This window comes from Anaerobacillus sp. ABD4_527, assembly GCF_056160805.1.
In genome coordinates this window covers 919321-1034663 of record NZ_JBSWXZ010000001.1, presented here as the reverse complement: position 1 = coordinate 1034663, position 115343 = coordinate 919321, and the positions used below count along the sequence as shown (strand labels likewise).

At 40.6% G+C, this 115343-nt stretch carries 111 protein-coding genes, 2 pseudogenes, 1 riboswitch and 1 other annotated feature (2 of these 115 only partly in view); of the genes and pseudogenes, 89 read left to right on the top strand and 24 right to left on the bottom strand.

Translation table 11 applies throughout. The features are described from left to right. Positions 1–716, top strand: the 3' portion of a protein-coding gene (gcvPA, locus tag ACXAHI_RS05435; protein WP_474846521.1) for an aminomethyl-transferring glycine dehydrogenase subunit GcvPA. The gene continues 628 nt to the left of window position 1, outside the view; 716 of the gene's 1344 nt are visible here — the last part of the coding sequence; the start codon falls outside the window, past its left edge; it ends in the stop codon at positions 714–716. After that, a complete protein-coding gene (gene gcvPB, locus ACXAHI_RS05430) occupies positions 713–2176 on the top strand; it encodes an aminomethyl-transferring glycine dehydrogenase subunit GcvPB (protein ID WP_474846519.1) in 1464 nt (487 codons plus the stop codon). The genes gcvPA and gcvPB overlap by 4 nt, the downstream gene beginning before the upstream one ends. A gap of 32 nt (positions 2177–2208) precedes the next feature. On the opposite strand, the gene ACXAHI_RS05425 is transcribed toward gcvPB, so the two are convergent. Then, entirely contained in the window at positions 2209–2583 is a 375-nt protein-coding gene (locus ACXAHI_RS05425; RefSeq protein WP_270179247.1) for a rhodanese-like domain-containing protein, read from the bottom strand. Positions 2584–2754: 171 nt separating this feature from the next. Here ACXAHI_RS05425 and ACXAHI_RS05420 point away from each other — a divergent pair, with 171 nt between their 5' ends. The 4 genes from ACXAHI_RS05420 to ACXAHI_RS05405 all read left to right on the top strand — a co-directional run bounded on the left by ACXAHI_RS05420 (position 2755) and on the right by ACXAHI_RS05405 (position 8142). Then, complete coding sequence (locus ACXAHI_RS05420; protein ID WP_474846517.1) at positions 2755–3585, top strand: lipoate--protein ligase family protein; 831 nt, start codon at positions 2755–2757, stop codon at positions 3583–3585. 446 nt (positions 3586–4031) lie between these two features. Next, the gene (locus ACXAHI_RS05415) at positions 4032–6530 is read left to right on the top strand and encodes a vitamin B12-dependent ribonucleotide reductase (RefSeq protein WP_474848085.1); all 2499 of its coding nucleotides are present in this window, start codon (positions 4032–4034) and stop codon (positions 6528–6530) included. Positions 6531–6717: 187 nt separating this feature from the next. After that, a complete protein-coding gene (mntR, locus tag ACXAHI_RS05410; protein WP_270179244.1) occupies positions 6718–7158 on the top strand; it encodes a transcriptional regulator MntR in 441 nt (146 codons plus the stop codon). A 75-nt stretch (positions 7159–7233) separates the two neighbouring features. Beyond that, complete coding sequence (locus tag ACXAHI_RS05405; RefSeq protein WP_474846515.1) at positions 7234–8142, top strand: patatin-like phospholipase family protein; 909 nt, start codon at positions 7234–7236, stop codon at positions 8140–8142. Between the two features lie 44 nt (positions 8143–8186). Here the strand turns inward: ACXAHI_RS05405 and ACXAHI_RS05400 are convergent, their stop codons facing one another. Beyond that, positions 8187–8576 (bottom strand): SA1362 family protein, encoded by a 390-nt coding sequence (locus ACXAHI_RS05400; protein ID WP_474846513.1) that lies wholly within the window; start codon positions 8574–8576, stop codon positions 8187–8189. A gap of 22 nt (positions 8577–8598) precedes the next feature. Further along, positions 8599–9546, bottom strand: coding sequence for a DUF1385 domain-containing protein (locus ACXAHI_RS05395; RefSeq protein WP_474846511.1), 948 nt, complete (start codon positions 9544–9546; stop codon positions 8599–8601). A gap of 222 nt (positions 9547–9768) precedes the next feature. Between ACXAHI_RS05395 and ACXAHI_RS05390 the strand changes: the two genes are divergently transcribed. The 29 genes from ACXAHI_RS05390 to spo0A all read left to right on the top strand — a co-directional run bounded on the left by ACXAHI_RS05390 (position 9769) and on the right by spo0A (position 34752). Next, entirely contained in the window at positions 9769–10305 is a 537-nt protein-coding gene (locus ACXAHI_RS05390) for a YqhR family membrane protein (RefSeq protein ID WP_474846509.1), read from the top strand. A gap of 102 nt (positions 10306–10407) precedes the next feature. Next, positions 10408–10827 carry a type II 3-dehydroquinate dehydratase gene (aroQ, locus tag ACXAHI_RS05385; protein WP_474846507.1) on the top strand — a complete coding sequence of 140 codons (420 nt, stop codon included), beginning with the start codon at positions 10408–10410 and terminating at the stop codon, positions 10825–10827. Positions 10828–10849: 22 nt separating this feature from the next. After that, positions 10850–11917, top strand: a complete 1068-nt coding sequence (locus tag ACXAHI_RS05380; RefSeq protein WP_474846505.1) for a M24 family metallopeptidase — start codon at positions 10850–10852, stop codon at positions 11915–11917. 21 nt (positions 11918–11938) lie between these two features. Then, positions 11939–12496, top strand: coding sequence for an elongation factor P (gene efp / locus ACXAHI_RS05375; protein WP_270179237.1), 558 nt, complete (start codon positions 11939–11941; stop codon positions 12494–12496). Between the two features lie 115 nt (positions 12497–12611). Further along, positions 12612–13325 (top strand): ABC transporter ATP-binding protein, encoded by a 714-nt coding sequence (locus ACXAHI_RS05370; protein WP_474846503.1) that lies wholly within the window; start codon positions 12612–12614, stop codon positions 13323–13325. Between the two features lie 5 nt (positions 13326–13330). Continuing rightward, entirely contained in the window at positions 13331–14350 is a 1020-nt protein-coding gene (locus ACXAHI_RS05365) for an ABC transporter permease (protein ID WP_474846502.1), read from the top strand. 12 nt (positions 14351–14362) lie between these two features. Further along, positions 14363–15025, top strand: coding sequence for a TetR/AcrR family transcriptional regulator (locus ACXAHI_RS05360; RefSeq protein WP_474846500.1), 663 nt, complete (start codon positions 14363–14365; stop codon positions 15023–15025). 151 nt (positions 15026–15176) lie between these two features. Next, positions 15177–16112 (top strand): stage III sporulation protein AA, encoded by a 936-nt coding sequence (gene spoIIIAA, locus ACXAHI_RS05355; protein WP_474846499.1) that lies wholly within the window; start codon positions 15177–15179, stop codon positions 16110–16112. A 1-nt stretch (position 16113) separates the two neighbouring features. After that, on the top strand, positions 16114–16626 hold the full coding sequence (gene spoIIIAB / locus ACXAHI_RS05350; RefSeq protein ID WP_270179232.1) for a stage III sporulation protein SpoIIIAB: 513 nt from the start codon (positions 16114–16116) through the stop codon (positions 16624–16626). A 19-nt stretch (positions 16627–16645) separates the two neighbouring features. Further along, positions 16646–16852, top strand: a complete 207-nt coding sequence (gene spoIIIAC / locus ACXAHI_RS05345; protein ID WP_224878330.1) for a stage III sporulation protein AC — start codon at positions 16646–16648, stop codon at positions 16850–16852. Positions 16853–16864: 12 nt separating this feature from the next. Beyond that, entirely contained in the window at positions 16865–17254 is a 390-nt protein-coding gene (spoIIIAD, locus tag ACXAHI_RS05340; RefSeq protein WP_474848083.1) for a stage III sporulation protein AD, read from the top strand. A gap of 19 nt (positions 17255–17273) precedes the next feature. Next, entirely contained in the window at positions 17274–18458 is a 1185-nt protein-coding gene (gene spoIIIAE / locus ACXAHI_RS05335; protein ID WP_474846497.1) for a stage III sporulation protein AE, read from the top strand. Positions 18459–18469: 11 nt separating this feature from the next. After that, positions 18470–19069 carry a stage III sporulation protein AF gene (spoIIIAF, locus tag ACXAHI_RS05330; RefSeq protein WP_474846495.1) on the top strand — a complete coding sequence of 200 codons (600 nt, stop codon included), beginning with the start codon at positions 18470–18472 and terminating at the stop codon, positions 19067–19069. 5 nt (positions 19070–19074) lie between these two features. After that, positions 19075–19710 carry a stage III sporulation protein AG gene (spoIIIAG, locus tag ACXAHI_RS05325; RefSeq protein ID WP_270179229.1) on the top strand — a complete coding sequence of 212 codons (636 nt, stop codon included), beginning with the start codon at positions 19075–19077 and terminating at the stop codon, positions 19708–19710. Position 19711: 1 nt separating this feature from the next. Beyond that, positions 19712–20263 (top strand): SpoIIIAH-like family protein, encoded by a 552-nt coding sequence (locus ACXAHI_RS05320; RefSeq protein ID WP_474846493.1) that lies wholly within the window; start codon positions 19712–19714, stop codon positions 20261–20263. A gap of 328 nt (positions 20264–20591) precedes the next feature. Further along, a complete protein-coding gene (gene accB, locus ACXAHI_RS05315; protein WP_474846492.1) occupies positions 20592–21080 on the top strand; it encodes an acetyl-CoA carboxylase biotin carboxyl carrier protein in 489 nt (162 codons plus the stop codon). A gap of 12 nt (positions 21081–21092) precedes the next feature. Then, a complete protein-coding gene (gene accC / locus ACXAHI_RS05310) occupies positions 21093–22460 on the top strand; it encodes an acetyl-CoA carboxylase biotin carboxylase subunit (protein WP_474846490.1) in 1368 nt (455 codons plus the stop codon). A gap of 11 nt (positions 22461–22471) precedes the next feature. Then, positions 22472–22867: an Asp23/Gls24 family envelope stress response protein gene (locus tag ACXAHI_RS05305; RefSeq protein WP_474846488.1), complete on the top strand. Its 396-nt coding sequence runs from the start codon at positions 22472–22474 to the stop codon at positions 22865–22867. Positions 22868–22996: 129 nt separating this feature from the next. Next, complete coding sequence (gene nusB, locus ACXAHI_RS05300; protein WP_270179224.1) at positions 22997–23383, top strand: transcription antitermination factor NusB; 387 nt, start codon at positions 22997–22999, stop codon at positions 23381–23383. An 82-nt stretch (positions 23384–23465) separates the two neighbouring features. Continuing rightward, positions 23466–24770, top strand: coding sequence for an exodeoxyribonuclease VII large subunit (xseA, locus tag ACXAHI_RS05295; protein ID WP_474848081.1), 1305 nt, complete (start codon positions 23466–23468; stop codon positions 24768–24770). Continuing rightward, positions 24757–25005 carry an exodeoxyribonuclease VII small subunit gene (locus tag ACXAHI_RS05290; protein WP_442865072.1) on the top strand — a complete coding sequence of 83 codons (249 nt, stop codon included), beginning with the start codon at positions 24757–24759 and terminating at the stop codon, positions 25003–25005. Before xseA ends, ACXAHI_RS05290 begins: the two co-directional genes overlap by 14 nt. Further along, positions 25002–25883, top strand: coding sequence for a polyprenyl synthetase family protein (locus tag ACXAHI_RS05285; protein WP_474846487.1), 882 nt, complete (start codon positions 25002–25004; stop codon positions 25881–25883). Before ACXAHI_RS05290 ends, ACXAHI_RS05285 begins: the two co-directional genes overlap by 4 nt. 756 nt (positions 25884–26639) lie before the next feature. Next, positions 26640–27239, top strand: a complete 600-nt coding sequence (locus tag ACXAHI_RS05280) for a CNNM metal transporter family protein (RefSeq protein ID WP_270179220.1) — start codon at positions 26640–26642, stop codon at positions 27237–27239. A 29-nt stretch (positions 27240–27268) separates the two neighbouring features. Then, positions 27269–29161, top strand: a complete 1893-nt coding sequence (dxs, locus tag ACXAHI_RS05275) for a 1-deoxy-D-xylulose-5-phosphate synthase (RefSeq protein WP_474846485.1) — start codon at positions 27269–27271, stop codon at positions 29159–29161. Between the two features lie 6 nt (positions 29162–29167). After that, the gene (locus tag ACXAHI_RS05270) at positions 29168–29974 is read left to right on the top strand and encodes a TlyA family RNA methyltransferase (RefSeq protein WP_474846483.1); all 807 of its coding nucleotides are present in this window, start codon (positions 29168–29170) and stop codon (positions 29972–29974) included. Positions 29975–30124: 150 nt separating this feature from the next. Next, entirely contained in the window at positions 30125–30574 is a 450-nt protein-coding gene (gene ahrC, locus ACXAHI_RS05265; RefSeq protein ID WP_270179217.1) for a transcriptional regulator AhrC/ArgR, read from the top strand. A 27-nt stretch (positions 30575–30601) separates the two neighbouring features. Continuing rightward, positions 30602–32290 carry a DNA repair protein RecN gene (recN, locus tag ACXAHI_RS05260; protein WP_474846481.1) on the top strand — a complete coding sequence of 563 codons (1689 nt, stop codon included), beginning with the start codon at positions 30602–30604 and terminating at the stop codon, positions 32288–32290. Between the two features lie 124 nt (positions 32291–32414). Further along, positions 32415–33710: a SpoIVB peptidase gene (gene spoIVB / locus ACXAHI_RS05255; RefSeq protein WP_474846479.1), complete on the top strand. Its 1296-nt coding sequence runs from the start codon at positions 32415–32417 to the stop codon at positions 33708–33710. 241 nt (positions 33711–33951) lie between these two features. After that, a complete protein-coding gene (gene spo0A, locus ACXAHI_RS05250) occupies positions 33952–34752 on the top strand; it encodes a sporulation transcription factor Spo0A (RefSeq protein WP_474846477.1) in 801 nt (266 codons plus the stop codon). 23 nt (positions 34753–34775) lie between these two features. Here the strand turns inward: spo0A and ACXAHI_RS05245 are convergent, their stop codons facing one another. Further along, positions 34776–35030 carry a DUF2627 domain-containing protein gene (locus ACXAHI_RS05245; protein ID WP_270179213.1) on the bottom strand — a complete coding sequence of 85 codons (255 nt, stop codon included), beginning with the start codon at positions 35028–35030 and terminating at the stop codon, positions 34776–34778. A gap of 186 nt (positions 35031–35216) precedes the next feature. Between ACXAHI_RS05245 and ACXAHI_RS05240 the strand changes: the two genes are divergently transcribed. From ACXAHI_RS05240 to ACXAHI_RS05185, 12 genes and pseudogenes are all read left to right on the top strand, one after another. After that, positions 35217–37268 carry a sigma-54 interaction domain-containing protein gene (locus ACXAHI_RS05240; protein ID WP_474846474.1) on the top strand — a complete coding sequence of 684 codons (2052 nt, stop codon included), beginning with the start codon at positions 35217–35219 and terminating at the stop codon, positions 37266–37268. 135 nt (positions 37269–37403) lie between these two features. Then, the gene (yqiS, locus tag ACXAHI_RS05235; protein WP_474846472.1) at positions 37404–38303 is read left to right on the top strand and encodes a phosphate butyryltransferase; all 900 of its coding nucleotides are present in this window, start codon (positions 37404–37406) and stop codon (positions 38301–38303) included. Positions 38304–38327: 24 nt separating this feature from the next. Continuing rightward, positions 38328–39425 carry a branched-chain amino acid dehydrogenase gene (gene bcd / locus ACXAHI_RS05230; RefSeq protein ID WP_474846470.1) on the top strand — a complete coding sequence of 366 codons (1098 nt, stop codon included), beginning with the start codon at positions 38328–38330 and terminating at the stop codon, positions 39423–39425. Positions 39426–39438: 13 nt separating this feature from the next. After that, on the top strand, positions 39439–40548 hold the full coding sequence (buk, locus tag ACXAHI_RS05225) for a butyrate kinase (protein WP_474846468.1): 1110 nt from the start codon (positions 39439–39441) through the stop codon (positions 40546–40548). A 24-nt stretch (positions 40549–40572) separates the two neighbouring features. Beyond that, on the top strand, positions 40573–41994 hold the full coding sequence (lpdA, locus tag ACXAHI_RS05220; RefSeq protein ID WP_474846466.1) for a dihydrolipoyl dehydrogenase: 1422 nt from the start codon (positions 40573–40575) through the stop codon (positions 41992–41994). A 27-nt stretch (positions 41995–42021) separates the two neighbouring features. After that, positions 42022–43023 (top strand): thiamine pyrophosphate-dependent dehydrogenase E1 component subunit alpha, encoded by a 1002-nt coding sequence (locus ACXAHI_RS05215; protein WP_270179207.1) that lies wholly within the window; start codon positions 42022–42024, stop codon positions 43021–43023. Between the two features lie 12 nt (positions 43024–43035). Next, positions 43036–44019 (top strand): alpha-ketoacid dehydrogenase subunit beta, encoded by a 984-nt coding sequence (locus ACXAHI_RS05210; RefSeq protein WP_474846464.1) that lies wholly within the window; start codon positions 43036–43038, stop codon positions 44017–44019. Between the two features lie 26 nt (positions 44020–44045). Continuing rightward, positions 44046–44216 (top strand): annotated as a pseudogene (locus ACXAHI_RS05205) (biotin/lipoyl-containing protein); the annotation flags it as partial. Between the two features lie 174 nt (positions 44217–44390). Beyond that, positions 44391–45356 (top strand): annotated as a pseudogene (locus ACXAHI_RS05200) (dihydrolipoamide acetyltransferase family protein); the annotation flags it as partial. 127 nt (positions 45357–45483) lie between these two features. Then, positions 45484–45912: a BrxA/BrxB family bacilliredoxin gene (locus tag ACXAHI_RS05195; RefSeq protein WP_270179204.1), complete on the top strand. Its 429-nt coding sequence runs from the start codon at positions 45484–45486 to the stop codon at positions 45910–45912. A gap of 121 nt (positions 45913–46033) precedes the next feature. Then, the gene (locus tag ACXAHI_RS05190) at positions 46034–47002 is read left to right on the top strand and encodes an aromatic acid exporter family protein (protein WP_474846462.1); all 969 of its coding nucleotides are present in this window, start codon (positions 46034–46036) and stop codon (positions 47000–47002) included. A gap of 66 nt (positions 47003–47068) precedes the next feature. Next, positions 47069–47581 carry a L,D-transpeptidase gene (locus ACXAHI_RS05185; protein ID WP_474848079.1) on the top strand — a complete coding sequence of 171 codons (513 nt, stop codon included), beginning with the start codon at positions 47069–47071 and terminating at the stop codon, positions 47579–47581. 26 nt (positions 47582–47607) lie between these two features. Here the strand turns inward: ACXAHI_RS05185 and prli42 are convergent, their stop codons facing one another. After that, the gene (gene prli42, locus ACXAHI_RS05180; RefSeq protein WP_270179202.1) at positions 47608–47700 is read right to left on the bottom strand and encodes a stressosome-associated protein Prli42; all 93 of its coding nucleotides are present in this window, start codon (positions 47698–47700) and stop codon (positions 47608–47610) included. Positions 47701–47901: 201 nt separating this feature from the next. On the opposite strand from prli42, the gene ACXAHI_RS05175 reads away from it, so the two are divergent. The 9 genes from ACXAHI_RS05175 to ACXAHI_RS05135 all read left to right on the top strand — a co-directional run bounded on the left by ACXAHI_RS05175 (position 47902) and on the right by ACXAHI_RS05135 (position 58523). Beyond that, the gene (locus ACXAHI_RS05175; protein WP_474846460.1) at positions 47902–49560 is read left to right on the top strand and encodes an acyl-CoA mutase large subunit family protein; all 1659 of its coding nucleotides are present in this window, start codon (positions 47902–47904) and stop codon (positions 49558–49560) included. A 17-nt stretch (positions 49561–49577) separates the two neighbouring features. Beyond that, positions 49578–50414, top strand: coding sequence for a methylmalonyl-CoA epimerase (mce, locus tag ACXAHI_RS05170; protein ID WP_474846458.1), 837 nt, complete (start codon positions 49578–49580; stop codon positions 50412–50414). Further along, entirely contained in the window at positions 50414–51961 is a 1548-nt protein-coding gene (locus ACXAHI_RS05165; RefSeq protein ID WP_474846456.1) for an acyl-CoA carboxylase subunit beta, read from the top strand. Before mce ends, ACXAHI_RS05165 begins: the two co-directional genes overlap by 1 nt. A 25-nt stretch (positions 51962–51986) precedes the next feature. After that, on the top strand, positions 51987–53105 hold the full coding sequence (locus tag ACXAHI_RS05160) for a M20/M25/M40 family metallo-hydrolase (RefSeq protein WP_474846454.1): 1119 nt from the start codon (positions 51987–51989) through the stop codon (positions 53103–53105). Positions 53106–53246: 141 nt separating this feature from the next. Continuing rightward, positions 53247–53735, top strand: a complete 489-nt coding sequence (locus ACXAHI_RS05155) for a MarR family winged helix-turn-helix transcriptional regulator (RefSeq protein WP_474846452.1) — start codon at positions 53247–53249, stop codon at positions 53733–53735. Between the two features lie 91 nt (positions 53736–53826). Beyond that, positions 53827–55104 (top strand): DNA polymerase IV, encoded by a 1278-nt coding sequence (locus ACXAHI_RS05150; RefSeq protein ID WP_474846450.1) that lies wholly within the window; start codon positions 53827–53829, stop codon positions 55102–55104. Between the two features lie 19 nt (positions 55105–55123). Next, on the top strand, positions 55124–56080 hold the full coding sequence (locus ACXAHI_RS05145) for an AAA family ATPase (RefSeq protein ID WP_474846448.1): 957 nt from the start codon (positions 55124–55126) through the stop codon (positions 56078–56080). Beyond that, entirely contained in the window at positions 56080–57288 is a 1209-nt protein-coding gene (locus ACXAHI_RS05140; RefSeq protein WP_474846446.1) for a DUF58 domain-containing protein, read from the top strand. Before ACXAHI_RS05145 ends, ACXAHI_RS05140 begins: the two co-directional genes overlap by 1 nt. Further along, complete coding sequence (locus ACXAHI_RS05135) at positions 57285–58523, top strand: DUF4129 domain-containing protein (RefSeq protein ID WP_474846445.1); 1239 nt, start codon at positions 57285–57287, stop codon at positions 58521–58523. Before ACXAHI_RS05140 ends, ACXAHI_RS05135 begins: the two co-directional genes overlap by 4 nt. Here the strand turns inward: ACXAHI_RS05135 and ACXAHI_RS05130 are convergent. Continuing rightward, positions 58473–59069 (bottom strand): lysostaphin resistance A-like protein, encoded by a 597-nt coding sequence (locus tag ACXAHI_RS05130; RefSeq protein WP_474846443.1) that lies wholly within the window; start codon positions 59067–59069, stop codon positions 58473–58475. The genes ACXAHI_RS05135 and ACXAHI_RS05130 overlap by 51 nt on opposite strands. An 89-nt stretch (positions 59070–59158) precedes the next feature. Here ACXAHI_RS05130 and rnz point away from each other — a divergent pair, with 89 nt between their 5' ends. Then, the gene (rnz, locus tag ACXAHI_RS05125; protein WP_474846441.1) at positions 59159–60079 is read left to right on the top strand and encodes a ribonuclease Z; all 921 of its coding nucleotides are present in this window, start codon (positions 59159–59161) and stop codon (positions 60077–60079) included. 89 nt (positions 60080–60168) lie between these two features. Here the strand turns inward: rnz and namA are convergent, their stop codons facing one another. Both namA and ACXAHI_RS05115 read right to left on the bottom strand, forming a co-directional pair. After that, positions 60169–61188 carry an NADPH dehydrogenase NamA gene (namA, locus tag ACXAHI_RS05120; RefSeq protein ID WP_474846439.1) on the bottom strand — a complete coding sequence of 340 codons (1020 nt, stop codon included), beginning with the start codon at positions 61186–61188 and terminating at the stop codon, positions 60169–60171. A gap of 67 nt (positions 61189–61255) precedes the next feature. Then, entirely contained in the window at positions 61256–62041 is a 786-nt protein-coding gene (locus ACXAHI_RS05115; protein WP_474846437.1) for a glycerophosphodiester phosphodiesterase, read from the bottom strand. Positions 62042–62194: 153 nt separating this feature from the next. On the opposite strand from ACXAHI_RS05115, the gene ACXAHI_RS05110 reads away from it, so the two are divergent. The 7 genes from ACXAHI_RS05110 (at position 62195) to ACXAHI_RS05080 (ending at position 75122) form a co-directional block, all read left to right on the top strand. Further along, positions 62195–63811: a M20/M25/M40 family metallo-hydrolase gene (locus ACXAHI_RS05110; RefSeq protein WP_474846435.1), complete on the top strand. Its 1617-nt coding sequence runs from the start codon at positions 62195–62197 to the stop codon at positions 63809–63811. 85 nt (positions 63812–63896) lie between these two features. Next, positions 63897–64103 carry a heavy-metal-associated domain-containing protein gene (locus ACXAHI_RS05105; protein ID WP_474846433.1) on the top strand — a complete coding sequence of 69 codons (207 nt, stop codon included), beginning with the start codon at positions 63897–63899 and terminating at the stop codon, positions 64101–64103. 197 nt (positions 64104–64300) lie between these two features. Then, a complete protein-coding gene (gene cls / locus ACXAHI_RS05100) occupies positions 64301–65746 on the top strand; it encodes a cardiolipin synthase (RefSeq protein ID WP_474846431.1) in 1446 nt (481 codons plus the stop codon). 158 nt (positions 65747–65904) lie between these two features. Continuing rightward, positions 65905–67938: a peptidoglycan D,D-transpeptidase FtsI family protein gene (locus ACXAHI_RS05095; RefSeq protein ID WP_474846429.1), complete on the top strand. Its 2034-nt coding sequence runs from the start codon at positions 65905–65907 to the stop codon at positions 67936–67938. A 225-nt stretch (positions 67939–68163) separates the two neighbouring features. After that, positions 68164–69303: a restriction endonuclease-related protein gene (locus tag ACXAHI_RS05090; protein WP_474846427.1), complete on the top strand. Its 1140-nt coding sequence runs from the start codon at positions 68164–68166 to the stop codon at positions 69301–69303. Then, complete coding sequence (locus ACXAHI_RS05085; RefSeq protein WP_474846425.1) at positions 69300–72686, top strand: hypothetical protein; 3387 nt, start codon at positions 69300–69302, stop codon at positions 72684–72686. Before ACXAHI_RS05090 ends, ACXAHI_RS05085 begins: the two co-directional genes overlap by 4 nt. Positions 72687–72707: 21 nt before the next feature. Then, positions 72708–75122, top strand: a complete 2415-nt coding sequence (locus tag ACXAHI_RS05080; RefSeq protein ID WP_474846423.1) for a hypothetical protein — start codon at positions 72708–72710, stop codon at positions 75120–75122. A 320-nt stretch (positions 75123–75442) separates the two neighbouring features. Here ACXAHI_RS05080 and ACXAHI_RS05075 read toward each other — a convergent pair whose 3' ends face one another. Continuing rightward, positions 75443–76786 carry a sodium-dependent transporter gene (locus tag ACXAHI_RS05075; protein WP_474846421.1) on the bottom strand — a complete coding sequence of 448 codons (1344 nt, stop codon included), beginning with the start codon at positions 76784–76786 and terminating at the stop codon, positions 75443–75445. A 62-nt stretch (positions 76787–76848) separates the two neighbouring features. Beyond that, positions 76849–77056, bottom strand: a binding site (T-box leader). An 81-nt stretch (positions 77057–77137) separates the two neighbouring features. Then, entirely contained in the window at positions 77138–78799 is a 1662-nt protein-coding gene (locus ACXAHI_RS05070; protein ID WP_474846419.1) for a BCCT family transporter, read from the bottom strand. A gap of 146 nt (positions 78800–78945) precedes the next feature. Between ACXAHI_RS05070 and ACXAHI_RS05065 the strand changes: the two genes are divergently transcribed. Then, positions 78946–79272, top strand: a complete 327-nt coding sequence (locus tag ACXAHI_RS05065; RefSeq protein WP_474846417.1) for an MGMT family protein — start codon at positions 78946–78948, stop codon at positions 79270–79272. Positions 79273–79303: 31 nt separating this feature from the next. Here the strand turns inward: ACXAHI_RS05065 and ACXAHI_RS05060 are convergent, their stop codons facing one another. Both ACXAHI_RS05060 and ACXAHI_RS05055 read right to left on the bottom strand, forming a co-directional pair. Next, on the bottom strand, positions 79304–79690 hold the full coding sequence (locus ACXAHI_RS05060; protein WP_474846415.1) for a DUF302 domain-containing protein: 387 nt from the start codon (positions 79688–79690) through the stop codon (positions 79304–79306). Positions 79691–79797: 107 nt separating this feature from the next. After that, on the bottom strand, positions 79798–80106 hold the full coding sequence (locus tag ACXAHI_RS05055; RefSeq protein WP_270179183.1) for a MerR family transcriptional regulator: 309 nt from the start codon (positions 80104–80106) through the stop codon (positions 79798–79800). Between the two features lie 264 nt (positions 80107–80370). Here ACXAHI_RS05055 and ACXAHI_RS05050 point away from each other — a divergent pair, with 264 nt between their 5' ends. Then, positions 80371–80634 (top strand): HPr family phosphocarrier protein, encoded by a 264-nt coding sequence (locus ACXAHI_RS05050; protein ID WP_474846413.1) that lies wholly within the window; start codon positions 80371–80373, stop codon positions 80632–80634. A gap of 14 nt (positions 80635–80648) precedes the next feature. Here ACXAHI_RS05050 and proC read toward each other — a convergent pair whose 3' ends face one another. Then, positions 80649–81485 carry a pyrroline-5-carboxylate reductase gene (gene proC, locus ACXAHI_RS05045; RefSeq protein ID WP_474846411.1) on the bottom strand — a complete coding sequence of 279 codons (837 nt, stop codon included), beginning with the start codon at positions 81483–81485 and terminating at the stop codon, positions 80649–80651. A 404-nt stretch (positions 81486–81889) separates the two neighbouring features. On the opposite strand from proC, the gene ACXAHI_RS05040 reads away from it, so the two are divergent. Together ACXAHI_RS05040 and ACXAHI_RS05035 are read left to right on the top strand one after the other, a co-directional pair. Next, positions 81890–82858, top strand: coding sequence for an MBL fold metallo-hydrolase (locus tag ACXAHI_RS05040; RefSeq protein WP_474846409.1), 969 nt, complete (start codon positions 81890–81892; stop codon positions 82856–82858). A gap of 16 nt (positions 82859–82874) precedes the next feature. After that, complete coding sequence (locus tag ACXAHI_RS05035) at positions 82875–83666, top strand: SDR family NAD(P)-dependent oxidoreductase (protein WP_474811247.1); 792 nt, start codon at positions 82875–82877, stop codon at positions 83664–83666. Positions 83667–83962: 296 nt separating this feature from the next. Here ACXAHI_RS05035 and ACXAHI_RS05030 read toward each other — a convergent pair whose 3' ends face one another. Then, positions 83963–84766, bottom strand: a complete 804-nt coding sequence (locus tag ACXAHI_RS05030; RefSeq protein ID WP_474846407.1) for an SDR family NAD(P)-dependent oxidoreductase — start codon at positions 84764–84766, stop codon at positions 83963–83965. A gap of 274 nt (positions 84767–85040) precedes the next feature. Here ACXAHI_RS05030 and ACXAHI_RS05025 point away from each other — a divergent pair, with 274 nt between their 5' ends. From ACXAHI_RS05025 to ACXAHI_RS05010, 4 genes are all read left to right on the top strand, one after another. Further along, positions 85041–86252: a Y-family DNA polymerase gene (locus ACXAHI_RS05025; protein ID WP_474848077.1), complete on the top strand. Its 1212-nt coding sequence runs from the start codon at positions 85041–85043 to the stop codon at positions 86250–86252. A gap of 15 nt (positions 86253–86267) precedes the next feature. Beyond that, complete coding sequence (locus ACXAHI_RS05020) at positions 86268–86600, top strand: YolD-like family protein (RefSeq protein WP_474846405.1); 333 nt, start codon at positions 86268–86270, stop codon at positions 86598–86600. Positions 86601–86689: 89 nt separating this feature from the next. Further along, positions 86690–87529: an alpha/beta fold hydrolase gene (locus tag ACXAHI_RS05015; protein WP_474846403.1), complete on the top strand. Its 840-nt coding sequence runs from the start codon at positions 86690–86692 to the stop codon at positions 87527–87529. 81 nt (positions 87530–87610) lie between these two features. Beyond that, positions 87611–87715: riboswitch (SAM riboswitch) on the top strand. Between the two features lie 68 nt (positions 87716–87783). After that, complete coding sequence (locus ACXAHI_RS05010) at positions 87784–89088, top strand: Na+/H+ antiporter NhaC family protein (protein ID WP_474846401.1); 1305 nt, start codon at positions 87784–87786, stop codon at positions 89086–89088. A gap of 40 nt (positions 89089–89128) precedes the next feature. Here ACXAHI_RS05010 and ACXAHI_RS05005 read toward each other — a convergent pair whose 3' ends face one another. Next, a complete protein-coding gene (locus ACXAHI_RS05005; RefSeq protein ID WP_474846400.1) occupies positions 89129–89806 on the bottom strand; it encodes a hypothetical protein in 678 nt (225 codons plus the stop codon). Positions 89807–90258: 452 nt separating this feature from the next. After that, the gene (locus ACXAHI_RS05000; protein ID WP_474846398.1) at positions 90259–90720 is read right to left on the bottom strand and encodes a hypothetical protein; all 462 of its coding nucleotides are present in this window, start codon (positions 90718–90720) and stop codon (positions 90259–90261) included. Positions 90721–90891: 171 nt separating this feature from the next. On the opposite strand from ACXAHI_RS05000, the gene ACXAHI_RS04995 reads away from it, so the two are divergent. Continuing rightward, positions 90892–91605, top strand: a complete 714-nt coding sequence (locus tag ACXAHI_RS04995; RefSeq protein WP_474846396.1) for a nucleotidyltransferase domain-containing protein — start codon at positions 90892–90894, stop codon at positions 91603–91605. A 247-nt stretch (positions 91606–91852) separates the two neighbouring features. Then, on the top strand, positions 91853–92137 hold the full coding sequence (locus ACXAHI_RS04990) for an AbrB/MazE/SpoVT family DNA-binding domain-containing protein (protein WP_270179170.1): 285 nt from the start codon (positions 91853–91855) through the stop codon (positions 92135–92137). A gap of 53 nt (positions 92138–92190) precedes the next feature. On the opposite strand, the gene ACXAHI_RS04985 is transcribed toward ACXAHI_RS04990, so the two are convergent. Next, complete coding sequence (locus tag ACXAHI_RS04985) at positions 92191–92949, bottom strand: TrmB family transcriptional regulator (protein WP_474846394.1); 759 nt, start codon at positions 92947–92949, stop codon at positions 92191–92193. A 135-nt stretch (positions 92950–93084) separates the two neighbouring features. Between ACXAHI_RS04985 and ACXAHI_RS04980 the strand changes: the two genes are divergently transcribed. The 3 genes from ACXAHI_RS04980 (at position 93085) to ACXAHI_RS04970 (ending at position 96113) form a co-directional block, all read left to right on the top strand. After that, positions 93085–94260 carry an MFS transporter gene (locus tag ACXAHI_RS04980; protein ID WP_474846392.1) on the top strand — a complete coding sequence of 392 codons (1176 nt, stop codon included), beginning with the start codon at positions 93085–93087 and terminating at the stop codon, positions 94258–94260. Between the two features lie 59 nt (positions 94261–94319). Then, complete coding sequence (locus ACXAHI_RS04975; protein WP_474846390.1) at positions 94320–94964, top strand: SDR family oxidoreductase; 645 nt, start codon at positions 94320–94322, stop codon at positions 94962–94964. 219 nt (positions 94965–95183) lie between these two features. Next, positions 95184–96113, top strand: coding sequence for a manganese-dependent inorganic pyrophosphatase (locus ACXAHI_RS04970; RefSeq protein WP_474846388.1), 930 nt, complete (start codon positions 95184–95186; stop codon positions 96111–96113). 69 nt (positions 96114–96182) lie between these two features. Here ACXAHI_RS04970 and ACXAHI_RS04965 read toward each other — a convergent pair whose 3' ends face one another. Then, positions 96183–96737 (bottom strand): hypothetical protein, encoded by a 555-nt coding sequence (locus ACXAHI_RS04965; protein ID WP_474846386.1) that lies wholly within the window; start codon positions 96735–96737, stop codon positions 96183–96185. 52 nt (positions 96738–96789) lie between these two features. Between ACXAHI_RS04965 and ACXAHI_RS04960 the strand changes: the two genes are divergently transcribed. Continuing rightward, the gene (locus tag ACXAHI_RS04960; RefSeq protein WP_474848075.1) at positions 96790–97704 is read left to right on the top strand and encodes a phosphatidate cytidylyltransferase; all 915 of its coding nucleotides are present in this window, start codon (positions 96790–96792) and stop codon (positions 97702–97704) included. A 366-nt stretch (positions 97705–98070) separates the two neighbouring features. Here ACXAHI_RS04960 and fabL read toward each other — a convergent pair whose 3' ends face one another. Beyond that, positions 98071–98826 (bottom strand): enoyl-[acyl-carrier-protein] reductase FabL, encoded by a 756-nt coding sequence (gene fabL / locus ACXAHI_RS04955; protein WP_474846384.1) that lies wholly within the window; start codon positions 98824–98826, stop codon positions 98071–98073. Between the two features lie 335 nt (positions 98827–99161). Here fabL and ACXAHI_RS04950 point away from each other — a divergent pair, with 335 nt between their 5' ends. From ACXAHI_RS04950 to ACXAHI_RS04935, 4 genes are all read left to right on the top strand, one after another. Beyond that, a complete protein-coding gene (locus tag ACXAHI_RS04950) occupies positions 99162–99734 on the top strand; it encodes an RNA polymerase sigma factor (protein ID WP_270179163.1) in 573 nt (190 codons plus the stop codon). After that, positions 99718–100455 carry an anti-sigma factor gene (locus ACXAHI_RS04945; RefSeq protein WP_474846382.1) on the top strand — a complete coding sequence of 246 codons (738 nt, stop codon included), beginning with the start codon at positions 99718–99720 and terminating at the stop codon, positions 100453–100455. Before ACXAHI_RS04950 ends, ACXAHI_RS04945 begins: the two co-directional genes overlap by 17 nt. 223 nt (positions 100456–100678) lie before the next feature. Further along, positions 100679–102211, top strand: a complete 1533-nt coding sequence (locus ACXAHI_RS04940) for a glycine betaine uptake BCCT transporter (protein WP_474846380.1) — start codon at positions 100679–100681, stop codon at positions 102209–102211. 133 nt (positions 102212–102344) lie between these two features. Further along, on the top strand, positions 102345–104510 hold the full coding sequence (locus ACXAHI_RS04935; RefSeq protein ID WP_474846378.1) for an FUSC family protein: 2166 nt from the start codon (positions 102345–102347) through the stop codon (positions 104508–104510). A 31-nt stretch (positions 104511–104541) separates the two neighbouring features. Here the strand turns inward: ACXAHI_RS04935 and ACXAHI_RS04930 are convergent, their stop codons facing one another. From ACXAHI_RS04930 to ACXAHI_RS04910, 5 genes are all read right to left on the bottom strand, one after another. Next, positions 104542–104814: a cytochrome C oxidase subunit IV family protein gene (locus ACXAHI_RS04930; protein WP_474846376.1), complete on the bottom strand. Its 273-nt coding sequence runs from the start codon at positions 104812–104814 to the stop codon at positions 104542–104544. 5 nt (positions 104815–104819) lie between these two features. Further along, entirely contained in the window at positions 104820–105413 is a 594-nt protein-coding gene (locus ACXAHI_RS04925; protein ID WP_474846374.1) for a cytochrome c oxidase subunit 3, read from the bottom strand. After that, on the bottom strand, positions 105413–107362 hold the full coding sequence (gene ctaD / locus ACXAHI_RS04920) for a cytochrome c oxidase subunit I (protein ID WP_474846372.1): 1950 nt from the start codon (positions 107360–107362) through the stop codon (positions 105413–105415). The genes ACXAHI_RS04925 and ctaD overlap by 1 nt, the downstream gene beginning before the upstream one ends. After that, on the bottom strand, positions 107362–108060 hold the full coding sequence (coxB, locus tag ACXAHI_RS04915) for a cytochrome c oxidase subunit II (RefSeq protein ID WP_474846370.1): 699 nt from the start codon (positions 108058–108060) through the stop codon (positions 107362–107364). The genes ctaD and coxB overlap by 1 nt, the downstream gene beginning before the upstream one ends. A gap of 156 nt (positions 108061–108216) precedes the next feature. Beyond that, a complete protein-coding gene (locus tag ACXAHI_RS04910; protein ID WP_474846368.1) occupies positions 108217–108840 on the bottom strand; it encodes a LysE family translocator in 624 nt (207 codons plus the stop codon). Positions 108841–108924: 84 nt separating this feature from the next. Between ACXAHI_RS04910 and ACXAHI_RS04905 the strand changes: the two genes are divergently transcribed. The 7 genes from ACXAHI_RS04905 to ACXAHI_RS04875 all read left to right on the top strand — a co-directional run. Beyond that, entirely contained in the window at positions 108925–109710 is a 786-nt protein-coding gene (locus ACXAHI_RS04905; protein WP_474848073.1) for a class I SAM-dependent methyltransferase, read from the top strand. Positions 109711–109774: 64 nt separating this feature from the next. Beyond that, the gene (locus ACXAHI_RS04900; protein ID WP_474846366.1) at positions 109775–110338 is read left to right on the top strand and encodes a GNAT family N-acetyltransferase; all 564 of its coding nucleotides are present in this window, start codon (positions 109775–109777) and stop codon (positions 110336–110338) included. 87 nt (positions 110339–110425) lie between these two features. Further along, on the top strand, positions 110426–110857 hold the full coding sequence (locus tag ACXAHI_RS04895) for a GNAT family N-acetyltransferase (RefSeq protein ID WP_474846364.1): 432 nt from the start codon (positions 110426–110428) through the stop codon (positions 110855–110857). A 247-nt stretch (positions 110858–111104) separates the two neighbouring features. After that, positions 111105–112451, top strand: a complete 1347-nt coding sequence (locus tag ACXAHI_RS04890; RefSeq protein ID WP_474848071.1) for a copper amine oxidase — start codon at positions 111105–111107, stop codon at positions 112449–112451. A gap of 196 nt (positions 112452–112647) precedes the next feature. Then, positions 112648–113886: an ABC transporter substrate-binding protein gene (locus tag ACXAHI_RS04885; protein WP_474846362.1), complete on the top strand. Its 1239-nt coding sequence runs from the start codon at positions 112648–112650 to the stop codon at positions 113884–113886. Continuing rightward, positions 113876–114739, top strand: coding sequence for an ABC transporter permease (locus ACXAHI_RS04880; RefSeq protein ID WP_474846360.1), 864 nt, complete (start codon positions 113876–113878; stop codon positions 114737–114739). The genes ACXAHI_RS04885 and ACXAHI_RS04880 overlap by 11 nt, the downstream gene beginning before the upstream one ends. Next, on the top strand, positions 114736–115343 hold the 5' portion of the coding sequence (locus ACXAHI_RS04875; RefSeq protein WP_474846358.1) for an ABC transporter permease. 214 nt of this gene lie beyond the right edge of the window; the window shows 608 of its 822 coding nt (coding positions 1–608); it begins with the start codon at positions 114736–114738; its stop codon lies off the right edge, out of view. Before ACXAHI_RS04880 ends, ACXAHI_RS04875 begins: the two co-directional genes overlap by 4 nt.

Here is a 115343-nt window from a genome sequence, read left to right as displayed (position 1 = left end):
TGGTTCAATATCCTAATTTCTTTGGCCAGTTGGAGCCTTTACCAGAACTTGAGAAGATCGTTCATGAGTACAAATCGATGTTTGTGGTATCAAGTAATCCATTGGCGCTCGGACGTTTGACCCCTCCAGGAGAATTAGGTGCCGATATCGTTGTGGGTGACTGTCAGCCATTTGGAATTCCTGCACAATTTGGGGGCCCGCACTGTGGCTATTTCGCAGTAACGAAAAAATTGATGAGAAAAGTGCCAGGACGTTTGGTAGGTGAAACAAAAGATGAAGAAGGGCAGCGAGGATTTGTACTTACGTTACAAGCGCGTGAACAGCATATCCGTAGAGATAAAGCTACTTCTAACATTTGTTCCAATCAAGCTTTGAACGCGCTGGCTTCATCAGTAGCAATGAGCGCTCTCGGTAAAGAGGGTGTTCGAAAAATGGCAGAACAGAATATCAAGAAAGCTCATTATGCAAAAACACAGTTAGAAAAAGCAGGAGTTGCTACTGTTTTTGATGGTGTTTACTTCAATGAGTTTGTTGTAAAGCTGAACGGCAGTGTAAAGGAAATGAACAAAAAACTGCTTACTAAAGGCATCATTGGCGGATACGACTTAGGACGTGATTATCCTGAATACGAGAACCATATGCTTATAGCGGTTACGGAAAACCGTACGAAAGAAGAAATTGATATGTTTGTAAAAGAAGTGGGGGGAGCGCAATGAACACGAACCAAGACCAATCATTAATATTTGAACTTAGTGAACCTGGGCGGATCTCTTATAGTCTTCCGGAGCTTGATGTTCCCGAATTAGATTTAAACGAGTGGTTACCTGAAGAATTTAATCGTCAAAATGAACCGGAGCTCCCTGAAGTATCTGAGCTCCAATTGATGCGTCATTACACTGCGCTATCAAAACGTAATCACGGTGTGGATTCTGGTTTTTATCCGCTTGGTTCATGTACGATGAAGTACAATCCAAAAATTAATGAAGACGTAGCAAGATACGCAGGGTTTGCGTTTATTCATCCACTTCAAGAGGAGGAGACAGTCCAAGGTGCTCTTGAGATGATGTACAATCTCCAGCAAAACTTGGTAGCTGTTACTGGAATGGATGAGGTAACACTACAACCAGCTGCAGGTGCTCATGGTGAATGGACTGGACTGATGATGATCCGTGCGTATCATGAAGCAAACGGAGATTTCAATCGTACGAAGGTTATCGTTCCTGACTCCGCTCATGGAACCAACCCAGCTTCAGCAACAGTTGCTGGATTTGAAGCTGTTACAGTGAAATCGAATGAAAAAGGTATCGTTGACCTTGAAGATCTTAAGCGAGTAGTCGATGAGGATACTGCAGCGTTGATGCTTACAAACCCTAATACTCTCGGTTTGTTTGAAGAGGATATCATTGAAATGGCTAAGATTATCCATTCAGCCGGCGGGAAGTTATATTATGATGGTGCGAACATGAATGCCATCATGGGAGCTGCTCGTCCAGGAGATATGGGCTTCGATGTGGTTCATTTAAACCTTCATAAGACGTTCACTGGCCCTCACGGAGGTGGAGGTCCTGGTTCAGGCCCTGTTGGAGTTAAGGCAGACTTAGTACCTTATCTACCAAAGCCAGTTTTAGTAAAAGAAGGAGATGCGTACAGATATGATTATGATCGTCCTGATTCGATCGGACGAGTAAAACCATACTACGGTAATTTCGGAATCAATGTTCGCGCATATACGTATATTCGTACAATGGGTCCTGAAGGATTAAAACAAGTGTCAGAAAATGCTGTATTGAATGCTAATTATATGATGAGACGCTTACAGGATGCATTCGTGCTCCCTTATACTCAGCATTGTAAGCATGAGTTTGTCATTTCAGGAAAGAAGCAAAAGAAACTCGGGGTTAGAACGTTGGATATGGCGAAGAGGCTGCTAGACTTTGGCTACCATCCTCCAACAATCTATTTCCCAATCAATGTTGAGGAATGTATGATGATCGAACCAACAGAAACAGAATCGAAAGAAACGTTAGATGAATTCTGTGATCGCCTCCTTCAAATTGCGAAAGAAGCAGAAGAGAATCCAGAAATCGTACAAGAAGCTCCACATACAACAGTAATCAAAAGACTAGATGAAACAACTGCAGCAAGAAAACCTATCTTGCGCTATCAAAAAGCATAACAAAAAGCAGCTGCACACAAGCAGCTGCTTTTTTACTTTTTCTTCTTAACTTTGCCGCCCCATTTTTTGAAGCCGCCTTTTAATTGATAAAGATCACGAATACCGTTTTTCTTAAGCATGCTCGCAGCACGCGCGGTTATGATTCCATTATGATCATACATATAAACAGGTTGATCTTTACGGATTTCTTTCATTCTCATCTTAAGCTGACTAACTGGAATATTTCTTGCACCAAGGATATGGCCGTTTTCGAAATCTTTTGGTTCCCGAATATCGATCAACTGGGCTTTTCGATAACCTGCCCTAAACTCTTCCTCGGTTAGCGTTTTCAAGTTCTTTTTTTGTAGAAATCTCGAAATGACTACATATACGATGATGGCAACTAGTAACGCGATAATCCATTCCATTATTCCGTACACCCTTTCAACTAAAATCGACAATACTAAGTTTACACGTCTTTTCGTTTTTCCGCAAAAAGAAAATAGCAAATTAGGAGGAAAGTTTATTGGTTATCTAGTAATAGCTTTGCTAAACTAAACGAGTATGGTGGAAATATGGAAAGATAAAGGAGTATTTGTATGAGGCAATGGGCATTTATTAATTCAGGAGACCGTTCTCCTGCCTATAATATGGCACTTGATGAAGCATTATTAAAATGGCATAGTGAAGGGGTGATCCCTCCCGTTATCCGGTTTTATGGATGGGACCCAGCTACTCTATCTGTTGGCTATTTCCAGCAAGTAGATCGTGATATTAACCTTTCAGCAGTTGAAAGATACAATCTGGGTTTTGTAAGAAGACCTACCGGTGGACGGGCTGTTCTCCACGATAAAGAAGTTACATATAGCGTAATCGTAAATGAAGATTATCCAAACATGCCAAAAACTGTTACAGAAGCCTATAGGGTGATCTCTGAAGGACTGAGGTTGGGCTTTGTTGAGTTAGGACTAGATGCGTACTTTGCCATTCCACAATCTGAAGAGGAGAAAGCTGAACTTCGCTCGCCAAGGTCCGGCGTTTGCTTCGATTCCCCTTCTTATTATGAACTAGTCGTTGAAGGGAGGAAGGTCGCAGGGAGTGCGCAGACGAGGCAAAAGGGTGTTATTCTTCAGCACGGCTCTATCCTACTAGATATTGATGAGGACAAATTATTCGATTGTTTCAAATTTAAAAATGAGCGGATACGTGAAAGAATGCAACGCGGCTTTAGAAAAAAAGCAGTGGCGATCAATGCTTTAAGAAGTGAACCAGTATCAACAAATCATGCGATCCAGGCATTCTATAATGGATTTGAAGAAGGTCTTGGAATTGAACTCGTGTCGTATGAGCTCTCAGATGAGCAAGAAGCTTATGTGAATAACCTTGCTGAAGAGCGCTATATGAGCGATGAGTGGAACTATAAAAAATAAGCATCCGAAATGGATGCTTTTTCATATTGACTTTATAAGAACAAGTGTTCTACTCTTAAGAATGAAACATATAAGTAGTTAAAACACTTTGGTAGAAAAAAGCAATTAACAAAATTTCTCTTTTTGCAGCGTTATGAGCTATCCTGCTTTCATAATCGATTGTTTTCAATGAAATTCGCTCGATTTGAAAGTTGACAAATTAAGTTGAAACATGGCGAATTACTATATATAGTGTTCTGCAAATAAATTAAAGTACTATATGTAGTTTAAAATGATTGTCTCGTGAATGGACATGTGCTACTATTAATCCAGATGATACATTAAGAGTTTTTACATCGCTGTTGTAAGAGATAAAAAGATTTTGAAACGGAGGGGTTCAATTGACCATTAAGACTGGAGAAAGAAGACGGTCAATCAACATTGAGCAGTTAAACAAAGATATCGAAATGTTTTCCCAAGTTCATCCCGTTACGGATGAGATGCACTTAAGTCACGATGGTGTAAGTCGACTGGTGATGTTGGATCGATATGCTTTTAAAGATACAGAGAAAAGAACCCTGAAAAAAGGAGACTTCGTCGTATTAACGATTAAGGAAGACCCGAAGTTTCCTGCACGAGGACTTGGCTTCATTGAAGAAGTCGATCACGACACAAAGAAAGCGCATGTTGCGGTTCACGAAGATTATGTAGCTGTATTAGATTCTGAAGAAGAACGAGAATCAGGTATGATCGTAAGGTCTCTTGATGTTATAGAGAAGCCTCTAGAAGTTTATTATGAACAGATCGCACGAAGAAATGCACGTGGTCTTGCTGAGGTAGAAACAACGAGTGGTGAAAAAGAATATTGGGAAGAGCGGTTTTTTAAAGAGCTATCTTCGATGAACTTTGTACCAGCTGGACGAGTTCTTTATGGTGCTGGTGCCGAAACAGAGGTTACCTACTTTAACTGCTACGTAATGCCTTATCCTCAAGATTCACGTGAAGGGATTTCTGAACACCGAAAACAGGTGATGGAAATTATGAGTAGAGGCGGAGGAGTTGGCACGAACGGCTCAAGTCTACGTCCTCGAAATGCACTTGCAAGAGGTGTGAATGGAAAATCTTCCGGATCTGTTTCCTGGTTAGACGATATTGCAAAATTAACACATCTTGTTGAACAGGGTGGATCAAGACGCGGCGCGCAAATGATCATGTTAGCAGATTGGCATCCTGACATTATTGAGTTCATCATCTCTAAAATGCAAAACCCAAGAATTTTGCGATATCTAGTAGAAAATACAAAAGATGAGCAGATTAAGAAACTCGCAGAGGATAAGTTGAAGTTTACTCCTCTGACAGAAACCGAACGTTCTATGTATCAAAGCATCCTAAACTACCGAAGTATTCAAGGGTATGGAGGCTTCGAAGAAAAAGTAATTCAGAATGCACACGAAAAGATCCAAACCGGAGGAACATATTCTGTTCATAATCCAGATTTTCTTACAGGCGCGAACATTTCAGTATGTTTGACAAAAGACTTTATGGATGCGGTTGAAAATGATGACTACTACGCTCTTAAGTTCCCTGACGTAGAAAACTACACAAAAGAACAGATGGAAATCTATAACCAGAAGTGGCATGAAAGTGGAGATGTACGAGATTGGGAAGCGCAAGGGTTTCCTATACGTACGTATCGAAAAGTGAAGGCGAAAGAACTTTGGGACTTGATCAATATTTGTGCAACATATTCAGCAGAACCTGGTATTTTCTTTATCGATAATGCGAATGAAAAAACAAATGCAACTTCTTATGGACAAAAAGTTGTAGCTACAAACCCATGTGGTGAACAGCCCCTAGCTCCTTACAGCGTATGTAATTTAGCTGCAGTCAACCTTGCTGAAATGGCAGACAAAGATTCAAAATCAGTTGATTTTGATAAATTGAGAGAAACGGTTGAAGTTGGCGTTCGAATGCAGGATAACGTAATTAATGCAACACCATATTTCTTAGAAGAAAACGAAACACAGGCTTTAGGGGAAAGACGTGTTGGTCTCGGTGTAATGGGATTACATGATCTTCTCATTTATTGTGAGACTGTATATGGATCTGAAGAAGGAAATAAGCTGACAGACCAAATCTTTGAGACGATCGCAACCACTGCGTATCGCGCATCCGTGGAGCTTGCTAAAGAAAAAGGAAGTTTTCCGTTCCTAGAAGGCAAAACTGAAAGTGAAACGAATCGACTTCGTGAAGCGTTTGTGAACACAGGCTACATGCAGCAGATGCCGAATGATATCAGAGATAGCATTCTTGATTATGGAATCAGGAACTCTCATTTACTTACTGTTGCACCAACGGGAAGCACAGGAACGATGGTAGGTGTTTCTACTGGTCTTGAGCCATATTTCTCATTCTCATACTACAGAAGTGGACGTCTTGGTAAGTTTATCGAAGTTAAAGCAGATATCGTTGAAGAATACTACTCACGAAATCCTGAAGCTGATTCAGAAAAATTACCTGAATGGTTTGTATCAGCGATGGAACTTGCTCCTGAAGAACATGCTGATACGCAGTGCGTTATTCAGAGATGGGTCGATAGCTCAATCTCTAAAACGGTGAATGCACCGAAAGGCTATACAGTAAAACAGGTAGAAGAAGTGTACGAGCGCCTCTATCATGGTGGAGCGAAAGGCGGAACAGTATACGTAGATGGAAGCCGTGACTCACAAGTTTTAACGTTGAAGGCTGAAGAGAATTCATTTGAGCAGCTTCAATTTGAGGATGGTATGGAAGAGAAGAAACAGGTTGTTTTGGTAGATACCATTACAGATTTAAGATCAACTGACGTTACGATAGGCTCAGAAGTAGGGAACACGTGCCCCGTATGTAGACAAGGTCAAGTTAAAGAAATTGGCGGATGTAACACATGCGATAATTGTAATGCTCAGCTTAAATGTGGACTATAATAAAAATCCCGTTACACAAGGAATAGGCGATATGCTTATTCCTTGTTTTTATGAAAACAAGATCGATGAATAGTGTAGACCAAGTAAATTGCTCCTCATGGAGAGGAACCTTTCCTTGTCTCAGCCCATACTATGGTGTATGCTTTTATTGATTGGCTTAAATGGAATAAAAGATGGAGGGAATCCAATGGCCACTACTCCTAGTATGGAAGATTATATAGAACGTATTTATTCACTAATTGACGACAAAGGTTATGCACGTGTTTCTGATATTGCAGAAGCTTTAGAGGTACATCCCTCCTCGGTAACCAAAATGATTCAAAAATTAGATAAAGGTAAATATGTGGTTTATGAGAAGTATCGTGGCTTTATGCTAACTCCTAAAGGGAAAAAGCTAGGGAAGAGACTAGTGGACCGTCATGCGTTATTAGAACAATTCCTTAGTGTAATCGGCGTGAATGAAGAAAACATATACGAAGATGTAGAAGGTATTGAACATCATCTTAGCTGGGATGCAATCGACAGAATTGGAGATCTTGTTCAATACTTTGAAGAAACAGAAGACCGCGTTGGAGCTTTGCGTGAAGTGCAACGTAAGAATGAAGAAGATGAGCAATCCGAAGTATAATCGGATTGTTCTTTTTTTTGTACTAAATCGTCTCATATAAGATTACGATTTAATAAGGAGAAGGGGTGGTAGTGCGTGTATATCGATGGAGTATTTTCTGGTGGTGGAGTTAAGGGAATTGCTTTAGTTGGCGCTTTGCAAGCTGTTGAAGATAGAGGGCTCCAGTTTAAACGCACTGCAGGAACGAGCGCAGGTGCGCTGATTGCGGCTTTGATCATAGCAGGTTACACAGGAGATGAAATAGAAAAAATCCTTCTCGATACAAACTTAAATGCACTGCTCGACCGGAAACAGGGCTTTACTTTTCCGTTAATGAGATGGTTGATGTTGTATTGGAAACTTGGTCTGTATTCTGGAAAAGATCTAGAAAAGTGGGTGCAAGGACTACTTAAAGATAAAGGGATCGAAACGTTCGGGGATATTGAAGAAGGGTCGCTGAAAATTATTGCGTCTGATATCACGAGAGGCAGATTGATCGTTATTCCTGATGACTTAGAGCAGTATGGGTTCGTACCCGAGCAATTTTCAATTGCGAAAGCGGTACAAATGAGTGCTGGCCTTCCATTTTTTTTTAAACCTCATCCGCTTTATACTATCGATGGAAAAAAACATTTAGTTGTAGATGGAGGAATATTGAGTAACTTTCCGTTATGGGTCTTCAAACCAGATGAATCGAATAAGCAACTACGTCCTGTGTTAGGTTTCCAGTTAAGTGCTAGCTTTGACAAAATTCCTGGTCATAAAATAAAAAATGCGATTGAGCTGTATCAAGCTTTGTTTGAAACGATGAAAGAGGCACATGACGCACGTTATATCGAAAAGCAAAAAGCTCAAAACATTGTGTTTATACCTGTAAAACAAGGAATAGCGACTGATTTCTCACTTGAGAGACAAGAGCAAAAAAAGCTTATCTCATTCGGGAGGGAGCGTACTGAGCATTTTTTAAGAAAATGGAGAAAGCTACCGGAATCTTTTAGAACTTAATAACAAAAGCAGGCTGAGAAGTTCTCAGCCTGCTTTACTATGTTTTAAAAGAGTGCACGGTTTTTCTTTTTACCTTTTCTACCTTCTATCACAGTAAATGGATTAGGTTTTTTATCATCATTTAATGGACGTTTTCTCGGAACTAACCGTTTGGATGGAATGACACGAAGGTGAGATGCGCTTTTTCGAGTTGCGCCTCGTTTCTTCTGCAACTTAGAAGATTGCTTGGCAGCTTTCTGGTATGCAGAATTAACTTTGCCCATCCTTTTAGCCATAACCTTACGGACGATGAATATCACAAGAGCAGCAATAGCAGCTGTGATGAGAAGATACTTTAAGAGACCCATAGGATCAGTAAATAACCTCCAAATAAATCCGAGAGCGGCAAGACCGATTATTGTATAAATAAGAGGTTGAACAACACGGTGTGACAAATGATTCACCTCCTGTTCGTCATTAAACAACTTGTGTGCTTGTTAAGTCTTCTTCGTGCTTTTTATCACGGGCAAGTAATTCTTTAAATGAACAAATCGCTACTTCAACTTGCTTATCGTCTGGGTTCTTTGTGGTTAAGAGTTGAACCCATAATCCTGGATAACCTAGCACGCGTAAAACAGGGATATTTCGAAATTTATTCGTTAATTGTAGTACTTCAAAAGAAACGCCAAGTACTACTGGAATCAATAATACACGATAGATGAGTCTTACTAGGAGCGGATCAGAGGGAACCATTAAGTAGATGAAAACCCCGATTACAACTGTGAAGAGTATGAAGCTACTACCACAACGAAAATGTAGTCTTGACTGCTTCTGAACATTCTCGATCGTGATTGGAAGTCCAGCTTCATAGGCGTTGATCACTTTATGTTCAGCCCCGTGGTATTGAAAGACTCGTTTGACGATAGGAGTTAGAGATATAAAATAAATATATCCAAGTAATAATACGAGTTTGATCATACCTTCAATGATATTTTGTATTACATGGCCTGGAAATATAAATTCTAGCGATGCAGCCGCAAGTGCAGGTAAGATGGTGAAAATCGTTTTCACGAAAGCAAATGAAATGACACCAAGTGCTGCAGCTCCAAGCAAGAACGTCATTTTAGAAGGTTCTTCTTTTTTTAATGCTTCTTCATCGTCAGCCGGATCAACATCATACCGCTCAGATGAAAAGTTCAGATGCTTCGTACCGTTTCCACTTGCATCAATGATGGCTACGACTCCTCGTATAAAAGGAATCTTTTTCAATTTAGTTAAAAGTGGCTTTGGTTTCTTAGGTATCTCAAGATAATCGATCGAATTATCTTTCCGTCGAATTGCAGTTACAGATGTGTGTTTACCTTGAAACATCACACCTTCTACAACCGCTTGCCCACCGTATGCGGGTTTTTTTGTGTCTGACAATGTCTCTCACCAACCTAATTTTGTTTAAGTGGAATGAATTCAATCATCTCACTACCTTGTAAATGTCTTTCTTACATTCTACAAGAAACATGGAAAAACCTCTAGGTAAGCGATGTTAATATTCATTTTCCCCAACAAACTTTTTTTTAATCGCCTCAATAGGTGAATTATAGATAAATAATCCATTCTATTCTGGGATAGACTACTATCGGAGGTGTAGACATGGAAAAAGTGAGCCAAAACGATGAAAAAGAAAACGATGAAAAAGAATTAGAACAAGATAAGAAAGAACAACCTCTCAGTTTTACGGCAAAGGTCCTTAATATTGGACTAGCTGGAGGATTAATATGGGGATTGATCGGATACGTGACGTATTTATTCAAGTTCACAAAGGTTCCTCCATCTCTTATCCTCTCCCCGTGGGCGCTAGGAGAATGGAAGAACGATCAGCTCGGACAATGGATTGGAATCATCGCGATTGCAATCGTATCAATAGGAGTGGCATTTATTTACCGAGCAACAATGGTGAAAATAAATAACATGCTTGCTGGACTAGCTTATGGCATCCTGCTTTGGATTATCGTGTTCTACTTACTTAACCCAATGTTTCCTGACCTTCCATCAGTTATGAAGTTAGATAAGAATACTATTGTTACTACGATATGCCTCTACGTCCTTTATGGTGTATTTATCGGGTATTCCATATCGTTTGAGTATCACGAAAACCAGCAAAACGGCGCGTCCTATTCAAACAAATGAAGCTATGGTAGAATGTTCATGGAACATTCTTCTTTTTTTGCATTCAAATCCGTCAAAGGATACCGAGACTTTTAAATCTCATAGATCGTAAAGGGGCTTAAAATGAATCATTTTTACGTACTAAACGGGCCGAACTTAAATCGATTAGGCAAAAGAGAACCAGGGATTTATGGTAATGAGACATTGGAGACGCTAGAAGTGCGCTTAAATGACTTAGCCAAGCAGCATGGATTTTCTTTAACTTTTAAGCAATCGAATCATGAAGGTGATTTAATCGATTGGATTCATGAAGCAGAGAATGCTGCAGGAATTATCCTAAACCCAGGAGCTTTTACACACTATAGCTACGCTATTCGTGATGCGATCGCTAGTGTAGATGTACCGGTGGTCGAAGTGCATCTGTCAAATGTACATAAACGTGAACCATTTCGTCACCAGTCTGTTGTTTCACCAGTTTCAGAAGGTCAAATTGTAGGTTTTGGAATGAAGGGCTATGAGCTAGCTCTATTGTCATTTCTGTAAACAAATAAGGAGGACTAAGTAGATGGAACGTATAGCGAAACTAAGAGAGTCATTTAAAGAATATGAAATTGATGCAATGTTGATTACTTCAGCAAGCAACCGAAGATATTTTTCTCATTTCACTGGAAGTTCTGGCGTCGTATTAATCACAGAAAAAGATGCGAAGTTTGTTACAGATTTTCGTTACGTAGATCAAGCTAACGAACAAGCAAAAGGATATGACATTGTTCAACACAAAGGTCCGATTATTGATGAAGTAGCAAAAGTGGCAAATGAGCTAGGCGTTAAAAAGCTAGGCTTTGAAGAAACACAACTTACATACAACGTATTTAAAGCTTATGAACAAAAGGTAGAGGGAACTCTTGTACCGATCAGTGGCCTTCTTGAAAAGCACCGCATGATTAAGGATGCGAATGAATTACAAGTCTTAAAAGAAGCTACAGAAATTGCAGACGCAGCATTTCAACACATCACAGGATACATCCGTACAGGTATAACAGAACTTGATGTATCCAATGAGTTAGAATTCTTCATGAGAAAAAATGGCGCTGCGTCTTCTTCTTTTGATATTATCGTTGCGTCAGGAAAGCGTTCAGCGCTCCCTCATGGGGTTGCATCTGATAAGGTGATCCAGAAGAACGAACTTATTACCCTAGATTTCGGGGCATATTACAAAGGGTATTGTTCAGATATAACTCGTACAGTTGCGATTGGGGACCCTGGTGAAGAATTGAAAAATGTTTACCACACCGTGCTCGAAGCACAGATGAAAGCCATGGATCAAATTAAACCAGGGCTTACTGGTAAAGAAGCTGATGCGATCTCTCGTGACTATATCACTTCTAAGGGATACGGTGAATTCTTCGGACATTCTCTAGGGCACGGTATTGGCCTTGAAGTCCATGAAGGACCTGGCCTTTCCTTTAAATCTGATACCGTCTTAGAGCCGGGAATGGTTGTAACGGTTGAACCAGGTATTTATCTCTCAGGCAAAGGTGGCGTACGCATCGAGGATGATACAGTCATCACTGAAAACGGCAATGAAAAGCTATCTCATTCTACTAAAGAACTATTGATTCTTGGTGAATAATACATTTGAGGAGGACAAGACATGATTTCGGTAAACGATTTTAAAACAGGTCTTACGATTGAAGTAGATAATGGAATCTGGCAAGTTGTAGATTTCCAACATGTTAAACCAGGTAAAGGAGCTGCCTTCGTACGCTCTAAGCTAAGAAACTTACGTAGTGGCGCAATTCAAGAAAAAACGTTTCGCGCTGGTGAGAAAGTAGCGAAAGCACATATCGAAAACCGTAAGATGCAGTACTTATATGCAAGTGGCGAAATGCATACGTTCATGGATACAAACTCGTTTGAACAAGTTGAGCTTCCTGCTGATCAAATCAAGTACGAACTAAAGTTCTTGAAAGAAAATATGGAGATCTCAATTCGTATGTATGGTGATGAAACGATTGGAATCGAGCTTCCAAATACCGTTGAATTAGAAGTAACAGAAACTGAGCCTGGTATCAAAGGTGACACAGCATCAGGTGGCACGAAGCCTGCAACCGTTGAAACAGGTCTTACAGTACAAGTACCTTTCTTCGTAAACCAGGGAGATGTGCTTGTTATCGATACAGGAAAAGCAGAATACGTATCTCGTGCGTAACAAATGAACCGCTCTTGAAAGGAGCGGTTTTTTTGTTGATGAAAATGAGTGATTACTCACTTTAGTTATCGTATAATAAAAGTGAGTAATCACTCATTTTGAGGGAGGGAGTTTCGTGAGCACTACGATTATCGATGCTAATGTGACAAAGCGTTTTGGGAAGAAAAAAGTACTCGAAGATGTGACGTTAACTCTCACTAACAATGAAATTTTCGGACTCCTTGGTCCATCCGGATCAGGAAAAACGACACTAGTTAAAATTCTTTGCGGAATTGATGTGCCTACTGAAGGACATGTATCCGTTTTTGGTAAAAAGATGCCTGATTTAGAATTGATTAAGCGAATTGGATATATGGCCCAGGCTGATGCGTTATATCATGAATTGACAGCAAAGGAGAACTTGGTTTTTTTTGCAAGTATTAGCGGCGTAAAACGTAATAAAAGGGCAGAGCGAATTCAACAGGTCATGAAGCTCGTTGATTTAGAAAGTGACCTCAATACTAAAGTAGAGACATTTTCGGGTGGAATGAAAAGGCGACTGTCACTTGCTATTGCCTTGTTGCACGAGCCGGACATTCTCGTTTTAGATGAACCAACTGTCGGAATTGATCCTGCATTACGAAATAAAATTTGGGATACCTTTGAAACATTAAAAGAGAGCGGTGTGTTAATCGTCGTAACGACTCACGTAATGGACGAAGCTGAACGTTGTTCTAGACTTGGAATGGTTCGGGATGGACAGCTTATCGCGATTGGAACTCCTGATGAAATAAAGATCAAAACCGAAGCATCAACAATCGAACAAGCTTTTCTATCATATGGAGGATGAGTATCATGAGAGTGTTAGCAGTCGTAAATCGCATCCTAAAGCAATTTTTGCATGATAAGCGGACGATGGCATTGATGATACTAGCTCCCATCCTTGTCCTAACTATGTTATCTCTCGTCTTCAATGGAGAAGAGTTGGAACTCAAGATCGGATTAATCGATGTCCCAAGCACTGTTTATACTAACTTGGAAAAAGAAAATGTGGCAATTGAAAAATTAGATTCTGACACTGATGTTAATGAAATGCTTGAGCAAGAGGAATATGATGCGATCTTAGTTTTTGAACAAGGGGAAAGTAAACTAATACTAGAGGGTAGCGATCCATCTATAAATAATATGATCATAGATAACATTAAAAATGAGATAAGCCCAAATACAACACCCGTCTCACTATCGGTAGAGCATTTATATGGCTCTCAGGATCTAACAACCTTTGATAACATTGGACCGGTATTGGTAGGCTTCTTCATATTCTTTTTTGTGTTTTTAATTGCTGGAGTTTCATTTTTAAGAGAAAGAACGCAAGGAACGTTGGAAAGACTACTTGCTAGTCCTATAAAAAGATGGGAACTGGTGATGGGATATGTCATCGGCTTTGGAATCTTCACGACGATTCAATCGTCCATTATCGCCCTTTATAGCATTTATGTCATCGACTTAATGATGGAAGGTAGCTTTTTCTATGTGTTGATCGTTACTGTCATGATTGCATTAAGTGCGCTCACGCTTGGAATACTGTTATCAGCATTCGCAAAGAATGAACTACAGATGATTCAATTCATTCCACTAGTAGTCGTGCCTCAATTCTTTTTTGCAGGGTTGTTTAAATTAGAAACGATTTCGGATTACCTGAGTTGGCTAGGGCCGTTAACACCTCTCTACTATGGTGCGGATGCACTTCGAGACGTGATGATTAGAGGACAAGGATTGGATAAAATCTGGACAAACTTAATAGTCCTAGGAGGCTTTTCAATCATTTTTATCATAATGAACATTTTTGCTCTGAAGAAACACCGTAGCATATAAGGAGAGGGTGTAATGGGTAAGCGAGAAGATATAAATGAATTATTTAATTCAAGTGAAAGTGATGTCTTTGGTGAAGGTCTAACTCCGAAGCAGAAACGTATTCTTGAAGCGGCAATCCAAATGTTTTCTGAGATAGGGTACTCGTCTTCTTCGACGAGCGAGATTGCGAAGCGAGCAGAAGTAGCAGAGGGAACGATTTTTAGGCATTATAAGACTAAAAAAGAGTTACTGTTAGCAATTGTGACGCCTGTTATGAGTAATCTGCTAGCACCCTTCATTATTAGAGACTTAGATAAGGTTCTTAAGAGAAACTATAAAAGCTATGAAGACTTTCTCATTGCAATGGTGAAAAATCGGCAGGAATTTATTGAAAAGCATCTATCTATAGTAAAAATTTTAATTCAAGAGATCCCTTTTCATGATGAACTTCGCAGCCAGTTTATCGACCGAATTGGAAAAGAAGTCTATACGCGATTAGAAGCAATCGTGTCGCATTTTCAAGCTAAAGGTGAGCTGATTGAAATGCCTACTCAAACAGCGATAAGATTAACCGCCTCATCAATAGGTGGTTTCCTCTTTGCAAGGTACATCCTCCTTCCAGAGCACGATTGGAACGATGAGGAAGAGCTAAAACATACGATCCATTTTATCATGAATGGAATGAAAGCAAGATAACACCTAGCATTTATGCTAGGTGTTTTTCTATTCCATTTACCTTGAGTAAAACAAAGGTTGTTAGTGAAATTAGTACCTTCCTGGTAAGACATAATTCATATAGCACCGGAATACTAGTGTAAGGAGTACATGCTAGGAAAGGGGGACATTTATGGAAGAAGTTCTACGTGTCCTGCCCGAAGGAGTAAAGGAAATTATCAATCAGTATTCAAAACAGGAAAGAGGTGGGATTGAAGAGATTAGATTGCGTATTAACCGGCCTCTAGAAGTAATTATTAACGGCAGCCCACAGTTTCCTCGTCTTGACGGTAGAGAGTACTACGTTTCAAGAGAAGATGCTTCTCAAATGACGAATAAATTAAGTCAATATTCTTTATATGCGTTAGAGGAAGAGTTAAAGAAAGGCTTTGTCACCATTCAGGGTGGCCATAGGGTGGGGCTCGCTGGAAAGGTGATTACAACCAACGGGAGTGTTAAAGCGATTCGGGATATCGCCTCATTCAATGTAAGAATTGCAAAGCAAAAGATCGGAATCGCTACCCCGCTATTATCATACCTATTTTCAAATGGTTGGATGAATACAGTGATTCTCGGTCCTCCAAATTCAGGGAAGACAACATTGTTGCGTGATCTTACAAGATTGATGGCTGAAGGAGATAAAGGAAGACGGATCCCGTCTTCAAAAGTGGGCATTATTGACGAACGATCTGAGATTGCAGGGTGTGTCAAAGGTATACCACAGCATCAATTAGGAAAAAGGGTCGATATTCTTGACGCGTGTCCAAAAGCTGAAGGAATGATGATGATGATTCGCTCGATGAGTCCTGACATTCTGATCGTAGATGAAATAGGTGGAGTTAAAGAGAGTGAAGCCATTATCGAAGCCGTTAACGCAGGCATTAAACTTGTTGTGACAGTGCATGGAAATACAATAGAAGATTTATATAGGCGACCGAGCATTCAAGAATTGATAAGGTCCGGAATGTTTAAGCGCTTCGTTGAACTTTCGAGAACCAGAGGGCCAGGTACTGTGAAATCGGTGAAAGACCATAAAGGAAATGAAATACGTCGTTCGAAGGTGATCTAGCATGAAGCTACTCGGTGCAATCTTAATTGTATTAGCAAGTACCTGGGCAGGTGTCGAATGGTCTAGGACGGTAAGTGAGCGATCTAGACAACTCCGAATGCTAAAGTCAGCCCTTCAGTCTCTGGAAGCTGAAATCGTTTATGGCATGACGCCTTTAAGCGTAGCTTGTAGCCATATTTGTAGACAAGTAGGTCATCCTGTCTCATGGTTTTTCGATTCTTTCAGAAAGAAGCTAGAAGAAGGCCATACGACAGCATATGATGCCTGGATGAAAAGCATGGATGAAGTTTGGAAGTATACTGCTTTCAGACAGGAAGAGAAAGAAATTATGAAACAGCTTGGTGCAACGATCGGTCAACAGGATCGTGAGCATGAGCAAAAGCAGTTGCAGCTTGCTTTGATCCATTTAGAAAGAGAAGAGCAAGAAGCGAGAAATAATCAAATGAAATATGAAAAAATGTTCAAAAGTCTCGGGTTCCTAGGAGGTATTCTTCTCGTCATTCTATTGATTTAGTCACTGGGAGGATAAGCGGATGAATCATGATGTGAACAAAATATTTCAGATTGCTGGGATTGGAATCATCGTAGCGATGCTACACACGATTTTAAAACAGATGGGGAAGGAAGAATACGCTCAGTGGGTCACGTTAATCGGTTTTATCGTCGTTTTATATATGGTGATCACGATAATCGATGACCTATTTCAGAAAATCCGGGGAGTCTTTCTTTTCCAGGGTTAGGGGGTGTCGGCGATTGATATTGTACAAATAGTTGGAATAGGATTGATCGCAACATTCCTAGCCATTGTTGTAAAAGAACAAAAGCCGGTCTTCGCATTTACAATTACCGTGTTTACAGGAGCAATAATCTTTCTATATCTCATAGGGGAGATCCAGCATATTATTCAGATGTTGGAAGGCCTAGCTTCAAAGGCAGATATAGAGATCATCTACGTAGAAACTGTGCTGAAAATAATAGGGATTGCTTATATTGCAGAGTTTGGTGCACAGATAACACGAGATGCCGGTCAGGGCGCGATCGCTTCAAAGATTGAACTTGCCGGTAAGTTACTGATTATGGCCATGGCAATTCCTATCCTTAAATTAATCATTGAAACAGTTTTGAGATTGTTACCGACATGAGTGAGAGGAGGGATGGGACATGCCTCTTAAGAAACTGATGCTTTTGCTGTTTTTTCTCTTTATCTTTTATCCCTCTGAGGCTTTAGCCGATGATGGTGAAAGCAAGGAAACGATGACTGATCAATTTGTAGACAAGCAGTTAAATTCACTTGGCTTACAAGAAATTCAAGCATACTGGAATCAAGTGCTTGATGAGTATGGGGGCTTCTTACCAGAAAGTCAAAAAGGTACGTTTTTGGAGTTTGTAAAAGGAGAAAAGCAGCTATCTTTGAAAGCTTATTTCATAGGATTTGTGAAATTCCTTTTCCATGAACTATTAGTACATGGAAAGTTACTAGGAAGTTTAATTTTGCTTACTATCTTTAGCATATTACTCCAGAACATGCAGAACGCATTTGAACATAAGGCAGTAAGTACCGTTGCCTACTCCATTACCTATATGGTGTTGATCATTCTAGCTTTGAATAGTTTTCATGTAGCGATTCAATATACAGAGACAGCGATTACGAATATGATGAGTTTTCTCCTTGCGCTGATTCCACTTTTGCTAGCTCTCATGGCATCCGTGGGTGGAATAGCATCCGTAGCTTTCTTCCATCCGATCGTTTTGTTTTTAGTGAACACTGGAGGCTTGTTAATTCAGAAGTTTGTTCTACCTTTATTATTTCTATCGGCGGTGTTGGCCATCGTTAGTACGATTAGCGAACATTATAAAGTTACACAGCTATCTAATTTACTTCGAAATATAGCGATCGGAACACTAGGGGTATTTTTTGCTATATTTCTAGGTGTGATATCTGTTCAAGGAGCAACGACAGCTGTTGCTGACGGAATCACGATTAGGACTGCAAAATTCGTTACAGGAAACTTCATCCCAGTTGTCGGTAGGATGTTTACAGATGCGACAGATACAGTCCTAAGTGCATCGGTTCTATTAAAAAATACTGTTGGACTAGCAGGGGTTGTTATTCTGCTTATGCTCTGTGCTTTCCCGGCATTAAAAGTACTTGCTCTAGCGCTGATCTATAACATCGCTGCAGCAGTCATCCAGCCTTTAGGTGGCGGTCCTATGATTCAATCTCTAAACGTTATTTCAAAAAGTGTACTGTTTATTTTCGCAGCACTATCAATTGTATCTCTTATGTTTTTCTTAGCCATAACGATCATTATTGCTTCAGGAAATATCACTTTAATGGTTCGTTGAGGGGGGATTGGATGGATATTATTACAGGGTGGGTAACAAACATTATTTTGCTTATCCTGATTGCAACTGTTCTTGAATTGTTGTTACCAAATTCTAATATGCAGCGGTACGTGAAGATGGTGATTGGACTCATGTTGATGGCAGTTATCCTTTCACCTTTGCTTAAGATTTTTACGGAAGACTTTGACGCAATGCTTAGATCGGTTACGATCAGGGATTCAAATACGAGCATCCAGATGGAAAATAGCATTGAAACAAAGAAAAGTGAAATACAAGCTTCAAACTCTGCATATATTGAAGAACAAATGGCTGTCCAATTGAAAAGTCAAGTTGAAAAGGAGTTGAGGGAACAATTTAATTTAGAGATTAGCGATCTTGCGTTAGCTTTAGGGGAAGTTGAAGGCGAGAAAAATATCGATCAAATAGCAGTCAAAGTAAAAGAATACAGTGAAGAGACAGCGGTGAATGATATTGAAGCGGTATCGATATCGTTTTCTGAGAGCGAAGAGGAAGAGTTAGATGCAAATGCCAAGAAAGTAGCTTATTTTTTAGCAGATGAGTGGCAGCTTTATCCGAATCAAGTTGGAGTTGAGGTGGAGGGGGGTGAGTAGGTTCCATGGAAAGTAAGTCAAGTTGGCTCGATCAGTTAAAAAAGCCGAAGAAGAAAAAAGGAATGCCGCTTTTATATCTTGTTATAGCAGTGGGAGTAGGAATACTCTTCATGTTTACCGAAAACTTCTTCGCATCGCCAGGTCCAGCACAGGTGGTTACATCAGATAAAACTGCTTCAAATGAAAGTGAGCCTGCATTTGGTCAGAAAGCTTCAAATCCATCAACGATTGCAGAATACGAAAACCACTATGAAACACAGTTGAAAGAAGCGCTGGATGAGGTGAAAGGAGTATCGAACGCTACAGTAATCGTAAACTTGGATTCCACAGAAGAAAAAATAGTAGAGAAGAATCGGACTTCTACAGATAAATATACTTATGAAACACCGAACGAAGGTGGATCCAGGAAAATCGAGGAACAATCCAGCGAGGAGCAAGTGGTCGTGATACAAAATGATCAAGGTCAAGGTCCTATCGTTGTTTCAACTAGAAAGCCAGTCGTACGTGGTGTGGTTGTCGTGGCTGAAGGTGCAGAAAGCGCTCAAACGAAAAAGATGATTGTGGATGCAGTAACAAGGTTGTTAGATGTGAAGAGTCATAGGGTTATGGTACTTCCGAAAACCGAAAAGGGGGATTCATAATATGGTCTTGAAAAAGCAAACGGTTTGGCTTCTTACAATGCTTAGTTTGATTATTGTACTATCCGCTTATTATATCATGACGCCTAATTCTGAAAATGTGGCTTTTGTGGATGATCAAGAACAGAGTCAGGAGGATTCTAAGAAAGAAGATGCGAAAGAAACAAATGCAGATGAAGATATGGTAACATCGAGCGTCTCAAGCGATGAAACGTTTGCAGCACTTAGGTTAGATATCCAGGAAGAACGCGACGCCGCAATTGAGGAATACACTGCAGTGATTGCAAGCGAAGCTTCAACGGATTTAAGGAATGAAGCTCATGAACAACGTCAAGAATTACTAGCTTTATCTCAAAAAGAATCTGTCCTCGAAAACCTAATCAAATCAGAAGGATACAACGATGCGATCGTATATACACTAGCTGATAACAAAGTGAGGGTAATCGTTAAAGCCGAACAGCTATCGAATGAAGAAGCCAACAACATCATGGTTTTGGCTCAAGAACAGCTAGGAAATCAGCAGCGAATCGCAGTTGAATTCCAGCCAGTAAAGTAACGTGAAAGGTGGAGGAGACTCCACCTTTTTTATTTTGGTTACAATTATCTAGTTTTTTAGTTTCCTTAATGAAAACGGTTACGTAATTTGTTACGCTAAATAGAAGACTCATTTAGCTAAACTACCATCGACCAAAATGATATGTTATGATAAATGGGCTTAGGACCTGCTCATATATAATGGTCTTAAAACATGGGGTGTATTCTTTCTACTATTAGTAGGAAATACTATTGAGCAGAATATCTATGGTATAATCAGTAGTAAAAGAGGCATGGTTCAAAAACGCCTCATTATAAAAAACAAAAGTAGATGATAGGGAGTGTAGATTTTGTTAAAAGTTCAAGAAATCCGCGAATTAATTAAATTAATTGATGAGTCGAGTATTGATGAATTTGAATATGAAAATGAAGGTTCTAAGGTAGTTTTAAAGAAGAACGACGTTCAATACGCTCAAGCGCAGCAAGCAGTTCAGCAGCCTGTTATGCAGGAAGCACCTGTAGCAGCACCTCAACCTGAAGCGAAAGCTCCTGTTAAAGAGCAAGCAAAAGAAGAATCGGCAGATCAGCAAGTTGACGACTCATTACATAAGATTGAATCCCCGATGGTTGGTACGTTCTATGCACGTCCTAATCCCGATTCAGATGCATACGTAAATGTTGGGGAAAAAGTGTCTGAAGAAAGCATCGTATGCATTATCGAAGCTATGAAGCTCTTTAACGAAATCGAAGCAGAAGTTAAAGGGGAAATCGTTGAAGTACTAGTAGAGGACGGACAGCTGGTTGAATACGGACAGCCTCTGTTCCTAGTGAAAGAATAAGGCGGTACGCATATGACTATTAAAAAGATACTCGTTGCTAACCGAGGAGAAATTGCTGTACGAATTATCCGTGCTTGTGAAGAGATGGACATTGAAACAGTAGCAGTATATTCTCAGGCCGATAAGGAAGCATTGCACGTAAGACTTGCTGATGAAGCTTATTGTATTGGACCGACTGCAGCCAAAGATAGCTATTTGAACTTCACGAACATCATGAGCATCGCAACTGTAACAGGAGTAGATGCCATCCATCCAGGATATGGTTTCCTTGCTGAAAATGCAGACTTTGCTGAACTGTGCCGTGAATGCAATATTACGTTCATAGGGCCAAGCCCAGAAGCAATCAGTCGTATGGGTACAAAAGATGTTGCTCGTACAACGATGAAAGAAGCAGGAGTACCGATCGTTCCTGGTTCTGAAGGTGTCATCAAGGACGCAGATGAAGGTGTCGCTTTGGCTAATGAAATGGGATACCCAGTCATCATCAAAGCTACTGCTGGTGGTGGAGGAAAGGGAATCCGTATCGCGAAAGATGAAAAGGACCTAGTAAAAGGAATCAATATTACACAGCAGGAAGCTTCCACTGCATTTGGAAACCCTGGGGTTTATATTGAAAAGTTCATCGAGGACTTCCGCCATGTTGAGATCCAAGTATTAGCAGATAATCATGGAAATGCGATTCATTTAGGTGAGAGAGACTGTTCGATCCAAAGACGTCTCCAAAAGCTAGTAGAAGAAACTCCATCTCCGGGTCTCGATAGTAAGATCAGAGAAAAGATGGGGGATGCAGCGGTTAAAGCTGCACAAGCTGTTAATTATTCTGGAGCTGGAACCGTTGAGTTTATTTTCGAACCTACAGGGAACTTTTACTTTATGGAAATGAATACTAGAATTCAAGTTGAACACCCTGTAACAGAAATGGTTACCGGTGTTGACTTGATTAAAGAACAGATTAAAGTAGCTTCAAACGAAGAGTTGAGTTTAAAACAAGAGGATGTTACTTTTAAAGGCTTCTCGATCGAATGTAGAATCAATGCAGAAGATCCTGACAAGAACTTCATGCCTTCTCCTGGTAACGTGCATATGTATTTACCGCCAGGCGGCTTCGGTGTACGTGTTGATTCAGCGGTATATCCAGGCTATGATATCCTGCCATTTTATGACTCCATGGTTGCTAAACTGATTACGTATGGAGAAACTAGAGAAGAAGCCATCTCGAGAATGAAGCGTGCGCTTGGTGAATTTGTGGTAGATGGTGTTAAGACCACGATTCCTTTCCATATGCGACTCATGAACCACGAAAAATTCGTAAGCGGCGATTTTAACACAAAGTTTCTCGAGAAATATGATTTAACTGAAAAAACTACTAATTCTAAGTGAGGTGTTCATAAATGAATGAAGTTCAATCTTTTGAAATGGAAGAGCACGATACAGGGCTTGGAAAAGTCGAAATATCTCCCGAAGTAATCGAAGTCATCGGTAGTATCGCCGCATCTGAAGTAGACGGTGTGGCTGAGATGAGAGGGAACTTTGCCTCTGGTGTCGTTGAGCGCTTTGGTAGGAAAGACCATCGCAAAGGAGTAAGAGTTGAACTTGGCGAAGATGGCATCATTCTTGATGCTTTCGTAGTAGTGAGCTATGGACTCTCAATCCCTGAAGTATGTCAACAAATTCAAGAAAACATTCGACAAGCCCTTCTTACGATGACAGCTCTAGAAATAGGTGCAGTCAACGTAAGTGTAGTCGGTATCACATTTGATAAAAAAGAAACAGAAGATGAAGAATAAACAGAGGGGATTTGATCCCCTCTGCTTTTTTGTTTTTAGAGAGATTCACAATTGGAAAACCTGTATTTGTCTATTACAATATGCTATCATCTATTGGTATAGCAATATTAGCGTAAAAGGGGTATAGCAATGAAAAGAAGACATGCAAGAGAAAAGGCCATACAGGCGTTGTTTCAAATAGATGTGACAGACACCGATCCGAAAGAGGCGCTGGAACACGTATTAAGCGATGGAGAAGGTGACGAGTTTTTATCTGAGCTTGTCTTTGGAACGCTTGAAAACCTAGAGGAAATAGATGAAAAAATAAAAGCCAATCTCGTTAACTGGAACTTTAACAGAATTGGAAACGTGGATCGATCCGTATTAAGGATGGCCTGCTATGAAATGACTGCAAGAGAAGATATTCCAGTCAATGTAAGTCTGAATGAAGCTGTAGAACTTGCTAAGATGTTTGGTGGAGATGAGTCTGGACGATTCGTTAATGGTGTTTTGTCTAAGATGATTCAAAAAGCTTAACAAGTTTGCGGTGGAAGGAGGGGGAAGATTGGTAACAGATCGATATATTACAGTAACCGCTCTAACAAGGCATGTGAAAAGAATGATCGACAATGAGCCTGCACTGCAGGATGTATGGCTCAGAGGAGAACTTTCTAATGTGAAGCTGCATAGTAGAGGGCACCTATATTTTACTGTTAAAGATGACAAATCCAGGGTGCAGTCCGTTATGTTCGCTGGCAATAACCGTCATATGAAATTCAAACCTGAAAATGGTATGAAGGTATTGATCAGAGGTGAGATTTCAGTCTTCGAACCGTACGGACAGTATCAATTGTATGCTAGGGAGATGCAACCTGATGGCATAGGAAACCTTTATCTAGCTTATGAAGAACTGAAGAAGAAGTTAGAGTTTGAAGGTTTATTCTCAGTTGAAAGAAAAAAACCGATACCTCGATATCCTTCTGAAATAGGCGTCATCACTTCTCCTACTGGAGCTGCGATCAGAGATATCTTCACAACAATTAAGCGTCGTTATCCCTCTGCACGAATCACTGTTTTTCCTGTTCTCGTTCAAGGTGTGAATGCCAAAGACTCTATCGTTAGAGCAATAGAGATGGCAAACTCGATGGAAATGATCGACGTATTAATTGTGGGTCGAGGTGGCGGATCGATCGAAGAGCTATGGGCTTTTAATGAAGAAGACGTTGCTAGAAGCATTTCTCGTTCGAAAATCCCAGTTATTTCTGCTGTTGGACATGAAACGGATTACACCATTTCAGATTTTGTTTCAGACTTAAGAGCACCTACTCCTACTGGCGCAGCTGAGCTAGCAGTTCCTAGCATGGTAGAGCTAGAAGAACGTCTGGAACAGAGGGTACATAGACTCATTAGAGTCATGAAAGAAAAGAAGCAAAGTGAACAAGAACGACTTTTACGACTTCAACGATCGTATGCCTTTCGATATCCTAACCAGTTGTTAACTCAAAAAGAGCAGGAGCTTGATTTACAAGTTGAGCGGCTTCGTAAGACGATGAAACGCCAGGTCGACTACACGAAAGAGCGTGTTGAACGAAATCATACACAGCTTCTTAAAAAGCACCCAGAACAATTGGTAAGAGAATCTGCGAAGGATCTTCTGGACCTACGTTCATCGCTATATAAAGAGATGTCTAGGGTTGTACAAGGCAAGCAAAGGGATTTCGCGCATGCAACGGGTAAGCTGGATGCACTCAGCCCGTTGAAAATCATGAAACGTGGCTATAGCCTTGCATACAAAGAAGACACGTTAGTGAAGTCAGTTAAGCAAGTTGAGCCTGGTGATGTCATAAAGGTTCAGATGAGTGATGGAAAGATAGATGCTCACGTATGGGGATTGGAGGAGAATGATTCATATGGAGAAGAATGAAGAAAAATACGAAAACGTTACGTTTGAAGAAGCGATGCAGAAACTCGAAGAAATTGTTGGTTCTCTTGAAGAAGGGAATGTCCCACTCGAAAAGGCAATTTCACTCTTTCAAGAAGGGATGAACTTATCGAACCTTTGTCATGATAAGTTGCAGTCGATCGAAGGGAAAATGGATCAGATCGTTGGTGAGAATGGAGAAATTAAACGCTTCTCGGTTCAGGAGGATGAGGCGTGACGTCAGATTTGACTGCTTACATGAAAGAATGTAAGAAATTTATCGATGGAGAGTTGAATGGGTTCATCTCACAACTAGAGATGCCGAGTGAGTTGAAAGAGGCGATGCTGTACTCTGTAGATGCAGGAGGAAAACGAATTCGACCTATTCTTATGTTGGCAACAGCAGAAGCGTTTGGCGCTTCGAAAGAAAAAGCATGTCATGCTGCGAGCGCTGTGGAAATGATTCATACGTATTCGTTGATCCATGATGACCTCCCTGCTATGGATGATGATGATTTGAGGCGCGGAAAACCAACGAATCACAAAGTGTTTGGTGAGGCTGTTGCAATCCTTGCAGGAGATGCATTACTTACTCAGAGCTTTGAGGTCATTAACAGTTCATTGTTACGAGACGACCAGAAAGTTGAGTTAACAACGTTGATGGCACGTGCAGCTGGTCCTAACGGGATGGTTGGCGGACAGATAGCCGACCTTTCTGGTGAAGAACAAGAGCTTACTCTTGAAGAGCTTGAATACATTCATCATCATAAAACAGGAAAACTGCTTGTATACTCGATTCTTGCGGGTGCGGTAATCGGAGATGCAACTGATGAACAAATGTCTCATTTAAAACAATTTGGAGAACATTTAGGACTTGCTTTTCAAATTAGCGATGACATTTTAGACGTTGAGGGTGACCAGGAAAAGATTGGGAAGTTACCTGGAAGCGATGAAACGAATAAAAAGAGTACGTATCCAAAGCTTCTTACTTTAGAAGGTGCAAAAAATAAGTTAGCCTCACACTACGATGAGGCGTTACTTCATTTAGCACAAGTTGGGGTAGATACCGATCGGTTGCGTTCACTTGCTAAATTTATCATTGAAAGAGATCATTAGAACAAAATTGAGAATATATAAGTATTGTGGTATAATACAATTAGACTGAGTGGTGCAGTATTCTAGTCAGTCCGGCTATTCTGAAGGCGGGCCTAAAAATCCGCCATAGGGCACATCGATGAAGTTCCTGGTGTTGGCTTGAGTCGCCCAGACTTGGGTCGATGCTGGGAGTTAAGGTCGCAGGGCGATCCACAAAGGCATGTGGGCGTTGACCCTGCTTCCGCGGAGGCCTATTCTTGTAGCTTGTGCGGTTAACGCCGCCAGCTATGAAATGGGGTATGAACCTGTTTCAGTCGCCAGGGATGCGGCTGAACAGCGTAGCCTGCCTTGAGTGGAGCTAGAGGGGATTATGGTTTATTGGAAAGGCGTTGCTAGGCCAGCATGCTTTTTCTACCACCCATATGAAATCTGCTCTGCAAAAGAGGCTAGGAATTGACCAGGACTGTTGAGGAAAACTCCTAGACTGTTCCGAGTGACACTTAAAGGGGATTATAGTGCGGACTAAGTGGTAATCCAGTCTAGCGAATGGTGACACGCTAAGACGGATGTAAAGGGAAACCGCCTGGACGGCGACGTCCGGGTATCCGTTTGGGAAAACCTACTGGACCTAAGCCGCAGTCTTTACTCTTTAAGTGACCACTCTGCGATACATAACGACGAGGTTGTTCACTTGACAGGATGAGGAAGTTGGACTTCCTTGTGTTCCGCCTGTTCTGTTGAACACCTCTTTTTATTTCATATTCACAAGGAGTAAAGATGAAAGCTTCGATATCAAAGTCCATAAACTGGAGTTTAGCGATTGCCGTTATCACACTTGTGTTAGCGGCTATTTTTTCAATCATATCAACAGCTGTTTTGAGTGGCGTAACCTGGGCACTTGGAATGGTCGTCGTTTTACTGATCGTTCTTATAGGTATCTTTTTTGATACAATAGGAGTAGCTTCCACTGCTGCCAACGAAGTGCCGTTCCATGCTATGGCAGCGGAACGACTGACTGGAGCAAAGCACGCTATCTTCATTACACGAAACGCAGACCGCGTGGCAAGTTTTTGTAATGACGTGATAGGGGACATTTCGGGTATCATAAGTGGTACTGCAGCAGCTGCCGTTGTCGTTCAGTTGACACTTCAACTTGGACATGACGAGGGATCTCTGTTTCAATATATAGTATCAGTAGTATTTACCAGTGTCGTCGCTGCATTGACTGTGGGTGGTAAAGCCCTCGGTAAAACGTTTGCAATTCATTTTTCTACACAAATCATCTTTCAAGTTGGGCGATTCTTATACCTTATTGAAAAAACGTTCAAAATTAAGATGGTTGCAAAACAGTCTAAAAAGAAAAAGAAGCAAGCGTAAATCGAAATATAGAAGGGGAGGACATTCCCATGGATTTGGAAAAAATCGAGAATCCGAAATTTTTAAAAAAATATAATGTTGAACAAATGACAGAGTTAGCAGAAGATATTAGGGAGTTCTTGATTAACAAACTTTCCGTAACAGGGGGACACTTAGGACCGAACCTTGGTGTCGTAGAGCTCACGATCGTGTTACACAAAATCTTTGATAGTCCGAAGGATAAATTTCTTTGGGATGTAGGACATCAAGCGTACGTCCATAAGATTTTGACAGGTAGAAGTACGCAATTCGATACTCTAAGAAAATATAAAGGACTCTGTGGGTTTCCAAAACGGAATGAAAGTGAACATGATGTATGGGAAACTGGTCATAGTTCGACTTCTCTCTCTGCAGCTATGGGCATGGCGGCTGCCCGCGATATTAAAGGAACAGACGAAAATGTCGTGGCGATCATCGGTGATGGAGCATTAACGGGTGGAATGGCTCTAGAAGCACTCAACCATATTGGTCACGAACAAAAAGATATGCTCGTCATATTGAATGATAATGAAATGTCCATTGCCCCTAACGTTGGTGCACTCCACAATGTTCTTGGGAAAATGAGGACAGCTGGTAAATATCATAAAGCAAAAGAGGAACTTGAATACTTACTAAAGAGAATTCCCGCGTTCGGTGGCGCATTAGCTTCCACAGCTGAACGTGTGAAGGATGCAATGAAATATCTTTTAGTTTCTGGAATCTTTTTTGAAGAGCTAGGTTTTACGTATCTCGGTCCGGTGGATGGTCATGACGTAGATGCCCTTATGGAAAATATTAACTACGCTAAGAAAACAAAAGGGCCAGTGATCGTTCACGTTCTGACTAAAAAAGGAAAAGGCTATCACCCTGCTGAAAACGATCAAATTGGGACGTGGCACGGGGTAAGTCCATACAAAATCGAAGCTGGAGAACAAATCAAGCCTAAAGCTGCTGCCCCTGGTTACAGCAAGGTAGTTAGTGAAACGGTTCGGAAACTAGCTGAAAAAGACGATCGAATCTCAGTTATTACCCCTGCTATGACAGTTGGGTCTAAGTGGGAATCATTCGAGAATCAATTTCCAGAAAGATTGTTTGATGTAGGTATCGCAGAGCAGCATGCAACAACGATGGCTGCGGGACTTGCTACTCAAGAATTAAAACCTGTACTTTCTATTTACTCTACGTTTTTACAACGTGCGTATGATCAATTAGTTCATGATGTTTGTCGTCAAAACCTGAATGTATTGATTGCTGTAGATAGATCTGGCCTAGTCGGTGCTGACGGTGAAACTCATCAGGGTGTATTCGACATCTCATTCCTTCGTCACCTGCCAAACATGGTCTTAATGATGGCGAAAGACGAGAATGAGCTACAGAACATGGTCTACACAGGATACAAATATAATAGTGGTCCGATTGCAATTCGCTACCCTCGTGGAAATGGTATCGGGGTTACAATGGATAAAGAACTAAAGGAAATACCAATCGGTTCTTGGGAAGTGTTAAGAGATGGATCGGATATTGCACTTCTTTCTTTCGGTCCTACCCTACAAGATTTATTAAAAGCAGCCGAGCAATTGGAGAAGGAAGGCATTTCAGCGAGAGTCATCAATGCGCGCTTCATCAAACCGCTTGATGAGAAAATGATGTCAGAGCTTATCCATGAAGGTATTCCGATGCTTACTGTTGAGGAATCGATTCTGCAAGGCGGTTTCGGAAGTGCTGTTCTAGAGTATGTAAATGACAGTGGTTACCAGCATGGAACGATCGAGAGAATGGGGATTCCTGATACGTATATTGAGCACGGAAGTGTAGGAGAACTGTTGAAAGAAATTGGTTTGACTGCGGAAGATATTGCTGAAAAGGCAAAGAAAATTTTACCAGCAAAGCAAAAGAGGGCATAGAGTAACATGGCAAAAAAAGAAAGACTAGATGTGCTCCTTGTTAACCGAGGACTGATCGATACAAGAGAAAAAGCAAAGAGAGCCATTATGGCGGGTTTGGTGTACTCTGAATCCGAGCGATTAGATAAGCCAGGAGTCAAAGTTAACGATGATATTGTTCTCCATGTCAAAGGCGACACGCTCCGTTATGTTGGTCGAGGCGGTTTAAAGTTAGAGAAAGCAATCAAGACATTTGAGCTTGACCTAACGAATAAGATCGTCCTTGATATCGGTTCTTCAACAGGTGGTTTTACAGATTGTGCCTTACAAAACGGTGCTTCAACAGTTTATGCACTCGACGTTGGATACAATCAGCTGGCATGGAAACTTCGAGTAGATGACAGAGTGGTAGTCATGGAAAGAACAAACTTTCGATATTGTACGAAAGATGACTTTACAAGTGGCTTACCTGAATTTGCTTCTATCGATGTCTCGTTTATTTCTCTTAAAATTATCCTTCCCGTTTTGAAGACGATCTTTGAAACGACTGGGGAAGTGGTCGCACTTGTAAAACCACAGTTTGAAGCTGGAAGAGATGACGTAGGAAAAAAAGGAATCGTCCGAGACAAAAAAGTTCACCAAAGAGTATTAGAAGACATGATCGAATTTCTTACTGAATCTGGATATCAAGTCAAAGGGCTTTCGTTCTCTCCTATTACAGGTGGGGAAGGGAATATTGAGTTTCTTTTGCACCTTGGGTGGCAACAGGTTCATGAAGGTTTAGAAGAAGTAAGTGTAGTTGAAGTGGTCGATCAGGCACACAATCAACTTTGAAGGATACATACGTGTATCCTTTTTTTAATCCATCTGCCCACGAAAATAACGTGCGATACCTGAATATTTATGTATGCCTATACAAAAAGAGGATAGGGCTATATAATAAGGCTGACGTTACATATGTGTAATTTTTTTGGAGGGTGTTAAATGAATAAAGGTCAACGCCATATAAAAATCCGAGAGCTAATAGCCAATCAGGACGTAGAAACTCAGGACGAGCTTGTTTATTGTTTAAAAAGTGCAGGGTTTAATGTTACACAGGCGACTGTTTCAAGAGATATAAAAGAACTCCATCTTGTAAAAGTACCTACGATCGATGGTAGGTATAAGTACAGTCTTCCAGCCGATCAGCGATTTAATCCTCTGCAAAAATTAAAAAGAACGTTAACTGATGCTTTTATTAGTATAGATGATGCTGATCATTTAATCGTAATGAAGACGTTACCAGGAAACGCGAACGCTATAGGAGCATTGATCGACAATTTAGATTGGGAAGAAATAATGGGAAACATCAGTGGGGATGATACAATCTTAATTATTTGTAAGAAGCCAGAACATGCACCTCTGATTTCTCAGCGCTTTATCGATATGTTGTAATATGATGATCTTTGAAGGTGGGAGAATATGTTAGCCGAATTATCTATTCGCAATTTCGCGATTATTGAAGCGGTAACTGTATCGTTTGACCGTGGCCTAACTGTGCTTACTGGAGAAACCGGAGCAGGAAAATCCATTATTATCGATGCGATCGGCTTACTCGTTGGTGGTCGAGGGTCTGCTGAATTCGTAAGATATGGTACAAAAAAAGCAGAAATTGAGGGTTTGTTTCATATTGACGGAAACCACCCATCGATACAAAAGCTTGAAGATGTCGGGATAGAAGTATTGGATGATATGGTCGTGTTGAGAAGAGATATATCAAGTGCAGGGAAGAGTATATGTCGAGTGAATGGCAAACTCGTTACACTTGGAATCTTGCGGGAAATTGGTCAATCATTGATTGATATCCATGGTCAGCATGAACACCAAGACCTTATGCAACCTGATAAGTATCTTTCTTTGCTTGATAATTTTGGAGAACGTTCGATTGGTCCAGCCTTGGAAGAATATCGAGGGATATACAACCGCTACAAAAAAGTTCGAGAACAGCTGAAGCATTTGACTGAAAACGAACAGCAAATGGCGCAGAGACTTGATTTGATTCAATATCAGCTTGAAGAGATAACAAAAGCAGAACTAATTCCTAATGAAGATGAAGATCTCATGGAGGAAAAGCTCCGTTTAGGAAATTTTGAAAAGTTATTTGGTGCGCTTCAGGATGTTTATCATTCACTCCAAGGAGATAACAAAGGTCTAGATTGGTTAGGATTAGCAATGTCCCAACTCGAAACGGTCTCAGATCTTGGTGAAGAGTTAAAAGAGTATCATGAAGAAGTGGCAAATCAATTTTATCTTTTAGAAGAAACGTTGGGGAAAATTAATTCATATAGAGATCAACTCGAGTTTGATCCGACGAGACTAAATTTTGTTGAAGAACGTCTAAACGAAATACAAGGATTAAAGAGAAAATACGGCGAGTCAGTCGAAGAAATCCTAGAGTACGCTGCTTCGATCGAAGATGAAGTCGATAAACTAACTCACAGTGAAGACAGAATCGAAGAACTAGAAAAAAGTTTGGATGATATAACGGCTGATTTAAAAGTTGAGGCTGATAACTTAACAAAGCTACGTAAACAAATTGCGAACAAGCTTGTCGGCGCAATCCATGAAGAGCTGCAAGACCTTTATATGGAGAAGACGGAGTTTGCAATCAACTTTAATGTGAATGGAAAACAGGAGTTCCATAAGTCTGGTAAAGATGACATCGACTTCATGATATCAACTAACCCAGGTGAGCCATTAAAACAACTTTCAAAGACCGCTTCAGGTGGAGAATTATCGAGGATCATGCTAGCTCTTAAATCGATTTTTTCAAAACATCAGGGAATCACATCTATTATATTTGATGAGGTCGATACTGGCGTAAGTGGACGAGTTGCTCAGGCGATGGCAGAAAAAATTCAACGTCTTTCTTCAGGTTCTCAAGTTTTAGTCATCACGCACCTTCCTCAAGTAGCTGCGATGGCTGATCATCACTTATATATTTCCAAAGAGGAAACAGGAGAAGGTAGAACGAAAACGAGCGTTGGAAAATTAAGCACTGATGAAAAGATAGAAGAACTTGGAAGAATGATTTCAGGTGCTGAGATGACTGAATTAACGAAGAAGCATGCAAAAGAATTATTATTGCAGGCTGATCAAATAAAAACATAAGATGAAATGCTATCCAACTAAGGATAGCATTTTCATTTTTATCGGTTATAATAACCGTCTGGTAAGGCAAAATTATAAGTACAGCCATGTTGGAGGTGTGGGCAAGAGCGAGGAGAGTGAAGGTTTGAAGACACAGATAATTAGAAAATTGATTGGTGCAGTTCTCCTTGGTTTAATAATTGCTTTTGGATTTTCAAATCCAGTTCAATTATTTCTTTCGATTCCAGATGAAATCGTTTTGTTTGAAGGAGATCAAACTGACATCTCATCTGTTATGACCACCGCTTCAACTGTAAAAAACCCTGACGTGATTAGTGTGAACAAAAATTCAGATCAGATTACAGTTAAAGGTGTAAGCAGTGGTTCAGATATACTTGATTTTACAGTAGGTACGTTTCCTATCAAGCAAGTAGGGGTTAAAGTTCTTCCTGATTTTAAAGTAATTCCTGGTGGACAATCGATAGGTGTGAAGCTGAATACCCGTGGTGTACTCGTTGTAGGGCATCACCTTATTCATACAACTAAAGGAGATCGTTCCCCCGGCGAAGTAGCTGATATTCAAGTGGGAGATATCATTACGAAAATCAATGGTCAATCCGTCCAAAAAATGAGTGACATCGGAACGATTGTAAAAAAAGTCGGACAAGATGGTAATGCATTAAAAGTAACGATTGTACGTGAAAACAAGGAACTAAACAAAAAATTGGTTCCTGTTAAGGACAAATCGGACTCAAAGTATCGAATCGGACTTTATATTAGAGATTCTGCTGCAGGAGTTGGTACCTTAACGTTTTATCATCCAGACAGTAAGAAATACGGTGCTCTAGGGCATGTCATCTCGGATATGGACACAAAGAAACCGATCGTTGTTCATCATGGTGAGATCTACAGCTCTTCAGTTACTTCGATTGAAAAGGGGAGCAATGGGCATCCCGGTGAAAAACTAGCCAGATTTTCAAATACCGATCACAAGTTAGGTACGATAACTCGTAACAGTCCATTCGGTATCTTTGGTGAAATGAACAATCAAGTTAAGAATGGCATGTACGATAGACCGATGCCGATCGCATTATCACATCAGGTAAAAGAAGGACCGGCTAAAATCTTGACTGTTGTGAAAGGTAGCGAAGTAAAAGCATACGATGTTGAAGTGGTTAGCTCTATTCCACAGAAATTTCCTGCTACTAAAGGAATGGTAATAAAAGTTACTGACCCTGAATTGTTAAAGGAAACCGGTGGCATTGTACAAGGAATGAGTGGAAGCCCAATTATTCAAGACGGGAAAGTTATCGGAGCAGTCACCCATGTGTTTGTAAATGACTCGACTTCTGGTTATGGGGTTCACATAGAATGGATGCTTGAAGAGGCAGGAATCAATATTTATAAAGAAGATCGTAATGGTCAGCGAACAGCGAGCTAAAAAAAGCTCAATGTTCGCTTTCTTTCGTTATTTAACCATGATATACTTTGTATGAAGAAAATTCGACAAAAGTAATAGATTATTCAGAAAATGTAGAAAAAAGAAGTTAGCTGAAGAATTAAAGAGATAAATGCAGGATTTGTATTAAATTTAAATGTTTTTAGAAATTTTAGAGGAAAATTATGTGGCCCGTTGAATTTCTATATAACGGTAACCAAACTTGGGAAGGAGAGACGGAGCCGTGCAAAAAATTAAAGTTTGCCTTGCAGATGATAATCGGGAATTAGTTAACTTAATTGAGGAATATATGTCTCGACAGGAGGATATTGAAGTTGTAGGGACAGCGTTCAATGGTCAGGAATGTCTTGAAGTACTCGAAGAAGAAGAGCCAGATGTGTTAGTTCTTGATATCATCATGCCTCACCTCGACGGACTTGCTGTTCTCGAACGTTTAAGAGAAATGAATTACACGTGCAGCGTCATCATGTTAACGGCATTTGGTCAAGAAGATGTAACGAAGAAAGCGGTCGATCTTGGAGCTTCGTATTTTATACTTAAACCGTTCGATATGGATAACCTTGCTAGTCATGTCAGGCAGGTAAGCGGTAAGAAAACGACATTTACGCACAGCACACAATCTTATAAACGTCCACCTAGAGAAAACAAGCCTAGAAATCTCGATGCAAGTATTACGAGTATCATTCATGAAATTGGCGTACCTGCCCATATCAAAGGTTATATGTACTTAAGGGAAGCAATTACGATGGTATACAATGACATCGAATTGCTGGGGTCGATCACCAAAGTTTTATACCCAGATATCGCGAAAAAATTTAATACGACCTCTTCTAGAGTTGAGCGTGCAATCCGTCACGCGATCGAAGTGGCTTGGAGTAGAGGAAACGTTGAATCGATTTCCAACCTGTTTGGTTATACGGTTAGCATGTCAAAGGCAAAACCAACGAACAGTGAATTTATCGCAATGGTTGCAGATAAACTGAGAATTGAACATAATTCGGAAAACTATTCACACACAAGATAATAACTATAAAAAAACAAAGTCGTTTAGGACTTTGTTTTTTTATGTCTATTTGAAGAAAATCGCTGTTGAACTTTATTTCGTTTACGATCTCGATAGAAAATAAAACCACCTACGAACGCTAGGCCAGCTAGAAAAAACACTAAACCTAAAATAAATTGTAAAATGAGTGAAGTAAAGGGAGGGATCGTTATCCCAAATACAACATCTCTCATTAATTTAATCCCATAAACCCCAATTAATCCGGGGATAAGCACAATAAGGAGAGCTAATAGTCGCATATAGTGCGCATCCTTTCTACAAATACTATTGACATTGTAGCGAAGTAAACAGTTTGTGTCTATGCCAGTTGTAAACGCTTTTTGACAAATTTTCGAAACAAACCATGCACGATTTGTCAAAACTGATATTTAGTTGTATGATAAGTATGAAATATATTGCATGTGAGAAATGCAGGTGATGAATAATTGCGCAAATGTATGATCGTAGGAGCTGGAAACGGTGGTAACGCGTTACTAAATATCCTTCGAGAAACAAAGATGATGAACGTCGTAGCGGTTGTGGATCTTAATGAAAACGCACCTGGTATGATTACAGCTAAAGAGGCAGGAATAAAGGTTTATAACGATTGGACGATTCCATTATCCGATTTTGAAATCGATGTCATTATTGAAGCAACAGGGAGAGACAGTGTCTTCAAAGAAATACGTGAAAAACGCAGTAAGAAAACTGTACTCATTCCAGGAGCAGTTGCGAACGTCGTATTGCATCTGATTGAAGAAAAAGAATTATTGATCGATACGCTCCGACATCAGTCTAAATTACAAGAAATAATACTCGATTCCACTCATGATGGAATGATCGCAATAGATAAAGAGGAATGTGTGACGCTGTTTAATAGGAGCGCAGAGAAAGTAACCGGTATTAGTAAAGAAGAAGCTATTGGTAAACCGGTAGGCTCGTTGATGGCGACGAGTCGACTCCCTAGGGTCCTGGCCAGTGGACACTCCGAAGTGAACCAGGAACAGCTTTTACCTAACGGAAAGAAAATCATAACCACAAGAATACCATTATTAGACAGCAATGGAGCTCGTGTAGGAGCGATGGCAGTCTTTCGAGATATGACTGCAATCGAAGAAATGGCTCAAGAAGTTACGAACTTAAAAAGTATCCAGTCTATGTTAAAAGCAATTATCCAATCATCTGATGAAGCGATATCTGTTGTTGATGAAAATGGTAGAGGGTTGATGATCAATCCTGCTTACTCAAGATTGACTGGATTAGATGAAGATGAAGTGATCGGTAAACCAGCAACAACTGACATATCTGAAGGTGAAAGCATGCACATGCGTGTTTTGAGCTCTAGAAAACCTGTTCGAGGGGTTCAGATGAAAGTTGGCCCTAAGAAGCGTGATGTAGTCGTTAATGTTTCCCCAGTAATCGTTGATGGACGGTTAAAAGGAAGTGTAGGAGTCATCCATGATGTATCTGAGCTGCACTCGTTGAACAATCAACTTCAAAGAGCAAGACAAATCATTCGAACCCTTGAAGCAAAATACTCGTTTGAAGACATTATTGGAAGCTCTGAAGAAATGTCGTTCTCTATTCAACAAGCAAAGCTCGCTGCCTCAACGCCAGCAACTGTGTTGCTGAGGGGGGAATCTGGGACAGGCAAAGAATTATTCGCACACGCAATACATAATGCTAGCGATCGAAAGTTCAACAAATTTATAAGAGTGAATTGTGCCGCAATCGCTGAATCTCTGCTTGAAAGTGAGCTTTTCGGTTATGAAGACGGTGCGTTTTCAGGAGCAAAACAAGGCGGAAGAAGAGGCCTTTTTGAAGAAGCGAACGGCGGGAGCATTTTTCTCGACGAAATCGGTGAACTATCTCTGAGTACACAAGTAAAACTGTTGCGTGTTCTACAAGAGAAAGAAATTGTTCGTGTAGGGGGTACTAATCCGATATCGATCAATGTCAGAATAATTGCTGCTACGAATGCAAAACTTGAAAAGAGAATAATGGATGGTTCATTTAGGGAAGATTTATATTATCGATTGAATCGTATGCCGATACAGATACCACCCCTTAGACAACGGAAAGAAGATATAGGGTTTCTATCAGACCATTTGATAGCTAAGATTAATCAGGACTACGGGAGGAACGTTGAAGGCATTACTCCTAAAGCGTTAGAGTATCTCAAGCAATATGAATGGCCAGGGAATGTAAGAGAACTTGAAAATGTATTAGGAAGAGTTGTCATTCATATGGATGCAGCTGAGTCTGTTATCCAACTGTCTCATATCCCATCATTATTAAGTGAGACGAAAAATGCCGACCTTCTCTCAGTTGAGAGAACTCCTGAGAAATCTCTGTCACAACTAGTGGATGAGTTTGAAAGAAAAACGATTGACCAAACTCTTCAATACTATAACGGAAACAAAACGGCTACTGCCAAAGCGCTAGGAGTATCTTTAAGAAACCTCTATTATAAGATGGAGAAACACGGAGTTGAATAAAGTAGCATGCAAGAATTTGCGCGGTTTGAAAAAGGTTGCATGGTGGTTGAGAAGAATATGCCCGATCTAATACCTTTTTAAACTTGGCATGAAAATTGCATTATATAATGTGGTGGACACGAAGGGAGAGACATCATGAACCTAAACAACTTATTGAAGGAAGCTACTGAGCAAACGAACAAAGTAGTGGCTTTAGCAGCAGCTGCTGATGAAGAAGTGATCGAAGCTGTAAGAATGGCTGTGAATCAAAAGCTCGCTTCGTTTATTCTGTATGGCGATGAAAAACAAATCATGTCCATATTAGAAAAGAAAGACCTCACTCATTCTGAAGATGTTCGCGTCGTGCATACCTCAGATGATAAGGAGTCATGCAAATCAGCTGTAACCGCTGTCAGGAATGGTGAAGCAGATGTCCTTATGAAAGGGATGGTTTCGACTTCAACCATTTTGAAAGAAGTGTTAAACAAAGAATACGGCCTTAGAAAAGGAAAAAGCCTATCGCATCTTGCGGCTTTTGATGTGCCTGGATATGACAGAATGATTTTTGTTACTGATTCTGGCATGAATATAGCACCTGACCTTCAGCAGAAGGTTGATATTGTAAACAATGCAGTGGAAGTAGCGACTTCAATCGGTATAAAAACACCGAAAGTTGCCCCTCTTGCAGCGGTAGAAGTCATTAACCCGTCGATGCAAGCAACCCTCGACGCTGCGGCTTTAAGTCAGATGAGCGCTAGAGGTCAAATAAAAAATTGTGTGGTCGATGGCCCACTTGCTTTGGATAATGCTATTTCAGTTAAATCCGCAAGTCACAAAGGGATAAAGAGTGAAGTAGCCGGATTTGCTGATATCTTGCTAGTGCCTTCAATCGAAGTAGGCAATGCACTATATAAATCTCTTGTCTATTTCGCTAATGCGAAGGTCGGGGGTATCATCGCAGGAGCTAAAGCTCCAATCGTGTTAACTTCACGATCTGATGATGCAGAAAGTAAAGTTTATAGTATCGCTTTAGCAGTAAGCTCAACCAATAAATAAGAACGATCAGGGAGGAAGATTTAAATGGAACTATTCAAATATATGGAAACTTATGATTATGAGCAGGTTGTTGTGTGTCAAGATAAAGCATCAGGTTTAAAAGCGATTATCGCTATCCATGATACGACTCTTGGACCTGCACTAGGTGGAACGAGAATGTGGACTTACGATTCAGAAGCAGATGCTTTTGAAGATGCTCTGCGATTAGCAAAAGGCATGACCTACAAAAACGCAGCAGCAGGGTTGAACTTAGGTGGAGGAAAGACAGTTATTATCGGTGATCCTAGGAAAGATAAGAACGAAGCAATGTTTAGAGCATTCGGACGTTATATCCAAGGGTTGAATGGTCGTTACATCACTGCTGAAGACGTTGGTACAACGGTTCATGATATGGATACGATTCATGAAGAAACGGAATATGTAACAGGAATTTCTCCTGCTTTCGGTTCTTCAGGTAACCCATCTCCTGTAACAGCTTATGGTGTTTATGTTGGTATGAAAGCTGCTGCGAAAGAAGCTTTCGGTACGGATTCTCTTGAAGGTAGGACTGTAGCTGTTCAAGGAGTTGGTAACGTAGCTTACAACCTTTGTAAACACCTTCATGAAGAGGGCGCTAAACTCGTTGTTACAGATATCAACAAAGAATCTGTAGACCGTGCAGTTTCTGACTTTGGAGCAAAAGCTGTAGATATTGATGATATTTACACAGTGGATTGCGATATTTTTGCTCCTTGTGCCCTTGGTGCAGTCATTAACGATGATACGATTGGGAAAATTAAAGCTAAAGTAATCGCAGGTGCCGCAAACAACCAGCTTCGTGAAACGACACACGGTGACCAGATTCACGAAATGGGTATCGTATATGCTCCAGACTATGTGATTAATGCAGGTGGAGTAATCAACGTTGCTGATGAATTGTATGGTTATAACCGTGATCGCGCTATGAAGCGTGTTGAAGGGATCTATGACAATATCGCTAAGGTTATCGAAATCTCTAAACGAGACGGTATTCCTACTTATGCAGCAGCAGATCGACTTGCTGAAGAAAGAATTGAAGCAATGAAACAATCAAGAAGCCAATTCTTGATGAACTCTCAACACATTTTAAGTCATCGTAAGTAACGGAGGGTCTCAAGTGACTGATAAAGAATATCGACTACTGGTAATCAACCCAGGTTCAACGTCAACAAAGATTGGTATTTTCGATAATGAACGAGCAGTGTTTGAGAAAACACTCCGTCATGATGCAGAAGAAATCAATCAATTTGAAACAATCATCGATCAGTATGAATTTAGAAAAAGCACGATTCTAGAAGCACTAGATGAGGAAGCGATAAACATTTCGCGACTTGCCGCCGTGGTAGGTCGCGGAGGCCTTCTTCGTCCTATAGAAGGTGGAACTTATTCTGTTAATGAGCAAATGCTTGAAGATCTAAGAAATGGTTTTTCCGGTGAGCATGCTTCCAACCTTGGCGGAATCATCGCCTTTGAGATTGCAGAACAACTTAACATTCCATCCTTTATTGTTGATCCTGTTGTGGTTGATGAACTACAGGATGTAGCTAGACTTTCTGGAGTCCCAGAAATCGAGCGAAAAAGTATCTTTCACGCATTGAACCAAAAAGCAGTTGCTAGAAGGGTTGCTGGACAGCTAGATAAGAAATATGAAGACCTTAATTTGATCGTTACTCATATGGGCGGTGGAATTACCGTTGGCGTCCATAAAAACGGGAAAGTGATCGATGTTAACAATGGTCTACATGGAGAGGGGCCTTTTTCACCTGAACGAGCGGGCACAGTTCCCGTGGGTGATTTAGTTTCAATGTGCTTCTCAGGAGAATACTACGCTGAAGAAATCATGAAAAAACTAGTAGGACAAGCAGGTTTCGTAGGCTACTTAGGTACAAATGATGCTGTGAAAGTAGAGGAGTTAATCGAAGCTGGTGACGAAAAAGCTAAGCTTGTCTATGATGCGATGGCATATCAGATCGGCAAGGAAATCGGTGCTGCAAGTGCCGTTTTATGCGGTGAAGTAGATGCGATCGTGTTAACTGGTGGAATGGCTTATGGCAAACAATTCGTAAAACAGATCACAGACCATATTAAATGGATTGCAGATGTCATAGTTCACCCAGGAGAGAACGAACTTCAAGCTCTCGCAGAAGGCGGCTTGCGCGTACTAAGAAATGAAGAGGATGCGAAAGAGTACCCAAACACAACGGTTAGTACGATGGTCTTAAAATAATTTTTTCGCAAAAGGAGAATTTGAATGGCTGAAGAGTACGATCTCGTCATAATTGGTGGAGGTACGGGCGGTTATGTTGCCGCGATCCGTGCCTCTCAACTCGGTTTAAAAACAGCGATTGTAGAAAAACGCGAGCTTGGAGGTACATGTCTCCATCGCGGGTGTATTCCAAGTAAGGCGTTACTAAGAAGTGCTGAAGTTTTTGCGACAGCAAAACACGGTGAAAAATTTGGTGTGACAGCAAAAGAAGTCGCGCTTGATTTTGAGAAAGTTCAAGAGCGTAAACAAAGCATCGTAGATCAACTTCATAATGGTGTAAAACATCTCATGAAGCAAGGGAAGATCGATGTTTACGAAGGATTTGGAAGAATTTTAGGACCATCTATTTTCTCACCGATGCCTGGAACCGTTTCAGTTGAAATGAACAACGGGGAGGAAAACCCTATGTTGATTCCAAAGAACGTCATCGTTGCGACGGGATCAAAGCCTCGAACATTGCCAGGACTTGAAGTGGATGAAGAATATGTAATGACTTCTGATGAAGCACTCCGTATGGAATCTCTTCCTTCATCGATCATCATCGTTGGAGGTGGTGTTATCGGTATCGAGTGGGCTTCCATGTTATCAGACTTCGGTGTTGAAGTAACCGTACTAGAATATGCTGATCAAATCGTACCGACTGAAGATCATGAAGTATCGAAAGAAGCAGCTCGTTTGATGAAGAAAAAAGGCATCAAGCTTTTCACTGGTGCTAAAGTCATGGGCGACACTCTTGAAAAAGGTGATGGCGTTTCCGTACAAGCAGAACACAAAGGTGAAATGAAAACGTTTAACGCGGAAAAGATGCTCGTATCTGTAGGTAGAGAAGCGAATGTAAAGAACATCGGACTTGAAAATACGTCGATCAAAGTTGAAAAAGGTGTTATTGAAACGAATGAGTTTTTCCAAACAGCTGAATCTCACATCTATGCGATCGGTGATGTAATCGGTGGAATGCAGCTTGCACACGTAGCGTCTCACGAGGGAATTACTGCGGTTGAACATTTGGCTGATCAAGACCCTGCGCCAATGGATTATTCAAAAGTACCGAGCTGTATCTACAGTAGTCCTGAAATGGCTAGCGTAGGATTAACGGAAGAAGCTGCAAAAGAGCAGGGCCACAACGTGAAAACTGGTAAGTTTCTCTTTAAAGCGATCGGTAAAGCGCTCGTATTCGGCGAATCAGATGGGTTTGTAAAATTAGTTGCAGATGCAGATAATGATGACCTTCTAGGTGTACATATGATCGGTCCTCATGTTACTGACATGATTTCTGAAGCAGGACTTGCAAAGGTACTAGATGCAACACCGTGGGAGATTGGTCATACGATCCATCCTCACCCAACCCTTTCTGAAGCAATTGGTGAAGCAGCATTAGCAGTTGATGGTAAGGCGATCCATTCTTAATATAACTCGAATGAGGAGGTAGAAATAATGGCTAACAAGACAGAAAAGCGTCATGAAGCTCTAGGGCTAACTGATGAGCGCGTACTAGAAATGTACGAAACGATGTTATTAGCTCGAAAAATTGATGAACGGATGTGGCTTTTGAACCGTGCAGGAAAGATTCCTTTTGTTATTTCGTGTCAAGGACAAGAGGCGGCTCAGGTAGGTACAGCATTTGCAATGGATCCGGAAAAGGATTTTGTAGCACCTTATTACCGTGATATGGGTGTTGTCTTAACATTTGGGATGACAGCGAAAGACCTAATGCTATCAGGTTTTGCTAAAGCAGAGGATCCAAACTCTGGAGGAAAGCAGATGCCAGGACATTTTGGTCAGAAAAAGAACAATATTATTACTGGTTCATCACCTGTAACTACACAGGTCCCGCATGCTGTAGGATTTGCACTAGCTGGACGCATGGAAGGAAAAGATTTGGTGACGTTCTGTTCATTTGGTGAAGGGTCGTCAAACCAGGGTGATTTCCACGAAGCTGCAAACTTCGCAGGTGTGCATAAGCTTCCAGTGCTTTTTGTATGTGAAAACAATAAATATGCGATTTCTGTGCCTGTTTCAAAACAGCTTGCTTGTGAAAAAGTGTCTGATCGTGCAATAGGCTATGGTATGCCTGGTGTAACGGTTGATGGAAACGATCCATTAGCAGTATATGAAGCGGCTAAAGAAGCTGTTGAAAGAGGTCGACGTGGAGAAGGACCAACACTTATTGAAACAGTTTCTTATCGATTGACTCCTCACTCAAGTGATGATGATGATCGCGCTTATCGTACGAGAGAAGAAGTTGAAGAAGCTAAGAAAAAAGACGCCGTTATCACGTTTGCAGCTTATTTGAAGGAGTCTGGTGTTCTAACAGATGAGATTGAAAACGAAATCAACGAACGTGTGAAAAAGGAAGTTGATGAAGCTACGGAATACGCAGAAAATGCGGATTATGCACCTGCTGAAGATGCTATGAAGCATGTATATGCAGAGTAAGGGGGAGTAATAATGCCAGTCATTTCATATATTCAGTCAATCACACAAGCACTAAGAGAAGAAATGCAACGTGATGAGAAGGTATTTGTACTTGGAGAAGATGTTGGTGTAAGAGGTGGCGTTTTCAGAGCAACCGACGGTCTTTATGATGAGTTTGGAGAGCATCGCGTGATCGATACACCACTAGCAGAATCTGCGATTGCAGGAGTTGGAATCGGTGCAGCGATGTACGGTATGAGACCTGTTGCTGAGATGCAGTTTGCTGACTTTATTATGCCAGCTGTAAACCAAATCGTTTCAGAAGCTGCGAAGATCCGTTACCGTTCTAACAACGACTTTAGCTGCCCGATCACGATAAGAGCTCCATACGGCGGCGGCGTCCATGGTGCATTGTACCACTCACAATCTGTTGAAGCATTGTTTGCAAATGTACCAGGATTGAAAATTGTAATGCCTTCTACTCCATACGATGCGAAGGGCTTACTAAAGGCAGCTATCAGAGATGAAGATCCGGTCTTATTCTTTGAACATAAACGTGCTTACCGTTTAATAAAAGGTCAAGTGCCTGAGGAAGATTACACCCTTCCAATCGGTAAAGCAGACGTGAAGCGTGAGGGTGAAGATATTACCGTTATTACATATGGTCTATGTGTTCACTTTGCTTTGCAAGCAGCTGAAAAACTCGAGAAGGATGGCATTTCAGCTCATATTCTCGATCTCCGCACTGTGTATCCGTTAGATCGTGAAGCGATCGTTGAAGCAGCTAAGAAAACTGGAAAAGTTCTTCTCGTAACTGAAGACAACAAAGAAGGTAGTATCATGAGTGAAGTATCTGCAATCATTGCTGAAGAGTGTCTATTCGATTTAGATTCTCCAATACAGCGCCTTGCGGGTCCAGATGTTCCGGCAATGCCTTATTCACCACCGATGGAGAAATACTTCATGATCAATCCTGATAAAGTTGAAAAAGCAATGCGAGAGCTTGCTGAATACTAAAAGCGTATTTCGAGGGAGGTTATAGCATGGCAGTTGAGAAAATATTGATGCCTCAGTTGGGAGAAAGTGTCACTGAAGGTACGATAGAAAAATGGCTAGTTGAAGTTGGCGATACTGTAAATAAGTATGATCCAATCGCAGAAGTCAATACAGACAAAGTAAATGCTGAAGTGCCATCTTCTTTTACAGGCAAGATTAAAGAACTTGTAGCTAATGAAGGTGACACGTTAGAAGTCGGTGAACTTGTTTGCTATATTGAAATTGAAGGTGGAGGTTCTGCTGAAGAGACGCAAGAAGACTCTACTGGACAAAAAGCGATAGAGAATATTTCAGAAGATAAGAAAGAACAAGAGCAAGAAGATCAACCGATGAAGAAGCGTTATTCTCCTGCAGTATTACGCATGTCACAAGAGCACGACATCGACCTTGATCAAGTAAGCGGTACGGGTAAAGGTGGACGAATTACTAGAAAAGATCTTCAGAAGATTATCGATTCTGGTGAAATTCCTTCACCTAAAGCCGAGAAGGAAGCGCCGAAACAAGCAGCACCTCAAGAAGCACCAAGTGCTCCAAAAGCTCCAAAAGCTCCAAAAGCAGAGCCTGAGAAGGAAGCAGCTGAAGTTCCTGTTGGTGAAGGTGATATTGAGATTCCTGTAACAGGCGTTCGTCGTGCGATCGCTAACAATATGCTACGCAGTAAGCATGAAGCTCCTCATGCGTGGACGATGGTAGAAGTCGATGTGACAAACTTAGTTGAATATAGAAACAGTATTAAAGATGACTTCAAGAAAAAAGAAGGCTACAGCTTAACATTCTTTGCTTTCTTCGTAAAAGCTGTTGTCGAAGCTCTGAAAGAATTCCCTCAAATGAATTCGATGTGGGCCGGTGACAAAATTATTCAGAAGAAAGATATCAACATTTCGATTGCAGTTGGTACTGACGATTCTCTATTTGTTCCGGTTATTAAAAATGCTGATGAAAAATCCATCAAAGGTATTGCTCGTGAAGTAACAGAGCTTGCTAAAAAAGCAAAAACAGGTAAGCTTAAAGGCGATGAAATGCAAGGTGGAACCTTTACGGTAAATAACACAGGTTCGTTTGGTTCTGTTCAGTCAATGGGGATTATTAACTACCCTCAAGCGGCTATCCTTCAAGTTGAGAGTATCGTTCAGCGTCCAGTTATTATGGATAATGGAATGTTTGGTGCTCGTCACATGGTCAACTTATGTTTATCTTTAGATCACCGTGTGTTGGATGGTATGATCTGCGGTAAATTCCTTGCGCGTGTGAAACAAAACCTCGAGAATATTTCTAAAGAAAATACTTCTGTTTACTAATAAAATCGGCCGTCTCAACGATGAGACGGCCATTTTCTTATATAAATAAAAAGGTTTCTTGGAATTTTCAACGCATTCGCGATACAATATAATGTAAGATGTACCGAGTTAAGGGAGGAATTATGGAATGTCTATGGATTTTAATCTATTTATGAACGATGTGGTAGCTACAGCAAGAGAAGAGATTAAAGCTGCTGGTTATCAAGAACTAACGACTTCTGAAGAAGTTGAAGAAGTCATGGCGAAAAAAGGAACGACTCTTGTAATGGTCAACTCAGTGTGCGGCTGTGCTGGGGGCGTTGCACGTCCTGCAGCCAAAGTAGCTGTTTCTAACGAGAAAACACCTGATCATCTCGTAACCGTTTTCGCAGGCCAAGATAAAGAAGCTACTGCAAAAGCACGTTCTTACTTTACTGGATTCGCACCATCTTCTCCTTCATTTGCACTCTTAAAAGATGGAGAGATCATCAACATGGTAGAGCGTCACGAGATCGAAGGAAGCGACCCGGAAGAAGTAGTGGGAATGCTTCAATACCTTTTCAATAAATATTGCTAATAACAGAAGGCGGCAGGCTTGGACCTGTTGCCTTTTTTCTGTATTTTAGAAGGTTTCCGTTTAAGGATGAGACTTTGTAGGATATTAAGGAAGTATAACGAGGTGGAAGGAAGAATAGGAATTGAAACTGAAAATCGGTTATCGAACATTAAAAACCGCAATAGGTACAGGAACAGCGATCACGATCGCACAGCTTTTCTCACTAGATAACTATGTTTCAGCGGGAATCCTTACGATACTATGTATCAAACCTACGACGAAACGGTCGTTTCTTAGTTCGTGGCAAAGGTTTCTTGCTTGTTTGCTTGGAATTTTGTTTAGTGCAGTGTTTTTTGAAGGGATCGGGTACAATCCGTTAAGTATATCCCTATTGCTACTTATGTTTATTCCAGCAGTCGTTGCAATAAAAGCGACGGAAGGTGTCATTACAAGTTCAGTTATCATTCTTCATATTTATAATTTTGGTACGATAAGTTGGGATATCGTCTTCAATGAAGTAGCGATTATTGTAATTGGAATAGGGGTCGCGCTGCTGTTTAATCTTTATATGCCTAATTTAGAAAAAGATCTGTTGAAGTACAGGGTACAGATTGAAGAAAAGTTTTCGGTGATCTTGATGGAATATGCCGTCTACCTTAGACATGGGGAAAGTTCCTGGGATGGTAAAGAGATGCTTGAAGTCGGAGATGCTCTACAAGAAGCGAAAAGCATTGCGCTCAAAGATATCGAGAACCATATGCTGCGTGATGATGATAAATATTATAAGTACTTTAAAATGCGTGAAAAGCAATTTTTCATACTAGAAAGGTTACTTCCGATCATTTCTTCTCTTGATCAAACCTACATACAAGGACAGAAGATGGCTGAGTTTATGGAAAAATTAAGTCATGCTGTAAAGCCGCAAAATACGGCAAGCGTTTTTCTTGATGAGCTATACGAAATGAGAGAAGAGTTTAGAAATTCAGCGTTACCATCAGATCGATCAGAGTTTGAAACACGTTCTGCTCTTCACCATTTCTTGAACGAGATCGAACAGTATCTATTATTAAAGCGGTATTTAAAGCCAGGAGCTTTTTCAAAGGACGAATGATTTCATTGCAACGATGCATCCTAAGAAGAAAAAGGGGGTTTTTTCTTGGGATCGTTCTTTTTCTCGATGTTGCTTACGATGTCGGTCATCTTCCCGCTTGGTGATACCATAGTTGGGGATCCATATATTATTGTAAACAAGAAGACGAATCAAATCGCATTCATTCAACAAGGAAGAATCGAGAAAGTTTTACCTGCAGCTACCGGTAAAAGTAATGAGTTGACCCCAGAAGGCACATTCACGATCGTTGTAAAGGCTGTAAATCCTTATTATCGAAAGAAAAACATTGCCGGCGGTGATAAACAAAACCCGTTAGGAACGAGATGGATCGGTTTTGATGCGGAGGATACAGATGGAAGGATATATGGATTACACGGCACAAATAAACCTTCATCGATCGGTAAGTATGTAACAGCAGGCTGCGTGAGACTTCATAATGAAGAAATTGAAAAGCTGTTCGATGAGGTACCGATTGGAACAAAAGTTTTGATCACAACGAGCCCTGAATCCTTTGAAACGTTAGCAATAAAAGTTGGTGTTCTTTCGAAGCAAAAAACAGAAGGTGCTGTCTTACGCTAAGACAGCACCTTCTGTTTTTATATTTTTTAAAATAACATCGCTGTAGCTCCAGCAAATAAGCTTAGTAGCATCGAGATAATCATGATGTATACAACGACCTTCGTTGTTTTTCGGGGCATGAAAGTCCCTCCCTCAATTGAACATTCTATCGTTATTTTACATGTATTTGTATGGAGGTACAAGCTTAATAAACGAACAACTTCTGAGCTCATTCTACAATTTTTTCGTATCCAGGAAGGAAAACGCTTTCTTTATGAAGAATAGTATATAAGTTAGACATCTTATATCGGCATAATGCGACTAGACAGGGAGGAATGGGGATGACAACAGATCAGAAGGATTTTCAAAAGCAATTTGAAGAATGGAAAGCGTTAACTGAAAAGTTATTAAACAAATTTCCTGAGAAGAAGGAAGAGTTTGTTACGAGTTCAGGAATCGAAATAGATCGTCTTGCTCACCCAAATGTGCTAGATGAAACATATATGAAGAAACTTGGTTTTCCAGGTCAGTACCCTTATACGCGTGGTATTCAACCGACGATGTACCGAGGGCGAACGTGGACGATGAGGCAGTATGCAGGATTTGGATCTGCTGAAGAAACGAATTCGCGTTTTAGGTATTTACTAGATCAAGGTCAAACCGGCTTATCAATAGCGTTCGATCTACCAACGCAAATCGGTTACGATTCTGATGATATGATGGCAAAAGGTGAAGTAGGGAAAGTAGGAGTAGCGATCGATTCACTCGATGATATGGAAGCGCTTTTAAAAGATATACCGTTAGACAAAGTTAGTACTTCCATGACCATCAATGCTCCAGCGGCTGTATTACTGGCTATGTATATTGCTGTAGCTGAAAAGCAGGGTGTTTCTCAAAGAGAAATTTCAGGTACGATACAGAACGATATATTGAAGGAGTATATTGCAAGAGGAACTTACATCTTTCCACCTAAACCATCGATGAGGTTGATCACGGATATATTCGCATATTGTGCAGAGCATGTGCCGCGTTGGAACACGATCAGTATTTCTGGCTACCATATTCGTGAAGCGGGTTCTACAGCTTCTCAGGAGCTCGCGTTTACGATTGCGAACGGTATCGCTTATGTAGATGCTGCGATTGAAGCTGGGCTAGCTGTTGATGATTTTGCTCCTCGTCTTGCGTTCTTTTTCAACGGGCATAATCAATTTTTAGAAGAGGTTGCTAAGTTCAGAGCAGCACGAAGAATTTGGTCAAAAATCATGAAGGAACGCTATGGGGCTAAGAAGGCTAAGAGCTTGCAGCTGCGCTTCCATACTCAAGTTGCTGGTTCAACGCTGACCGCACAGCAGCCTGATAACAATATAGTAAGGGTTACGATTCAGGCTTTAGCTGCCGTTCTAGGCGGGACGCAGAGCCTTCATACAAATGCCAAGGACGAAGCGCTTGCTCTTCCTACTGAGGACTCTGCTCGAATTGCACTTCGTACTCAGCAGATTATTGCAAATGAGAGTGGCGTGACCGACACAGTTGATCCGTTAGGCGGCTCTTATTATATTGAGAAGTTAACAGATGAGCTAGAAGAATATGTATTTAACTATATCGAGAAGATCGATGACATGGGTGGTGCCGTGTCCGCAGTTGAACAGGGCTATATGCAGCGTGAAATTCATCAGGCAGCGTATGAAACGCAGAAGAAGATTGAATCTGGGGAAGAAATCGTGGTAGGCATGAACAAATATACATTAGAAGATGAACCAAAGCCTGAATTACATCGTATCGATCCAGAGCTTCAACGAAAACAAATCGAAAAACTAACAGAACTAAGAAGTCGTAGAGATTCTAGTCGAGCGAGCGCTCGGTTAGAAGAATTAAAAGAAGGCGCGAAAGGTGATGCCAATTTAATGCCGCTTATTTTAGAGTGTGTGAAAGATTACTGCACAGTGGGAGAAATTTGTGGCGTGCTTAGAGAAGAATTTGGAGAATACACAGGAGTTTAACCGGGGAGTGGAATGTTATGAAAAAAATACGTGTATTGATTGCAAAACCAGGACTAGACGGTCATGACAGAGGAGCACTCGTGGTAGCTCAAGCTCTTCGTGATTATGGGATGGAGGTCATCTATACGGGGCTAAGACAAACACCTCAACAAATCGTAGCCGCTGCAATCCAAGAAGACGTAGATGCGATTGGACTTTCTTGTTTGTCAGGAGCTCATAACGAGTTATTTCCTGAAATTGTATCGATGCTTAAAGATCGTGAGGCAGAAGATATTATCGTAGTCGGCGGAGGCGTGATTCCATGGGAAGATATTCCTTTCCTTGAATCAAAAGGAGTACAAAAAGTGTTTACCCCAGGTACTCCCACAAAAGAAACGGCTATTTTTATTGAGAAAGCAGTTAGGGAACGAGATGGACTAAGTGAAGAGGTCTATACACCTCCTAAGAAAATCGATCATATAGGTATCGCAGTTTCTTCCCTAGAACAAGCGCTGCCGTTTTATGTGGATTCACTACATCTTCAGCTTGAAGCCATTGAGGAAGTGCCGTCTGAAAAAGTTAAGATTGCTTTTTTGAAGATCGGTGAATCTAAGATCGAGCTTCTAGAACCGTTAAATGATGAAAGTCCTATCGCTTCCTTTATCGAGAAGCGAGGTGAAGGGATACACCATATCGCACTTTCTTCTGACAACATCGAAGATCGACTCAAGGAACTTTCTGAGCGGGGAATCAAGCTTATACACGAAACGCCTGTTAAAGGCGCGGGGGGCGCAAATATTGCCTTTTTGCATCCTAAGTCAGCTGGGGGAGTATTATACGAACTATGTGAGAAGGATACAAAGGAGGCGGAATGATGGATATGTACGATAAAATCAATGAACTGTACGATCGTCGAAGAGAAGTAGAGATGGGTGGCGGAGATGAACGAATAAGGAAGCAACATGATAAAGGAAAATTAACGGCTAGAGAACGAATCGATCTACTCGTTGACAAAGGTTCTTTCGTAGAACTTAATTCTTTCATTGAACACCGTTCATTGGACTTTGGTATGTCTGATCAAAAGGCTCCTGGTGAAGGAGTTGTGACAGGCTACGGAAAAGTTGATGGTCGCCCGATCTATGTATTTGCGCAAGACTTTACAGTATTCGGTGGCGCTCTTGGAGAAATGCATGCTATGAAAATAGCGAACGTAATGGATTTAGCGGCAAGAAACGGTGCTCCCATTATCGGCTTAAACGACTCAGGTGGTGCGAGGATTCAAGAGGGTGTGGTATCATTAGACGGGTATGGACAGATCTTTTACCGTAATTCAATCTATTCCGGTGTTATTCCACAGATTTCAGTGATCATGGGTCCTTGTGCAGGTGGTGCCGTGTATTCTCCTGCTATAACAGATTTTGTATTTATGGTTGAGGATACGAGCCAAATGTTTATTACAGGGCCTAAGGTAATCGAAACAGTGACAAGAGAGAAGATCAGCGCGGAAGATTTAGGTGGTGCAAAAGTCCACAGATCTAAAAGCGGTAATGCTCACTTCACGGGTAAAACCGAAGAAGAAGTTCTTTCAGATGTGCGTCGCTTAATCAGCTATCTTCCTTTAAATAACGAAGAAAAGGCGCCTATAAAGGTCGAATCAGAACGAGAAGATTTCTGTGCAGACTTAGCAGATATCGTGCCTTTTGATTCAACGCGACCTTATGATGTTCGTACTGTTATCGAAGAGGTTGTTGACCCTGGTTCATTTTTTGAGGTTCAACAGCATTTCGCTAAGAATATCGTAATTGGATTCGCAAGACTGAAAGGTGAAACAGTCGGTATGATTTGTAACCAGCCTAAAGTGATGGCTGGCGGTCTCGACATTGATTCTTCAGATAAATTATCACGCTTCATACGCTTTTGTGATTCTTTCAATATCCCTCTCATTACATTTGAGGACGTAACGGGCTTTTTCCCAGGAATCAAACAGGAGCATGGCGGGATTATACGCCACGGAGCGAAGATTCTTTATTCTTATTCAGAAGCAACGGTTCCGAAGATCACTGTAATTCTTAGAAAAGCATATGGTGGGGCCTATGTAGCATTGAATTCTAAATCGATAGGTGCAGACTTAGTTTACGCTTGGCCAAATGCAGAAATCGCAGTCATGGGTCCTGAAGGAGCGGCGAACGTTATCTTTTCAAGAGAGATCAATGAAAGTGATAACCCAGAAGAAACGAGAGCTGCAAAGATTCAAGAGTATCGCGAAAAGTTTGCAAATCCGTACATAGCTGCTTCTCGTGGCATGGTAGACGACGTGATCGACCCTAGAGAAACTCGAATCAAGCTTCTTGAAGCATTGGAATTAATGCGGAATAAAAAAGACGAGCGTCCTAAGAAGAAACACGGAAATATTCCATTATAATCAAGTAATATAGGAGGCATACACCATGGTTAATGAGCAACGTTTACTCGATGAGTTTTTAGAACTTGTGCAAATTGATTCAGAAACAAAAAAAGAAAAGCGCATCGCAGCTATTTTAAAAGAAAAATTCACTTCTCTAGGTGTCGAAGTGGAAGAAGATGATGCTGCTGAAAAAACAGAACATGAAGCGGGTAACCTTATTTGTACACTCAAGGGTAACGTGGAAGCCGATAGTATTTACTTCACATCTCATATGGATACTGTTGTTCCAGGACAAGGAGTTAAACCAACTGTAGAAGATGGATATGTTCGTACTGATGGAACGACGATTTTAGGAGCGGATGATAAGACAGGTTTAGCAGCGATGTTTGAAGCGATCCGTGTTCTAAAAGAGCAAAACATCCAGCATGGGACAATCCAATTCATTATCACCGTTGGAGAAGAATCCGGTCTCCAAGGTGCAAAAGTACTTGATCCCGAAAAGCTTATTGCAAAATTTGGCTATGCGTTAGACAGTGACGGAGAAGTTGGTAAAATCATTACAGCTGCTCCAACTCAAGCAAAGATCCTAGCAAAAATTCACGGTAAGACTGCGCACGCTGGTGTTGCGCCAGAAAAAGGTGTTTCTGCAATTACGATTGCTTCTAAGTCAATTGCCAAAATGCCGCTCGGTCGACTTGATGATGAAACCACTGCAAATATTGGTCGTTTTGAAGGTGGCTCACAAACAAACATCGTATGTGATTACGTTGAAGTGTTAGCGGAAGCCCGTTCACTCGTGCCAGACAAAATGGAAGTTCAAGTGGAGAAAATGAAAAAAGCATTCGAATCAACTGCAGAAGAAATGGGTGGATCGGTGGACCTTGATATCCAAGTGATGTACCCAGGCTTTAAATTTGGTGAGGGAGACCATGTAGTTGAAGTTGCGAAGAGAGCGATGAACGAAATTGGTCGCACGCCTGAGCTATTAACGAGCGGTGGTGGAAGTGACGCGAATATTATCGCAGGTCATGGTATACCTACGGTTAATCTTGCAGTAGGCTATGAAGAGATCCATACGACTAATGAGCGTATGCCTGTGAAAGAATTGATAAAAGTCTCTGAAGCAGTTGTTGCTATCGTTAAAGAAGTGGCAAAAGGATAAGTTCTTAACAATTCAGTTACGGTTTAAGGTTGTCTAGCTAGTCTAGGCAGCCTTTTTACTATTAAATTGGAAAATGTAAAGTTAAAATATGTTAAACTAGATTCGTGATAATTTAACAATATATTGGAAGTGGTGTTAATCATGGACTCTATTCGAACTCACAAACTATTGAACTACATGAGGGGAACATACAAAGTAATCGAAAATGAATGGCAAAAAAACGCAAAAGAAATAGGTCTTACACAGGCCGAACAGCATGTGATGTGGATCGTATATACCGAAACTGAGGTAACGATAACGAGAATATCTGAAGTTGGGTTATGGGACGTTTCTACAGTGATGCAAGTTTTAAAACGCTTAAAAAATAAAGGGTTCGTTGCAATAGAAAAGAAAGCTAGCGATCGAAGAATCTCTTATGTTAAATTAACAGAAACAGGTTTAACGAAGATTGACGCAAGTACGAAATACTCGTATTCTGTTGGAGATTACATAGATGAATATCGTAGACGTTCAGCTGAACATGCAGCATTTCTAGATGATCTTTATCAATTTCAGCTTGAATTTAACAAATACTTTCATGGTAATGAGTTCGTCAATTGGATCGAAAAGCAGAAAGAGCGTGATTTGTAAGACGGGAACTTTTCCTGTCTTTTTTTTGCAGAAGTTAATCTGATAGCTTATGGTTTTCAGATCATCCTAAAGAGGAAGGAGGCTGGTGTTAATGAATCAATTTAATAAAAGCGGTGGGAGAATTATTTTTCATGTCGATATGAACAGTTTCTATGCTTCTGTTGAAGCGGCTCATAACCCAGACCTCCGAGGAAAGCCGCTTGCTATCGCGGGTAATGTGGAAGAAAGAAAAGGAATCGTTGTTACGAGTAGTTATGAAGCTCGAAAGATGGGGGTAAAGACGACAATGCCACTATGGGAGGCCAGGAAGCACTGCCCAGAGCTTTTAGTGATGCCACCAAACTTTCCGCTATATAGGCAAACTTCCTTGCAGATTTTCGAGCTTTTAGAATCGTATACACCACTTGTTCAACCCGTCTCGATCGATGAAGGGTATCTAGATATCACAGACGACTGCAAGGGCATCAATCCGGTGTCGATTGCAGAGGAGATTCAAAGACGAATTTTTAAAGAAATCGGTATTCCATGCAGCATCGGCATTGCACCTAATAAATTCTTAGCAAAGATGGCTTCCGATATGAAAAAGCCGCTTGGTATCACTATATTACGTAAAAGACAGATCGACGAAATCCTTTGGCCACTTGATGTTGGAGAAATGCATGGAGTTGGTAAGAAAACGAAAGAAAAACTTAAAGAATTAAACATCACGACGATAGGTGAGCTCGCGAAAGCAAACCCAGTGCAACTCGAAATCAAGCTTGGGATCAATGGGAAAAGGTTGCACGAACGTGCAAATGGTATCGATGATCGCCCAGTAGACCCTGATGCGATCGACGATTTTAAAAGTGTAGGCAATTCTTCTACTTTTCCAGAAGACTTAGTGGATCGCCAACGGGTTTTTACTGCGCTCACGAACCTTTCTGACTCAGTCGCAAAACGGATGGAGCAGAAAGGCGTTTTAAGCTTCAATGTGCAGTTAACCATTCGCTATAGTGACAGGACAACGATCACGAGAAGCAGGAAATTACAAAATCCAATCTCGAAATCAGCAGACATCTTAGAGGCAGCGAAGTACCTTTTTTCAAAGAACTGGTCTGGTCAACCGATTCGATTGTTAGGAATTACGGGGCAACAGCTTGTAGACCGTGACGAAGCGACAGTACAGCTCGATCTATTTTCCTTTGAGGAAGACTCTAAGCGTGCTGACCTTTATGACACGATCGGTTCGATACGGAAGAAATTCGGTGAGAGTTCATTATTAAAGGGGAATCAACTGCAAAAAGATGGAAGTCACAAACTACGTGATGAAAAACGAAGAGGAACAAGTCTAGATCGAGATTTTCTTTGGAAATATAAGAATAAGAGATAATTATGAAGGAGTATACCTAATGTCGATTTCACAAAAGATGGAGCAAGTACAAAATGAGATAAAAAAAGTGCTTGTTGGGAAAGAAGAATTAGTTGAGCTAGTGATGATTTCGCTATTGAATAACGGTAATATCCTTCTAGAAGATGTGCCAGGTACAGGGAAAACGCTTTTGGCAAAATCGGTTGCAACGTTGCTCGGAGGCAGCTTTAGAAGAATTCAGTTTACTCCTGACGTTCTACCGAGTGATGTTACAGGCATCGAGTTTTTTAACCCTAAAGATCAAGAATTTGAAATGCGTCCAGGTCCAGTTATGACGAACGTGTTATTAGCAGATGAGATCAACCGTGCGACCCCTCGTACTCAATCAAGCTTACTTGAAGTGATGGAAGAAAAACAAGTTACGATAGAAGGAAGAACATTAAAACTTCCACAGCCTTTCATCGTGATCGCAACCCAAAACCAGCTTGAATCTCAAGGCACGTTTCCTTTGCCAGAAGCACAGCTCGATCGTTTTTTTATGCAGATGAAGAGCGGATACCCAACCTTTGATCAAGAGAAAAAAATGCTTACTATGATGAAGAACGGTATTCCAATCGACGACCTTTGTGCTGTTTTTACCACTGAAGAAATGATTGGATTGCAGCAACAGGTAAATGATGTGCATCTAGAAGATGTTTTAGAGAATTATTTATTATCAATTGTTCAAGCAACCCGCACGTCTGAAATGATTGAAGTAGGGATAAGTCCTAGGGCAACGATTGCATTTATGAAAGCCGCAAAAGGAAAAGCATTTATCCAAGGACGGCGTTTTGTTATCCCAGAAGATATTCAATTCGTGGCACCATTTGTGTTAAGTCACCGCCTCGTATTATCGCTAGAAAGTTCAATGAGGATGACAAAGATGCAGGCATTAGAAGCGGTCTTAAAAGAAGTAGATGTTCCAGTTGAAGTGAGTCACGGTGGAATGAATAGTTAATGGATCATAATCACGTGACGTTAGCTAATTCTCTGCAGATTACATCAGCTCTAAGTTGGATTGTTCTCTTCGCTGGTCTTTACATGCAAAATACGCCACTTCTATTATTATCTATTTCATTCATCTTGCTCCATACGTTCACTAAATGGTATTTAAAACTAACAGCGACTTCTGTAAATGTGAAGAACGAACAAACTACCATTAAACTTTTTCAGGAGGAGAAAGCGGAGTTAACCTTCCAAATAGCGAACACTGGAAAGCTCCCTATTTGGAATGGCAAACTTAGATTTTCTTTAGATTCCATCGTAGTAGCCGAATTAAAGACAAACGACGATTCTGCTACGTTCATTACTTATAGTATTCCACTTTCACTTCCTCCAGGAACAACCAAAACAGTTTCTATCCCCATCCATGCAAGACAGCGAGGAACGACAAAAGTGAGACGTGTAGAACTAGTTGTGGAAGATTTATTTGGTTTTGGTTTAACGAGGTGCAAGTTTAACGATTTTATTGCAAGCGAAATCCTCATTTTCCCGCAGTTAGGAGAAGTGAAAGGTGAAGAACAAATTTCTATAATGACAGTTGGTACGACACCAGCTGATTACTCATTATATGAAAATCTAGCAGCTCCTGCTGGAGCACGAGAGTATGTTAGTTCGGACTCTTTTAACCGCATCCATTGGAAAGCGTCAGCTAAGACGTCAGAATTGAAAACGAAGATTTTTGAGCGTTCGATCGAAATGAAATGGGTGTTTGTTTTAGATGTGTCAGTAAAACGGTATAATATCCCTGCGCAAGTGACCAAACACCTCGAAAAGTACATAAGTCAGCTAGCATATCTATGTGTGAAAGCAACAAAATTGGGTTACGCTTTTGAAATTCATATTAATTTAGATCCAGGAGGCTCATCTCCTTATATGATGCTCCATTCCGGAGAAGGAAGCGTCCACCTTAGTAAGGCATTGGAATTCCTTTCTCGAATCGATAGTGGCATGCCGATCATATCGCAAGTTCGGATGGTAGCCATGCTTAAGAGGAACTTATATAGTAAAGATTCAGTAATCATTAGAGTGGGTGAAAACGAATTAAGTAAAGCTGAGTCTTCTTTTTATAGAGAGCTTGATAAGAAAGGAAGCAGGTGTTTTGAAGTAGAAAGCTCAGAACATGGTGCATTTCTTAGAAAGCTAGCAAAGGGGCGAGTCCTTTGAGGAAACCATTCTCTACAGTGAGGTTGTTCCATTATTTATCACTAATCATGCTCGTTTATCTTTTGACCATGTTCGTTTATTTGTTTGACGTTTCGTATCCACCTTTCCTTCCATTCATTACGATGACTTTGATTGGAGGATTGTTTATCGTCATTTGGTCAACACAAACGAAAGTGTATGAATTGTCTGGAGTGAAGCTCATTCTAGTTGCGACGCTCCTTTTACTTGATGGATGGATAACTGGTATGCAGCTATGGAAAGCGCTTCTATTAACGAGTGGTGTGAGTTTCGCGATTTATTTAAGTTTAAAAGATGATGAGCGTACTATGAGCATTTTCTCAGTTTTATTATGCTTCATAGGCACGATGATCTACTTTATGATTGCTCCTGTTAGTGAGTTTAAGCATTTTGTTTTCATCATACCGTTTGTTCAACTTCTTTTCTTATTAGGAAATAGATTAAGTTATCAGTTGAGAAATGAAGGTGAGACGAGAAGGAGTTCGTTCGGGTCTTTTAATACGATAGCAGTCTTGTTTGTATTAGTCGCTATCGGTGCCGGAATTTCCATTACATTAAGACCCTTCATATTGTATGTTATCTCGACAGTTGTTGGTGCAATAAGTTATATCTTAGGCCTACCAATATACTGGCTGACATTATTGATTACGTTTAACTCTAGCGAAGAGGATTTAGCTTCTTTTCAAAAGGCAGCGAATGGAGAACCACTAAAAGATAATAAGATTGAACAGCTTAGTAAAACGTCATCTTTTGATTATGAGCCGTTTCTTTATGTGGTCATAGCAGTGATCATCGCTATTTTAATCATATGGATAGCTAGAAAAAAGATTGTTTTAACACATTTGACACCATCAATTAGTTCTACGTTTATAGAACGGTCCACTAATGAATTCAAAAGGAAACCTCGAATAAAAAGGAAACCTCCAGAAAATGAGGTTAGGAGATTAACGTATCAGTTAGAATTGAAAGCAATAAAATATGGATACCAAAGAGATAACAGTGAGACGTTGTTGGACTGGTTCAAACGATTACCTGGATATGCGAATGAACATAAGCAAATTGTTCAAGTGTATGAAAAAGTACGATATTCGAACAAGTCAGTCACAGAAGAAGAGGTACTTCACTATAAAGCTTACCTGAAGAACCTCATTCATGAGATGAAGCGGTCAAAGAAGAGGAAAGAAAACGAGGAGCATCAAGTCAAAAACGAGGTGTGACATTATCGGAACAGTCATCGTTCTCGTTCGATAATAGAGGTATCCCCAGATAAAGCCTGCAAGTAGAGCAGCGACTAGCAATAAAAACGTTCCTGCATAGATATGTGCACTCGCATACAGTACAGTAGCCAATAGAATTGAAGTTGTACCTTTAGCTTTCATTTTACCTTGTACAAACCCTCTCCAAAACAATTCTTCTCCTGGGATGATGATTAGAATAAGGTTAACATAATGCCATGTTTCTTTTGGTGATATCAGGTTATACAACGATTGTAAACTTGCGATCATATCAGGAAACAACATGAGCATCATTTGCTTCCCTATATAAAAGATTAGGTAGAGGAGGGCGCCACTTCCAACACCGATGAAAACGTGATTATACGTGACTTTTTTCCATGCTGCAGATCGATATGAATACACGATCAATAGGAATAAGGATAAAGTGAAAGCTTGCCAAAAGAACAAGTCAGAGAGCAGGAAGAAACTTGAGAAAAGCAGCAAATGAGCAATGATGATCGAGATAATAACCTTTCTATTTTTAAGCATGAGTGTACTCCTAGGTTTGTAGTATACTAACTAGTTTAAAGGATAAAACGTCGATTTGCGACTAAAGGTATTCGAAAGGAGAGAGTTAAGTGGAGCTTCTATTTCTTGGTACCGGTGCTGGCGTACCATCCACGAAACGAAACGTGAGCTCGTCTGCTTTGCGTCTTGAAAGTGGAGAGATATGGCTTTTCGACTGTGGTGAGGCTACACAGCATCAAATCTTGTCCTCAACAATCACGCTGAGTAAAATCACCAAGATTTTTATTACGCATTTACATGGCGATCACATTTTCGGCTTGCCTGGTTTACTTGGGAGTCGCTCCTTCCAGAGTGGAGAATCCGAACTAACGATCTATGGACCAGCAGGGCTGGAAGAATTTATACAAGCTTCCTTAAAAGTAAGTTGTACATACCTTCGTTACCCTCTTACCGTTATCGAGGTTGATGAGGATACAGACATTCAAATCGACGACTATACCATCGAAGTAGCTTTACTAGAGCACGGCGTAACTAGTTTCGGGTATAGAATTCAAGAAGCCAACAAACCTGGACGATTAGATGTTGGTAAACTTAAAAAGCTAGGGGTTCAGCCAGGGCCATCTTATCGGATATTAAAAGCAGGTGGTCAGATCGAACATGATGGAAAAACGATAACAGCAGAAGAGGTTACAGGGCCGTCTATAAATGGTCGTTGTATCGTAATCTGTGGAGATACTCGCTATAGTCAAAAAACCATTTCGTTAGCGCGCGGAGCAGATTTACTCGTACATGAAGCAACGTTCTCGAATGAGAAAGAAACACTTGCTTACGATTATTTTCATTCCACTACTGTAGAAGCAGCAAAAATTGCCCGGGATGCAGAAGTTAGTCAGCTCGCACTTACTCACATTAGTTCACGGTATCAAGAACAAGATCTCGATCGAATGGTAGAGGAAGCGAGAGAAATATTTCCGAACACTCAGATCGTGATGGACCATAGTTCGATAACCATCAAACAGCGTAACAAGTAAGTTGAAGAAGTTTACTCCTTTTAGTAAAAGACCCTAAGTAGCAGGTGTCATCACTGCTTCTTAGGGTCTTTTGTATATCTTTACTGAAATTAATTCCAACCACGTTCGTATTGCTTAGGTGGTTCAAGTTCGGCATTCAGTTCAACTGCAGCTGTTCTCGGCCAGTATGGATCACGTAGTAGCTCTCTAGCTAGAAACACGAGGTCTGCTCGTCCGTTTTGAATGATTTCTTCAGCTTGAAGCGGGTGAGTGATTAATCCGACTGCGCCAGTAGCGATCATAGCGCCATGACGAATACGTTCAGAATGGGTAACTTGGTAACCAGGATACGGATTTATCTTTGCAGGCACGATTCCACCAGTGCTACAGTCGACGAGATCCACGCCTTGCTTCTTCATTTCAGATGCAAAATAAATAAAGTCGTCAATTTTATTTCCTTCTTCGTTATACTCATCTGCAGAAATACGAACAAACAACGGGCCATCCCAAACTTCTTTAACTGAATCGATGATTTTCTTTAAGAACGTATAACGGTTTTCACGTGAACCGCCATATTCGTCATTTCGATTATTAGTAAGAGGTGATAAGAATTCACTGATTAAATAACCGTGAGCGCCGTGTAGCTCAATGACATCGAAGCCTGCTTCTTTCGCACGTCTAGCACTATCCCTGAAGGCTTCGATCGTTTCATTGATCTGCTGCTTGGTCATTTCTTCAGGGGTTTTCATGCCATCGTCGAATGGAATTGCCGATGGAGCAAGGATGGGGCCATCGACTCTCGCTTTTCGTCCGGCATGTGCAATCTGAATGCCTACCTTTGCTCCATGTTCCTGTGAGAGTTGAACGATTTTTTTTAGCCCTTCGATATGCTCATCGCTCCAGATCCCTAAGTCTTCAGGTGAAATACGCCCTTGCTTCGTAACTGCAGCGGCTTCAGTGAAGATGAGTCCTACTTTCCCCATTGCTCGTGACGTATAATGCGTATAATGGAAATCCGTAGCCTTCCCATCCTGTGCTTCACAGGAATACATACACATGGGGCTCATAACGATTCGGTTTGGAAATGTAACGTTTTTGATCGAATAAGGGGTAAATAGTGCTGCTGTCATTTCTTTTTCGCTCCTTTTCATTGCAATAGTTGAAGTATAGCACGGATCAACTAATAAATCTGAGATCTTACCTTTTAATATATTGCCAAAGCACCTTCCACCACTTGCGTCCTTCTTGAGGAATATGCTCGTTCTTCATGATTCTTAATGCAAGATCTGGAACGTCTGTGATAATGCCGTCCGCTTCCCATTCCAAGAACTGTTTAATGAGCCGTTCATCATTAATAGTGTAGGGTCTTACATTAATACCATGAGACTGTGATGCTTTCGTAAGTGATCGATTTACAGCACGGAATTGCGGGTGTATTGCCTTTGCTTTTATTTGTTTTGCGTAGTCCCACGGTTCTTCTAAGCTTGCTTTATAGATCGGAGCCGTTTCCACTTTCGACCATAACTTATGAACATCGACGAGCCGGTTGTGTGCAAAGCTTGATATGACGGTGTTTTTTTCTGAACGATGTTTCTTGATGAGCGGTACGCTTTTTTCTACGAGCTCCGTGTTCGTATCGCTATAATACTTTAGCTCGATGTTTAACCACAGGTCTGGGAACTCCTTCGCAAAAATCAGTACTTCTTCGAGTGAAGGGATTACTTCCCCTTTGAACGATGGTGAAAACCAGCTTCCGGCATCATGCTTTCTTAAGTCTGAAAAAGATGTTTCGGTAACGATGCTTCGACCGGAAGCTGTACGTTTCAACGTCCTGTCATGGATCACCACAGGCACGTGGTCACTAGAAAGCTGGACGTCAAGTTCAATCCCTCCGGCACCAAGCTCAACAGCTCGTTTAAATGCACTCATCGTATTCTCCGGACACTGTTTACTTGCGCCTCTGTGTGCAAAGATAATCGTCATGTTTTCCTCCATTCTTGCTGGTCTTTTCGAGAGCAGTATGTATAAAATATTATATACAGTTTAAATGTTTTAAAAAGTCTTTCGATTCTCATATAACCTACCAAAAACGGGTTTCATTTGCAAAACGATAGAGTGATGAAGGAGGGCATTCTCATGGGAAAATGGCAAACAAAAGAGACGCTACTTTACTTGTTAACAAGACTAGTTGATCACCAAAGCGTCACAGGATCTTATCCTGAAATAGCACTTGCCGAATACATCCATCTGCAGCTACAGGACCTACCTTACTTCAAGAAAAATCCCGAGCAGCTTGCTCTTCACCCAACAAGTGATGGCCGTTTTTTTGTTACTGGTCTCGTAAAGAATGGAACATCGAGGAAAACTGTTATCTTGATCAGCCACTTTGATGTTGTCGACGTTGAAGATTATGGACAGTGGAAGAACCTTGCGTTCAGCCCGTATGATTTAACTGAAGAATTTTATAAAAATAGCGATAAGCTGCCACTTGATGTCCAACAAGATCTCAATCATGGAGAATGGTTGTTTGGACGTGGAGTGATGGATATGAAATCTGGTTTAGCTTTGCAGATGAGCATGTTAGAAAAAGCTAGTCTTGGAGAATTTGATGGCAATATTCTACTCTTGACTGTACCAGACGAAGAAGCGAATTCCATTGGAATGATCGAAGCTGTTCCTATCCTTGTCGAACTTGCAGAACAATATGATTTGAAGTATACAGCCTGCTTAAACTCAGAGCCAGTGTTCACTAAATATCCGGGCGACCAGAATATGTATATTTACTCTGGATCGATTGGAAAATTGCTTCCGGGATTCTTCTGTTTTGGTCAAGAAACGCATGTAGGTGAACCATTTTCTGGATTGAATGCTAATTATATGGCTGCAGAGGTTACAAGGGAACTTGAGTTAAATCAGGACTTTTGTGAAATTGTAGAAGGAGAAGTGACGCCGCCTCCTACAAATTTGATGCAGAAAGATCTGAAGGAAGAGTATTCTGTTCAGATTCCGCACGTAGGTGTGACGCTTTTTAATGTGCTTGGAATGGAAAGCAGTATCCAGGAGATAACTGATAAATTATTTAAGTCTGCGGAAAAAGCAGCTAAGCGAATCGAGTCCCACTATTTAGATCGAGCTCGTTCCTTCTCAAATCTTCAGTCCTTTCAACCTGAACCATTCCACGTCCGCGTCCTCTCCTACCATCTATTGCTTAGTAGAGCAGTAGAACTTTTCGGAGAGCCTGAAATTAAAAGACGACAAGACTATATCATGGCGAATTATAAAGATCTAGGTGACCGAGATTTATCAACGAGAATGGTGTTTGACCTTGCTTCTCTATGCAAGGAGGATGGGCCGATGATCATCCTATTTTACAATCCGCCGTTCTATCCTGCGGTCTCTTCGCGTAATGATACAATTATCCAAGAAACGATTAAAGAGGTCATCTCGTATAGCGCAAGCAAGCACAAGGTTGTATTGAAGCATCAGAACTATTTCCCGGGACTATCTGACCTTAGTTTCGTTGGTCTTGAAAGGACAAAAGAAACAATTAAACCATTGAGTGATAACATGCCTTTGTTTGGACAATCATATAACCTTCCATTGGAAGCACTCGAGCAATTAAAAGTTCCTGTCATGAATCTAGGACCTAAAGGAAAAGATGCACACAAATGGACTGAAAGGTTAGAATTAACATACTCATTTGAAACACTATTAGATATGCTTCCATTCACGATTAAACAATTGTTGCGGTAATGTCGCACAACTGTCTTATTAACAAACGTATGGGTATACTTTAATGAAAAGGGAGTATCGTTTAAATAAGAGAGGTGTGAAGAGGGTGACGGAAACAACAATTTTCATTAAGGGAATGACCGGTCATCAGTGTAAGTCTTCTATTCGAAGTGCACTACTCGACTTAACCGGCGTGGTTGCTGTTGAAGTTTATCTTGATGAAGGGAAAGGCGTCGTAGCATATGATGAAAAGGAAGTAAGCGTAAATGAGCTCACTTCTACCATCAAAAGGAGAGGGTATGAAGTGATCTAAAGCTCAAAATCGATAGTATCGATCGACCAGCTGATGTTTGGCTGGTTTTTTTTGAGACGTCGTCTATCTAAGCTGGATGGCTTCGGTTTAGTTATAAAAGTGGAATACGTCTTAAAATAAACAGGTAATTCATGTAAACTGTAAGATGATGTTTCCAACCGACTTTCGTTTAGTGGTTGTTCAAAGGAGATACCGTTATGAATATCATATCAATTTTACTTGGAATTCTATTTGTTCTTAACTTAGTGTTAGCAGCCGTCGTTATTTTTCTTGAGCGTAAAGATGCTGGTGCAACGTGGGCCTGGTTGATGGTATTACTTTTTATCCCTCTCCTTGGCTTTATCATGTACTTGATTTTTGGACAAAACTTAAGTAGGCGAAGGCTCTTTGATTGGGAGAACATTAAAAAAGTAGGCATCGAAGACCTTATCAAAGAACAGGTCAGTGAGATTAAAGAAGGCATCTACCCTTTTCGCCACGAAGAAATTGCGAGGCACAAGGACATAATCTACATGCACCTTGTTAACGATGATGCTGTGCTTACGCAAGATAACGATATACAAGTGTTTACGGATGGTGAAGAGAAGTTTGAAGCTGTCTTACATGATATTGAGAATGCAAAAGATCATATCCATTTTCAGTATTATATTTTTCGGAAAGATAATCTTGGAAGAAAAATTGCTCAAAAGCTAGCCGAAAAAGCACGACAAGGCGTTAAAGTTAGGGTTCTTTACGATGAGATGGGCTCAAGGAGAACGAGGAAACGTTTTTTCCGAGAGCTAATCGAGGCCGGAGGAGAAGTCGAAGTGTTCTTCCCTTCACGCATACCATATGTAAACCCACGTTTGAATTATCGCAATCATAGAAAGCTTGTTATTATAGATGGCCGTATCGGCTATGTAGGTGGGTTTAACGTTGGTGATGAATACCTTGGTCTTAACAAGAAGTTTGGCTATTGGAGAGATACTCATCTTCGTATGGAAGGAAGTGCAACTCATGCTATGCAGACGAGATTCCTTCTCGATTGGAACCACGCAGCGCGTAATAAAGTAGGATACGAAGCAAATTACTTTCCGGTTTTACCGACGATCGGAGACGCTGGCGTGCAGATCGTAAGCTGTGGTCCAGACTCAGAATGGGAGCAGATCAAGAACGGCTATATCAAATTAATCTCCTCAGCCAAAAGAACGGTTTACATTCAGACGCCGTACTTCATTCCTGATGCAAGTTTGCTCGATGCGCTTCGGATTGCGGCTCTAAGTGGAGTTGATGTCAGACTCATGATACCGAATAAGCCTGATCATATGTTTGTTTACTGGGCAACGTATTCATATGTTGGTGAGCTCTTAAAAGCAGGAGCAAGAATCTACATTTACCAAAACGGCTTTATCCATGCAAAGACCATTTCGGTCGATGGTGAAATATCATCCGTAGGTACAGCGAATATCGACGTAAGAAGCTTTAAGCTGAATTTTGAAGTGAACGCCTTTATTTATAATGAAGATATCGCCAAGCAGTTAGAAAAAACGTTCTTAGAAGATATGAGTAAAAGCGATGAATTGACAGCGGAAGGATATTACGATCGTTCAACGTGGATCAGGTTTAAAGAATCTATATCAAGGCTGCTTTCTCCAATTCTATAGTAAGCCTTATGAGAGGTACCATTCATGGTGCCTCTTTTTTTACATAAAAATTTGTTCATGAAAAATTAAAATTATTCAAACTCTGTTGAACAACATGACAAGCTGATGTGTTAAAATGATTGGGAAGATAAGGAAAATATAGAAGGGAGAGGCACGAATTGATAAAGAAAAACATAAAAAAAACACATGTGCCTTTTCGGTTAAATATACTTTTCCTCTGTGTTTTTCTTTTGTTTTCTGCTCTTGTGTTGCGGTTGGGTGTTATTCAAATCGTACAGGGTGAAGATTTTGAGCGACTGACGGAACAAACAGAGAACGTGACGGCGAAATCATCTGCGCCAAGAGGGAAGATGTTTGATCGTTATGGTAGAGTCCTTGTAGATAATGAACCTACGTTTACCCTTACATATATTCGTACTCAGAATACCAAATCGAACGAAAGGTTAGAGGTAGCGAGAAAGCTAGCGAACTTTATTGAAGTAGAAACGGACAACGTTACGGAACGAGACCTGAAAGACTACTGGATTTTAACGCAGCCTGACAAAGCGAAGGCAAAGCTTTCTGACAAGGAATGGGGCGAGCTCGAACCGAAAGACGCCTACCAGCTGCAAATCGATCGTATCGATGAGAAAGATTTGAAGGAAATAACCGAAGATCCAGAAGAAATGAAGGTTGCTGCCATCAAACGTGAGATGGACTCAGGCTATGCCCTGTCTTCTCAATCCATAAAAAAGGGTCTCACTCGAGATGAAATCGCAGTTGTAAGTGAAAACTTGGATATTCTTCCGGGGGTAGACATCCAAGCGGACGCAGAGCGCATTTATCCTTACGGCAACACTCTTGAAACAATGTTCGGAAACCTTGGTCAGATCCCTCAAGAAAATATCGATACCTATAAAATGAGAGGTTACGATCATAACGATCTTGTAGGGGTCAGTTACCTTGAAAAAGAATATGAGGAATTATTAAAAGGTCAAAAAGCAAAGAAAAAATATATCACCGACAAATCTGGTAAACCGATTGGCGAACCTGTCGTTACACCTGGTAAGCGAGGAAACGATCTTGTACTAACGGTGGATATCGATTTGCAGAAGGAGCTTGAATCGATTCTTGCAAACGAGCTACGAGGGGCGAGAGCGAGTGGCAATCCTAGCGCTGATCGCGCTTATGCCATAGCGATGGACCCGATGACAGGCGACATCTTAGCATTTGGTGGAACGAAATACGACTCGAGTGAAAATGACTATATCGAGTATTCCTATGGAACGCTTTCAGAAGCGTATGAAATGGGGTCTGCTGTCAAAGGGGCGTCTGTTTTAACGGGGTATGAGACTGGAGTTATCGGGCATGGAACAGTACTATATGATACACCAATTCAAATCCCTAAGACCCCAACAAAAGCTTCTTACACGAACATGGCATACGTTAACGATTTAACCGCACTCGAACGTTCTTCTAACGTATACATGTTCCGCATTGCGATGATGATCGCAGGATACGACTATCAGCCAAATACGAGTGGAATTCCATGGAATCCCAGTGCTTATGACACGGTCAGGTACAACTTTAATCAGTTTGGGCTTGGAAAGAAAACAGGGATCGATATGCCGATAGAAACGTCTGGAATCAACGGTGGATACAATGTTCTTGGTAAACTTATGGACTTGATGATTGGACAGTTCGATACGTATACGCCTTTGCAAATGGCTCAATACATTTCCACTATTGCCAATGGTGGACAGCGAATTCAGCCTCATTTCCTTAAAGAAGTTCATGAGCCATCAAACGTGAGTGGACTTTCAAACATTGTTGTTGAGCAGTTCGATACGAATGTGTTAAACACTATACAGATGAGTAACGGTGATATCGATAGAGTCCGGAATGGCTTATGGCGTGTAACGAATGGGAACAGAGGAACGGCAAGAAATGAATTTAGTGGTACAAGTTATTCACATGCGGGGAAAACTGGGACTGCACAGGTGAAGGATGATCGCTATAATCTCTCATTTGTTGGTTTTGCGCCATACGATAATCCTGAGATTGCGATCTCTGTCATCGTTCCGAACATGGACGATGATGGAAATCATGTGAATACACGTATCGGAAGACAACTTTTTGACGCATATTTTGATTTGAAAGATAAGCCTAAGCCTTCAGCCCCTGAAAGCAATGCTGATGAAGAGGAAGAGTGAATGATAACAACCCCTCACCAACGTGGAGAGGGGTTGTTAGGTGCACGTATACAAGATCACATAAGCATTTACATTAAAGGTCACGTCCTATTTCACGGGCGTGATTTATGTTTGGTTCTTTTTAAATACAATTCGTTCAAAAACAGGAAAGTTTTTTTTCGCGTTGTTTTTTGGTTTAGTCTTGATTAGTATGAGAGATAACCTTGCAACAAGGAGTGATAGCATTTGGAGAATGTCATAAAACTAGCATACATCGCTGATAAAATCGCTCAAAACCTCTCGTATCCGTTACAGCGCAAGGACGGAGTGAACGAATATGACGAAATCGTTCGTGAGCTTTTGCTAGATTACTATAAAGGAGGGAAAGAAAAAAACGATCGGAACGTTTTTGAACAACTTCCTACGAATCCTTTAAATATGGTGAGTTGGCTACAAGAAGACTTAAAAAACTTTCCTGAAAAACTAATTAGCAGAGAGACAATTGAGAAAATAAAAAGTTTGGAAGGTCAACCGTTCTTAAACAAAGACTCTACATTTAATTACGTCTATTATGACCTGATTGCCGAATACGCTGACAAAGGACGACTAGATACAGTCGCCCTAGACACAAAGCCAATGGAAGAGTTGCTGCACATTATTAGGAACGATCAGTATCCATTTGGACGCGAAGATGTACAAAAGGATTACGGAGTGCTTCGCACATTTCTTTCGAAAACGAAAAATGCCGCTATAACCGAAGAGGCATATGAAAAAGAACGGTTTACCAGTTACCTGAAAGATGAATTCGATCGGACATTTAAATCATTTTACGAGGACATCCCAGAAGGGGATTATAAGCATTGTTCATACTGCGGTTGGACCTTGATGAACGGAAGCTATTCTTGTCTACATAGACGGTGTTACAACAAGAACGCAGCTAGCGTTCAAAAAAACATATCAACTGAAAAAACAAAACGAATGAAGCGCGGTGTCGTGATATATGTGCTCATACCTGGTCTATTTGAAATGAAAATGAATCAAAAAATTAAAAAAGAAATTGGCGATACTGCTAAGCTCACGCTATTCCCAAACCTTGAGGAAGAAGGTGATCTTAAATTCGAACAGAATGGTGAAACGGTTTACATTGACTACAAAGACCATAAGTACACCGAGCGGTTATTGCGTTCAGCCGAGGACTTTGCCGAACGGAACCCTTACAAACAGAGAATGTTCGTGTACCCCAAATCCAATAGGTTAAGAGGGGAACAGGGGATACGCTTATTAAACGAGCGATTCAGCCAGCAAGGTAAATCGATTGAAGTCTTGTCAGATCAAGAGCTGATGAAGAGGGTACGACTCCGTTACGGAATGGAGGTGCTCGTATGAATCAAGAAGAATACATTGGTTACTTTATAAAATCTGCGAAGAACCATATGGAAAACGATGGGTGGGAAAATGAAACGCTCTTAGAGATTTTTAGGTTTGAACATTTGGTCTACCAAAGCGTAAATTTGTTGATGAAAGAAACGATCGATTTGGATGATATAAGAGCGATTTTATTTAACGATGATCACCTCATCGAGATCCCTAGTTATATCACATTTGAGGAACTGAGTAAGTTTAGAAGGTATTATGAAAAGTACTTTCACCAGTCTTCTCTTCGTAAGAGAGCAACAGACTATTATCGATTGAAGAGTGAAGCAGAAGCAGGTGTGAGACCTCAAAGTGAATATCCTTTCTTAATTAGAATGGAAAATGACTTTCGTGGTTTCAGGGTAAAGCAATCTATCCACTCAGAATTTGAGCAAGAAAGAGTAGAGTTGTTCGATTCTTTTTATACCCAATCTGAGCTCTATGAGCGAACGAGTAAGGACTTGGTATTCCCAGAATACGATGAAGACGTAAAACTGACATACAAAACAAGCAAAAATAAAGACATCGATTTGCACTTGGGTTCTAACAGAGGTCTAGCATTTACAACTACAGGACAACAGTTAGATGATGCAATTGCTGAAAAACAATTCCCGCTAAAGCCGGAAACAAAAACAGAAATTGAACCGATCGATGTAACGTCTGAGGAATTTAGGAGACTGTTAGAAGAAGCGGCTGAAATGATAGACGAGATTGTTCAAAACAAGGAGTTGCCGCCACATTTAGCCAGAGCTTTTAAGGAAGAACAAAGAAATTTAAACCTCATTCCAACAGATGAACTTGGAAAATTTTTAGACTTCAAGAAATCGTTCAGTATCCAGTCGTTTATGGGAAAAGGAAAATCGACCATAATGATGCTATTTTTACAATGGCTCGTGCGAAAGGAAAATAAGAAATGTTCAATTTTGACCCGGAATACAGGGGAAACGTTTGAGATCATTTTGAAGTTACGTGCGATGGGCATCAATGCTGTGCCTATAATCGGAAGAACAAACGAAAAAGAGCATTTTCGAAAGTTTTTAGAGAATCTTCAAAGAAGCAATGATTTCTATATCTATGAGGATTTTCGAACAATCGTCTTGGATTTATTGAGGTATACAGGTGGTCACTGTATTGCTCTCAGTGTTGCTGAACCAGATTCTCTAAGCATTAAAGAGCGGAAGCCTTGCATCCAAATGATGAGGACGCAAACTGACAAAAGAGTGTCTTGCCCGTTGGCATTAAAGTGTTCTGTTCATAATCGAGATTTTGATTTAGTGGACGCTGATGTGTGGGTTGGTACATCAAATGCAGCTACTTTGTCCGACCCGATTCCATTTGTAGATCCTTATGGAAGAACTTATCTCGAATTGATGGCAGTATTTCACGATGTAATATTCGCAGATGAATCGGATGCGATGTTGAATACATACGAAGAAATGCTGATCAGCGAAAGTGAGCTCGCCGAGGACTCGCTGGATTTATTCGAGAAAGTGGAATCTGGATACTTCAAACTCAAACAGAGAGAAGATTACCCTGCAGTGATGTACAAGGAAAAAGACATCGCCACTCTACGGAAGGGTGCTGAGAATGGCAGGAAAGCAGTAGAGCTGTTATTTCAACTGTTTCATATGAATACTGATTGGATCGAAAAGTATGATGCCCAAAGTATCCACTCTTTCACGTTCTTACGAAATGTGTATAAGAATGCGATGTTCAAAGAAATGAAAATCGTAGAGATTGAGGTAGTCGCAAAATATTTCAGGGATAGGATCGATAATGGTATTCAGCGCTCGAAAACAAAAGTGTTCCAGGATATTTTTAAGATTTTCGATGGTCTAGCCGAAGATGAAGCAGAAGAAAGAGACAAGCATCTTGTGCTAGATGACATCGTAAAAACGTTATTTGATGAATATTTAAGTGACCTGGCTAACGAAAAACAATTTACTTATGACGATATGATCACTGGTTTTGATTCAAATCGCCCCAACACACAGAGGAACACCAAATACGATTTTGCAGCATACTTCTTGTTTAAGATTTTGGAGCACTCGTACTACGAAGTCGTTTGGAAGCTTGAAGCGCTTGAGACTGAACATAAGGTGTATTTCGAAGACATTAAAAACAATCCTAGAAATCGTTTAAGGAAAGCTTACTCACCTTTCATATCACGTTCTTTGTTAATGAGTGACGTTCAATTTATTTATAGGAAGCCGAACGATTGGCGAAAGAAAAATGGCAATCTAACCGTTTTGGAAAGTGAGTCGATCGGCAGAGAACTGTTCAGTATGTTAAGTGATATCCCATTCTCATATGGAGTTCGTAATGCTGCTGTAGTGTATATGTCAGCAACGTCATATGCGCCCGGATCTCCACATTTTGGACTCGATGTTCCCAAACAATTCATTCTGGAAAACAAACGTGTCAAAAAAGCAAAGATAACACAAGAGAAGTTAAAACTAACAGGCCAACCGTTTGTTTCTGGGGAAAAAGATAGAATAGACGCACTCAAACGTCAACTCTATGAAATGAGAAGACACCTAGAAGAAGAACTACACCGCTTAGCTCCTGAAAAACGAAAAGTGATGTTAATTGTGAACTCATATGATCAAGCTTTTGAATCAGCAAAAACGTTGAAAACCCTTAATCAAAATATAAAAGTGAAGGCTCTGGCAAAAGTTGAATCTGATAATGACATCGATAGTGAGATGGAGATATCTTCTTTAAATTTGCATAAGCTGACCCCCGATACAGTGGATGTCTTTATCGTTCCACTCGAATCCATCAATAGAGGATACAACATCTTAAAGTCCGATGGAAAAGGCGGGAAAGAATCCTTGTTCAAGACCGTCTACTTTTTAATCAGACCATTAATGTTTTTGGAGTACGCAGAGATCGTAAAGATAATGAACGCTTCAAAGCCTGACCTCATCGACCAAGTTTTAAGAGGTGGTTTCACTGATGGTATGGCGCTTCGAAATTTGCAACTGTATTCAAAGAATTATATGAAAGAACTTATCGACTCAACGGATACGTGGACTTCAATAGCCAAACGTAATCCCCCTCTTGCTGAGGTTATCGCTTGGTATGTATTTATTAACCTCTTTCAAATGGTGGGCCGTGCGTTAAGAGGAAGCGAACCTTCTTGCAAAATCGTATATGTGGATTCGAAGTTTTATTCGAATCATGGTAAAACGACTGGTCAAGGGTTCGAGAAGTATTCAATGCTTGCATATATCGAATCGAACTTGAGCAAAGCGAAAGAAAAAGGTGGTCTTGTATTCGAAGAGCTGTATGAACCTTTTTATTCTTCCTTAAAAGAAATGGAAAACGACGACATCAAGATGCCAATACTCTAATAGAAAGCTGGGTAAGATGAAATGAAAAAGAACAGCCAGGTTATCCCTCATCGAGTGAAAGTAACGCCGGAATTCTATAAAGAAAAAATGATTACGACAGTTTATCTCGGACCTTCACTTGTAAGTCTGATAGAGCGATTTACAAAGGAAGATTACAACCTTCGATTTGAGATTAAATCGATTGATCATCGACTCCTAATGGTGTTCGAAGATTATTTGTTTAGTAATTTTAGAAAGGAGTCCTTGAGGGGTGAACAACCCATTCTCTTCTTCAAAGGTGAGATTAATAACTTCCACTCTGTCTTGCACACCATATACTCTCACATTATCCGTACAAAACTGGACGAAGCGTTTAGAGAGCAATTGGAAAGTGTCCATTCGGAAGAGGAATTAACTCAAATCCTCTGGATGGAAACTAATTCGCTTGAAGAATTGGTCAACCAAGGAGAACGCTTGGCTAAGCCTCTGTTAGAATCCACACTATTAAAAACGTTTGTCCAGCTAAAATACAAAAACGAGTGGACAAATATGCCGTTCGATAAAAGAAGGTTGGCTGCAGTTGATGGGTTTGAAGGTATTGAGTATGAAGAAATGTGGAACTTTCTCAATGAATTAACGTTCTCATACACGATTAACCAAGGAAAGGTAGAAGCGATTAGCCAGCACTATGAAAATGAGAAGCGAAAGAAGGATAAAAACCCAATTGCTAATGTTATGACGGCCAGTGCGAGTCAAGTTGAGGGCGAATGGTGCATCGACCTTAGTCCGCAGCTGAGGACATTTAAAACACAGGTGTATACGTCAAAAGGGAAAATTCCGAATAAAATTCAGAATCGTAGCCTTTTTATCAAATGGAAAAAGGATCATTGTAACTATTCAGTTGTTACACTAAAGGAAGAAAACAATGCTTACATCCCGAAACACGCGAGCACTGGGAACATCATTCAGTTAAAAAACAAAGACTTGTTAAAAAATTGGTCAAAAGCACCCAGAGATTATTTCGATGGTGAACCAGAGTTGAAATTGGTTCTACAAAAAGAAGAGCGATCATTTGCGAATGTTAAACCAGGTCTTAGTCTTCCTGATCGGTATATGATGGTTCAACTAGTTGCAGATTCTGTAACTGGTCTGGATTATATTCTTCATGAAATTAGTGAATGGACTGTTAAGAAAAAGACCACGTACAAAACGGATCAATGGCCACTATCTACTAAAGAGGAAGCCAAAACCCTCCGAATTGGTGTAATCAGTACAGAAGAGACCTTAAAGAACCATTTCTTCGACTGGATAGGCGCTGGAGAACGCCCAATTTACTATATAAATAGTAAAGGTGAAAAGAAAGAAAGAAAACCATTGTTCCCAAAAGGAGAAGGTACTAGAGTAGAACCAATCGGAGATAATGCGTTTGAATTTTTTAATGCTCAGGACCAAAAAACATTGAGATTAGAATTCGAATACGATGACCAGGCTCTCCATCTTACGGAAGAGATCGACGATAGGATGAAACGAATTGATGAAATCAACACATATCTATCAAACAAGGATTGGGAAGCTGCAATTTTACAAATTGGCGACCTGAGGGACAAAGGGGATAAGGATCCTAAGGTGTTACTTCGTGAAATTTTTTATGCAAATAACGTGGCAACACAATTTTTCCACCCCGAAGGGAAGCATTCGGAAAAGATTGATATAGAACCTTTAGAGAGTCGCGCCCCAAGCATCCTAAGAGATGTATTTACACGTATGGGGATGGTAAACAACATCTATTTTAATTTACTACCTGAAATGGAAAAGGATCGCTCCGTTTATGTCAGCATTGAACGAGCTGTAAAAGTAAAGAACGAAGAACAAAAATATTATATTTTCGTAAGTCAATTTAAGGAGGGCGAATTTAAATATTCATCTTCAGGATTTGAAGGGTTCTTTTCGATACGCGAGTTGTTTAAACAAGAAAAAAGAATGACTCCGTTTACCATCAACCAAACAAGAATGTTTATACAATACCTCCACAATCAGATCGAAGAAGGTCATTATCTGACATTGCCTAGAGATTATAAATGGCTAACTGAATTAGAAGGTGAAAAAGTAGTTTACTACCGGTCATCTAAAGAGTCTGGGTTCACTTATGTTCAAGACGGAAATCCTTCTAAAGGGTTGGTAGCATACCAACATAAGAATAAACTCTTTTATCAATACCCGTCACCCAACACAGTGCAAAATACCGTCAAAGAAGCTTCAAAAAGAAAGATAAACCAACTATTTTCTAATCGAATACCGATTAGTTACAAGTTTAACGGCGAGCCTAATAAAGAGTACGGTGACTATCTCTATCGATTAGCTTTTGCGATTCCGACTTATAACAGGAATGACGAAGCTACTACGTATCCGTTGCCGATCCACACCCATAAATACTTGCGAGAGTTGGTGAAAAATTAGCAAGATAACTGGGTAATATGCAAGAGCAACTCGACTGAATAACTGGAAGGTAATTATAGACAAATTAATTATTGATAAGTTACTAACTCGTAAGAATACATTAAAGAAATCTCATTTTTTAAAATGTTCAGTTAGTTTATATAATTTTATCGGATCTATAACTATAATTAAACACTAAAAGCAAAAAGCTTGGAACGGCACTCTGCCTCCAAGCTCTATTTACTGTGATTTAGCGTCTGAATTCAATTGTGAGTTCCTATTTGATTTCATATTTTGCACCTTTGAAGTAAACCAGTTACAACGTGGTGAGTGTTTGTTTATTATATAAGTCCTAATGCATCAAGCATAACGGCGAGGATTAAGAGTGGCGCACCGAAGCGGATAAGATAATACCACGTTTCGAACAGTCCTTTTTTAAGTCCTCCTCCACGTTTAAGCTCCTCATATAAATCCGTCTTTTTCATTTTTAGCGGGACGAAAATTGCAATCAATAGTGAGCCGAGAGGGAGTAAGATGTTGCTGACTGTATAATCAGCAAGGTCAAAAATGGTTTTTTCGAATAGCGTTACATCTCCTAGAACACCGTATGAGAGGGCGGAAGGAACTCCTACAACAAAAATCGCAAGACCGATGATCCACGCCCATTTTTTACGCTTTACTAAATCTCCTTTTGAAATAACTGATACGATAATTTCAAGCATTGAAAATGCAGAAGTGAGTGCTGCAAATAAGAAAAGTACTAAAAACGCAATGAAAAACAGCATGCCGAACGGAAGTTGACTGAAAACTGTTGGTAATACATTGAACAACAGTACAGGTCCAGCACCTGGTTCAAGTCCGAAAGAAAAGACTGCTGGGAAAATCGCTAGCCCGGCTAGTAGTACGATAAGAATATTCAAAGACACGATCGATATCGCTGAACGTGGTAAACTTTGAGTTTTTGGTAAATAAGAACTGTACGTCACCATAACTGAGACGCCGACGCTCAGTGTAAAGAACGATTGTCCCATTGCTTCTAATATTGTTTGAGACGTTACTTTCGTGAAGTCAGGCTGTAGTAGAAACTGTATGCCTTCCATTGCTCCATCGAGTGTGACAGCTCTTAATACTAAAATAATAAAAAGAATGAAAAGTGCTGGCATCATGATTTTGCTTGCCTTTTCAATCCCTTTCTCGACTCCTCTTGAAACGACGAATATTGTCATCAAAATAAAGAGGAGCTGGACACCCACACTGATAAGTGGATTAGCGATCGTCGATCCAAAAACCTGCATGTATTCATCTGAGGACAGTCCATACATTTGTCCGGTTATTGCTTTATAGAGATATACGATGATCCACCCGCCAACAACGCTATAGAAAGAAAGCAAAATAAACGAAGTTACCATACCTAAAATTCCGACGCGATACCATTTCGACTGAGGGGCGATCGTCTTGTAGGAATCTACCGCATTGCTTTGAGCGGTTCGACCAATCGAGAACTCAGCGAGAAGAAGAGGTAGTCCTAGTATTAAAGTAAATAAAATAAAGATGAGGAAAAATGCGCCTCCTCCGTTTTGTCCAGCTGTATAAGGGAATTTCCAAATTGCGCCGAGGCCGATAGCAGATCCTGCAGCAGCTAAAATAAAGCCCAGTCTTGATGACCATTGTTCTTTCTGACTCATACTTTTCTCCTTTCATTCATGGGTGAAGACTCGTTGCAATAAAAAATCGCCCCTACGGAATCCGTAGGGACGATTGAATATCGCGGTACCACCCTGGTTGTGAGAATAATCTCACCACTTAGTATGTTTAACGATCTTCACCGTCTCTTGCCGAAGCAAAAGAAGCTCCAGAAATGAAATTCACCGTTCCTTTATGCACCGATTCGCAGCGACCATCGGCTCTCTTTTCCAGGGAAAGGGAGGCTACTAAGTTTCCTTCAAAGCAATTTCATGTGTAGTTGGTTATACAATTTTTATCATGAACAAGATGGAGTGTCAATCATGTTTTTTCTTAAATCTCTTTTATTGCGCTTAATCTTGTTTATCCTCATTGTGATCTTCTTCCTCGAAATGAGCGTCCACAGGTCCTTTTTGCTTCCGGTCTTTCTTTTTTCTTCTTAGCGTTTGTAATATTTTTTTGTAATTTAATGAATACACTTTTGGCTCATAATGCTCAGAAGCTCTAATATCTTGTGAAGATGCTCTCATAAATGACCAGCCGAGCATAATCATGATAAAGAGTAGTGGAAACCCTCCAACGATACTTGCGGTTTGAAGTGTACCTAATCCACCTATGAACATCAACGTGAGTGGCATTAAACATAATGCGAATGCCCAGAATAGTCTGTTCCAACGTATCGGCTCATCTTCCACTTCTTTTTGTACCACCGAAGCGAGAATATATGAACTCGAATCAAATGTTGTCGCAAGAAAGATAATCGCTAGCACTGTAAATACAAAGATCATCAGCCACGGTAATGGGAGCTGTCCAATCGTCTCAAGGATTGCTCTTGGTGCACCTTGATCGTTCAATACGCTGATTACATCGAATTTACCTGTAAGTTGCATGTGAAGCCCGTAGTTTCCAAGGATACCGAAGAACAACAAGCTTCCGAAAGTTCCGTATGAAATCGTACCAAGAATCATCTGTTTAATTGAACGTCCTCTAGAGATCTTTGCTACGAAAAGCCCAACAAACGGAGCGTAAACGAGCCACCATGCCCAGTAAAATACTGTCCAACTTTCAGGGAAACCTGTCTTTTCATATGGACCGAGAGTATTATATGGCTCTGTCCACGTGCTCATATGAAAGAAGTTGTCCATCAAGAGACCGATACTATTCGTTGTTGTCTCAACAAGGAATCGAGTTGGTCCGAAGATCAATACGAATAAAAGTAGGAATATGGCCAAAACAAGGTTCAAGTCAGAAAGAACTTTTATTCCTTTTCTTAGGCCAGAATAAGCGCTTACCGCAAATATTAATGTTACTAGAACGAGAATCATTGTTTTTAAAACCATATTTACAGGCAGCCCTGTCAACATGTTGATCCCTTCAGCAATCATTGGAGTCCCGAGAGCAAGAGTAGTTCCTGCACCACCTAGTAATCCAAACATGAATAATACATCGATGATCGTACCTAAAGGTCCATCAGCAAGATTTCCGATTAAAGGTCTCGTCGCCTCGCTTATTTTAAGGACAGGCTTTTTTCTAACGTAATAGAAATACGCGATGGGTAGAGCTGGTAATGTATAGATCGCCCAAGCGATCGGTCCCCAGTGAAAGATACCGTATGTACTTGCCCACAGTATGGCATCTTTCGTACCTGGTTCGAGCCCAAAAGGTGGACCTTGAAAGTAATAAGCCCATTCAATCGTAGCCCAGTAAAGAATACTAGATCCTATACCTGCACAAAAAAGCATCCCCGCCCATGAAAAATTATTAAATTCTGGGCGTTCATCTTCGTCTCCGAGTCGTACTCGGCCATTCTCACTAAATGCCACATATATCAAGAATAAAAATATTCCGAGTCCAACAAGTAGATAGAGGACACCAAACCTTGTCGTCATAAAGGTATTTGCTTTATCAACGACCACTTTACCAGCTTCAGGAAAAAGAACGAGTGGAACAGTTACTAGTAGCAACAAGAATAGTGCTCCGAAAAACGTAGGCCAATCAATTAACCGTTTGTTCATCAACTTTAACTCCTTTACGAGAACTTGTGCCGTTTTAGTTTTAGTTAACTTGTGCATTTTATTCGCAAGTGAGTGGGAGACGGGTGAATCGTAAAGAAATTTGTTAAGATGGAGATGAAATCGTTAGCTTAAAGTGAGGGAGTTTAGTGGAGAGGTTTACTGAGAAAGCAGTTCACATTATAAAAGCAATTCCTCGAGGGCGTGTGATGACATACGGACAAATCGCCAGAATAGCGGGGAGTCCAAGAGGTGCTAGACAAGTCGTTCGAATCCTGCATTCTATGAGTAAGAAACATGGGTTACCATGGCATCGAGTAATCAATGCAAAAGGGGAAATCGGTTTACGTGAAGAAGAAGGCGTGTTTATTCAACGAGTAGCTTTAGAAGGTGAAGGCGTAACGTTTTCGGAGAATAATAAGGTGAGCTTGAATAAATACCAGTATCACCCAGATGAAGAAGCGCATGGAAAATGACTCCCTACCAAGGGAGTCATTTCTTTATTCGCTATCTACTGTTTTCGATACAAGAGATCAATCGGTCTTCAATGTCTAGACCGATGCCTTTAAGTCGATCATCTTCAGTTAGATCTAGCAAGGTGGTTGGCTTCGGCATGCCGATCTTTGTTAAGCCATTATCTTCATAAACGACGATTTTACATGGAAGAAAATACCCGACGATTTTGTTTTCTTTCAGAACACGATCAGCTTCCTTTGGGTTACATACCTCCAATACGCGAAAAGGTGTATTGAATTCCATCCCTTTTTCCTGAAGCTTTGAAGTTAAATCAAAGTCCCAAAGCACTCCGAAACTTTCTTCTTGTAATGAAGCACTTAAATCCTCCACTGCTTTATCAATCGTCTTCGTCGTGTCAATTGTGTAATGAAAACTCACGATGAAATCTCCCTTCTTGTACGTTTTGCATCTACTCGTTCTATACCCTGTAACGTATAGATTAAACGGACAATGTAAAAAGAGATGGCACGACTACTCAATTGAACCTATTTTGACATCTTAAACGCAGCGTTAAGCTGTCCGCGAATCATCTCATCTCTAATCTTACCTTTATCTTTTTGCTTATCTTTTTTGTACATTTTCTTTATTTCGAACGTTTGCATGCCATCTTCAATTTGGTTTGCAATGTCCATGAGTTTTTCTACATCGTTAAATGAAAATTTTCTCGTGCCTCCGCCTGATCGTTCAGGAAGAATTAATCCTCTTTCTTCGTAATACCGGATTTTGCGGAGTGATAAACCTGTTAATTCACTGACTGATCCGATCGGAAGAACTTTTTTCTCTTTATAAGACATTATGATTCACTCCCACGCTCTCATTCATATTGTTGTAATGGTTTCATATACTATAAAATTCATCTATCAAACTAATAATCTTCTATTTAGTATAGCATATACGCCAACAATTCGTTAGAAGGGTGTTAGAATATCTAACACAGTGTATGAGTGAGTTTGAAAGAGTGTGTCAGAAAAGGTGTCATGTCCCTTGAGAAACCGTCACAAAGGTGGGAGAATAAGAAGGTGCAAACGGTTGTACGGATTTTACTAGGAGGTGGCTAATTGAAGTCTCAACATACCTTTCTATTAACTGAAAAGATAACTACAGCCTTTTTGATGCATGTGGTAAAGACTGCGAACCTTTTTTCAAGCTACATCGTTGTTGAAATCTCTAATACCACTTTAAATGTAAAGAGCTTATTGAGCATGAGTGCTTTGAATGGATACAGGGGATCATTAGTTGTTATCGCTGTCGGTACAGATAGTAAAGAGGCATTAGAGACGTTAAGTAATTATTTCTTAGAACTTCAAAAAAGAACGATTTAACATTGCAGTCTTGCTTACACTCTTTTTTCTTTAATGAGTGAGTGACCCAGTTCTTCTGAACGCTTTCTAGCACCTGTGATGCTTTCCAGTACGGCTTCGTCGAACTTATAGTTTCTTAAAATCGACAGACCGGCGTGAGTAGTTCCTCCAGGACTGGTTACTTTCTCCCTAAGAAGGGAAGGAGATTGCTTCGTTTGGCTCAACATCATTGCAGCGCCTGTCATCGTTTGGATAATTAAGTCACGAGCCGTTTCTTTATCTAATCCATTCAGGTTTGCTGCTCGCTCCATACATTCGACCATATAGTAAAAATATGCAGGGCCGCTTCCGGATAAACCTGTCACCGTGTCTAGTTGATCTTCTGACACATGAACGATGGTGCCGATTGTTTCGAATAGACTAGCAGCAAAATTCTCCTGTTCAGTGTTGCTATACCTTCCAGAAGAAATAGCTGTAGCAGATAGGCCGATTGCTGCAGATGTATTTGGCATCGCTCTGATTACTGGTATGTTCGGTCCAATGCACGCTTCAATAAAGGTTGTTGTAACCCCAGCTATAACAGATATGATAAGGTGATTTTCCGTAACATAAGGCTTTAAGCTCATAAGTGCATTCTCGGCATCTTTTGGTTTCATAGCCAGAATGATAACGTCCGACTTTGTTGCGATTTTTTCATAGTCCTGCGTCGTCTCAACGTTATATTTGACTTGTAAATCTTCAAGTCTTTTGATATCGATGCGGTTTAGCAGAATGATTTGCTCTGAAGAAATAAATGTTTTTGCAATCATACCTTCGATCATCGATTCAGCCATTGATCCGGCTCCGAGAAAACCTATGTGCAGCGAGTTCATGATACCCTTTCCTCTCCTTTCAATCTAAAACGCCCACTCATCCTATAATTAAAGGACGAATGGGCGTAATCCGTGGTACCACCTTCATTTGATATCTAAGATATCCTCAAAATCCCTATAACGTAGGGGACGGCCGTGTTTCCACAGCTAGCTCATGGGTAGGTTCAAAGTTTGCAGGTAGTAAGGAATCTTTCAGCCTCTGAATTCCTCTCTCTGAACGATGCTTTTACTTCTACTATTCCCGTTCGTAGCTAAAGGTCGTTTAGTTTTACATAGTATGCTACGAATTAAAAAAATTGTCAATGAGTTTTTATAATTTTCTGACTTAACTATACTGATATAATGACAAAAGGTAGGATGAAGAGTAGAATGGAGTTAGGAAATCAAGGATAGGCGGTGGAGTGATGAACGCGACGATGGCAGATGAAATACTCTCCTTCACAGTACCGACGCCATTTTTAGTTGGTCCTGTGAATTGCTTTTTAATTAAGGGTGATGCGGTAACACTGGTTGATACAGGTCCTAGAACATCACGAGCGAAAGAAGTCCTTGTATCACAGTTGAAGGACCATGGGTTTTCTTTGGAAGACGTTGATCAAGTAATCTTAACGCATCATCATCCTGATCATATCGGGTTAGCGGGATTGATGAGAGAGATGGGTAAGAAAGTGCTTGGTCACTGGAAAAATGATCGTTGGCTTGAAATGAAAGATAGCTTTTTACAAGAGCACGAGATGTTTATGAGAGGCATCTATCAAAGTGCGGGAGTCCATGAGCGTTTTTTACATCATGTCCATGATTTAAAAGAATATCTCTCCTTTACAGATCGGGCCACGTGTGATGTCCATCTTACTGAAGGTGATGAGGTTCCTGGCTGTAAGGGGTGGAAGGTAATCGAAACTCCTGGTCATGCACAAAGCCATATTTCTCTTCTCCATGAACAGACTGGAACGATGATAGCAGGGGATCACCTCATAAAGAATATCTCATCGAATCCTATACTAGAGCCACCGTACAACGGACAGCAGAATCGTCCGAAGCCGCTGCTACAACAGCGCGAGTCCTATTACAAAACACTTGAATTAGCACCGTCTTTTGTTTATACAGGTCACGGTGACCCGATTGAAAACGTCGAGGTGTTAATCAAGGATCGTCTGCGACAGCAGGAAGAACGAGCCAAGAAAGTTGGAGTGTTATTAAAACAAGAGCCGCTAACCGCTTTTCAAGTTTGTCAAAAGCTGTTTCCAGGTATTTATAAGAAGCAGATTGGGCTTACTCTTTCTGAGACGATCGGTCAGTTAGATTACTTACAATCTGAAGGGATGATAACTCAGTTTAGAAGTGGAGAAGTCGATCTCTATAGACATCAATAATCGTTAGGAGAGAGTCATGAAGAATATTAAGAACAAAGTTATACTTATAACCGGGGCTTCAAGTGGAATAGGCCGCCAGTTAGCTCTCGATTTAGCTAAAGAAGGCGCAAGACTTATCCTCGTCGCGCGAACCGAGGAAACGTTGCTTAGGTTGAAAGAGCAAATTGAATCGGAAGGTGGCTATCCTCCTGCCGTATGGCCGATGGATGTTGGAGATGGAGAGAGAGTTGATCAACTCCTTCCTCGGTTATTAAAAGAAATGCCTCCGATCGACATACTCATCAATAATGCTGGCTTCGGTAAGTTTGACAATTTTGTCGATGCGGATATGAAAGAAATCGAGACGATGTTCGATGTGAACGTCATAGGATTGATGAGATTTTGCGCGAATGTTTTACCAGGCATGGTAGAAGCGAAAAAAGGCCTAGTGATCAATGTTGCTTCACAAGCTGGAAAAATCGCGACACCTAAGTCAGCTGCTTACTCCGCTACAAAGCATGCGGTCCTTGGGTTTTCAAATAGCTTAAGGTTAGAGATGAAGCCCTATGGTATCAACGTAATGACCGTCAATCCTGGGCCGATCAAGACCAATTTCTTTGAAGTGGCTGACAGCAGTGGCAATTATACAAAGAACGTAGAAAAAATGATGCTGACTCCTGAGAAGGTTTCGGGTGAGATCTTATCAGCTATTGAAAAAGGTAAGCGAGAAGTGAACCTTCCGGGCTGGATGAATGCCGGAGCGAAGATTTATCACGCAGCCCCTGGTCTAATTGAAAAAGTGGGCGGCCGATTTTTTAATCAGAAATAAACAAGAGGCTGGGGCATAAGCGTATAACCATGAGAAAGACCCGATCAATTCATTTGAATTAGATCGGGCCTTTTGTAATTTACAGATAGGAAACCGCCGCTTCGCCAACATACTTCGCTTTCCGCAGGCACGGCCTCAGTCTCCTCAGAAAGCAAAAAACCCCGCGGGGCCTTCGGACTCGTGCTGTTCCCGCAGGAGTCTACGTATGTTGGCTACGCTAAAGTCTTACCCTTTAACATTCTACATTCGCGATTCCCTTCATGTATGTTGGTTTTGTCCCAGCCTCTTGTTCTGTTTTATCTCATCACACTACCACCAGAGATCTTTAGTGACTCTCCAATAATGTTCTCAGATGCGCTCGATAAGAGGTAGATAATGCTGTTTGCTACTTCTTCTGGCTGTGTGATACGCCCAGAAGGTAATCCTTCTTCTACCGCTTGCAATTCTTCTTCGTAACTTTTACCTTCCCGCTTTCCTTTAGCTTCTATTGCACTTCTTCCCATTTCGGTGTCGACGAATCCAGGGCATACGGCGTTAACGCGAATGCCGTGCTTGATCGCTTCGTGGGCGAATGATTGTGTGAATCCAGTTATTGCGAATTTAGATGCGCTGTATGCTGTGTTTCCGTATGTACCTCGTAATCCTGAAAGAGAAGAGAGGTTCACGATTCCGCCTTTTTTACCTTCGTTACGCATGTGGTTATAAACGAGCTGCGTAAGAAGCACTGTAGCAGTGTAGTTCAGCTCCATCACGTTTCGTAAATCTTCTTCCTGTAAGTAATCTAACGTATCCCCACCGCCAATACCTGCTGAATTTACGAGTCCAGTGATCGGTCCGTTTTCCTTTGCAGCTTTCTTGATAAGGTGCGAGCGGTCTTCTGTGTTTGTTAGGTCAGCAACAATACTCGTGACTTTTGCACCTTCCATCAGTTCCTCGCATTCTTTTTTTAATTTTGAAAGCTTTTCTTCATTCCGTCCTGTGATCGTTACTGCTGCACCTGTTTGTACCGCTACTTTCGCTGTTACATATCCGATTCCACCGGTAGCTCCAGTTACGACAATATGATGATGCTTCAATGCATCCTCTCTAAAAATTCCCATATGATTTCCTCCTTATATTTTACGTAACGATTCCCTCTTTCAATGAAACACGAAACCCCAAAGTACCACATGGCCACAATTGCTCTGCTAAATTTGTTTCTTATCTTCGTGCTGTAGTGCGTTGGAAGAAAGTACTTATTGATATACGAACGTATATTCGGGTAAAATACGGGTATAGATATATAGAACTAGTGTTCTTATTTTCGATTATTTGAAAGGAGTGGTGAAGGTGGATTATTCAACGTTACAAAAGAAAACCATTTTGTGTATTGATATGAAAAGTTTTTATGCGAGCTGTTCTGCGGTCGAGATGGGGCTCGATCCCTTAACGTGTCATCTTGCTGTCGTGGGAGATACGGAGCGTCAGGGTAGTGTGGTTTTAGCGGCCTCGCCTGCACTAAAAAAAGATTTTAATATCCGAACAGGAAACAGGCTTTTTGAAATTCCTGATGATCCCCGTATTCATATCGTGAATGCGAGAATGTCATCCTATTTGAAACAATCGATGGAGATCACAAGGTTATTTCATCGGTATGTTCCAAAAGAATGTATCCATACGTACAGTGTGGACGAATCTTTTCTTCAAATCGACGGGACTGAGCGTCTGTGGGGAGGACGCTTTGAGACGGCTAATAAAATCAGGAAAGAAATCAGTGAAACGTTCGGTTTACCATGTGCGATCGGTATAGGTCCTAACATGCTGATGGCGAAGCTTTGTCTGGATTTAGAGGCGAAGAAGTATGGCGTTGCTGAATGGACGTATGAGGATATCCCTGAGAAGCTCTGGTCTATTTCGCCTCTAAGTAAAATGTGGGGGATCGGTCCGCGTCTCGAGCGCACTTTAAATCGGATGGGGATTATGAATGTTGAACAGCTCGCAAAATACCCGTTACATCTTCTTGAACAAAAGTTCGGAGTGATGGGCAATCAGCTCTATCACCATGCATGGGGAGTAGATCTCTCTGACATTGGAGCTCCGATTATGCAGGGGCAGATCAGCTTTGGTAAAAGTCAGATTCTACTTCGTGATTATCATGAGCAAAAAGAAATCAAACACGTTATTTTGGAAATGAGTGAAGAAGTAGCGAGGCGTGCGAGAAGAGCCGGAAAAGCTGGGCGTACGATCAGCCTCGGAATCGGCTATAGTAAAGACGAGGGAGGCGGCGGTTTTCACAGGTCGAGAAGCATCGACAGCCCCACCTCCATCACGCTTGAAATCTATGACGTGTGCTTGCAGCTTTTTCAGGAATTTTATAGAGGGCAAACGGTTCGGAAAATCTCAATCGCTCTTTCAAATATTTGTGATGACGAGGAAGTGCAGCTCAACCTTTTCAATTTGAAACGGCCGAAGCAGCGAGACCTTGGATACGTAATGGACTCGATACGGGAGAAATACGGATCCGATTCTCTGCTTCGCGCTGTTTCCTACACGAAAGCCGGTACAGCGTTGCATCGAAGTAAGCTTGTCGGAGGTCACAAAGCATAGAAAGGGGTTGATAAGATGATTCGTGACCGAGGAAATATTAAATGGACATCGATGATGTTACCAGAGCATGTTAAAGAGTTAAGAGAATGGAAAGAGGAAGACCGGAGAAGAGAACAGCCTGAGCTTGATGAGCAGAAGATTGAGGAGATGAACGACACCATTTGTGAAGCGATGGCATTTCACCAGCCGCTTACATTTCATTATTTCAAGAACGGTACGAAGAACGTGTTGACAGGATATGTTCATTATATCGACCAGCTCAATAAAGAATTACGAATTGTTGATCTAGATGAGAAGAGGCAGAACATTTCGTTTGCAAGCCTCGTGCATATTGGTGAAGGCGACTAAGATGGTAACACTCCCCACAACAGAAGACGTTTTTCCTCGGCGAAAAGGGGTAAAATACGTACAAACTAGTATACGGAGTGAACTGTCAGATGCTATCTGTAGAGAGTCTCAAACATTATAAGGAGAACATAAAAGGAATTGATATTCACTATGAGTATCATGAGAACGAAGTGACGTCGGACCGTCCTGTGCTAACATTACTGCATGGGTTTTTATCTTCCACTTTTAGTTATCGAAGATTGATTCCCTTGCTTTCAAAGCATTACACGATTGTAGCCGTTGATCTCCCACCGTTTGGAAGAAGTGAAAAATCGAGTCGGTTTGTTCACTCTTATCAAAACTTTGCGGAAGTCGTGATCGAACTACTCGAGCGGCTAAGTGTTGACGAGACCGTTATGATTGGTCATTCCATGGGAGGGCAAGTGGCATTAAGAGCAGCAAGTATCGATGAAGACCTAGTTAAGAAAAATATTTTGCTCTGTAGTTCAGGCTACCTTGAAAAAGCGAGACAGAGTTTAGTGTACTCTTCTTATTTGCCCTTTTTCTCAGTGTATTTAAAGCGCTGGCTTTCGCGAAAAGGAGCAAAAGGGAATTTGATGAACTGCGTTTACGATCCAAATTTAATCGATGAAGAGATGGTGGATGGTTATGTTCAGCCTTTCTTCCATGAAGGGATTTTCCGTTCGCTCGTACGAATGATTCGAGATCGTGAGGGGGATTTGTCACAAGAAGAATTGAGGAGAATTCATACGCCGAGTTTACTGATATGGGGGGAGCATGATCGAGTAGTACCGCTTCAAATTGGAAAACGGCTGGCAGAAGATCTACCGAATTCAGAGCTGATCGTATACGAAAAGACGGGTCACCTTCTCCCTGAAGAGCAGCCACGTTCCATTTTAAGAGACATTCAGAAATTTATTCAGGCGTAAGCCGCAGAACGACACGGTTCGACTTTATTCTTGACGAAGCAGAATAATGCGTGATAAACTTCATAACACTAAATCGAATAGTTCTTATCAAGAGAAGTGGAGGGAACTGGCCCTGAGAAGCTTCAGCAACCTCTGGTATGTCAGAAAGGTGCTGCTTCCAGCAAGAGAGATCTTGAGAGATAAGAGTGAAAGCCCTCTTCTCTTGAAGTGGGCTTTTTTGATTGCTACAAACTTTATGAACAAGGAGAAACACCATGGATAAAGACATAAAAGGGAACGGCTTTGCACTGCTTCCACTCGGTATATTTATTTTACTTTTTATCGGAACGGCAGTTGTAACAAAAGATTTTTATAGCATGCCTGTTGTGCTTGCTTCACTGATCGCTGCAGGCGTTGCACTCGCAATGAACAGGAAAGAAAGCTTTATGACAAAGGTTGAGGTGTTTTGTCGTGGAGCAGGAAACTCCAATATCATCTTAATGATTCTTGTTTTCTTATTAGCGGGAGCCTTCGCTGAAACAGCGAAAAAGATAGGTGCGGTAGATTCGATTGTGAATCTCGGCATCTCTATATTACCAGCAAGCCTTCTCGTTGTTGGTTTGTTTCTAATCGGGTGCTTTATATCAATATCGATGGGAACCTCGATGGGAACGATCGTAGCATTGGCTCCGATTGGAATTGGAATTGCAGAGCAATCCGGGATTCCTGTAGCTTTGACATTGTCAGCGGTCATTGGAGGAGCGATGTTTGGGGATAACCTCTCGATGATTTCCGATACGACGATTGCAGCTGTTCGGACGCAAAACACGAAAATGAAAGATAAGTTCAAGGTGAACTTTTTCATCGTTTTACCGGCAGCAGTTATTACTGCCATTATATATGGATTCTTAACGGTAGGGGAAAGAGCGACAGTAAGTGGAGGTGAACCATTTGATTTTATCTCCGTCCTCCCATACCTTGGCGTATTGATTGCAGCGATTGCAGGGGTAAATGTGCTTATTGTACTTGTAAGTGGAACGTTGTTCGCGGGTGCAGTAGGCTTATTTAACGGAACGTTTGGTTTAAGTGGACTCGTTTCTACGGTAACGGATGGCATTAAAGGGATGGAAGATCTCGCCATGATCGCATTGATTATTGGTGGGATGATCGAAGTCATTCGATATAATGGAGGTGTCCAGTACGTTCTTGATAAAATTCTTCATCGAGTGAGATCGAGAAGAGGAGCGGAGTTTGGTATCGCAGGACTCGCTACGATGTTAGACTTATCGACGGCAAATAACACGATATCAATAATAATGGGTGGACCACTCGCGAAGAACATATCAGAAGAGTACCAAGTTGATCCTCGAAAGTCCGCAAGTATTCTTGATATATTTTCTGGAAGTGTTCAGGGCATGCTCCCATACGGCGCACAGCTGCTAGCAGCGGCTGGACTAGCTTCCATCTCGCCTTTGGCACTCATACCATATTCAATTTATCCAATTCTTACAGCGATTGCTGGTATTGTGGCAATTACCATCAACTACCCTTCATTTCGGAAAGAAGAAGCGGTAGAGTAACGAAACAACCAGGCCTGTCAAAATGACGGCCTGGTTTTGTTTATTCTTCGATTTGCTTTTGTAGGTTCACAATTTTTTGAGGTAATATATAAAGAAATTCAATCAATGAGTCCAATAAATCAATAATTAAATTAGCCGTTTCTTCACTTGCTGAATTTTCAAGGCATAAAAGGTTGTGAAGGTTGCTTCCTTTGCCTAACAGCTGCCCGAGCCGTACGATTGGCTCTTCGAGGTCAACTTGTTTGGCCAGGCTTTCGAGCTGTTTGGATAGAGGTTGAGAAAGTTCGTTTTCAGCTAAAAAGCTTCTAGTGATGCTTTCTAAAACGCGGTTTGCCATAACTGCTGTAGCAGTCCAGTCTTTCATATTATGTACGTTAACAGCTGAACGATAGACACGCTCGAGATCTTCTGGAAGCCTTGCTGTTCCAACCAATCTGCCAAGAGGTTCTCTAGTGAAAGAAGTTTGATGAACAAAAAGCTCTACTTCTTCACCTTGATCGCTAGTAGACGTTTTAATCAATACAAAGAGAATGGATTCTTTACATACCGAACATCTTGAAAAGGTTGAAAAAACCGTTTGGTTGATTTGGTAATCGAATTTTAAATGGAAAGAAGCGGTGTTTCCGCACTCAGGACATTCTGTATTGGCGGACTTTGGTAGTTTTGTTTGTCCGTATTTTACAACAGAATTAATTGTCGTTTGTTGTATTTTTCTCATCTAATACCCCCCTGAATCGATTTTGAGCTTAGTCTTTGATCTCTTGTTGATACGGGTGTTGAGAATAAGGTAGATGTAGTAGTAAGAATATTATAACATTTTATCTTATCAACTTACATTATTCGCCCCGAATGGTAATTTAAGGGGGCACGTTGTAGAGAATAAAAGGTGTGTAGTGATTTGAGACAAAAGTCTCTATGTAATGCTGTTTTCTAAAACAAAATTACAAACAATTCAAGCGTGTGAACAAGTATGGTTAGGTAACTGAAGATGAAAAGCACGATTAACATTCGCTTCTTCACATAAAGCTGCAATCCCTTCTAATTCGAGAGAAAAAACGTTCATAAGCTAGAAAATGCATTTCTTCTTCCTTCTCTATCGTTAATGTTATTTTATATGAATCGTTTCAGATAGAAAATACCCCCAGCAACAAAAGGTTGCTGGGGGTATTTTTATTGGCGGATGAAGCCTTCTTCATCAAGGTATTGAATCGCTTCGTTATATGAAGGAAAAGTGCCATCAAGCATGTCACCGGCATACACATTCCATAGCTCCAGCTCAGGCTCATAGGCGAGGTGCAGCGTTTGATCTTCTTCGTTCATCCAGATTTCTTCTTCGATATCTTCTCCAGGTAAAACAGATAGTGAGTGAATCGCTTCTCCGATTATTTTTCGAAGGTCATTACTTGAGAAGTCACGGATATTAACCATTCCTCTATCGTCTACTGGGTACTCTTCAAGTAGCTCGCCATAGACAAATCCGTTTCCACTAGGATGCAGATGATAGACGACGTTCTTTTTATCCATAACACTTTCCTCATAGTGAAAGTTAACTCTTCCCAGCGACACATCTTTACGTGTTAATTCAGGGAAAGTGGATTCTATAATGTGTAGCTTTTCTTCAAAAGTTAGCATAGTGCCTCCTGTTAATAACATTTGTATAGTAAGTCTGTGCTTACGACCAAACGTGTATTCAACTCTTCTTCATCTTGTACTATAAGAGTGTATCAAAATGTTAATCAATGTGGAAGGTATGATTCTCTTCCTTCTCAATGTAAAATAAAATAAAAAGGCGAGGGGAAGACCATGAAACGATTAGAGGTTGCCAAACATGATGCGAAGGAACTTGTAAAAAGTCACTTTCCTCACTGTAACGTAGCACTTTTAGCTGGAAGTATTGTTAGAGGAGAGGGTACGAAAACGTCAGATCTTGATCTTGTTGTTTTCGATCCTTCGGTTACGAATTCTTACAGGGAAAACTTATATTACAAAAAGTGGCCGGTAGAATTATATGTACATAATTTTAATACCTATCAATCCTTTTATAAAAGTGACTGTGAGCGTGGTAAACCTTCAATGCCTCGAATGGTTGCAGAAGGAATCATTCTGATTGATGAAGGAAGCTGTAAAGAATTAAAAGAAGAAGCGAAGCGAATTTTAGAGGCGGGGCCTAAGAGTTGGGATGAAGATACAATTCGTTTGAAGCGATATTTTTTGACAGATGTGCTAGAAGATTTTATTGGTGCTACAGACAGGGGAGAAGAATTGTGCTGCGCTTTAGCACTCTTAGAGCAACTGCATGAGTTTATCCTTAGAATGAATAACCACTGGACAGGTTCTTCAAAATGGATTATGAGAGCGCTCAAACAATTTGATAGTGAGCTAGCTAGTGAATTTGAAAAGGTTTTTGATAGTTATTTCAAAGCCGGAAGAAAAGACGATGTGATCAAATTCGTAGATAGTCAGATGTCACCGTATGGAGGGCGCTTGTTTGAGGGGTTTTCAATCGGAAAAAATTAATTTTTAAAAAAGTGGTTTAGTTTTGATCATAAGGGGGTAACTTTAAACTAGCTTAAAAATTCCCCCTTTTTTCCGTCCGGTTTAGCCGGGCGGTTTTTTTATCTAAGCGGGTATCAATAGTTAAAAGAAATTAGAATAATTTTGGAAAATTATAAAAAAATTAGCATTTTTGCTTGCTAGTAGACAAGTAAACTATTAAAATTAAATAAAGAACGTTTTCGTTCGCTAAAAAGAAGGAGTGATAAGCATGAAGAGCACAGGTGTCGTTAGAAAAATTGATGAACTGGGCCGTATCGTCATTCCAAAAGAACTGCGCCGCACACTTGATATCCAGGTGAAAGACCCAATGGAGATCTTTACGAGTGAAGATCGAATTGTTTTGAAAAAGTACCAACCGGAGATGGCGTGTATGATTACAGGAGAAGTCTTAAACGAGAATAAGTACTTTGGCAATGGAAACATCATATTGAGTCCAGAGGGAATGGCTATTTTAAGAGAAGAAATAGAGAAGACACTAGAAGTAAAAGCATAGAGTGATGAAGGAGAGAAAAGCATGCCTGGTGCGGCATGCTTTTTTTCATTTCCTCAGTATCGTAATTTTAACAGTACGTTTTTAATATCCTCATCCTCCATCATTAATGCTCCGAATTTGCGAGTGATTTCAGTCAAAGCTACATCATGATAGAAGAACTCAGTAAAGAACGTCACTAGGGGGCGAGAGCTCGTATGAATCGCTTGCCAGCCTGATTCTTCGTAACCAGCAAATACTAGTTCTTTATTATCAACAATGAGGATGCGGCTTCGCTGCAGCGCTTCATGTTGAACATCAGGTATCAAAGTTGTGATCGTATCTATTTTTGTATCGAGCTCCCCGATCGAATGAAGTTCAACTGAAATTCCATTCATTTGCTTTTCTTCAATAGTTGAAATGTGCTGTGAGAGATCGTCTGACCAACCTGAATAGACGATCGAAGAGGTTGCCTGTTTCAGAAGGTCAGCTACAAGTGAGTCGATCGATTGGTTATCTTTAAGACTCCAAACGCGGTCATCCAAAGGTTTTTTCCTAGCTTCATACGATTTTAATTGGTCGATATTTCGATTAAAATCACGTTGTAATTTTTCGATGGCTGAGTTTAGCGGAAGTGGTCTATATAATCTCTTTTTTTCCACTGTAGATTCCAAAACCATTCCTTTTTCTCCCATTTTATAAAGGACTTCATATACTTTTGAGCGAGGGACGCCAGATTGTTTTACGATTGCAGATGCGTCAAGCGCTTCCTCTGTCGTAATCAACGCTTCATAAATTTGACTTTCATACTGTGTGAATCCAAACTGCTGCAACATCACTATGCTCTCCTTGCTTTTCGCACTTTCCTACATCTTAGCATAACAAGTAACGTTCCTGAAATTAACTATTGCCTTTTTGTTAAATGGGAGTTACCCTTTTAGTGGTAACTTAATGAGAGAAGGCGGATTATAATGAATAAAAAAGTATATTTACTGACAATCGTTTCATTCGTTGTCGGGATGGTAGAACTGATTATCGGAGGTATTCTTGATCTTGTAGCGGAAGATTTAGGTGCTAGTCTCGGGAAGACAGGCCTATTGATCAGCGTATTTTCAATCGTATTTGCACTCGCTGCACCCATTTTATTATCCTTGACAGCAAAAGTAGAGCGAAAGAAACTTACGATACTCTCACTAATCGTATTCTTGTTTGGGAATGCTTTGGCCGTCCTCAGCAATACTTTCGCAGTTCTAATGGCGGCGAGGGTGATATCAGCAGCTAGTGGATCACTTCTCGTTGTGCTTTGCGTCACGATCGCATCAAACATCGTAGAAAGTAAATACCGAGCTCGTGCGATCGGCGTCGTGTTTATGGGGATAAGTGCGTCACTTGTTCTTGGAGTACCGATAGGTCTTATGTTAGGAAATGCTTTCGGTTGGAAGGCACCATTCGTACTCATCATCGTATTAACGATTTTGTCGATTGCGGGCGTTCACTTTTTCATGGAGAGCATTCAACCGAAGCCCGCGATTCCGATGAGAAAGCAATTGCTGACGCTAAAGAATAGCAAGGTATTTTCAGCACAGTTGACCTCATTTCTATTTTTAACAGGACACCTTACACTTTATGGATATTTAACTCCGTTTTTGAAATCCTCACTCGGGTTATCAGGAACATGGGTGAGCATTGTATATTTGATCTTTGGAGTCGCTGCTGTAGCAGGAGGGGGATTAGGTGGTGTCGCTTCTGATCGATTCGGAACAAAGCCAACTATACTCTCTATTATCGTTGTTTTTGGAGTTTCGATGTTCCTCATCCCATATACGACCTTTGCCTTTCCATTATTCTTAGTCGTAATGGTCGTTTGGAGCATGCTTAGCTGGGGGATTACGCCAGCACAACAAAGTTATTTGATTGAAATTGCACCAGAATCATCTGATATACAGCAAAGTTTAAATAACTCAGCATTACATCTAGGTATCGCACTTGGATCAACTGTCGGAGCTTTTGTGATCGAGAGGGGCACAGTTGAAATGAATGCGACGGTTGGAGGGGTATTCATCATTCTCGCGCTCGTTAGTTCTGTCGTTTCGATGAGGGCAAAAGAGTCGAGTATTTCTTCGCTATCAAATAGAAAAGCAGGTTAATTGAAGCTCATTCATAAATATGGAATAATGTCCATATTAAACGTGAAAGGAGCATCACAATGCACGTACTAGTTATCGGAGCTAATGGTCAAATCGGTCAAAAAGTTGTTGAATTGCTTCATAGTAGTGAAGAACACACGGTGAAAGCGATGGTTCGTAAAGAAGAACAGGCTGAAACTTTAGCGGTTAAAGGTGTAGAATCAGTCGTTGCAAGCTTAGAAGATTCAGTTGATGAAATTGAAAAAGCGATGAGTGGAACGGATGCGGTCATTTTCACTGCGGGCTCTGGCGGAAAAACAGGTGCGGATAAAACGCTGTTAGTAGACTTGGACGGAGCTGTTAAAACGGTTGAAGCTGCGGAGCGAAATGGTATTGACCGCTATGTGATGGTAAGTGCGTTACAAGCTAATAATCGCGAAAACTGGAACGACTCTCTCCTTCCGTACTACGCTGCAAAACACTATGCAGACAAAGCATTAGAAGCAAGCTCCCTATCTTATACAATCGTAAGACCGGGTGGGCTTCTGAACGAAAATGGAACAGGTAATGTGGCGGTTGGTGAACAACTTGAACGAGGTTCTGTGCCTCGTGAAGATGTTGCGCAAGTAGTTGTTGAAGCATTATCAAATCCAAATCTAGAGAAACGTGCGTTTGACTTAATATCTGGAGATACCCCTATAAAACAGGCTTTGCAAAGTTTATAATGGAAGGCTTACTGGATAGACTGTCGATCTTTCGACAGTCTTTCTTATATTCAAAGACGGATAGATAATAAGATAGATAGGATGTTTACTTTTATTGGAGGATGTTTAATGGTAGTCTAATCAAGGTATTCTAATTATGAAATTGATGTTGAGTTTAGGAGTCTACATCTTTACAATATGTAATGTGTACATAAATTCTCTTATTAAAGGAGTCGAACAATGGAAAAAGTATTGATCTTTGGACATAAAAACCCAGATACAGACACGATTACATCTGCGCTCGTTTATGCAGATTTGAAAAGAAAGCTTGGCAAGGATGTTGAACCAGTTCGCCTTGGTGCCGTTAATGCTGAAACACAATATGCATTAGATAAATTCAATGTTGAAGCACCGCGAATGGTCCAAACAGTTGCGAACGAAACGAATAGTGTTATCCTCGTTGACCATAACGAACGCCAGCAAAGTGTAGAAGATATTGAAAAGGTACGCGTTCTTGAAGTTATCGACCATCATCGAATCGCAAACTTTGAAACAGCCGATCCTGTTTACTACAGAGCTGAGCCTGTAGGCTGTACAGCTACTATTCTAAAGAAGCTTTATAAAGAAAATAACGTACAAATCGATAAGCCGATAGCTGGCTTGATGTTGTCCGCTATTATTTCTGATTCGTTACTTTTTAAATCTCCAACGTGTACAGAAGAAGATATTGCAGCCGCACAAGAACTAGCTGAGATCGCGGGTGTGGATGCAGAATCATACGGACTTGAAATGCTAAAAGCAGGAGCAGATATGAGTAGCAAGACGCCGTCTGAGCTAATCAGCCTTGATGCCAAGGAATTTGGTATGGGATCATCTAAAGTTGAGGTTGCCCAGGTCAACGTTGTAGATCCGCTTGATGTACTATCTCGTCAGGATACTGTTGAAGAAGAAATCAATAAAACAATAGAAGAGAAAAATCTTGATCTATTTGTACTTGTTGTAACGGATATCTTAAACAACAACTCAACCGTCTTAGCACTAGGTAAGGACGCTGAAAACGTTGAGAAAGCATTTGATGTAGAACTGATCAACAGACTAGCAGTTCTTGAAGGTGTCGTTTCTAGAAAGAAACAAATCGTTCCAGCTTTACAAGAAACGTTCACTTCATAAAGTGACGAACCCGAACCGAATTTTCTATTCGCGTTCGGGTTTTCTATACATAAGAAATGCACGTTAAGATTAGGGTCGAGTGTTACGCTCTTTAATCGGTGGGTATTCAGTGAGCTTGCCTTCATATACCAGGTTCAATTTGTCACACGTTCTGAAATCTTCTGGAGTGATTAAGGCGGGGAGTTTATCCCAAAGGTTTATGCCAGAGCGTTCTAACACTTCAGCAACAAATTGAGAACAGAAATAGGAGTTACTGAACTCGACTGGTTCGTTAATCGATACGCCAAGTACACCCAGAATATTATAGAGGAACTTTTGTTTATTTCTAATGAAAATCTCAAGCACGCGCTTCATTTTAGTAACTTCTCTTTCCGTTACTTGTAGACCGTAGATGACGCACGTCGTCTGGGGATATTTGCTGTAAGTACCTGTCAATACATCCTCTTTTACAAAGCCTCCATGTAGAGGGTTGTTAGGATTTTTGCGACCAAAGCTATACATATCCCTCAGTTCGATATCAAACGCTAAAGAAGCGTGATTATAAGGAGCTTTCGTGTATCTTTTTATCGATTTAGTAAATAACGTTCCGGTATCTGATAAAAGGATATAGACTGTATGATTCATACTGTCCCCCGATCAACATATAATTTGCGTGTTCCAGAAAGGGTGGTTTTCCCTGCAAAACACAATTTGGACCTTATCTATTATACTAGTAATTCTTACCATAACACACTCGCTATTCCTAGTTATTAAAAGAAAGTATCCATACAAGGATTATTCTGTGTTGTCAGTGCGGATTAAAACGTGGTGGGGTATGTTTGGGGTTTTTTGCTTCGCAACCTTATTCAATCCAATCGTATCTTTACTCTCATTGATGTTTTTATGCTTCTTTGCCTTAAAGGAGTACTTTTCCATGATGAAGACGAGAAGAGCAGATCGAAGAATCTTCTTATGGGCATATGTTGTGATTCCCGTACAATTCTATTGGATATTTATTGAGTGGTACGGTATGTTTATTGTTTTTATACCTGTTTATGTCTTTCTGCTTCTCCCTTTACCTAGAATAATAGGAAAAGGGACTTTAGGCTTTTTAAGATCCGTTAGCTCAACACAGTGGGGTTTAATGCTGATGGTGTTCGGTTTGAGTCATCTTGCTTATTTCCAGGTAGCAAGTCCGACCTATGGAGCGAATTTAGTCCTCTTTCTTGTTCTTCTCACTCAGGTGAACGATGTCGCCCAATTTTTAATTTCGGCATACATTGGTAAAAGGAAGATCGTACCCTCATCAAACCCATATATCACTGTTGAAGGTGTGCTAGGAGCGCTACTAATAACAGTGGGAACGGCCTACTTTACGTATTCTCACTTAACGCCATTCGACTCAACGTTTGGCATTCTTTCAGGCATCTTAATCAGTGTTGCCGGGGGATTAGGGAGTTTGACTATATCGGTGTTGAAGCGTGATTTGCTTCTTGGAGATGGGGGAGTACAGTATGATCATAATAAGAGCTATCTTAGTCGTGTAGATAGTTTGGCTTATACCTCACCTGTCTACCTCCATGTGATCAGATACTTTTTTGATTTTATGTAAGAAAAAAGACAGCAAGGTTGCTGTCTTTAACTTGTTGTGAATACTAGAATGTTCTGGTCCCTACGTCGTAGGAGCTTGAAGACCTCTTGCTTTCCTGTGGACGAACGCCCGAGCCTCAAAGTGGACATAACCCGTCCACTTCGAGTCTCGAACGCACGTTGGACCACGGGAGTCAAGAGGTCTTCCCTCCTACTAGAAAACATTCATACCATATGAAACTTTCCGAACAATTATCTGAGGAATGCGAGCATCGTAAAGCGGAAATCTCACTATAAGCAGGAGCTTTAAAGCTTTCTCAATAGTCTAAAGACAGCAAGGTTGCTGTCTCTTTTTTTTGTGTCAAATAGGATAAATGCTGCGTGTGCGTTATTCTCCTAAAAGTGAAAGTCCTCCATCGACGATGATCGTTTGACCACGGATCATCTTGGCTGCTGGTGTGGTTAAGAAGTATGTTGTATCTGCCATATCTGTTGGTTCAACGAGTCGTCCAGCTGGGTTTCGTTTCTTAGCAGATTCGAGCAATTCTTCTCGATTTGGAAAATGCTTTAGTGCATCTGTATCAACAGCTCCACCTGAAACAGCGTTAACAACGATCCCTTTTGGAGATAGTTCGACCGCAAGATAGCGTGTGATCGCTTCTACCGATGCTTTTGAGACACCAACCGCTACATAATTTGGAAGAGCGCGTATAGATCCTAGGCTAGACAGAGCTACGATAGCACCTCCGCCATTCTTTTCCATAATTTTTGCGGCTTCTTGAGCAGCGAACAAATACGCTTTTGCGTTAATATTCTGCGTCCAATCCCAATGACTTTCTTCGATTTCCATAATAGGTCGTAGAACACCCGACGCAGCATTGTTTACGAAAACATCTAGCCTGCCAAACGTATTTTCCGCCTCTTCAAAAAGTGTTGTGATCTGTGCCACTTCACCAACGTTCGCTTTAACGATATGTACAGAGATGCCAAATTCATTTTCAAGTTCATTTTTAGTTTCTTCCGCATCGCGTTTTTTACGCATAAAGTTCAGAACAAGGTTGTATCCTTCAGATGCGAATTTCCTAGCGATTGCTTTTCCGATTCCTCGCGTACCGCCAGTGATTAATGCTACTTTTTGAGTCATTGATGTCACCTCTTCTATTCTAATCACTCTTAATCATACATGAACAAAAGGTGTGTGAAAAGTTCTACAGGAATTGCATGAGTGCTAAGGTCGATTGCGGTATTACTTGAAATCAATATGATATACTAAATCCACAGTAAGCTAGAAGCACATTGGGCTGGTAATGTCAGTCGCTTTTCGTAGAGTGCGTCCTTTTATTTTTTAAGGGCTCTCTTTCGTTAAAACCATATATTTTCATTGAAAAACACATCCAAATAGGAGAGGTAGACGTTAGCTAAATGTAGACATTCTACCTCTTCTGGTGGAGATCACTTGTGAGAATAAAGGAGAATGGTATGAGAGAATTGAGCGATGCTGCCCTTTACGAGAGGGTGCAGGCAAAGGACAAGGAAGCCTTAGAAATCCTTTATGATCGATATGAAAAGTTACTGTATTCATTTTCTTATCGCATCGTAAAGGATGGAGGGCTGTCAGAAGAAGTACTACAAGAAGTGTTCATAAAACTCTGGAAAGGTCGAGCTCAATATAGTGAAGAAAAGGGTAAGTTCTCTTCATGGATATTGACCATGACGCGTCATACTGCTATCGATCATCTTCGTAAACAATCGAGAGAGCCAGATTTTGAACTAGATGAGAGAGATGCTCTTCATAGTGATGAAGCTTCTGTAGAAGACCAAGTCGAATGGAAAGAAAGAGGCGTCGTACTAAGAGCCGCCGTTTCTAAATTGAAAGAGGAACAAAAAAGGATTATAGAGATGTTTTATTTTAAAGGAATGACGCATAAAAAAATTTCCCAAGAATTTGACCTCCCACTCGGTACTGTAAAAGGCCGGATTCGACTCGCACTCAAACATCTAAAAACTAATCTGGCAGAGAAAGGAGGGGTCTCAGATGAAAAACAATTGTGATCAGCTAATTGACTATTTCAATGGAACGTTAACCGATGAAGAAAAGAAAACGTTCGAGGCTCACCTTGAATCTTGCTCAGACTGTAGAGAGGAGTTGCAAGAGCTGGAAGACTTAACGAGTGACCTTCCTTATCTTTCAACACCAGAAGAGCCTCCTTCAGGAATGAAAGAACGAGTGCTTCAAAATGTATTTGAAAGTACGTCAGAGGATGTGGAGGAAGTAGACACAGAAGAAACGAGATCCAATGTAACTCATATGAATGAGACCAAACGATCTCCCAAATGGTTAGCTCCAGCACTAGCTGCTGCATTATTTTTATCGCTAGCTGGAAATGCTTATACGTATATCACAGATGAAGGAGCAACCTCTGAAACAGAAGTATCGTCATTGTTAAAAGCAGTACAGTTAGAACCTTCGGGAGCTTCGACATCTAAAGGAGCGGCAGCTTTAGTATCTGACAATGGCAAAACCAATCTAGTCGTTCAAGCAGATGACCTTGAAGGTGTAGAGGAAGATCAGGTCTATCAAGTTTGGTTAATAGAAGGTGAAAAGCCTTATAGAGCAGGTTCATTTGTCCCCGGTGAAAACGGAAAAGGTGCCGTCTCCTACGAAATTAATTACGAAGGAGATCATGATTGGACCACAGTGGCAATCACCCTAGAACCGAATGCGAAGAGTAAAACTCCTAAAGGTGAAATCGTCATGAGTTCAGATTTGTAAAAGTGATGATAAAAGCAGGGCTACTATATGAGTTCCCTGCTTTTATTTTTGGTTCATTTTAGGAGGGGGAGCAGTGGTTTCTAGTCGATAAGAACGGGGTATATTGTACTAAACATGAAAACCGATTTGAATAATTCCAGAAAATTTATTATGATTAATAACTATGTGGTTACTATTTACTAGATATATAAGTTAGCACATAATAAAATGAGGAGTGGATGGAATGGATAAAGTAACAAAAGTATTCTGGATAGGCATCGCAATCGCGATCGTCTTCGTAGGATGGGGCGTGATTATGCCTGGGAATCTTGACCAGGTTATGACCACATCGAAAAGTTTCTTTTTAAATCAGTTTGGATGGTTCTATCAATTAGCAGCAACATTTTTCCTGATTTTTGCCATTTATTTGATTTTTAGTAGATTCGGTAACATTAAACTAGGTAAAGACTCAGATAAGCCAGAGTATAACAGGTTAACTTGGTTCGCAATGCTGTTTAGTGCAGGAATGGGAATTGGACTTTTATTCTTTGGAGTATCAGAACCAATGTCTCACTTTTCTACACCCCCACTTGGAGGAGAAGGTGGAACTGTTGATGCAGCTCACCAGTCTTTAAGATATACATATCTTCACTGGGGATTTCATGCGTGGGCAATCTACGCTACTATTGCTCTTGCTCTTGCTTACTATAAATTTAGAAAAGGGGCACCAGGTCTTATCAGTGCAACGCTATATCCGTTGCTTGGAGATCGTGTGAAAGGGCCGATTGGGATCACTATCGATATCATTGCAGTATTTGCAACGATCTTTGGTGTTGCAGCATCCCTTGGTCTTGGTGCTCAGCAGATTAATGGTGGCTTAGCTTACCTCACGGATATACCTAACAACTTCACGGTGCAGCTGATCATCATCGCAGTCATCACAGTGCTGTTTACAATTTCCGCTGGAACAGGAATCAAAAAAGGTATCAAATATTTAAGTAACACTAACATGATTCTTGCTGTTCTTTTACTTGGACTGTTCATTTTCCTAGGTCCAACGAAATTCATTCTGGATCTATTCGTAACTACTTTTGGTGAATATGTACAAAACATTTTTGGAATGGGTATGCGTCTAGCACCAATGAATCCAGAAAATGAGTCATGGGTTCAAGGTTGGACAATTTTCTATTGGGCTTGGTGGATCGCTTGGTCTCCGTTCGTAGGTACATTTATCGCCCGAGTATCTAGGGGTAGAACGATCAGAGAGTTTATGATCGCTGTTACCGTAGTACCAACAGTTGTATGTGCATTCTGGTTCGGAGTGTTTGGCGGTTCAGCTATTTTCTTCGACTTTAACCAAGGTACAGATATTGCAGGACAGGGACTTGAAACAGCATTGTTTTATCTCTATGAGCAGGTTCCTCTTGGAGGTATCCTAACGGTTGTGACTCTGCTGCTAATCTCTACTTTCTTTATTACATCAGCTGACTCTGCAACGTTTGTTCTCGGTATGCAAACAACAAACGGAAGCTTAAACCCACCGAACTTCGTTAAGTTCAGCTGGGGCTTTGTGTTAGCGGCATCTGCTATTGTTCTTATGATTACAGGTGGTCTACAAAGCATGCAGACTGCCATCATCGTGAGTGCCTTCCCACTAACGATCATTCTATTATTTACATGTTGGGGAATGATTAAGTCTTTCAGTGCGGAAGTGCCTAGAAAACAACGTAGTACAGAGAAGAAGACAAAAGCACCGAAAGATCCGAAAACTGTTTAATAGCTATTCAGCCTTTGAAGATAATAGTCTTCAAAGGCTTTTTATTTCATTAGATAAACAACATGGGAATTTCTTAAGAAGGGGAGCGAATCGACATGTGGAACATACAAGTTAATTTAGCTAAAATAACGTTATGAAAAAAACAGTGCATAAATCGCTTCTTCATTCACTTATTCGTGTAACCCCTGCGGATCCAGGAAGGTCGAGATTACACCAGGCTTTACGTATTACGATTAGCGTTTTGTCTTCGTCACTCACTATGCTCATCTTTGCCTTTACATTAGGTGCTTCGTTTCCGGCTTCTATATTAGCTGGAGTCGTTAGCTTACTGACATTATTTTTAGTGAATGATGATACAGAGAAAAAGAAGAAATTTTCTACGCTGATTTTAGTTATTTCAAGTGCGGTCGCGTTAACGGTTAGCACCTTTTTAAGCGTAATTCCATTTGCGATAGATTTCTTATTCTTAATCGTCATATTTCTAGCATATTATTTACAGCAATTTGGATTCCGTTATTTTGCAATGTTCACCGTTGCTTTTTTATCAATTTATTTCTCTACTCTACTACAATTGAAGATAGAAGATCTTGGGTGGTATCTTCTTGGTATTGTGATTGGAGGAGGCTATTCATATGTATTTCGGTTTTACCTCATAGAAAACAGGCCGAAAGTTGAGTTGATTAATAGCGTTCGATCATTTCACACTCAAACGAATATGACCCTTGATTTGGTATTAGAGGCGATAGCAAACCCTACTACTAATCAGTCTGTACCTTCTCAGCTTAGGAAAGATATTAAAAAGATTAATTCTTATTCTCAAGTCATATCAAGCTCTCTTAATAACACAGAGCCTGAGGAAATATGGCCTGGTATCGATGCTGAGCAATTGAGGTTTTATATATTTGATGCAGAAATGCTAATACAGTCTCTTTATTATGTCGTAGACCGTTTAAAGGATCTCCACGTATTACAACATACGAACATAAGAGTGCTGTTGTACAAAGTTGTAGAATCGATACGTGATGCCGAAGTACTGCGTACACATGACGTGGTTGGTAATCTGAAAAAAACTGAATCGGCTATTAGCGAACTTAGTTCTATGATAAAAACGATGCAAAAAAATCATGAGGTCGATAAGGACTGGCTTTGGTTAATTAGAAGGATTGAAGCGATATCGAATCACCTAGTAGAGAGCTCCAGGCAACTTGGGAAGCGAAGGGATGTAAATCTTGAATCAGTTAAGGAAGTTCAGGCAGATGAGGTAGCTGACAATACATCGTCAGAAGATAAAAGGCTAGCAAAGAACAAAGCGTTACAAGCAATCGTAGCTGGTAGTGTGGCGATTGTAGTCGGCTATTTCTTATCACCCACACATCAATACTGGGTGCTTTTATCAACCTTTATTGTATTATTAGGTACAGATACAGTTGGTATGACGTTTCAGAAAGCAACCGAGCGATCGATCGGTACAATTTTTGGGGCAATAGCTGGCTTTGGAATTGCGCTTTCCTTAACAGGACAACCTGTTATTGAGTTGATTACACTGTTTTGCTGTGTGTTTCTTGCCTTTTATTTGATGCCTATCTCATATGGGATCATGATGTTCTGGATGACTACGCTCATTGCGATTATGTATGACTTCATAATGGGCGGTATAACGAGTGAACTTATTATGTCCCGTGTTATTGATACGTTAGTCGGTGCGGCGATCGGTTCTCTTGCTGCAGCAATAATCTATCCTAGAAAAACAAAAGAAAAAGTAGCAGTTGCTGCAGCTGAATTCTTTGTAAAGTTGAGAACGTATGTATCGAATTACCTCCAATCTTATTTGGAAACGAACTCCCATCACCAGTTTATTAACATGGCGTTTGAGTTAGATGAGAAATACCAGAATGTACTTAACGATGCGAAGCCCTTAAGAAATAAAGTATCCATTATGCAAAAATCAAACATTGAGCAGTGGATTACAGTTGTTACTGCAATAAATTACTACGCAAAGCACCTACTTGCTTCTTCAAATCGAAATAGAGAGATACTTTCTGTACCGGAGTTTCAAGAAGAGCTAAAGAAAACGTTTCATATTATCAATTACAATATCGAAGCGCTATCGAAGGGCATAGATGGTAATACGAAGACTGTCATGTATAGTTTAGATTCCATTCGTGACAAAGTAGAAAAGTTGGATGCGGGGAAAGATAATAAAGAACTCAAAGGTCGAATCAACGATCTCTATTATGTTTGGAAGATTAACGAGTCTTTGTTGTTGCTAAGTAAGAGTTTCGGTATGCGAGAAAAATAGGAGAACCAGGGGATTTCACCCCTGGTTCTTTTTATAATATAGCTAGAAAGAAAATCGTTAGAACTGCGATGAACCCACCTGCCACAACAGATGAAATTCGGTACCTTCCCTCCTTTTCTTTAATATCCATAAATAAGACCAATTGAATGACCACTTGAATCATCGCTAAGAAGATCAGTACATATGGTAGAAAATCATTAGAGATCCATTCACTATTTACCAGGTAGAAAGCAATAAGCGTTAGAAGAATCATCGTAACGAACATAACCGTAATCTTCGTAAGGTGATCGTTCTCTTTCTTCATTCAACTCACACCTTTCCGAGTAGGTAGACTACTGTAAAGATAAAAACCCAGACTACGTCAATAAAGTGCCAGTATAAGCTAGCTATAAACAACTTTGGTGCGGTTTCTTTAGTGATCCCATACATCATCAGTTGAATGAGCAACATAAAGATCCATACGATCCCAAAGAGGACATGTGCTCCATGAGTACCAAGAAGCATATAAAAAGCACCGAGGAAAGGACTACTACTAATCGTTGCGCCTTCCTCGACATAAGCCATGAATTCAATCGCTTCAAGAATAACGAATCCTAATCCCAAACTGATCGTAAGAAGAAACCAAACTAAGGTCATCGTTTTTTTACCAAGTTTTAAAGTATAAACCCCTAGTGCACATGTAAAGCTACTAGACAACAGCACGATCGTACTTACGATAATCTCAGAAAGGTTGAAGAGTTCCTTTGCTCCTGGTCCGTTGGCGGTTAATTCCTTTACTGATACATAAATACCGAATAAGCAACCAAATACCACTATCTCTGCACCGATCAAGAACCAGAAAGCTAAAATATTCATTTGCCCATGGTGGTTGCTAAATAGGTTTCTTTCAGCTAGAGATGGCATTAGTAACCCACTCCCTTGTCGTTATAAATCACTTTATTCTTCGGTATAAAATAGCCATTCTTACTCTGAAAAGACCGAATCGTCATAGTAGTAAAGACCCCGGCCATACCAAGAATTGCCACGGACCAAATTTCGAAAACAAAGCCAAATGAAGCGATGAGAAATGCCATTCCCATAAAAAAGGGCAATGAACTTGAAGAAGGCATATGAATTTCATCATAATCGCCTTCGAAATCGATGTTTTGTTTCTGTGCTTCATAGGCACTCCATAACGGCTCACCTGATGTTACGACTGGAATTCGTGCGAAATTATACGGTGGGGGAGGACTAGGAACCGTCCACTCTAACGTTCGTCCTCGCTTCATCCAAGGGTCGTGTACTTGAACAGATTTTCCGTACCGAGTCGTGAGATAGATGTTTAGCATAAAAAACAATACGCCTATTCCCATTAAAAATGCTCCGCATGTACTCACTAGATTAAGCCAACCAAGTCCTTCTCCTTCTGGATATGTAAAGACTCGCCTCGGCATCCCCATCAATCCTAAAATGTGCATCGGAAAGAAAGTGAAATGAAATCCGATCACAAACGTCCAGAAATTCCATTTACCAAGTTTTTCGTTCAACATCTTACCGAACATCTTTGGCCACCAATAATAAACACCTGAAAGCACTCCGAAAATCGTCGCGCCTATAATGACATAGTGTAAGTGTGCAACAACAAAATAGCTGTCATGATATTGATAATCTGCTGGAACTGAGCCAAGCATGACCCCAGTAACACCGCCCATAACGAACGTCACGATAAAGCCGAGAGCATAAAGCATAGGGGTATCGAATCTTATTCGTCCCCCACGCATTGTAAACAACCAATTGAAGATTTTAATACCAGTAGGAATCGCGATCAACATTGTAGTCAAGGCGAAGAAAACGTTGATATTTGCATTTAGTCCAACTGTAAACATGTGGTGGACCCAAACCATAAACCCTAAGAATCCGATCAAAATGATTGCAAACACCATCGAAGTATACCCGAATAATTTCTTCTTCGAAAAAGTACTGATAACATCTGAGAATATCCCAAAAGCAGGTAGCGCGATGATATACACTTCAGGGTGACCGAATATCCAGAACAAATGTTGCCAGATCAGTGGATTTCCTTCAGAGCCGGATAAGATGATCGTTCCAAATAGTCGTTCGAACGTTAATAATAGCAACGCTACCGCTAGAGCGGAAAATGCATATACGATGAGTACTGAAGTAATGAGCATCGACCAAGTTGATAGCGGCATCCTCATAAACTTCATACCAGGTGCCCTCATCTTTATAATCGTTACGATAAAGTTGATCGCACCCATAATCGTTCCGAGTCCTGCGACTTGTAGTCCAATCGGATAATAGCTGTTCGAAGGTCCCGGGGTAAATTCGTTGAGTGATAGAGGAGCGTATGTAGTCCAACCTGCATTTGGAGAACCTCCAGCTATAAAACTGACGTTAATTAAGATTCCCCCTGAAATAAAAAGCCAGAGGCTCAATGAATTCATGAATGGAAAAGCAACGTCTCTTGCACCGATTTGCAATGGTACGATCACATTCATTAAGCCGATTAATAGCGGCGTAGCAACAAGAAAGATCATGACCGTACCATGTGTACTTGTAAGTTGGTTGAACCGTTCCCCTTGAAATACCCAGAATTCATTTTCAGGAAAAGCAAGTTGCATTCTGATCAATAAAGCTTCTAACCCTGCTCTAAGAAAAAATAAGAAAGATACAACCAAATACATAATGCCAATCTTCTTATGATCTGTTGACGTGATCCAACTCCAGAGCCACTTCCATCTGTTGTATTTTGTTAGTAGGATGGTAGATGCAATCATGATAATTACAAACGATATGTCAGCTAAAATGATGTCAGATGGTAATGTACGAAAATAATGAAAGATCCTATCCATCAGTTGTTCTCACCTTCCTTCTCTATCCATGTTGAAAAGTTATTTTTGTCTAAAACGATCGTATCAAACGTCATCAATGCATGCTCTGCTCCACAGAGTTCAGCACATTTCCCACTATATGTACCTGTTTCGATGGCTGTGAGCCGTAATGTGTTTTCCTTCCCAGGAAGAGCATCTCTTTTTCCACCCAGTTGTGGAATCCAAAATGAATGGATAACATCTTTTGATGAGAGCTTGAACGTAATGGGCCGATCTACAGGGATACGTAATTCGTCTGTAGTGGTAATGTTATATTCAGGATAGTAAAATGACCATTGAAATTGTTCCCCTGTCACTTCAATCGTTAACGAATCTTTGTCATCGTTATAAGGCTCGTCAAGCTGATAAGTAGTTGCAAAAGTAGGTACAGCCAGAATGATGATGATGATAAAAGGGACGATGATCCAACTGATCTCGAGCTTTTTATTGCCAGATTTTTGAGTTGGGAAATCATCTTCCTGCCCAGGCTTTTCGCGGTACTTTACTAGAAATCTCACAAAAAGAGTGAAAACAACTGCTAGAACGATACTCATCAGCAAAAGACTTAATAAGAGAAGGTCCAATTGCTTTTCGCCCGCTGTTCCTTTTGGATTTAATACAGCGATGGAAGAACAACCTGACAGAATGAAAGCGGTGCCAATAATGAATAAACTTCTCATGAAGGCTCTCCTCTCTATATAAGTGACTAACAATCTCCATTACCCAATACCTATTTAATTGAAACAGCGCACTCAAAAAGCCACACGAATTGGATTCGCGTGGCTTTACTCCACCATAAATAGATTTAGTCAAATGCACTTTTTAAATAGAGAATGTTACTTGCTACTAAATGCGATTTGGATACCGATGATCCCAAGCAGAACACCTTTGATTACATTTATTTTTCCAACAACCGCTGAATTCTTTAGAAGAAGTCCTTTGATACTGCTAGCGAATAAGCTGATTGAGGTGAAGATAAGGAAAGCTTGGACAATAAATATGATTCCTAACATCACCATTTGTAAAGAAGCATATCCTGAGTGTTGATTAACAAACTGGGGAAGAAGAGCTAGAAAGAATAAGGAAACCTTAGGGTTAAGTATATTCATTATAATTCCTTTTCGATAAAGAGCCATATAAGATTGGTCTCGTTGGTTTTTAAGGAGTGTGGATTGCTTCCTTTCGCGAAATGCTTGATATGCAAGGTATAGTAAGTAGGCGGCTCCCAAATATTTTACGATTGAAAAAGCAAGTGATGATTGGTACAGAATTGCAGATATTCCAATTGCGGCAGCACTAATATGTACAACAAGTCCTGAACATAACCCGAGAGAAGTAGCGATACCAGCACGCTTATCTTGAGAAATACTCTGAGCAAGCACGAACAAGTTGTCCGGGCCAGGCATGAGGGTTAATACTACAGCAGCAAATAAGAACGATAATAAGACGGATAAATCCATGACATTCTTTCCTTTCTAGTATGGTATTGTTTAAGTATATAAGAGAAACCAGCTTTCAAAAAGGGGTTCTGGGAGGAGTTTCAAATTTACACAGATCTATTTAAAGGTGCGGCACCATTTTATGCAGCGTATAGGCTACGGTATCCGTCTGAAGTCATTCGGTTAGTAGTGGACCGTTTTCATCTTTCGGCTCAAGAACGAGTGTTGGATGTAGGTTGTGGACCAGGTCAGCTTGCGATCAGGTTAGCAGATTGGTCAAAACATATCGTAGGTGTTGATGTTGATGAAGAGATGTTACAGGAAGCAAGTAAAATGGCAAACCTATTAAAAATTTCGAATATCGAGTGGAAGTTAGCAGATGTAGAAAAATTTATTAACCTTCAACATCCTGAATCATTTAAGTTAGTAACAATGGGGAAGTCTTTTCACTGGTTGAATCGTTCGCATTTTTTAGAAAAGCTTTATCCTACAATCCAGAAAGCTGGTGGAATAGCGGTTATTGACGATTATCAACCAGATAACGTTTTAGAGGATTGGCAGGTTGCATTCTCTAAGGTTGCTAAGAAGTGGTATGGCGAGGAGCGTCGAGCAGGTAGCGGTACGTATTCCCATCCTACATTAAGTCATGAAGAAGTGATTGAGAAGTCTCCATTTTCTATAGAAAAAGTAGAATGTGAACCTTATGAGCATTATTGGACAATCGAAACGTTATTAGGTCATCATTATTCCACTTCATACGGATTGAAGAGCTACCTGGGAAGTAATGTTGATGATTTTGAAGCTGAAGTAAAACGTGAGTTATTAAGTATTCATTCTGAAGGCAAATTTAAAGAAGAGATCAAAGTGAAAGTGTTGCTCGGCTATAAATGACAAAACACTTGGTCTAGTGGTATAATTCTGACATTTACACCATTTTGGTTTTGGAGGCTACTAAATGAATCCGATTTTAATAGATTTTCCTCACGAGATTTATACTGAACGGTTGTACATACGATGTCCTCTCCCTGGAGATGGTCTTGTCGTTCATGAATCCATTCAAGCATCAAGAGCTGAATTAAAGCTATGGATGCCCTTTGCGAAAAACGACCAATCTAAGGAAGAGGTAGAAGAAAACGTAAGAGAAGCTCATGCCGCCTATCTTAAAAGAGAAGATTTAAGGTTACACATCTATCATAAAGATACTGGAGATTTTATAGGGTCATCCGGCTTACATAGAATAGATTGGAACGTTAGAAAGTTTGAAGTAGGGTATTGGATTGACACTCGACATTCTGGTAATGGATATATGACTGAAGCTGTTCGAGCAATAACAGAATTTGCGTTTACGGAATTACGTGCGAGAAGAGTGGAAGTAAGGTGTGACACGAAAAATGATAGTAGTAAGAGAATCATAGAGCGACTAGGATTTTCACTAGAAGGAATTTTACGAAATGAAGACGTTTCGATAGATGGAGAACAGTTGAGAGACACATGTATCTATGCAAAGGTAAGACAGTGAGGTAAAGTTACCCAATTCACTAAACTAGCAGGAACAAAGCTTCATTATAAAGAAATACCATAAAAGAACTGCAAGGAGGGGACATGGTTGATTGAACGTGCAAGTGCCGAAGAAAAAGAATACATCTTATCGAATTCGATACAGTCGGTAAATGAGGGGACGACAAACCCTGGAATTATAAAAGAAGATAAAGCGATTGAAATCGTTACGTCAATCCTTGAACGCGGAGGTTATCACCTTGTATATCGAGATGGCGATCAAATTGCGGGTTGGGTATTGATTGGAGAAAACACGGATTACTTTACGGGTATCAAACACGGATTCATCTATGATGTGTTTGTATTCCCTGAGTTTCGAGGAAAAGGCTTCTCAAAAAAATTAGTGCAAGCAAGTATTCGTGACCTCAAAGATCAAGGTTTTGAGGAAATACGCTTAAATGTATACTCATCAAATTTTGCGAAGTATATTTATAAAGATATCGGATTCAAAGAAATGCAAACCATTATGGTCTACAAATAATAAGAACTGAAAGGCCCCTTTGCTTGAGTAGCATAGGGGTCTTTTTGTTTTACGACTAATTATCCCAAATACTATAACCGTTCTAAATCCAGTATTATCAAGGGTTTTAGAGGATTATCAAAAGTATTCTTAAAAAAATTATAAAAAAGATGATCCAACTTCTAATCCATTCCGTTAGCTAGATGTATAAAAATTTAAGGGGAGTGGATGTAACATGAATACTGAAAATAATTTGAAGAAAAGAGTAATCGACTGGAAGAAAGGACTCATGATCGTCCCACTAAGTTTTTCTCTATTGATGCCGACCGGCGCATTTGCAGATGATCACGGTAACCATGCGGACAAGCCTACAGTTGAAACGCCGGCAGCAGATCTTAGAGCTACACTAGGACATTTACTTAGTGAGCACGCATACCTTGCAGTTGAAACGATGAGAAAAGGAGCAGAAGGTGCAGATGATTTTGAAGCCTCAGCCGGAGCTCTTAGTGAAAATACAGAAGCGCTAACGGGAGCGATTTCTTCCGTATACGGTGAAGAAGCTGGTAATCAGTTCAACCAGATCTGGACTGACCATATCGGATTCTTCGTAGATTATGTGAAGGCAACAGGAAGTGAAGATGAAGAAGCGAAACAAGAAGCACTCGATAGCCTTGCGGGTTATAAAGCTGAATTCTCGAAATTCCTTGAAACTGCAACAGGTGAACGTTTGGAAGCTGAATCTCTAACAAAGGGTCTTCAGATGCATATCAATCAATTGATTGGATCCTTTGATAGCTATGTTGCAGGAGATTACGAGAAGGCTTATGCACAAGAGCGTGAAGCAATCGCTCACATGCATGGAGTAGCAAAAGGATTATCAAGCGCGATCACTGACCAATTCCCTGAGAAATTCGATGATACTAAAGCTGTAACGCCAGCATCAGACCTTCGTGCAACTCTTGGTCACCTTCTTTCAGAGCATGCTGGTTTAGCGATGATGGCAATGCAGAATGGAATCGATGGGTCAGATGATTTTGAAGCTTCAGCCCAAGCTCTAAACAAGAATACGGAAGATTTAACTTCTGCAATCGCATCTGTTTACGGTGAAGAAGCTGGTATGAAGTTTAACGAAATGTGGTCAGGGCATATCGGTAATTTTGTAGAATATGTACAAGCGACAGGAGCAGAAGATGAAGCTGCTAAAAAGAAGGCATTAGAAGCGCTCGATAACTATCGTGCTGACTTCTCTAGCTTCTTAGAAACAGCGACAGAAGGACGCCTTAAGTCAGATGCATTAGCTGAAGGTCTCCAAATGCACGTAAACCAATTAGTCGGAGCATTCGACAGCTATACAAACGAAGATTATGATGCTGCTTATGATTCTGTAAGAGAAGCTTATGCTCATATGTACAAGCCTGCAAAAGGACTTTCAGGAGCGTTTACCGATCAGTTCCCAGACAAATTTGCAATGAGTATGCCAACGGACATGCCAAAAACAGGCATGGGAGGTACTGCTGAACAGCAGATGCCGATCGAATGGATAATGGCAGCAGTTCTAGCTACGATGGCAGCGACAGGCGTAGTAGTTAGAAGAAAATTGCAAAAAGATAGCTAACGCCGCTAATAATCTCCATCGAACAGCAATAGCCTGAGCGCTATTGCTGTTTTTTTATCTAAAAACATACTCTGTAAGGTGTATTACAACAAAATTTGTTTGAACAAGATATAATTAAGGTAGGAAAATATTTTTATAAACATAAAGTAATTATGGTAAACTTGCACATGCATTTTCATGAATTGGAGGTTTTGGAATGAAGTGGAAATTATTTATCTTTTTAGCCGGATTAATGATTTTGACAGCTTGTGGAAATAGTACAGAAGGCGAGGCTGGTAACGAAGAAGTGCTTTCAAAAGAGTGGACGGAAATCGAAAAAGATGCAGAAGGAACAGAAGTCAATCTGTTCATGTGGGGAGGAGATGAAGGAATCAATCGGTACATCGATGATTGGGCTACTCCTGAGTTAAAAGAAAAACATAATATTACATTGAACAGACAGCCGATGAATACAGAAGAGTTCATGCAAAAGCTATTAACAGAAAAGAAAGCAGGTAAAAATAAAGGAACGATCGATATTATTTGGATTAACGGTGCAAATTTTAAGAATGCAAAAAACGCAAATTTACTTCTAGGCTCATTTGCAGATAAATTGCCTAACTACAAGAAATATATCGGAAGTGATGATCCATCCGCAGCGTTCGATCAAGGAACGAAAGTAGATGGCCTAGAAGCACCGTGGGGAAGTGTTCAATTTGTATTTAATTATGACTCGAACAAAATTGAAACACCTCCTAAAACGTTGGATGAATTGAAAACTTGGATTTCTGAGAACCCAGGAAAATTTACTTATCCTAACGTTTCTGATTTCACTGGTAACACGTTTGTAAAACATCTGCTTGTAGCTAGTGCGCCAGATCGTGTTTCTACGATGGCGAAAGAGTTTGATCAAGATTTAGTTGAGAAGAACGGTGAGTATGTGTGGTCATACCTAAATGAAATTAAACCAAACCTATGGCGAAATGGCGAAACGTATCCTGAGTCATTGACGAAGTTAGATAAGTTGTACAGCCAAGGGGAAGTCTGGATGACGATGGGTTTCAATGAAGCGAGAGCGGAAAGTTTAATTAAAGATGGTACTTTCCCTAAAAGTACAAAATCGTTTGTTCTTGAATCGCCTGGCTCTATTTCTAACAACCATTATTTGAGCATCCCATTTAATAGCCCTAACCCCTCAGGAGCGATGACGGTCATTAACTTCTTAGAATCACCTTCAGCTCAGATTGCTAAGATGGATCCTAAAATGTGGGGAGAAGGAATGGTACTAAACTATGATAAGCTCGAGGAAGAAGATAAGAAAAAAGTGGACGCGCTTAATCGCGGTGAAAGTGTAATATCTTCCGAAAAGCTGAATATGCACAAGCTTCCAGATTTAGATACAGGTTATACGGAGTGGATTACGAATGATTGGGGAAACAAGGTTTTTGAAGAATAAGCATAAAGCATGGCTTTATTTAACGCCTGCAGTGATCATCATCTTATTCCTAGTAGGTTATGGGATGTGGTCAGCTGTAATTCAAAGTATGCAAACATTAGGGGGAAAGTGGACGTTTGAGTTTTACGAGGAACTTTTTAGAAGCGATTCCTTTTTAAGATCCTTAAAGTTTACATTTTGGATCACCCTCATCTCTACCGTTCTCTCCCTGGTGATTGGTCTTGTGCTGACTAGAATACTGTATCGGTTATTTCAGCACTCTTTCGTAAAGGGACTCGTATGGATTCCAATCTTAATTCCTCATTTTGTAGCAGGATATCTCGTTTTCCTATTTCTTTCACAGAGCGGATTACTTTCTTCCTTGCTTTTTCAAATTGGATTAATAGAGGACAGATCGATGTTTCCGATACTCGTTCAGGATACACGAGGACTGGGAATCATCCTCACATATGTTTGGAAAGAAGTTCCGTTTGTTATTCTGATGCTTCTCCCAGTTTATTACGAAATCGATCATCGCTATTCAGAGGTGGTTAGAACGTTAGGGGGAAGCAAATGGGATGAGTTTAAAACTGTTGAATGGCCATGGCTTCTCCCAATATTATTAGAAGTTGCTATCATTTTAATTGCTTTTGTTTCGACAGCTTTTGAAGTTCCCTATTTGTTAGGAGTAACAAGACCTGAAATGTTGCCTGTTTATGCTTTCGATTGGTTTTATAGCGGAGATTGGAGCAATCGTCCTTTAGCTTTTGCTGCAATGATCATACCAGGGGTCGTATCACTCCTTCTAGCAGGAATCTCTTTCAAACTTATACAAAAGCATAGGCTACGCTTAATTAAAGGGAGAGTACGATGAGGTTAAATGAAATTATTTCAGGGAAGAGAAGAAAGGTAATCGTTCTTATCACGTTGTTTATTTTTATGATGTTGTTCATTCTTCCGCTTATCACGATCGTAGTAAAAAGTTTTGCTTCTGATTGGAAGTGGCCGATTCTGTTCCCAAGAGAACTCGGCCTTGATGGGTGGGAGGTTATTTTCAGTGATCCTGCACTGGTAGATTCTCTTATTACAACGTTAGAACTGGGAATAATGGTAGTACTGTTAAATTTAATCATAGCGATGCCAGCAGCAAGAGCATTAGCGATATATTCGTTCAGAGGAAAGTTCCTTATCGAGGCATTCCTATTGTCACCTATTTTGATTCCAGGCATCTTATTAGCTATGGGTTTACAGTATACCTTGATTCAGTTTGGGTTGGCAGATCGTCTAAGCGGGGTATTACTCGTTCATTTAATACCAACTTTGCCATACTCGATTCGTATCATGAGGGCAGGGTATGAACGACTTGGAAAAGGCTTGATTGAACAAGCGGCAGTGCTCGGTTCAGGGGCAATCGCACGTTTTTTGACAGTTTCTCTACCTTTACTGATTCCAAGCATTCGAAGTTTAATGTTATTAAC

What these genes read in the sequence shown, in the direction of transcription:
- gcvPB (WP_474846519.1), top strand. Translation starts at nt 713, where the DNA reads ATGAACACGAACCAAGACCAATCATTAATATTTGAACTTAGTGAACCT.
- ACXAHI_RS05425 (WP_270179247.1), bottom strand. Translation starts at nt 2,583, where the DNA reads ATGGAATGGATTATCGCGTTACTAGTTGCCATCATCGTATATGTAGTC.
- ACXAHI_RS05420 (WP_474846517.1), top strand. Translation starts at nt 2,755, where the DNA reads ATGAGGCAATGGGCATTTATTAATTCAGGAGACCGTTCTCCTGCCTAT.
- ACXAHI_RS05415 (WP_474848085.1), top strand. Translation starts at nt 4,032, where the DNA reads ATGTTTTCCCAAGTTCATCCCGTTACGGATGAGATGCACTTAAGTCAC.
- mntR (WP_270179244.1), top strand. Translation starts at nt 6,718, where the DNA reads ATGGCCACTACTCCTAGTATGGAAGATTATATAGAACGTATTTATTCA.
- ACXAHI_RS05390 (WP_474846509.1), top strand. Translation starts at nt 9,769, where the DNA reads ATGGAAAAAGTGAGCCAAAACGATGAAAAAGAAAACGATGAAAAAGAA.
- aroQ (WP_474846507.1), top strand. Translation starts at nt 10,408, where the DNA reads ATGAATCATTTTTACGTACTAAACGGGCCGAACTTAAATCGATTAGGC.
- ACXAHI_RS05380 (WP_474846505.1), top strand. Translation starts at nt 10,850, where the DNA reads ATGGAACGTATAGCGAAACTAAGAGAGTCATTTAAAGAATATGAAATT.
- efp (WP_270179237.1), top strand. Translation starts at nt 11,939, where the DNA reads ATGATTTCGGTAAACGATTTTAAAACAGGTCTTACGATTGAAGTAGAT.
- ACXAHI_RS05365 (WP_474846502.1), top strand. Translation starts at nt 13,331, where the DNA reads ATGAGAGTGTTAGCAGTCGTAAATCGCATCCTAAAGCAATTTTTGCAT.
- ACXAHI_RS05360 (WP_474846500.1), top strand. Translation starts at nt 14,363, where the DNA reads ATGGGTAAGCGAGAAGATATAAATGAATTATTTAATTCAAGTGAAAGT.
- spoIIIAA (WP_474846499.1), top strand. Translation starts at nt 15,177, where the DNA reads ATGGAAGAAGTTCTACGTGTCCTGCCCGAAGGAGTAAAGGAAATTATC.
- spoIIIAB (WP_270179232.1), top strand. Translation starts at nt 16,114, where the DNA reads ATGAAGCTACTCGGTGCAATCTTAATTGTATTAGCAAGTACCTGGGCA.
- spoIIIAC (WP_224878330.1), top strand. Translation starts at nt 16,646, where the DNA reads ATGAATCATGATGTGAACAAAATATTTCAGATTGCTGGGATTGGAATC.
- spoIIIAE (WP_474846497.1), top strand. Translation starts at nt 17,274, where the DNA reads ATGCCTCTTAAGAAACTGATGCTTTTGCTGTTTTTTCTCTTTATCTTT.
- spoIIIAF (WP_474846495.1), top strand. Translation starts at nt 18,470, where the DNA reads ATGGATATTATTACAGGGTGGGTAACAAACATTATTTTGCTTATCCTG.
- spoIIIAG (WP_270179229.1), top strand. Translation starts at nt 19,075, where the DNA reads ATGGAAAGTAAGTCAAGTTGGCTCGATCAGTTAAAAAAGCCGAAGAAG.
- ACXAHI_RS05320 (WP_474846493.1), top strand. Translation starts at nt 19,712, where the DNA reads ATGGTCTTGAAAAAGCAAACGGTTTGGCTTCTTACAATGCTTAGTTTG.
- accC (WP_474846490.1), top strand. Translation starts at nt 21,093, where the DNA reads ATGACTATTAAAAAGATACTCGTTGCTAACCGAGGAGAAATTGCTGTA.
- ACXAHI_RS05305 (WP_474846488.1), top strand. Translation starts at nt 22,472, where the DNA reads ATGAATGAAGTTCAATCTTTTGAAATGGAAGAGCACGATACAGGGCTT.
- nusB (WP_270179224.1), top strand. Translation starts at nt 22,997, where the DNA reads ATGAAAAGAAGACATGCAAGAGAAAAGGCCATACAGGCGTTGTTTCAA.
- xseA (WP_474848081.1), top strand. Translation starts at nt 23,466, where the DNA reads ATGATCGACAATGAGCCTGCACTGCAGGATGTATGGCTCAGAGGAGAA.
- ACXAHI_RS05290 (WP_442865072.1), top strand. Translation starts at nt 24,757, where the DNA reads ATGGAGAAGAATGAAGAAAAATACGAAAACGTTACGTTTGAAGAAGCG.
- ACXAHI_RS05280 (WP_270179220.1), top strand. Translation starts at nt 26,640, where the DNA reads ATGAAAGCTTCGATATCAAAGTCCATAAACTGGAGTTTAGCGATTGCC.
- dxs (WP_474846485.1), top strand. Translation starts at nt 27,269, where the DNA reads ATGGATTTGGAAAAAATCGAGAATCCGAAATTTTTAAAAAAATATAAT.
- ACXAHI_RS05270 (WP_474846483.1), top strand. Translation starts at nt 29,168, where the DNA reads ATGGCAAAAAAAGAAAGACTAGATGTGCTCCTTGTTAACCGAGGACTG.
- ahrC (WP_270179217.1), top strand. Translation starts at nt 30,125, where the DNA reads ATGAATAAAGGTCAACGCCATATAAAAATCCGAGAGCTAATAGCCAAT.
- recN (WP_474846481.1), top strand. Translation starts at nt 30,602, where the DNA reads ATGTTAGCCGAATTATCTATTCGCAATTTCGCGATTATTGAAGCGGTA.
- ACXAHI_RS05245 (WP_270179213.1), bottom strand. Translation starts at nt 35,030, where the DNA reads ATGCGACTATTAGCTCTCCTTATTGTGCTTATCCCCGGATTAATTGGG.
- yqiS (WP_474846472.1), top strand. Translation starts at nt 37,404, where the DNA reads ATGAACCTAAACAACTTATTGAAGGAAGCTACTGAGCAAACGAACAAA.
- bcd (WP_474846470.1), top strand. Translation starts at nt 38,328, where the DNA reads ATGGAACTATTCAAATATATGGAAACTTATGATTATGAGCAGGTTGTT.
- lpdA (WP_474846466.1), top strand. Translation starts at nt 40,573, where the DNA reads ATGGCTGAAGAGTACGATCTCGTCATAATTGGTGGAGGTACGGGCGGT.
- ACXAHI_RS05215 (WP_270179207.1), top strand. Translation starts at nt 42,022, where the DNA reads ATGGCTAACAAGACAGAAAAGCGTCATGAAGCTCTAGGGCTAACTGAT.
- ACXAHI_RS05210 (WP_474846464.1), top strand. Translation starts at nt 43,036, where the DNA reads ATGCCAGTCATTTCATATATTCAGTCAATCACACAAGCACTAAGAGAA.
- ACXAHI_RS05195 (WP_270179204.1), top strand. Translation starts at nt 45,484, where the DNA reads ATGTCTATGGATTTTAATCTATTTATGAACGATGTGGTAGCTACAGCA.
- ACXAHI_RS05185 (WP_474848079.1), top strand. Translation starts at nt 47,069, where the DNA reads ATGTTGCTTACGATGTCGGTCATCTTCCCGCTTGGTGATACCATAGTT.
- prli42 (WP_270179202.1), bottom strand. Translation starts at nt 47,700, where the DNA reads ATGCCCCGAAAAACAACGAAGGTCGTTGTATACATCATGATTATCTCG.
- ACXAHI_RS05175 (WP_474846460.1), top strand. Translation starts at nt 47,902, where the DNA reads ATGACAACAGATCAGAAGGATTTTCAAAAGCAATTTGAAGAATGGAAA.
- mce (WP_474846458.1), top strand. Translation starts at nt 49,578, where the DNA reads ATGAAAAAAATACGTGTATTGATTGCAAAACCAGGACTAGACGGTCAT.
- ACXAHI_RS05165 (WP_474846456.1), top strand. Translation starts at nt 50,414, where the DNA reads ATGGATATGTACGATAAAATCAATGAACTGTACGATCGTCGAAGAGAA.
- ACXAHI_RS05160 (WP_474846454.1), top strand. Translation starts at nt 51,987, where the DNA reads ATGGTTAATGAGCAACGTTTACTCGATGAGTTTTTAGAACTTGTGCAA.
- ACXAHI_RS05155 (WP_474846452.1), top strand. Translation starts at nt 53,247, where the DNA reads ATGGACTCTATTCGAACTCACAAACTATTGAACTACATGAGGGGAACA.
- ACXAHI_RS05150 (WP_474846450.1), top strand. Translation starts at nt 53,827, where the DNA reads ATGAATCAATTTAATAAAAGCGGTGGGAGAATTATTTTTCATGTCGAT.
- ACXAHI_RS05145 (WP_474846448.1), top strand. Translation starts at nt 55,124, where the DNA reads ATGTCGATTTCACAAAAGATGGAGCAAGTACAAAATGAGATAAAAAAA.
- ACXAHI_RS05140 (WP_474846446.1), top strand. Translation starts at nt 56,080, where the DNA reads ATGGATCATAATCACGTGACGTTAGCTAATTCTCTGCAGATTACATCA.
- ACXAHI_RS05130 (WP_474846443.1), bottom strand. Translation starts at nt 59,069, where the DNA reads ATGCTTAAAAATAGAAAGGTTATTATCTCGATCATCATTGCTCATTTG.
- namA (WP_474846439.1), bottom strand. Translation starts at nt 61,188, where the DNA reads ATGACAGCAGCACTATTTACCCCTTATTCGATCAAAAACGTTACATTT.
- ACXAHI_RS05115 (WP_474846437.1), bottom strand. Translation starts at nt 62,041, where the DNA reads ATGACGATTATCTTTGCACACAGAGGCGCAAGTAAACAGTGTCCGGAG.
- ACXAHI_RS05110 (WP_474846435.1), top strand. Translation starts at nt 62,195, where the DNA reads ATGGGAAAATGGCAAACAAAAGAGACGCTACTTTACTTGTTAACAAGA.
- cls (WP_474846431.1), top strand. Translation starts at nt 64,301, where the DNA reads ATGAATATCATATCAATTTTACTTGGAATTCTATTTGTTCTTAACTTA.
- ACXAHI_RS05085 (WP_474846425.1), top strand. Translation starts at nt 69,300, where the DNA reads ATGAATCAAGAAGAATACATTGGTTACTTTATAAAATCTGCGAAGAAC.
- ACXAHI_RS05080 (WP_474846423.1), top strand. Translation starts at nt 72,708, where the DNA reads ATGAAAAAGAACAGCCAGGTTATCCCTCATCGAGTGAAAGTAACGCCG.
- ACXAHI_RS05075 (WP_474846421.1), bottom strand. Translation starts at nt 76,786, where the DNA reads ATGAGTCAGAAAGAACAATGGTCATCAAGACTGGGCTTTATTTTAGCT.
- ACXAHI_RS05070 (WP_474846419.1), bottom strand. Translation starts at nt 78,799, where the DNA reads ATGAACAAACGGTTAATTGATTGGCCTACGTTTTTCGGAGCACTATTC.
- ACXAHI_RS05055 (WP_270179183.1), bottom strand. Translation starts at nt 80,106, where the DNA reads ATGTCTTATAAAGAGAAAAAAGTTCTTCCGATCGGATCAGTCAGTGAA.
- proC (WP_474846411.1), bottom strand. Translation starts at nt 81,485, where the DNA reads ATGAACTCGCTGCACATAGGTTTTCTCGGAGCCGGATCAATGGCTGAA.
- ACXAHI_RS05040 (WP_474846409.1), top strand. Translation starts at nt 81,890, where the DNA reads ATGAACGCGACGATGGCAGATGAAATACTCTCCTTCACAGTACCGACG.
- ACXAHI_RS05035 (WP_474811247.1), top strand. Translation starts at nt 82,875, where the DNA reads ATGAAGAATATTAAGAACAAAGTTATACTTATAACCGGGGCTTCAAGT.
- ACXAHI_RS05030 (WP_474846407.1), bottom strand. Translation starts at nt 84,766, where the DNA reads ATGGGAATTTTTAGAGAGGATGCATTGAAGCATCATCATATTGTCGTA.
- ACXAHI_RS05025 (WP_474848077.1), top strand. Translation starts at nt 85,041, where the DNA reads ATGAAAAGTTTTTATGCGAGCTGTTCTGCGGTCGAGATGGGGCTCGAT.
- ACXAHI_RS05020 (WP_474846405.1), top strand. Translation starts at nt 86,268, where the DNA reads ATGATTCGTGACCGAGGAAATATTAAATGGACATCGATGATGTTACCA.
- ACXAHI_RS05015 (WP_474846403.1), top strand. Translation starts at nt 86,690, where the DNA reads ATGCTATCTGTAGAGAGTCTCAAACATTATAAGGAGAACATAAAAGGA.
- ACXAHI_RS05010 (WP_474846401.1), top strand. Translation starts at nt 87,784, where the DNA reads ATGGATAAAGACATAAAAGGGAACGGCTTTGCACTGCTTCCACTCGGT.
- ACXAHI_RS05005 (WP_474846400.1), bottom strand. Translation starts at nt 89,806, where the DNA reads ATGAGAAAAATACAACAAACGACAATTAATTCTGTTGTAAAATACGGA.
- ACXAHI_RS05000 (WP_474846398.1), bottom strand. Translation starts at nt 90,720, where the DNA reads ATGCTAACTTTTGAAGAAAAGCTACACATTATAGAATCCACTTTCCCT.
- ACXAHI_RS04995 (WP_474846396.1), top strand. Translation starts at nt 90,892, where the DNA reads ATGAAACGATTAGAGGTTGCCAAACATGATGCGAAGGAACTTGTAAAA.
- ACXAHI_RS04990 (WP_270179170.1), top strand. Translation starts at nt 91,853, where the DNA reads ATGAAGAGCACAGGTGTCGTTAGAAAAATTGATGAACTGGGCCGTATC.
- ACXAHI_RS04985 (WP_474846394.1), bottom strand. Translation starts at nt 92,949, where the DNA reads ATGTTGCAGCAGTTTGGATTCACACAGTATGAAAGTCAAATTTATGAA.
- ACXAHI_RS04980 (WP_474846392.1), top strand. Translation starts at nt 93,085, where the DNA reads ATGAATAAAAAAGTATATTTACTGACAATCGTTTCATTCGTTGTCGGG.
- ACXAHI_RS04975 (WP_474846390.1), top strand. Translation starts at nt 94,320, where the DNA reads ATGCACGTACTAGTTATCGGAGCTAATGGTCAAATCGGTCAAAAAGTT.
- ACXAHI_RS04970 (WP_474846388.1), top strand. Translation starts at nt 95,184, where the DNA reads ATGGAAAAAGTATTGATCTTTGGACATAAAAACCCAGATACAGACACG.
- ACXAHI_RS04965 (WP_474846386.1), bottom strand. Translation starts at nt 96,737, where the DNA reads ATGAATCATACAGTCTATATCCTTTTATCAGATACCGGAACGTTATTT.
- fabL (WP_474846384.1), bottom strand. Translation starts at nt 98,826, where the DNA reads ATGACTCAAAAAGTAGCATTAATCACTGGCGGTACGCGAGGAATCGGA.
- ACXAHI_RS04950 (WP_270179163.1), top strand. Translation starts at nt 99,162, where the DNA reads ATGAGAGAATTGAGCGATGCTGCCCTTTACGAGAGGGTGCAGGCAAAG.
- ACXAHI_RS04945 (WP_474846382.1), top strand. Translation starts at nt 99,718, where the DNA reads ATGAAAAACAATTGTGATCAGCTAATTGACTATTTCAATGGAACGTTA.
- ACXAHI_RS04940 (WP_474846380.1), top strand. Translation starts at nt 100,679, where the DNA reads ATGGATAAAGTAACAAAAGTATTCTGGATAGGCATCGCAATCGCGATC.
- ACXAHI_RS04935 (WP_474846378.1), top strand. Translation starts at nt 102,345, where the DNA reads ATGAAAAAAACAGTGCATAAATCGCTTCTTCATTCACTTATTCGTGTA.
- ACXAHI_RS04930 (WP_474846376.1), bottom strand. Translation starts at nt 104,814, where the DNA reads ATGAAGAAAGAGAACGATCACCTTACGAAGATTACGGTTATGTTCGTT.
- ACXAHI_RS04925 (WP_474846374.1), bottom strand. Translation starts at nt 105,413, where the DNA reads ATGCCATCTCTAGCTGAAAGAAACCTATTTAGCAACCACCATGGGCAA.
- ctaD (WP_474846372.1), bottom strand. Translation starts at nt 107,362, where the DNA reads ATGGATAGGATCTTTCATTATTTTCGTACATTACCATCTGACATCATT.
- coxB (WP_474846370.1), bottom strand. Translation starts at nt 108,060, where the DNA reads ATGAGAAGTTTATTCATTATTGGCACCGCTTTCATTCTGTCAGGTTGT.
- ACXAHI_RS04910 (WP_474846368.1), bottom strand. Translation starts at nt 108,840, where the DNA reads ATGGATTTATCCGTCTTATTATCGTTCTTATTTGCTGCTGTAGTATTA.
- ACXAHI_RS04900 (WP_474846366.1), top strand. Translation starts at nt 109,775, where the DNA reads ATGAATCCGATTTTAATAGATTTTCCTCACGAGATTTATACTGAACGG.
- ACXAHI_RS04885 (WP_474846362.1), top strand. Translation starts at nt 112,648, where the DNA reads ATGAAGTGGAAATTATTTATCTTTTTAGCCGGATTAATGATTTTGACA.